General features: G+C 38.9%; 109 protein-coding genes, 3 tRNA genes, 8 pseudogenes and 1 riboswitch (1 of these 121 running past the window's edge). Of the genes and pseudogenes, 102 read left to right on the top strand and 18 right to left on the bottom strand.

Annotated features, from left to right (window positions below; translation table 11 throughout):
• On the top strand, window positions 1-534 hold the 3' portion of the coding sequence (locus tag DIZ30_RS10920) for a PhzF family phenazine biosynthesis protein (protein WP_002292837.1). It extends 249 nt beyond the left edge of the window; the window shows 534 of its 783 coding nt (coding positions 250-783); its start codon lies off the left edge, out of view; it ends in the stop codon at window positions 532-534.
• A gap of 167 nt (window positions 535-701) precedes the next feature.
• Here DIZ30_RS10920 and DIZ30_RS10915 read toward each other — a convergent pair whose 3' ends face one another.
• Window positions 702-1073, bottom strand: coding sequence for a VOC family protein (locus DIZ30_RS10915; protein ID WP_002308538.1), 372 nt, complete (start codon window positions 1071-1073; stop codon window positions 702-704).
• Window positions 1074-1206: 133 nt separating this feature from the next.
• Here DIZ30_RS10915 and DIZ30_RS10910 point away from each other — a divergent pair, with 133 nt between their 5' ends.
• Window positions 1207-1650 carry an NUDIX hydrolase gene (locus DIZ30_RS10910; protein ID WP_061344061.1) on the top strand — a complete coding sequence of 148 codons (444 nt, stop codon included), beginning with the start codon at window positions 1207-1209 and terminating at the stop codon, window positions 1648-1650.
• 48 nt (window positions 1651-1698) lie between these two features.
• On the opposite strand, the gene yidA is transcribed toward DIZ30_RS10910, so the two are convergent.
• The 3 genes from yidA to DIZ30_RS10895 are packed head-to-tail and all read right to left on the bottom strand — an operon-like array spanning window position 1699 to window position 4708.
• Entirely contained in the window at window positions 1699-2508 is an 810-nt protein-coding gene (gene yidA, locus DIZ30_RS10905; protein WP_109023216.1) for a sugar-phosphatase, read from the bottom strand.
• An 18-nt stretch (window positions 2509-2526) separates the two neighbouring features.
• Window positions 2527-3894 (bottom strand): HD domain-containing protein, encoded by a 1368-nt coding sequence (locus DIZ30_RS10900; protein ID WP_104807492.1) that lies wholly within the window; start codon window positions 3892-3894, stop codon window positions 2527-2529.
• Window positions 3878-4708, bottom strand: coding sequence for a lipoate--protein ligase family protein (locus tag DIZ30_RS10895; RefSeq protein ID WP_010724354.1), 831 nt, complete (start codon window positions 4706-4708; stop codon window positions 3878-3880). Before DIZ30_RS10895 ends, DIZ30_RS10900 begins: the two co-directional genes overlap by 17 nt.
• A 162-nt stretch (window positions 4709-4870) precedes the next feature.
• Between DIZ30_RS10895 and DIZ30_RS10890 the strand changes: the two genes are divergently transcribed.
• From DIZ30_RS10890 to DIZ30_RS13745, 7 genes are all read left to right on the top strand, one after another.
• The gene (locus DIZ30_RS10890; RefSeq protein ID WP_002292826.1) at window positions 4871-5308 is read left to right on the top strand and encodes a DUF1934 domain-containing protein; all 438 of its coding nucleotides are present in this window, start codon (window positions 4871-4873) and stop codon (window positions 5306-5308) included.
• 75 nt (window positions 5309-5383) lie between these two features.
• Window positions 5384-6004 (top strand): DNA-directed RNA polymerase subunit delta, encoded by a 621-nt coding sequence (gene rpoE, locus DIZ30_RS10885; protein ID WP_002292825.1) that lies wholly within the window; start codon window positions 5384-5386, stop codon window positions 6002-6004.
• 265 nt (window positions 6005-6269) lie between these two features.
• Window positions 6270-6776 carry an RNA polymerase sigma factor gene (locus DIZ30_RS10880; RefSeq protein WP_002320270.1) on the top strand — a complete coding sequence of 169 codons (507 nt, stop codon included), beginning with the start codon at window positions 6270-6272 and terminating at the stop codon, window positions 6774-6776.
• 16 nt (window positions 6777-6792) lie between these two features.
• Window positions 6793-7692, top strand: a complete 900-nt coding sequence (locus tag DIZ30_RS10875) for an RsiV family protein (RefSeq protein ID WP_016631346.1) — start codon at window positions 6793-6795, stop codon at window positions 7690-7692.
• An 89-nt stretch (window positions 7693-7781) separates the two neighbouring features.
• Window positions 7782-8672, top strand: coding sequence for a polysaccharide deacetylase family protein (locus tag DIZ30_RS10870; RefSeq protein WP_010724350.1), 891 nt, complete (start codon window positions 7782-7784; stop codon window positions 8670-8672).
• Between the two features lie 264 nt (window positions 8673-8936).
• Window positions 8937-9647, top strand: coding sequence for a LytTR family DNA-binding domain-containing protein (locus DIZ30_RS10865; protein WP_010724349.1), 711 nt, complete (start codon window positions 8937-8939; stop codon window positions 9645-9647).
• 587 nt (window positions 9648-10234) lie between these two features.
• Complete coding sequence (locus tag DIZ30_RS13745; RefSeq protein ID WP_234414805.1) at window positions 10235-10933, top strand: sensor histidine kinase; 699 nt, start codon at window positions 10235-10237, stop codon at window positions 10931-10933.
• A gap of 49 nt (window positions 10934-10982) precedes the next feature.
• On the opposite strand, the gene DIZ30_RS10855 is transcribed toward DIZ30_RS13745, so the two are convergent.
• The 4 genes and pseudogenes from DIZ30_RS10855 to DIZ30_RS10835 form a co-directional block, all read right to left on the bottom strand.
• Window positions 10983-11186, bottom strand: coding sequence for a hypothetical protein (locus tag DIZ30_RS10855; RefSeq protein ID WP_010724347.1), 204 nt, complete (start codon window positions 11184-11186; stop codon window positions 10983-10985).
• 5 nt (window positions 11187-11191) lie between these two features.
• Complete coding sequence (locus DIZ30_RS10850) at window positions 11192-11965, bottom strand: ABC transporter permease (RefSeq protein ID WP_010724346.1); 774 nt, start codon at window positions 11963-11965, stop codon at window positions 11192-11194.
• Window positions 11955-12881: pseudogene (locus DIZ30_RS13935) on the bottom strand (ABC transporter ATP-binding protein). Before DIZ30_RS13935 ends, DIZ30_RS10850 begins: the two are co-directional and overlap by 11 nt.
• 708 nt (window positions 12882-13589) lie before the next feature.
• Window positions 13590-13661: transfer RNA gene (locus DIZ30_RS10835), tRNA-Arg, on the bottom strand.
• Window positions 13662-13720: 59 nt separating this feature from the next.
• Between DIZ30_RS10835 and rpoN the strand changes: the two genes are divergently transcribed.
• The 9 genes and pseudogenes from rpoN to DIZ30_RS10790 all read left to right on the top strand — a co-directional run bounded on the left by rpoN (window position 13721) and on the right by DIZ30_RS10790 (window position 23373).
• Window positions 13721-15052, top strand: a complete 1332-nt coding sequence (rpoN, locus tag DIZ30_RS10830) for an RNA polymerase factor sigma-54 (RefSeq protein ID WP_002300457.1) — start codon at window positions 13721-13723, stop codon at window positions 15050-15052.
• 148 nt (window positions 15053-15200) lie between these two features.
• Window positions 15201-16292, top strand: a complete 1092-nt coding sequence (locus tag DIZ30_RS10825) for a sugar-binding transcriptional regulator (protein ID WP_016628649.1) — start codon at window positions 15201-15203, stop codon at window positions 16290-16292.
• A gap of 40 nt (window positions 16293-16332) precedes the next feature.
• Entirely contained in the window at window positions 16333-17334 is a 1002-nt protein-coding gene (gap, locus tag DIZ30_RS10820; protein ID WP_002292818.1) for a type I glyceraldehyde-3-phosphate dehydrogenase, read from the top strand.
• A gap of 109 nt (window positions 17335-17443) precedes the next feature.
• Entirely contained in the window at window positions 17444-18634 is a 1191-nt protein-coding gene (locus tag DIZ30_RS10815; protein ID WP_002292817.1) for a phosphoglycerate kinase, read from the top strand.
• A gap of 103 nt (window positions 18635-18737) precedes the next feature.
• Window positions 18738-19493: a triose-phosphate isomerase gene (tpiA, locus tag DIZ30_RS10810; RefSeq protein WP_002292815.1), complete on the top strand. Its 756-nt coding sequence runs from the start codon at window positions 18738-18740 to the stop codon at window positions 19491-19493.
• Window positions 19494-19608: 115 nt separating this feature from the next.
• Entirely contained in the window at window positions 19609-20907 is a 1299-nt protein-coding gene (gene eno, locus DIZ30_RS10805) for a phosphopyruvate hydratase (protein ID WP_002292812.1), read from the top strand.
• Window positions 20908-21486: 579 nt separating this feature from the next.
• Entirely contained in the window at window positions 21487-21648 is a 162-nt protein-coding gene (locus DIZ30_RS13550) for a hypothetical protein (protein WP_002292811.1), read from the top strand.
• Window positions 21649-21650: 2 nt separating this feature from the next.
• Entirely contained in the window at window positions 21651-22013 is a 363-nt protein-coding gene (locus tag DIZ30_RS10800) for a hypothetical protein (protein ID WP_002334867.1), read from the top strand.
• A gap of 220 nt (window positions 22014-22233) precedes the next feature.
• Window positions 22234-23373, top strand: a pseudogene (locus tag DIZ30_RS10790) (ArgE/DapE family deacylase).
• Between the two features lie 63 nt (window positions 23374-23436).
• Here the strand turns inward: DIZ30_RS10790 and DIZ30_RS10785 are convergent.
• Window positions 23437-24012, bottom strand: a complete 576-nt coding sequence (locus DIZ30_RS10785; RefSeq protein WP_002300462.1) for an ECF transporter S component — start codon at window positions 24010-24012, stop codon at window positions 23437-23439.
• 4 nt (window positions 24013-24016) lie between these two features.
• Window positions 24017-24991, bottom strand: coding sequence for a nucleoside hydrolase (locus DIZ30_RS10780; protein ID WP_002300464.1), 975 nt, complete (start codon window positions 24989-24991; stop codon window positions 24017-24019).
• 23 nt (window positions 24992-25014) lie between these two features.
• Window positions 25015-25059, bottom strand: a riboswitch (PreQ1 riboswitch).
• A gap of 214 nt (window positions 25060-25273) precedes the next feature.
• Here DIZ30_RS10780 and DIZ30_RS10775 point away from each other — a divergent pair.
• From DIZ30_RS10775 to DIZ30_RS10660, 25 genes and pseudogenes are all read left to right on the top strand, one after another.
• Complete coding sequence (locus DIZ30_RS10775) at window positions 25274-26242, top strand: alpha/beta hydrolase (protein WP_002300466.1); 969 nt, start codon at window positions 25274-25276, stop codon at window positions 26240-26242.
• 112 nt (window positions 26243-26354) lie between these two features.
• Window positions 26355-26634 (top strand): annotated as a pseudogene (locus tag DIZ30_RS10770) (GNAT family N-acetyltransferase).
• 117 nt (window positions 26635-26751) lie between these two features.
• On the top strand, window positions 26752-26988 hold the full coding sequence (gene secG / locus DIZ30_RS10765) for a preprotein translocase subunit SecG (protein WP_002292802.1): 237 nt from the start codon (window positions 26752-26754) through the stop codon (window positions 26986-26988).
• 102 nt (window positions 26989-27090) lie between these two features.
• A complete protein-coding gene (locus DIZ30_RS10760; protein ID WP_002300470.1) occupies window positions 27091-27846 on the top strand; it encodes a carboxylesterase in 756 nt (251 codons plus the stop codon).
• A 2-nt stretch (window positions 27847-27848) separates the two neighbouring features.
• Window positions 27849-30206, top strand: a complete 2358-nt coding sequence (gene rnr / locus DIZ30_RS10755; protein ID WP_109023215.1) for a ribonuclease R — start codon at window positions 27849-27851, stop codon at window positions 30204-30206.
• A gap of 21 nt (window positions 30207-30227) precedes the next feature.
• Window positions 30228-30692: an SsrA-binding protein SmpB gene (gene smpB / locus DIZ30_RS13730; RefSeq protein ID WP_002292799.1), complete on the top strand. Its 465-nt coding sequence runs from the start codon at window positions 30228-30230 to the stop codon at window positions 30690-30692.
• A 301-nt stretch (window positions 30693-30993) separates the two neighbouring features.
• Window positions 30994-31713 carry a F0F1 ATP synthase subunit A gene (gene atpB, locus DIZ30_RS10745; RefSeq protein WP_002300474.1) on the top strand — a complete coding sequence of 240 codons (720 nt, stop codon included), beginning with the start codon at window positions 30994-30996 and terminating at the stop codon, window positions 31711-31713.
• Window positions 31714-31765: 52 nt separating this feature from the next.
• Window positions 31766-31981, top strand: a complete 216-nt coding sequence (gene atpE, locus DIZ30_RS10740; protein WP_002292797.1) for an ATP synthase F0 subunit C — start codon at window positions 31766-31768, stop codon at window positions 31979-31981.
• A gap of 90 nt (window positions 31982-32071) precedes the next feature.
• Window positions 32072-32596 (top strand): F0F1 ATP synthase subunit B, encoded by a 525-nt coding sequence (atpF, locus tag DIZ30_RS10735; RefSeq protein WP_002292796.1) that lies wholly within the window; start codon window positions 32072-32074, stop codon window positions 32594-32596.
• Entirely contained in the window at window positions 32583-33125 is a 543-nt protein-coding gene (locus DIZ30_RS10730) for a F0F1 ATP synthase subunit delta (protein ID WP_010724328.1), read from the top strand. Before atpF ends, DIZ30_RS10730 begins: the two co-directional genes overlap by 14 nt.
• 22 nt (window positions 33126-33147) lie before the next feature.
• A complete protein-coding gene (atpA, locus tag DIZ30_RS10725; RefSeq protein WP_002292793.1) occupies window positions 33148-34704 on the top strand; it encodes a F0F1 ATP synthase subunit alpha in 1557 nt (518 codons plus the stop codon).
• A gap of 13 nt (window positions 34705-34717) precedes the next feature.
• Window positions 34718-35620 (top strand): F0F1 ATP synthase subunit gamma, encoded by a 903-nt coding sequence (locus DIZ30_RS10720; RefSeq protein WP_002292792.1) that lies wholly within the window; start codon window positions 34718-34720, stop codon window positions 35618-35620.
• 22 nt (window positions 35621-35642) lie between these two features.
• The gene (gene atpD, locus DIZ30_RS10715) at window positions 35643-37049 is read left to right on the top strand and encodes a F0F1 ATP synthase subunit beta (RefSeq protein ID WP_109023214.1); all 1407 of its coding nucleotides are present in this window, start codon (window positions 35643-35645) and stop codon (window positions 37047-37049) included.
• 13 nt (window positions 37050-37062) lie between these two features.
• Window positions 37063-37485, top strand: a complete 423-nt coding sequence (locus DIZ30_RS10710) for a F0F1 ATP synthase subunit epsilon (RefSeq protein ID WP_002289005.1) — start codon at window positions 37063-37065, stop codon at window positions 37483-37485.
• Between the two features lie 397 nt (window positions 37486-37882).
• Window positions 37883-38113: a DUF1146 family protein gene (locus DIZ30_RS10705; protein ID WP_002300479.1), complete on the top strand. Its 231-nt coding sequence runs from the start codon at window positions 37883-37885 to the stop codon at window positions 38111-38113.
• A gap of 99 nt (window positions 38114-38212) precedes the next feature.
• Window positions 38213-39514: a UDP-N-acetylglucosamine 1-carboxyvinyltransferase gene (murA, locus tag DIZ30_RS10700; RefSeq protein WP_109023213.1), complete on the top strand. Its 1302-nt coding sequence runs from the start codon at window positions 38213-38215 to the stop codon at window positions 39512-39514.
• 12 nt (window positions 39515-39526) lie between these two features.
• Window positions 39527-39703: a DNA-directed RNA polymerase subunit beta gene (locus DIZ30_RS10695; protein ID WP_109023212.1), complete on the top strand. Its 177-nt coding sequence runs from the start codon at window positions 39527-39529 to the stop codon at window positions 39701-39703.
• 135 nt (window positions 39704-39838) lie between these two features.
• Complete coding sequence (yidD, locus tag DIZ30_RS10690) at window positions 39839-40135, top strand: membrane protein insertion efficiency factor YidD (RefSeq protein WP_002329491.1); 297 nt, start codon at window positions 39839-39841, stop codon at window positions 40133-40135.
• Window positions 40136-40195: 60 nt separating this feature from the next.
• Entirely contained in the window at window positions 40196-40666 is a 471-nt protein-coding gene (locus tag DIZ30_RS10685) for an N-acetyltransferase (RefSeq protein ID WP_002292786.1), read from the top strand.
• Between the two features lie 81 nt (window positions 40667-40747).
• Complete coding sequence (locus DIZ30_RS10680; protein ID WP_002329490.1) at window positions 40748-41632, top strand: ROK family protein; 885 nt, start codon at window positions 40748-40750, stop codon at window positions 41630-41632.
• A 110-nt stretch (window positions 41633-41742) separates the two neighbouring features.
• Window positions 41743-41979, top strand: coding sequence for a DUF2969 domain-containing protein (locus tag DIZ30_RS10675; RefSeq protein WP_002316425.1), 237 nt, complete (start codon window positions 41743-41745; stop codon window positions 41977-41979).
• Between the two features lie 87 nt (window positions 41980-42066).
• A tRNA-Tyr gene (locus tag DIZ30_RS10670) sits at window positions 42067-42147 on the top strand.
• A 6-nt stretch (window positions 42148-42153) separates the two neighbouring features.
• Window positions 42154-42225: transfer RNA gene (locus tag DIZ30_RS10665), tRNA-Gln, on the top strand.
• Between the two features lie 124 nt (window positions 42226-42349).
• On the top strand, window positions 42350-42520 hold the full coding sequence (locus tag DIZ30_RS13545) for a hypothetical protein (RefSeq protein WP_199914200.1): 171 nt from the start codon (window positions 42350-42352) through the stop codon (window positions 42518-42520).
• Between the two features lie 219 nt (window positions 42521-42739).
• Window positions 42740-43447 carry a GntR family transcriptional regulator gene (locus tag DIZ30_RS10660; RefSeq protein WP_002292782.1) on the top strand — a complete coding sequence of 236 codons (708 nt, stop codon included), beginning with the start codon at window positions 42740-42742 and terminating at the stop codon, window positions 43445-43447.
• A gap of 57 nt (window positions 43448-43504) precedes the next feature.
• Here the strand turns inward: DIZ30_RS10660 and DIZ30_RS10655 are convergent, their stop codons facing one another.
• Window positions 43505-44149, bottom strand: a complete 645-nt coding sequence (locus DIZ30_RS10655; RefSeq protein WP_002292780.1) for a YigZ family protein — start codon at window positions 44147-44149, stop codon at window positions 43505-43507.
• Window positions 44150-44275: 126 nt separating this feature from the next.
• On the opposite strand from DIZ30_RS10655, the gene DIZ30_RS10650 reads away from it, so the two are divergent.
• The 28 genes and pseudogenes from DIZ30_RS10650 (at window position 44276) to DIZ30_RS10515 (ending at window position 70231) form a co-directional block, all read left to right on the top strand.
• A complete protein-coding gene (locus DIZ30_RS10650; protein ID WP_002292779.1) occupies window positions 44276-44563 on the top strand; it encodes a hypothetical protein in 288 nt (95 codons plus the stop codon).
• A gap of 107 nt (window positions 44564-44670) precedes the next feature.
• Entirely contained in the window at window positions 44671-44991 is a 321-nt protein-coding gene (locus DIZ30_RS10645; RefSeq protein ID WP_002292778.1) for a PTS sugar transporter subunit IIB, read from the top strand.
• 81 nt (window positions 44992-45072) lie between these two features.
• Entirely contained in the window at window positions 45073-46386 is a 1314-nt protein-coding gene (locus DIZ30_RS10640) for a DEAD/DEAH box helicase family protein (RefSeq protein WP_109023211.1), read from the top strand.
• On the top strand, window positions 46383-47102 hold the full coding sequence (locus tag DIZ30_RS10635) for a ComF family protein (protein WP_010726064.1): 720 nt from the start codon (window positions 46383-46385) through the stop codon (window positions 47100-47102). Before DIZ30_RS10640 ends, DIZ30_RS10635 begins: the two co-directional genes overlap by 4 nt.
• 127 nt (window positions 47103-47229) lie before the next feature.
• A complete protein-coding gene (gene hpf / locus DIZ30_RS10630) occupies window positions 47230-47781 on the top strand; it encodes a ribosome hibernation-promoting factor, HPF/YfiA family (RefSeq protein ID WP_002294985.1) in 552 nt (183 codons plus the stop codon).
• A 222-nt stretch (window positions 47782-48003) separates the two neighbouring features.
• Entirely contained in the window at window positions 48004-50538 is a 2535-nt protein-coding gene (gene secA / locus DIZ30_RS10625; protein ID WP_002294984.1) for a preprotein translocase subunit SecA, read from the top strand.
• Window positions 50539-50663: 125 nt separating this feature from the next.
• Window positions 50664-51765, top strand: a protein-coding gene (gene prfB, locus DIZ30_RS10620; RefSeq protein WP_096948712.1) for a peptide chain release factor 2 whose coding sequence is annotated in 2 segments (ribosomal slippage) — window positions 50664-50735 and window positions 50737-51765 — 1101 coding nt in all. Because the reading frame shifts where the segments join, the coding sequence is not laid out codon by codon here.
• 104 nt (window positions 51766-51869) lie between these two features.
• Window positions 51870-52556 (top strand): cell division ATP-binding protein FtsE, encoded by a 687-nt coding sequence (ftsE, locus tag DIZ30_RS10615; RefSeq protein ID WP_002292768.1) that lies wholly within the window; start codon window positions 51870-51872, stop codon window positions 52554-52556.
• On the top strand, window positions 52549-53433 hold the full coding sequence (ftsX, locus tag DIZ30_RS10610; RefSeq protein WP_002294981.1) for a permease-like cell division protein FtsX: 885 nt from the start codon (window positions 52549-52551) through the stop codon (window positions 53431-53433). Before ftsE ends, ftsX begins: the two co-directional genes overlap by 8 nt.
• 151 nt (window positions 53434-53584) lie before the next feature.
• On the top strand, window positions 53585-55033 hold the full coding sequence (gene cls, locus DIZ30_RS10605; RefSeq protein ID WP_109023210.1) for a cardiolipin synthase: 1449 nt from the start codon (window positions 53585-53587) through the stop codon (window positions 55031-55033).
• Window positions 55034-55369: 336 nt separating this feature from the next.
• Complete coding sequence (locus tag DIZ30_RS10600) at window positions 55370-56227, top strand: phosphate ABC transporter substrate-binding protein PstS (protein ID WP_002292763.1); 858 nt, start codon at window positions 55370-55372, stop codon at window positions 56225-56227.
• A 114-nt stretch (window positions 56228-56341) separates the two neighbouring features.
• The gene (gene pstC / locus DIZ30_RS10595) at window positions 56342-57262 is read left to right on the top strand and encodes a phosphate ABC transporter permease subunit PstC (RefSeq protein ID WP_002292761.1); all 921 of its coding nucleotides are present in this window, start codon (window positions 56342-56344) and stop codon (window positions 57260-57262) included.
• On the top strand, window positions 57262-58146 hold the full coding sequence (gene pstA, locus DIZ30_RS10590) for a phosphate ABC transporter permease PstA (protein WP_002292759.1): 885 nt from the start codon (window positions 57262-57264) through the stop codon (window positions 58144-58146). The genes pstC and pstA overlap by 1 nt, the downstream gene beginning before the upstream one ends.
• Before the next feature lie 14 nt (window positions 58147-58160).
• A complete protein-coding gene (gene pstB / locus DIZ30_RS10585; RefSeq protein ID WP_002289486.1) occupies window positions 58161-58967 on the top strand; it encodes a phosphate ABC transporter ATP-binding protein PstB in 807 nt (268 codons plus the stop codon).
• A 15-nt stretch (window positions 58968-58982) separates the two neighbouring features.
• Window positions 58983-59741 carry a phosphate ABC transporter ATP-binding protein PstB gene (pstB, locus tag DIZ30_RS10580; RefSeq protein ID WP_002289489.1) on the top strand — a complete coding sequence of 253 codons (759 nt, stop codon included), beginning with the start codon at window positions 58983-58985 and terminating at the stop codon, window positions 59739-59741.
• A 12-nt stretch (window positions 59742-59753) separates the two neighbouring features.
• The gene (phoU, locus tag DIZ30_RS10575; RefSeq protein WP_002289490.1) at window positions 59754-60431 is read left to right on the top strand and encodes a phosphate signaling complex protein PhoU; all 678 of its coding nucleotides are present in this window, start codon (window positions 59754-59756) and stop codon (window positions 60429-60431) included.
• Window positions 60432-60711: 280 nt separating this feature from the next.
• Window positions 60712-61047 carry a hypothetical protein gene (locus DIZ30_RS13725; RefSeq protein WP_025478753.1) on the top strand — a complete coding sequence of 112 codons (336 nt, stop codon included), beginning with the start codon at window positions 60712-60714 and terminating at the stop codon, window positions 61045-61047.
• Window positions 61008-61700 (top strand): YibE/F family protein, encoded by a 693-nt coding sequence (locus tag DIZ30_RS10570; RefSeq protein ID WP_234414803.1) that lies wholly within the window; start codon window positions 61008-61010, stop codon window positions 61698-61700. Before DIZ30_RS13725 ends, DIZ30_RS10570 begins: the two co-directional genes overlap by 40 nt.
• Window positions 61697-62453, top strand: a pseudogene (locus DIZ30_RS10565) (YibE/F family protein). Before DIZ30_RS10570 ends, DIZ30_RS10565 begins: the two are co-directional and overlap by 4 nt.
• A 99-nt stretch (window positions 62454-62552) precedes the next feature.
• Window positions 62553-64121 (top strand): daptomycin-sensing surface protein LiaX, encoded by a 1569-nt coding sequence (liaX, locus tag DIZ30_RS10560; RefSeq protein WP_002289495.1) that lies wholly within the window; start codon window positions 62553-62555, stop codon window positions 64119-64121.
• A 296-nt stretch (window positions 64122-64417) separates the two neighbouring features.
• Window positions 64418-64738, top strand: coding sequence for a PspC domain-containing protein (locus DIZ30_RS10550; protein WP_002294972.1), 321 nt, complete (start codon window positions 64418-64420; stop codon window positions 64736-64738).
• Entirely contained in the window at window positions 64738-65088 is a 351-nt protein-coding gene (locus tag DIZ30_RS10545) for a phage holin family protein (RefSeq protein ID WP_002289566.1), read from the top strand. Before DIZ30_RS10550 ends, DIZ30_RS10545 begins: the two co-directional genes overlap by 1 nt.
• Window positions 65089-65255: 167 nt before the next feature.
• The gene (gene hprK, locus DIZ30_RS10540) at window positions 65256-66194 is read left to right on the top strand and encodes an HPr(Ser) kinase/phosphatase (protein WP_002289568.1); all 939 of its coding nucleotides are present in this window, start codon (window positions 65256-65258) and stop codon (window positions 66192-66194) included.
• 14 nt (window positions 66195-66208) lie between these two features.
• Complete coding sequence (gene lgt, locus DIZ30_RS10535) at window positions 66209-67039, top strand: prolipoprotein diacylglyceryl transferase (RefSeq protein WP_109023209.1); 831 nt, start codon at window positions 66209-66211, stop codon at window positions 67037-67039.
• A 43-nt stretch (window positions 67040-67082) separates the two neighbouring features.
• Window positions 67083-68108 (top strand): NAD(P)H-dependent glycerol-3-phosphate dehydrogenase, encoded by a 1026-nt coding sequence (locus DIZ30_RS10530; protein WP_002294970.1) that lies wholly within the window; start codon window positions 67083-67085, stop codon window positions 68106-68108.
• 14 nt (window positions 68109-68122) lie between these two features.
• Window positions 68123-69061, top strand: coding sequence for a UTP--glucose-1-phosphate uridylyltransferase GalU (galU, locus tag DIZ30_RS10525; RefSeq protein WP_002289574.1), 939 nt, complete (start codon window positions 68123-68125; stop codon window positions 69059-69061).
• 124 nt (window positions 69062-69185) lie between these two features.
• The gene (locus DIZ30_RS10520; RefSeq protein WP_002289575.1) at window positions 69186-69626 is read left to right on the top strand and encodes a DUF948 domain-containing protein; all 441 of its coding nucleotides are present in this window, start codon (window positions 69186-69188) and stop codon (window positions 69624-69626) included.
• Window positions 69627-69628: 2 nt separating this feature from the next.
• A complete protein-coding gene (locus DIZ30_RS10515) occupies window positions 69629-70231 on the top strand; it encodes a YtxH domain-containing protein (RefSeq protein WP_002294968.1) in 603 nt (200 codons plus the stop codon).
• Window positions 70232-70289: 58 nt separating this feature from the next.
• Here DIZ30_RS10515 and DIZ30_RS10510 read toward each other — a convergent pair whose 3' ends face one another.
• Window positions 70290-71396, bottom strand: a complete 1107-nt coding sequence (locus DIZ30_RS10510) for an aminopeptidase P family protein (RefSeq protein ID WP_002296134.1) — start codon at window positions 71394-71396, stop codon at window positions 70290-70292.
• Window positions 71397-71605: 209 nt separating this feature from the next.
• Here DIZ30_RS10510 and ccpA point away from each other — a divergent pair, with 209 nt between their 5' ends.
• Window positions 71606-72607 carry a catabolite control protein A gene (ccpA, locus tag DIZ30_RS10505; RefSeq protein ID WP_002291653.1) on the top strand — a complete coding sequence of 334 codons (1002 nt, stop codon included), beginning with the start codon at window positions 71606-71608 and terminating at the stop codon, window positions 72605-72607.
• A gap of 336 nt (window positions 72608-72943) precedes the next feature.
• Here ccpA and DIZ30_RS10500 read toward each other — a convergent pair whose 3' ends face one another.
• Window positions 72944-75289, bottom strand: coding sequence for a transglycosylase domain-containing protein (locus tag DIZ30_RS10500; protein ID WP_002289443.1), 2346 nt, complete (start codon window positions 75287-75289; stop codon window positions 72944-72946).
• A 278-nt stretch (window positions 75290-75567) separates the two neighbouring features.
• Between DIZ30_RS10500 and DIZ30_RS10490 the strand changes: the two genes are divergently transcribed.
• Window positions 75568-76470 carry a deoxyribonuclease IV gene (locus DIZ30_RS10490; RefSeq protein WP_109023208.1) on the top strand — a complete coding sequence of 301 codons (903 nt, stop codon included), beginning with the start codon at window positions 75568-75570 and terminating at the stop codon, window positions 76468-76470.
• A 212-nt stretch (window positions 76471-76682) separates the two neighbouring features.
• Complete coding sequence (locus DIZ30_RS10480) at window positions 76683-78458, top strand: glucosyltransferase (RefSeq protein WP_109023207.1); 1776 nt, start codon at window positions 76683-76685, stop codon at window positions 78456-78458.
• Between the two features lie 65 nt (window positions 78459-78523).
• Here the strand turns inward: DIZ30_RS10480 and DIZ30_RS10475 are convergent, their stop codons facing one another.
• Window positions 78524-80110, bottom strand: a complete 1587-nt coding sequence (locus tag DIZ30_RS10475; protein ID WP_002333730.1) for an Nramp family divalent metal transporter — start codon at window positions 80108-80110, stop codon at window positions 78524-78526.
• A gap of 250 nt (window positions 80111-80360) precedes the next feature.
• Between DIZ30_RS10475 and DIZ30_RS10470 the strand changes: the two genes are divergently transcribed.
• From DIZ30_RS10470 to DIZ30_RS10450, 5 genes and pseudogenes are all read left to right on the top strand, one after another.
• Window positions 80361-80585 carry a YneF family protein gene (locus DIZ30_RS10470; RefSeq protein WP_002294955.1) on the top strand — a complete coding sequence of 75 codons (225 nt, stop codon included), beginning with the start codon at window positions 80361-80363 and terminating at the stop codon, window positions 80583-80585.
• A 141-nt stretch (window positions 80586-80726) separates the two neighbouring features.
• Window positions 80727-82478: an ABC transporter ATP-binding protein gene (locus tag DIZ30_RS10465; protein ID WP_104807486.1), complete on the top strand. Its 1752-nt coding sequence runs from the start codon at window positions 80727-80729 to the stop codon at window positions 82476-82478.
• Window positions 82478-84262 (top strand): ABC transporter ATP-binding protein, encoded by a 1785-nt coding sequence (locus tag DIZ30_RS10460; protein WP_002289169.1) that lies wholly within the window; start codon window positions 82478-82480, stop codon window positions 84260-84262. Before DIZ30_RS10465 ends, DIZ30_RS10460 begins: the two co-directional genes overlap by 1 nt.
• Before the next feature lie 325 nt (window positions 84263-84587).
• A pseudogene (gene licT, locus DIZ30_RS10455) lies at window positions 84588-85438 on the top strand (BglG family transcription antiterminator LicT).
• A 96-nt stretch (window positions 85439-85534) separates the two neighbouring features.
• Window positions 85535-87415 (top strand): beta-glucoside-specific PTS transporter subunit IIABC, encoded by a 1881-nt coding sequence (locus DIZ30_RS10450; RefSeq protein ID WP_104807484.1) that lies wholly within the window; start codon window positions 85535-85537, stop codon window positions 87413-87415.
• Between the two features lie 39 nt (window positions 87416-87454).
• On the opposite strand, the gene DIZ30_RS10445 is transcribed toward DIZ30_RS10450, so the two are convergent.
• Complete coding sequence (locus DIZ30_RS10445; RefSeq protein WP_002289172.1) at window positions 87455-88357, bottom strand: MurR/RpiR family transcriptional regulator; 903 nt, start codon at window positions 88355-88357, stop codon at window positions 87455-87457.
• A gap of 230 nt (window positions 88358-88587) precedes the next feature.
• Between DIZ30_RS10445 and DIZ30_RS10435 the strand changes: the two genes are divergently transcribed.
• The 5 genes from DIZ30_RS10435 (at window position 88588) to DIZ30_RS10415 (ending at window position 94800) form a co-directional block, all read left to right on the top strand.
• Window positions 88588-89991, top strand: coding sequence for a 6-phospho-beta-glucosidase (locus DIZ30_RS10435; RefSeq protein WP_109023206.1), 1404 nt, complete (start codon window positions 88588-88590; stop codon window positions 89989-89991).
• Window positions 89991-91424, top strand: coding sequence for a 6-phospho-beta-glucosidase (locus DIZ30_RS10430; RefSeq protein WP_002330061.1), 1434 nt, complete (start codon window positions 89991-89993; stop codon window positions 91422-91424). The genes DIZ30_RS10435 and DIZ30_RS10430 overlap by 1 nt, the downstream gene beginning before the upstream one ends.
• Window positions 91425-91568: 144 nt before the next feature.
• The gene (gene trxB / locus DIZ30_RS10425; RefSeq protein WP_109023205.1) at window positions 91569-92495 is read left to right on the top strand and encodes a thioredoxin-disulfide reductase; all 927 of its coding nucleotides are present in this window, start codon (window positions 91569-91571) and stop codon (window positions 92493-92495) included.
• A 213-nt stretch (window positions 92496-92708) separates the two neighbouring features.
• On the top strand, window positions 92709-94436 hold the full coding sequence (locus DIZ30_RS10420) for a phospho-sugar mutase (RefSeq protein WP_002296152.1): 1728 nt from the start codon (window positions 92709-92711) through the stop codon (window positions 94434-94436).
• 13 nt (window positions 94437-94449) lie between these two features.
• Window positions 94450-94800 carry a helix-turn-helix transcriptional regulator gene (locus tag DIZ30_RS10415; protein WP_002321425.1) on the top strand — a complete coding sequence of 117 codons (351 nt, stop codon included), beginning with the start codon at window positions 94450-94452 and terminating at the stop codon, window positions 94798-94800.
• A 91-nt stretch (window positions 94801-94891) separates the two neighbouring features.
• Here DIZ30_RS10415 and DIZ30_RS10410 read toward each other — a convergent pair whose 3' ends face one another.
• Complete coding sequence (locus DIZ30_RS10410) at window positions 94892-95752, bottom strand: pyruvate, water dikinase regulatory protein (RefSeq protein WP_002296156.1); 861 nt, start codon at window positions 95750-95752, stop codon at window positions 94892-94894.
• Between the two features lie 91 nt (window positions 95753-95843).
• Here DIZ30_RS10410 and DIZ30_RS10405 point away from each other — a divergent pair, with 91 nt between their 5' ends.
• The 3 genes from DIZ30_RS10405 (at window position 95844) to DIZ30_RS10395 (ending at window position 97083) form a co-directional block, all read left to right on the top strand.
• Window positions 95844-96272, top strand: a complete 429-nt coding sequence (locus tag DIZ30_RS10405; RefSeq protein WP_002287322.1) for a Fur family transcriptional regulator — start codon at window positions 95844-95846, stop codon at window positions 96270-96272.
• A gap of 161 nt (window positions 96273-96433) precedes the next feature.
• Window positions 96434-96610 (top strand): 30S ribosomal protein S21, encoded by a 177-nt coding sequence (gene rpsU / locus DIZ30_RS10400; RefSeq protein WP_002287321.1) that lies wholly within the window; start codon window positions 96434-96436, stop codon window positions 96608-96610.
• A 26-nt stretch (window positions 96611-96636) separates the two neighbouring features.
• A complete protein-coding gene (locus tag DIZ30_RS10395; RefSeq protein ID WP_002287318.1) occupies window positions 96637-97083 on the top strand; it encodes a GatB/YqeY domain-containing protein in 447 nt (148 codons plus the stop codon).
• 152 nt (window positions 97084-97235) lie between these two features.
• Here the strand turns inward: DIZ30_RS10395 and brnQ are convergent, their stop codons facing one another.
• Window positions 97236-98615, bottom strand: a complete 1380-nt coding sequence (brnQ, locus tag DIZ30_RS10390; protein WP_109023204.1) for a branched-chain amino acid transport system II carrier protein — start codon at window positions 98613-98615, stop codon at window positions 97236-97238.
• Window positions 98616-99321: 706 nt separating this feature from the next.
• Between brnQ and DIZ30_RS10385 the strand changes: the two genes are divergently transcribed.
• From DIZ30_RS10385 to DIZ30_RS10315, 15 genes and pseudogenes are all read left to right on the top strand, one after another.
• Window positions 99322-100293, top strand: coding sequence for a PhoH family protein (locus DIZ30_RS10385; RefSeq protein WP_002291698.1), 972 nt, complete (start codon window positions 99322-99324; stop codon window positions 100291-100293).
• Between the two features lie 23 nt (window positions 100294-100316).
• Complete coding sequence (locus tag DIZ30_RS10380) at window positions 100317-102509, top strand: HD family phosphohydrolase (protein WP_002291699.1); 2193 nt, start codon at window positions 100317-100319, stop codon at window positions 102507-102509.
• A gap of 28 nt (window positions 102510-102537) precedes the next feature.
• Window positions 102538-103014 carry an rRNA maturation RNase YbeY gene (gene ybeY / locus DIZ30_RS10375; protein ID WP_002291700.1) on the top strand — a complete coding sequence of 159 codons (477 nt, stop codon included), beginning with the start codon at window positions 102538-102540 and terminating at the stop codon, window positions 103012-103014.
• The gene (locus tag DIZ30_RS10370) at window positions 102998-103393 is read left to right on the top strand and encodes a diacylglycerol kinase family protein (protein ID WP_002316408.1); all 396 of its coding nucleotides are present in this window, start codon (window positions 102998-103000) and stop codon (window positions 103391-103393) included. The genes ybeY and DIZ30_RS10370 overlap by 17 nt, the downstream gene beginning before the upstream one ends.
• A 14-nt stretch (window positions 103394-103407) precedes the next feature.
• A complete protein-coding gene (era, locus tag DIZ30_RS10365; RefSeq protein WP_002288753.1) occupies window positions 103408-104307 on the top strand; it encodes a GTPase Era in 900 nt (299 codons plus the stop codon).
• A 142-nt stretch (window positions 104308-104449) separates the two neighbouring features.
• Window positions 104450-105262 (top strand): DNA repair protein RecO, encoded by an 813-nt coding sequence (recO, locus tag DIZ30_RS10360; RefSeq protein WP_002314698.1) that lies wholly within the window; start codon window positions 104450-104452, stop codon window positions 105260-105262.
• 385 nt (window positions 105263-105647) lie between these two features.
• The gene (glyQ, locus tag DIZ30_RS10355; protein WP_002305598.1) at window positions 105648-106565 is read left to right on the top strand and encodes a glycine--tRNA ligase subunit alpha; all 918 of its coding nucleotides are present in this window, start codon (window positions 105648-105650) and stop codon (window positions 106563-106565) included.
• A 1-nt stretch (window position 106566) separates the two neighbouring features.
• Window positions 106567-108642, top strand: a complete 2076-nt coding sequence (glyS, locus tag DIZ30_RS10350) for a glycine--tRNA ligase subunit beta (protein ID WP_049141943.1) — start codon at window positions 106567-106569, stop codon at window positions 108640-108642.
• A 384-nt stretch (window positions 108643-109026) separates the two neighbouring features.
• Entirely contained in the window at window positions 109027-109806 is a 780-nt protein-coding gene (locus DIZ30_RS10345) for a hypothetical protein (RefSeq protein ID WP_049141945.1), read from the top strand.
• A 40-nt stretch (window positions 109807-109846) separates the two neighbouring features.
• Window positions 109847-110791 (top strand): LCP family protein, encoded by a 945-nt coding sequence (locus DIZ30_RS10340; protein WP_049141947.1) that lies wholly within the window; start codon window positions 109847-109849, stop codon window positions 110789-110791.
• A 15-nt stretch (window positions 110792-110806) separates the two neighbouring features.
• The gene (locus DIZ30_RS10335) at window positions 110807-111586 is read left to right on the top strand and encodes a YveK family protein (RefSeq protein WP_049141948.1); all 780 of its coding nucleotides are present in this window, start codon (window positions 110807-110809) and stop codon (window positions 111584-111586) included.
• A gap of 12 nt (window positions 111587-111598) precedes the next feature.
• Window positions 111599-112297 (top strand): CpsD/CapB family tyrosine-protein kinase, encoded by a 699-nt coding sequence (locus DIZ30_RS10330; protein ID WP_002308656.1) that lies wholly within the window; start codon window positions 111599-111601, stop codon window positions 112295-112297.
• A gap of 27 nt (window positions 112298-112324) precedes the next feature.
• Complete coding sequence (locus DIZ30_RS10325) at window positions 112325-113089, top strand: tyrosine-protein phosphatase (RefSeq protein WP_049141953.1); 765 nt, start codon at window positions 112325-112327, stop codon at window positions 113087-113089.
• Between the two features lie 12 nt (window positions 113090-113101).
• Window positions 113102-114920, top strand: a pseudogene (locus DIZ30_RS10320) (polysaccharide biosynthesis protein).
• 10 nt (window positions 114921-114930) lie between these two features.
• A pseudogene (locus DIZ30_RS10315) lies at window positions 114931-115245 on the top strand (sugar transferase); the annotation flags it as partial.
• 5 nt (window positions 115246-115250) lie between these two features.
• Here the strand turns inward: DIZ30_RS10315 and DIZ30_RS10310 are convergent.
• Window positions 115251-115343, bottom strand: a pseudogene (locus DIZ30_RS10310) (IS30 family transposase); the annotation flags it as partial.

Genomic DNA, 115343 nt, shown 5'->3' with positions numbered 1-115343 from the left:
AACTATTACAAAATACTTGATGAAACGATTAAATTTTCTACTCAAAGCGGTAATCTATTTGTGACAAGAATTGAAGATTATTATTGCATGGATTTTCCTAGTATTATGCCAAAAAAAGTACCAATATTGTCTGAATATGAAGAAGCGATAGGGGCTAAGATTAAAGAAGCCTACTTAGCACGTGATTTATTTTTCGTATTAGAAGATGAAAAAGCGGTGGCTAAATTGCAGCCAGATTTCACAAGTATCAAAAATTTTGATTTAGGAATAGGGGTCATCGTGACAGCAGAAAGTGTACAAGAAGACTTTGTTTCTAGAACCTTCTTTCCAAAATTAACAATCAATGAAGATCCAGTATGTGGATCAGCACATTCTAATCTTATTCCTTATTGGGCAAAAAGAATGAGTAAAACAAAATTGTCAGCTTACCAAATGTCATCAAGGGGCGGGTATCTAGAGTGTGAATTAAAAGAAGATCGTGTGATAATAGGAGGAAAAGCAGTTTTGTTTTCTAAGGGTACCTCGTTTATTTGATTTCTTTCAAATGAACTAAAAATAAATAAGTGTAGAGTGGCAGCCTTATAGCTACAATAGTTGTTAAAAAAAGACGCAAACTTTTTCAATTTAAAGAAAGTTTGCGTCTCATTTTAATTATTGGCGTTTGTTTTTTGTTCAATCAAGAGCAAAATGCCCCCTACTAACTATCCTCGGATGACTTCGATTTTATAACCATCAGGGTCAATGACAAAGTAGTAAGAAGGCGCAGTGCCAGGTAATCCTTTTAAGTCAGTAATTTCAAGACCTGCAGCTTTATGCTGTTCATGTAATTTTTCTAAATCATCAGCTGCAATAGCGATATGACCATAACCATTTCCTAAATCATAGGCACCATGATCGTAGTTATAAGTCAACTCTAATTCATAGTCATCCCCAGGAAGTGTCAAATAAACAAGTGTAAATTTGTTTTCTGGAAAATCACGGCGGCGGCTTTCTTCAAAACCAAATGCCTTTTGATAAAATTCGATTGATGCTTCAAGATCTTTCACTCGAACACATGTGTGAGCCATTTTCATAGATTCATCTCTCCCTTTCCTTTTATTTAATCATAACAAAAAGAAGTAAGGAAATAGTTGATTTGTGCTTGTTCATGAGAAATTTCTCATGTAAAATGGATAGAAAATAAAACTGTTAAGGTGGAAACTATTCATGGATAAACCAGTTTTTGGTGAAAAAAAGCAATTTGCTGATTATCAAACCCGTTATGCAGCGTATATCGTCATAGAAAGAGATCAGCAGATTGCAGTAATCGAGGCTCCAAATGGTGCTTTTTTTCTTCCTGGCGGGGAAATTGAAGGAGATGAGACGAAAGAAGAAGCAATCGTTCGTGAGCTAGTAGAAGAAATGGGGATTGCGGCAGAAATCGCTTTCTATCTGGGAGAAGCAGATGAGTACTTTTACTCGAATTATCGTGCAACTTATTACTATAATCCAGGATATTTCTTTGCTGCTGATTCTTGGAAGCGTATAGGAGAACCCACAGAAAAGACCAATAAAATCTGGTGGGTCAGTCCTCGAGAAGCACTTGAAAAATTGAAACGTGGCAGCCATCGATGGGCAGTCGAGAGATGGGTCGAAAAAAATAAAAAATAAAAACTGAAAGAAAGCGAGTAGACCAGCTTTCTCTCAGTTTTTTATTTATTACAGAACGTATTTTTTGATTGCTTCAGCTACGCCGTGTTCGTCGTTCGATGAAGTGATGACATTTGCTGCTTCTTTGACAAGAGAAACGGCATTTCCCATAGCTACTCCTAGACCAGCATATTCAATCATGGATAAGTCGTTCTCGTTATCCCCGATAGCCATGATTTCATCTTTATCAATACCAAGATGTTGTCCGAGATTCGCAACTGCCGCACCTTTACTTGCCTCTTTATTTAGTACTTCAAAGTAATAGGGTGCACTTTTGACCGTTGTGTATTTATCACGAAAAGTTTGCGGTAAACGTGCAATTGCTGCGTCTAAAATTTCTGGTTCGTCGATCATCATCATTTTGACGATGTTCATGTCTGGTGTCATTTCTTCAGGTGTTCGATATTTTAGCGGCATCTTGACTAAACTTGCTTCGTGGATCGTATAAGCGCTGATATCTCGATTAGGTGTGTAGATCGCTTTGTCATCAATCGAATGGAGATGACTGCCAACACGGCGTGCCATCACTTCGATCTCTAGAAAATCTTCATGAGTCAGACCGTGACGGGCAATGATTTTACCTGTTTTTGTTTGTTGTACGAGTGCCCCATTATAAGTAATAACGTAATCATTATCTTGAAAAAGGTCCAGCTCATTTAACTGTTCTTGGACACCTGGTAAGGGGCGACCAGTACATAAAACGATTGAGACCCCTTTTGCAACAGCAGCGGCAATCGCTTCTTTTACTTCTTTTGTTACTTCTCTTTTCTCATTTAATAAAGTACCATCGATGTCGATAGCGACTAGTTTGATAGCCATAATTTCCTCCAATATATTTCAGTTTATTTCAATCAATGCGCCATTACGGATATGGCTGGCAAATTCTTGATAAGTTTCATCAAATAAATCATAATGATCACGCAAGGATGGGTCAACCATTTCTTTTGGAAAGAAAAATCGCTCATCCCCTTGTTCTTGTCCCGCTAAAGCGGCAACAAGCTGACTAACCTGTGATAATTCTATCAAAGTTCCGTCATTTCGCAAAATCTCGATTTGCGTACGATGTCTGCCTTGTTCTGGGCGATAAAAATCATAAGGCAGATCGTAGCTAGAGTTGACAGCAGTGTAATAAACAGGGTTATAGCCAACCTTTTCTACTAACAAAGTGAGTTTTTGAATCAAATTTGAATCTCGGTTGCCAGAAAAAGTGGCGGATTTCAGTGGTTTACGATTCAAAAAACGTTTAGCTAAATCATTTAAAATAGGATCAGCAGATTCAGACCATTGAGTAAAGTAAGTACCCAAGACCCCATCATCAAGTTTGAGGTATTCTTCTAAAGTAAAGCTTCCGTCAAGAAATGGCAAGAGTAGTTGAGAGTGTAGTTCAAAACTGCTGGCATCTTCTTGATACAACTCGTGCGCGCGATGAAGCAGATGCTCCAAGATCACTTCCATACCACGGGAAACAGGATGGAAGTACACTTGCACATACATTTGATATCGGCTAACGATATAATCTTCCACTGCATGCATGCCGCTCATGGAAAAGGCGATCCCGCCTTCATATGGACGAATCACACGTAATATTCGGGTAAGGTCAAATGTTCCATACTCCGTTCCAGTGAAATAAGCATCCCGAAGCAAATAGTCCATTCGATCTGCATCGATCTGGCTGGAAATCATTTGGACAACTTGCGGATTAGGGTAGGTTTTTTGGATCACGCTCGCTACTTTTTCAGGAAAACCTTCTTCTACTCGGTTAAGGATCTGATACACCTCTGTTTCTGGAGAAGTGATAATCTCTACAGTGATAGCCTCGTGATTCGTATGGAAGATATGCTCGAATGTATGAGAGTAAGGACCGTGACCGACATCATGCAATAGTGCCGCACATAAAGTTACTAGCCGTTCCTGATCATCCCAGCCTTCGTTGCCTATCTTTTCTTTTGGAAAATTTCGAGAAAAGATATCGCAAATTCGTCTTGAAATCTCATAAACACCTAATGAATGGGTAAAACGGCTATGTTCTGCTCCGTGAAAAGTGAAAGAAGCAGTGCCTAATTGTTTGATTCGTCGCAGACGTTGGACTTCTTTCGAATTGATCAAATCTAAGATTACTTGATGCTGGACATGGATATAGTTATGGACTGGGTCACGAAAAACTTTCTCCATAGGCAGCATTTGATATTTATAAGGGGTTGTCATATTGTAGCTCCTTTATGTTATTGCGTTGTTCCATTCTCTGGATTTGGTTGTTCCATTGCTCCAACTGGATTTCTTTTTTTAGCCAGTCGGTAGAATCCAGTAAATCACTTGCAGAATACAGCTTTTCAAAAGCTTTTGCAAATGATTCTTTGACTTCTTCTACGAGAAGGGGATGGTCAAGCAGTTCTTCAAGTGTTGCCATTGTGGCAGGATCAACTGCAGGATAGCCATTTGTACCAAAGCCTTCTTTTAAAGCAGATTGATAAAACCGTTTCATGACTTGCCCGCGCTTTTCCTGATTACCGTTGACACTTAAGTACATCATAACAGAAATCCCATTTTTGATGCGACGCTGAGCGATGCCGGCAAATTTTTTGCCATGTATGCTTAAATCATAAGTTCCAGGACAATAAGAATGGGTGATTTCGAATGCTTGAATCGGTGCCTTCGGAAAGGCGTATTTAGTCAATCGAAGCATTTGCTCGTAAGCTTCATCGATGGTTATTTTTTTTTTGTCATTCTGGGGGAAAATCAAAGAAATATTCAAAATCCCTTCGTCTGATACGATTCCTAATCCACCTGAGTTTCTGATTACCGGAGCATAACCTGCATCTTTCAGTATTTGGATCCCGTCTCTAAGAAAAGGTGTCCGAACATCTTTCATACCTAAGATGACGGTGCAGTCATATTGCCAGAAATGCAAAAAGATCTGCTGGTGTTCTTTGGAATATTCCGTTAATATATCTGTTAATGCGAAAGGGGAAAAGTCGTTTTTTCGATAAATGTGCTGATCTAGTCGAATCGCAGGGTTCATTCAACCGGCTCCTTTTTATAAATTCATATTTTCTACAATATTATACTCTAAATTCAAGGAGTTGTTTTGGAAAAAAGGTTTTCTGTAAAAATGGACAAGTTGGTTGACAAAACAAAAGAAACTAGGAACAATGTAGCTATGAGAAGTAAAGGAGAATGAAGAATGGAATTATCACAAGGAACACCGATTTCGATCAAATTGCGTACAAAAGTGAAACAACAAGGGGAAGTGCAAGATTTTTATTTTGATTTGAAAGGGCAAATGGTGACGATTGGCGATACGCTGTACATACGGTATAAAGAGATGCAGGAGGAAACAGGCGATGAAATCCCTGTAACGATCAAATTAGTTCCAGATGGTCATGTACAGCTGATCCGTGCAGGAGAAATGCGAATGCGTTTGAAATTTGGTTATAAAGAACGGTTAGAAACAGCCTACCGAACACCATACGGTATGATCCAGATTGCTACCTTTACGAAAGAACTGCATGTAAGTTTGAAAGACCGTCCCACAGCAGGAAAGGTTCGGATCGATTATGATTTGTTCATGGGACTAGAAAAAATCGGCGAATATTATTTGACATTGGATTTTACAGCGTAAATATAAAAGAAAAGTTTGATTTTTTGTGTCTGATTTTGTATGATAAGGAGTAGACTGTGAAAGGACGTGTCCTGATTGGAAATTAGTGTATTTGAAGGTGCAAACAAAAGCGAATTATCAATGATCGAAGTAGCACACGCGATCTTAGAACAACGTGGCGATGTCATGGATTTTTCTGATTTAGCCAACCAAATCCAAAACTATCTTGGCAAATCAGACAGTGAAATTCGTGATTCACTCGCACAATTTTATACTGACTTGAATATTGACGGCAGCTTTATCTCATTAGGGGATAATCGTTGGGGTTTGCGTTCATGGTATGCTATCGATTCGATCGATGAAGAAGTAAACCATGGAATGGACGAAGAGGATGAAGATACTCCGCGTCGCCGTAAACGCAAGAAAGTCAACGCCTTTATCAATGATGATGAAGACGCGATCGATTACAATGACGATGACCCAGAAGATACAGATCTGACAGAAGAAGACGACGATGATCTGTTTGATGACGATGATGATGAAGATGAAGAAATCGCTGCTTATAATTCTGACTTGCAAGAAATTGGAGCAGATGACCCAACAGATGATGAAGAAGACTTGCCTGGGAATATCGAAGAAGATTTAAGTATCATAGACGAAGACGATGATGATGAAGACTATGAAGAGGAAGAATTTTCTGACTCTGAAAAAGAATAAACATCATTTACTGTAGAGGCTGTGACGGAAGTGGTCAACTTCAAGAAATTTCCACTTATTTCCGAAGAAGCTACTTCTAGAACACCGTGTATCAGAGGTTACAACAGAGACGTTGAAGCTATCAGAATAAGAAGGTGTGACATGATTTTTGTCACACCTTCTTTTTTGTATATAAAAATTCAAAGTAAATACATAAAAAATAAAATAATTGAAACTTTTAGCGTACCTTGTACGTCATATTAAGTGAGGCGGAAAGGAGTGGAGAATGATTTTTACTGGATATAAGAAAAAACGGCAGATTGAAAAATACCGTCACCTGCTGAATGGACTCATCGAAACTGATTATCAAAAAATGTTCCGTATCACGATGAATTACGTACATGATAAAGAAGAGGCCTTGGATGTGATGCAAGATAGTTTCCATAAAGCACTGAAGTATTTTGAAAAAGAAAAAGAAATCGAGCATTTTAATGCATGGTTTTACCGGATATTGATCCGCACGGCATTAGATAGTTGGCGCAAACAAAAAAGGACACCTGTTGACTTATTTGAAATTCAAGATATCCCGCAGCAATTACCTTTAGAAACTTCCGTTGCAGAACTCTATATGATTTTAGATAAAATAGACAGTCCGGAAAAAGAGATTCTGATCCTTTACTTTTTTGAAGGATTTCGTTTGAAAGAAATTGCGACTATCTTAGATATGAACGAAAACACAGTTAAAACAAAAATGTATCGTTCACTGAATGTTTTACGTCAAATCCTAGAATGAAGGAGAGAAGACCGCTATGTATTCCCAAAAAGAAAAGTTAAAAAAACTAAAGAAAACTTATAAAGAACAAGAAATTCCAAAAGGGCTTCAAGAGGAGATCCGTCACCGTTTTCTTATCGAAGAGCAATCATTCATAAAAGCAAGACGGAGAAAAAGACGCCTCCAAGGGTTCGTAGTATCTTTGGCTATCGTGATGATTACAACAAGTAGTCTCCTTTTTAATAGTCAAGTTCGAAGCTTTGCAGAAGACTTGCCCATTTTAGGATCAGTCATTGAATTGATCTTAGGCGAACGTTTTACTGATCAATCTGAAAAAATCGATATTCAAGTACCGAAGATCCATACTCAAAATGAGAAAGAAAACAAAACGATTCATGGATTAAACCAAAAATACTTTCACGAAGGACAAGCAGATTTCAAAAAAGCTGAAAAAGAATATGGAAATCTTGAAACGGATCATTACCAAGTTCTGGGTGATTATCAGAAAATCGTAGACGATGACCGGTTTCTTGTGATCGAAAGACAGATTACCCAAACAGCAGCGGATAGCCACGTTGAAAAAAGATACGACACGATCGACAAGAAAAACAGTGTCCAGCTCTCACTTCCGCTGTTATTCAAAGATGACACCTATCTATCTGTTTTGACAAAAGAAGTCAAGCGGCAAATGGCCGAACAAGTCAAGGAAGATCCGTCTAAGTACTATTGGACTGAACAAGATATTCAAGAAGGAACGATAGAAAAACCAACACTTGTTACACCAACACGAAGTTTTTATTTGAATAAGGAGCATCAATTAGTTCTGACTTTTTCTCAATATGAAATTGCTCCTGGTTACATGGGAACACCAGAATTCGTCATTCCCAAGTTCGTGACAAAAACGATTTTGGCATCGGAAGATTATTTGGATTATTAGGCGAGAAGTAGTTGCGACTAGCAGTTTCAATTTTTACAGTTATTTTCAAGTAAGTAATTAAGAAGAGAAAAAGAGAAAGAAGAGATATAGTGAAAAGAAATTACTTAGTTATCAGTATCATTGCTTTATCCGTGCTTTTATTTTTCGAAGTCACTTCGGTCGCCTCCTTGATCAGCGAAGAGAAAGGAAAAGTAACTTCATCGGAACGCTCATCACAATCTTTCAAACAATCAGAACAATCAACGAATAAAAACAAGTCGACTGAAACAGCTAGCGTCAACGAATCCACTCAAGAATCAGTGAAATCAACACAAAGTCAATCAACTGAACCAGAACCAACACAAGAAAGTACAGAAGCTGTCCAAGATCCGACTGTCAAAAGTATTGCCATCAGTTTTGATGATGGACCAGGAGCAGCGACAACACCACAGCTTTTGCAAATACTTAAAGAAAAAAACGTGCATGCTACTTTTTTCGTTTTAGGAGAAAATACGGCGCAACATCCTGAATTTGTGAAGCAGACAGCTGAAGCAGGACACGAGATCGGCAATCACACGTATGATCATCAGGATCTGGCGACGCTTTCTGCCCAGTCGATTACGGAGGAAGTGACAAAAACAGACACTGAGATCAAAAAAGCCACTGGTAAAACCCCCACTTTCGTTCGTCCGCCCTATGGTTCGATCACAAGTGTAGGAGCAAGTGTTATCCAGCGGCCAATCATCGAATGGTCGGTCGATTCAGAAGATTGGAAGACAAGAAATCCTGATTTGATTTTGCAGAAGATCCAAGCAACAGTATACGATGGTGCAATTATTTTATTCCATGATATTTATCCTGAAACGATTCGTGCCGTTCCTCAAGTGATCGATTATCTGCAAGAGCAAGGGTATCGCATCACGACAGTGGGCGATTTATTAGGGCATCCAACGACTGTCGAGAACTATTATGGCAGAAACGATCATCGGCCAGTCCAGTAAGTGAGACAAGTATCTTTAATAAATAACACATTTGAATAAGTAGTTGAACACATAACTACCTTACTTGCAAAGGCTTAACAATATCTATACAGATACAACAAAAAACTGTCCACCAATTTTCTTTGGCGGACAGTTTTCACTTAAAAATAAAGAAGCAACTATTCGTAAATTATGCTAAAATAGCAGTAGAACGCGTCCTGAGGGAATCGAACCCTAATACTTGTACACATTCAAGGTATGTCAGCATACAATAGGAGTGATATTATGTTGAAGGTTGCTATCTGCGATGATGAACCTGGCATTGCTAACTATGTAGGTAATTTGTTGCAAAATTATGATCCAGATTTATTTGAACCTTATGTATATTATGATCCGTCAAAGTTGATCAAACAAATGGATCAATTAAATTTTGATATGTATATTTTAGATATTGAATTTCCAGGAAAGAATGGAATAGAGGTAGCAGATTTTATTCGGCAAAATGATTTCAATGTTCCGATTATTTTTTTAACGAGTTATCGAGAATATATGGAAAAAGTCTTTAAATTACATACGTTTGATTATATTTTGAAGCCGTTGGAACAGAACTACTTTTTCCAAGTAATTGAAAGGGCTATCAAATATTTAGGAGTTTTAAATAATAAATTTGAGTTTTCCTATAGAAAAACGGATTATCGAATCGCGTTAAATGACATTTTGTTTTTTGAAAAAAATAGACGTCAAGTATTCATCAATATGACATCTCAAAACAAATATGTAGCAAATATGTCAACTTCGGAGATCATTGCTAAGTTGCCATCAACATTTGTTCAAACACATACTTCATTTATTATAAATATGGAGCATATAAGAGAAATAGGAAAAAACTATGTTCGATTAAGCAATTGCGAAAATACCATTGAATTGCCTATAAGCAGAAAGTTTAAAGCAGACGCTCTAACAAAGATACTTATGCGAAAGAGAGATTCATTCTAATGGAAGATGCTTTACTTCGAAATATTAGTCTAATAATGTACGTTTTTTTGCTCAATTATTTTTTCTCTGGAGTGGCAGTAAAAAAAAGTAAGACTTTCTTGATAAATTTAATTATTTGTACGATTATTTTATTCAATTTCCTTTCGAATCTTTTTTTACAGTTTGAATATTTACCTTATATTAATATTTTCTTGAGTCTTTTTATAATTGCGAGTATTGCGAAGAAATATTTTTTATCAGATAGTGAGATTTTCTTTTGGATGTTGTTTCTACTAGCAGTTAATTTTATCTGCGAATCGGTTTCAGTCAAATTGATTCAGTTAGTAATTTTGAATCAGTTAGAAAATACAATTACTCATTATTCGATCCTATTTAGCACTAGTCTCACGTTGCTTATCGAAATTTTATTTTTCTTTGGCATGCGACTATTCCTTTCACGAAAAGAAACGCTACATAATCAAATTAATACTATATCTCTCTTAACAATGAATTCAATTCCGATTATTTCAAGTATCATACTTTTCGGGTTTCTTATGTCAGAAGTAAACATGGCCATCAATAGAAGGATAATAGATGTTTTTATAACGATGGGAATTGTAATCATGAATATTTGTGTTTTATACCTTTACCACAGTATTTCTTTTCATCAAGCATATATCAATCAAATCTCTCTAGAGAAGAAGGCGCTTGAATCAGAAATAAAATATGTGGAGGAAATTAAAAAGAGCCAAGATAATCTGAAACAAATTAGACACGATTTGCGAAATCATTTTTTAGTTCTATCTGGGCTGTTAGAAAATGAAGATATTTCTTCAGCCAAGAAATATCTGAGGAAGACGATGAAACAACAAGAAACGATTACTGACTTTTATACTTCAGATCCCATCTTGAATTATATTTTAAATGAGAAACTGACTATAGCAGAACAATCGGAAATTCAGGTCAATACATCGATTTTTATATCAGAAAATGTAAAAATTGATCATGATATTATAGCAATCATTGTGGGAAACCTAATGGATAATGCGATCGAAGCATGCACTCGAAATAACGGAAAAGGCAAAGATATCACCGTGATTATTAAGCAGTTTAAAAGTGATCTTTTCATAGAGATAAATAATGCTTATTTAGTCAATGAGAGATATACAAGAAAGGAAAGACAGAGTGCTGGTATAGGTATAAAAAGTATAAGATCTTTAGTCGAGAAAAATGGTGGAATCTATCATTCTTGGACTGAAGCTGATAGATACTTTGCAAGCATCGTATTGTTTGACGTTTATGAATAGAGACTACAGAATTTAAAAGTTAGTCTGTCTGGTTTTCCATTATTGGAATTTAAAGTATTTCTGTTTTTTCTATGCGTTGTGTAAAGGTGATCAGTGTCATTCCAATAATCAGAGCGATAAAAACTGACAGTATAAATGTTAATATTGTGTAATTCAATGCACCTAAAACGACAATATTTGAAACACCTATAATGTTTATAACAGCAGTGATAGAGGTGGTTTTATATAATTCAGCTATTTCAATTCTTCTCAAAATCTTCAATTCCTCCGTGATAGTGCTCTTAATGACAATGCGCCGGTGATGATTAACCAAATACTAACTGTTAGGATATTTTTTAGTTGAATAAATCCAGAGCCAAAAAAAGAAGTACGAATCAAATTGGCTGTTGGGACAAAAGGTAAGAAATCATATATTATTTTTGTCCATTCAGGCAGTCTATCGGCCGGATAAGTAATCGGTGAAAATAGTAACCCGCCAATCATGATGATTTGTGTCATTAAAGACACTCCGTTAGCGGGCAGCCAGTAAGCAATACAAAATCCGATAGAAATCATCGACATTTGAGTTAAAATCAATAAAGCGACAGACAAGACAGAAAAATGAATCGCTAGACCAAATTTTAGGGATGAAGCAAGAAAAGACATCAGGATTCCTGGTAAAGAAGCGAATCCCCAGATAATAAAATCAGCCAATAGGAGATTGAATCGGGAAATGGGCAGTGTTCTTTGATAAGAAACGATCCCATTTTGCTTAGCAGTGCTTACTATCTGTGCCGATAAGACGCACCCAACAGCAATAATCCCAAGTACTATTGCACCAGAGGATAAATAAACAGCGGTTGTATCATCCATTGTAGGAATTAAAAAAGTAAGTCCGTAAACAATTGCTAATGATAGTAGCAGTTGGGCCACTGTAAAGACTGGCAAAAGTACCTTGTATCTTACTAGACTCCATCTAAGTAAAGCGTATAATTGAAATAATCGACTATCGGAAGGGCGTGAATAGGAATCGTAGCTTTGCTTATTTTTCATTCGTTAATCCTCCGTATGTGTTTTCTAATGTTTGAGGTGATAAGCTATAGTTCGTTACTTCTCTTGATGAAATCTTTTCATTAATCCATATCATTGCATCAACTACTTGTTCTTGTGACAAAGTGATATCGTAACGTAACTCACCCTTTTGTAAGATACAGCCGATATTTCTAGGTAATTCTTGCATTTCAAATTCCTTCTCAGAGAATAGTACAAGGTGCATTTGGATCAACGTTTTTTCTAACGATTTGCGAACATACGCATCTTTAATTAAAGTTCCCTTATCAAAGAGTAGATATCTATCTGCATATTGATCTACTTCGAGTAAATTGTGAGTTACCACAATTACAATGTGTCCTTTTTGAGCCAATTTTCTTAACGAATTTCAAATGATTTTTCTTCTTATCGGATCAACATCATTTGTAGGTTCATCAAGCAGTAAGATTGGTGGAGGGGCAACAATAGACATGGCAAATGAAGTAAGCCTTTGCAATCCACCTGATAGTTTCTGCCCTTGTACATGTGACCATTTCGAAATTTTAAGTTCTTGCATAATCTCTATAACATGAGTCTGGGTATCAGATTTATTAAATCCTCGTATCCTTAAAATAGCTTCAATAGACTGTTGCATGGTAACCCCATCTAATGGTGCATGAAATTGGGGCATCATTGCTGCAAATTGCCTAGCCATTTTCCAGTTTTTATCTAAAGAGTGGCCTTGAAAAGTAATACTACCGGAAGTAGGTTTTGTTACGCCTATGATTTGATTTAAGAAAGTTGTTTTTCCTGCACCGTTGTGTCCAGTTACAGCAACAATTTCTCCAGGGGAAAAAACGATAGTTATATTTTTATTGGCAAAATTACTACTATTTTTATATTTTTTTGAAAGAGAATGGATACTTAAATGATTGTTCATAGTAAAATCACGTCCTAAAGTAGTTGATTGTTGGTATTAACCACACTAAAAGAATGAATATATCTGCACCCATTCCTAGAGCAAGGATTAATTTCGAATGGCAAGTCTTGTTATCAAACAAAAAAGGATCATCCCTAACCATATTTAAAGTTAAACGTATGTCAGTTATACTGTAGACTCGAAATTGCCAAGCATTAAGATTGTCGAATCAATGTTTTATCACCAAATTCGATAAATTAATAATAAAACAAAAATACGTTCAAAAATCTAAATGATACAATTAACCAAGTAGCTGTAATATTTAACCTTATTCAAATTTTAGTGTATAAACAAGATGATTTGACATGAAAATAAAGTTATTCATACAAAAGAGATGAATCAACAAAAAATTAGAAGTATTAGAATATGTCCATAAACAAAAGGGATAAAAATCAATTATATGTACATTTTATGTTGGAGTGAATAGATTCTGGTGATTTAGTCGAAATGTGATTGATAAGTGGTTAGATGAACAGGTATAATAGGTGCGTATCTACTTTAGCATGTTGTCATGGAAGACATTCAAACATCAGCATTTCAAAAATAAAAGTGACTTGCGCAGCGTTGAGGATAGGAATTAACGGGTAGGCAAATTTTAGGAAAAGCAAAAAAAAGACACTTTCCGTCTCTGGTAGAAAGTGTCGTGAATCCTGCTATAAAAAAATAGAACGCGTCCTGAGGGAATCGAACCCCCGTCTCAAGAACCGGAATCTTACGTGATATCCACTACACTAAGGACGCAAGCACTGGGATAATTGTAACTAAACAGATAAAAAATTACAAGGGGATTGGACAAAAAAATGAAATTTGAGCAAAATTTTTCACAAAAACAGCAGCAGACACAGAAACTAGCCATGACGCAACAGTTGCAGCAGTCCATCCAAGTTTTACAATATAACAGTGAAGAGCTGTTGGCATTCGTTGAGAACCAAGCAATGGAAAATCCATTGGTGGAAGTTGTTGAGCCGGAATGGCAGCCAGATTACATAAAAGCTTCTTCATCTTCTTATGAAGGAGAAGAGACAAATTACCTAAATCAGATTCCTGATACAAAAGGGTCTTTATTTGATTCATTGATCGAACAAGTCCATTTGAATTATCGAGATACTTTTTTAAGGAAAATCGTTCTTTATCTTGTAGAATACATCGATTTGAACGGATTTTTGACGATTAGTTTAGAGGAAGCTGGAAAAGAGATCGGAGCGACGCCTATCCAAATGCTCGATGCGTTGACACTGATCCAGCAATTAGAACCAGCTGGAGTAGGTGCACGTAGTTTGCAAGAATGTCTCATGCTTCAAACGGAACGGGATGATTATGCGCCGGAACTAGCTTATATCGTGCTAGAAGAATGTTTTGAGCAATTGGTGGAGCGAAAATGGAAAGAGATTGCGCAGCGTTTTTCTGTTGATTTACATGCTGTTCAGCAAATATTCGACTATTTGCAAACATTGAGCCCAAGTCCTGGACGAATTTTCGACCGTAGTAGCGAATTGTACATTATTCCTGATGTCCGGGTATTAGTGGACGATGAAAATGTACAAGTCATCTCAAACCGAAAAAACCAGCCGAATATCCGATTCCAAGAGACCTACTTCAAGCAAATGTCACAACAAGCAGATAAAGAAACTGAAAATTATTTAAAAGAACGGAAACAGGAATTCGAATGGTTGAAGAAAACGATCCTCCAACGCGGGGATACAATTTTGCGGGTTGCTCAAGTCATTGTTTCTCGACAAAAAGCTTTCTTTATCGACAAGGGGCGGCCAATCAAACCTCTTACGTTAAAGGAAGTTGCAGCTGAGATAGATGTGCATGAATCTACGGTCAGTCGAGCAGTCAACGGGAAATATTTGGAAACAGATTTCGGTGTATTTGAGTTAAAGAAATTTTTCACTGCAAGAATCCCTACTAACGGTGCAGAACAGACAGAAGACCTTTCGGCAGATACTGCGAAGAAAAAGTTGCAGGAATTAGTTGATCAAGAAGACAAAAGCAAGCCGTTGTCGGACCAGAAATTGGTTGAATTGCTGAAAAAAGATGAGATAGCGATCTCAAGGCGAACGGTAGCAAAATACCGTGATTTATTAGGAATCCCAAGTTCATCAAAAAGAAAACGTTATGATAACTGATCATCCAAAAGATCAGAAAAAGTATTTTGCTTTTTCTGATCTTTTTAGTTGAAAAACGAAAGAAAAACTGTTAGACTAACAGTCGTGAGGTTGAGATTTCCCTTTATTGATGTGAAATTTGAAAAGTTAATTTCTTTTTTTATCGTATATGGGTCGTTTTAAGTCTACATTGGACGTGAAGTGTCCAACTAAGGAGATCGCTATGCTAGATGAAATAAAAATGATTGAATCTGTTGCACCAGATATTATCGAAGTGTTGCAAGAACGCTATAAAATTTTACGAAATATCTATTGGATGCAGCCGATTGGACGTCGAAGTTTATCGGAAAGTATGGGGATAACAGAACGAGTATTGCGAACAGAAACAGACCTTTTGAAAAATCTGAATTTGATCGATACCTCAAAAAGCGGTATGACGCTGACAACTAAGGGCGAAGAAGTTTATCAAAGTCTTGAAAACTTCATGGATCAGCTTTTAGGTACGCATCAAACCGAACAACAGTTGGCAGAATATTTTGGTAATCAGCGCTGTATCGTTGTTTCAGGAAACAGCGAAGAGCAAACCAAAGTGGCTGATGCATTCGGCGAAGCGCTGAGTGAAGCCTTAGACCGACTGCTTCCGGAAGGCGAGAATATCATCGCTGTGATGGGAGGAACCACCATGGCAGTTGTAGCAGAACAATTGTCTAATCTGGAAAATAAAAAACGGCATAACTTGTTTGTCCCTGCAAGAGGCGGGATTGGTGAAGCGATAACTGTACAGGCAAATTCTGTCAGTGCAAGAATGGCTGCTAAAGCAAATGGAAACCACCGTGCACTTTATGTTCCGGAACAATTAAGTCTGGCAACTTACAATTCTTTACTCAATGAGCCATCTATCCAAGAAGTCTTAAACTTGATTAGTGAGGCGAATTGTGTTATTCATAGTATTGGGCGTGCATTACACATGGCAGCACGTCGAAAGATGACTGAAAAAGAATTAGTCATGCTGAAACAAGCAAATGCTGTAGCGGAATCCTTTGGCTACTTTTTCAATGAAAAAGGCGAAGTTGTTTATAAGGTCCCTAGAATCGGCATAGAATTGCAAGATTTGGCGAAAGTCCCGATCATCATGGCGATAGCGGGCGGAAAATCAAAAGCCAAAGCAATTCGAGCTTATATGAAAAATGCACCAAAACAAACGTGGCTCATCACTGATGAAGCTGCTGCAAACGAGATTTTAAAAGGGGTAACCCTTTAAAATAAATATTTTTTTGATTTTCATAAGGAGGAAATCTTAAATGACAGTTAAAGTAGGTATTAATGGTTTTGGACGTATTGGACGTCTAGCATTCCGTCGTATCCAAGATGTAGATGGAATCGAAGTAGTAGCAATCAACGACTTGACAGATGCTAAAATGTTGGCACACTTGTTAAAATACGACACAACTCAAGGACGTTTCAACGGAACAGTTGAAGTTCATGAAGGTTCATTCAACGTAAACGGAAAAGAAGTTAAAGTATTAGCTAACCGCAACCCAGAAGAATTACCATGGGGCGAACTAGGCGTAGATATCGTTCTAGAATGTACTGGTTTCTTCACTTCTAAATCAGCAGCTGAAAAACATTTAACAGCTGGTGCTAAACGCGTTGTTATCTCTGCTCCTGGCGGAAACGATGTTCCAACAATCGTTTATAACACAAACCACGAAACATTAACTGGTAAAGAAACAGTTATCTCAGGTGCTTCATGTACAACTAACTGTTTAGCTCCTATGGCTAAAACACTGAACGACAAATTTGGTGTTGTTGAAGGATTAATGACAACTATCCACGCTTACACAGGTGACCAAATGACTCTAGACGGACCTCATCCTAAAGGTGACTTCCGCCGTGCACGCGCTGCTGCTGCAAACATCGTTCCTAACTCAACAGGTGCTGCTAAAGCTATCGGTTTAGTAATCCCTGAATTGAACGGTAAATTAGACGGAGCTGCTCAACGTGTTCCTGTACCAACAGGCTCATTAACAGAATTAGTAACAGTTCTTGAAAAAGAAGTAACTGTTGACGAAATCAACGCAGCAATGAAAGAAGCTTCAAACGAATCTTACGGATACAACACAGACGAAATCGTTTCTTCAGATATCGTTGGTATGACTTACGGTTCATTATTTGATGCTACACAAACTAAAGTAATGACAGTTGGCGACAAACAATTAGTTAAAACTGTTGCTTGGTACGACAACGAAATGTCATACACTGCACAATTAGTACGTACTTTAGAATACTTCGCTAACTTATAAGATAGACAAACGTACAAGTGTAAATGATAGACATGTACATTTAAAAGCGGGGAAGCAATCGCGCTTCTTCCGCTTTTTTTGATAATAAGTTTATTCAGGAGGAAATAAAATGGCTAAGAAAACAGTGAAAGATATCGATTTAAAAGACAAAAAAGTTCTTGTCCGTGTTGACTTCAATGTTCCTTTGAAAGACGGCGTGATCACTGACGACACTCGTATCAAAGCAGCATTGCCAACAATCAACTACGTTTTAGAACAAGGCGGAAAAGCAATCCTTTTCTCTCACCTTGGACGTGTAAAAACAGAAGAAGATAAAGAAGGAAAATCTTTAGCTCCAGTTGCAAAACGTCTAGGCGAATTATTAGGTAAAGAAGTAACATTCGTACCTGAAACTCGCGGAGAACAATTAGAAGAAGCAATCCGCAACATGAAAGATGGCGACGTTGTCGTATTTGAAAACACACGTTTTGAAGATGTTGATGGTAAAAAAGAAAGCAAAAACGATACAGAGCTAGGTAAATACTGGGCTTCATTAGGTGATGTATTTGTTAACGATGCTTTCGGTACAGCTCACCGTGCGCATGCTTCTAACGTAGGTATCGCTTCAACTGGTATCCCAACAGTTGCTGGATTCTTGATGGAAAAAGAAATCAAGTTCATCGGTGAAGCAGTAGAAGAACCAAAACGCCCAATGATCGCAATCCTTGGTGGCGCAAAAGTTTCTGATAAAATCGGCGTAATCGAAAACTTGATTCCTAAAGCAGACAAAATCTTGATTGGTGGCGGAATGACTTACACATTCTACGAAGCAAAAGGAATCAAGATCGGTAACTCTCTAGTAGAAGCTGACAAAGTAGAACTAGCAAAAGAATTGATCGAAAAAGCAGGCGACAAACTTGTCTTGCCAATCGACAATGTCTGTGCACCAGAATTTTCAAATGATGTAGAAACACAAGTAATCGAAGGAGACATTCCTGACGGTTTGATGGCTTTAGACATCGGCCCAGCATCAGTAAAATTATTTGCTGATACATTACAAGGTGCAAAAACAGTTGTTTGGAACGGACCTATGGGTGTATTTGAAATGAGTAACTTTGCTAAAGGTACAATCGGTGTTTGTGAAGCAATCGCTAACTTAGAAGGCGCAACAACAATCATCGGTGGCGGAGACTCAGCTGCAGCAGCAGAACAATTAGGTTTTGCTGACAAATTCACACACATCTCAACAGGTGGCGGCGCAAGCTTGGAATTGCTTGAAGGTAAAGAATTACCAGGACTAGCAGCAATCAACGATAAATAAACAGCCAAGTTTGCTCTATTCTGACGAGTGATCGATCAAAAGGTGAAGGGAGTTTTCATGACTCCCTAGCCATTTTTCAATAAATTAAGGAGTGTGTTCCTCAATGCGTAAACCTATTATCGCAGGTAACTGGAAAATGAACAAAACTGCATCAGAAGCAAAAGAATTTGCTGAAGCAGTAAAAAACAAAATCCCTTCAAATGACAAGGTTGATTCAGTCATCGGATCTCCTGCATTATTCTTACAAGAATTAATGACATCAGCTGAAGGTACAGAACTAAAAATCTCAGCACAAAACTGCTACTGGGAAAACTCAGGCGCGTTCACTGGTGAAACTTCACCAGCAGCTCTTGCTGATCTAGGTGTTCACTATGTGATCATCGGACATTCAGAACGTCGTGAATATTTCCATGAAACAGACGAAGACATCAATAAAAAAGCAAAAGCTATCTTTGCAAACGGTATGACACCAATCTTATGCTGTGGCGAATCTTTAGAAACATATGAAGCAGGCAAAACTGCTGAATGGATCGAAGGACAAATTACAGCTGGTTTAGCTGACCTTTCAGCTGAACAAGTGTCAAACATGGTGATTGCTTATGAACCAATCTGGGCAATCGGTACTGGTAAATCAGCTGACGCACAAATCGCTGACGAAATTTGTGGTGTTGTACGTCAAACAGTTGAAAAACTTTATGGAAAAGAAGTATCAGAAGCTGTTCGTATCCAATACGGCGGTTCTGTAAAACCAGAAAATATTGCTGAATACATGGCAAAAGAAAATGTTGACGGTGCTTTAGTCGGCGGCGCAAGCTTGCAAGCAGATTCATTCTTGTCATTGTTAGACGCTGTAAAATAATTGGTGAAAATTTGCGAAAAATGCAAGAAATGTTTGCACTAATGAGCAAAATTAACTAAAATCGTATATGAGGGAAATCCCTTAGGAAAAAACAAACTCAAAGGAGAGACAAAACATGTCAATTATTACTGATGTTTACGCTCGCGAGATTTTAGACTCACGTGGTAACCCAACAATCGAAGTAGAAGTATACACAGAAAGCGGAGCTTTTGGCCGCGGAATGGTTCCTTCAGGTGCTTCAACTGGTGAATACGAAGCAGTTGAATTACGTGACGGAGACAAAGCTCGTTATGGCGGTAAAGGTGTAACTAAAGCTGTCGACAACGTAAACAACATCATTGCTGAAGCAATCATTGGCTACGATGTTCGTGACCAAATGGCTATCGACAAAGCTATGATCGCTTTAGACGGAACTCCTAACAAAGGTAAATTAGGTGCGAACGCTATTTTAGGTGTTTCTATCGCTGTTGCACGTGCAGCTGCTGACTACCTAGAAGTACCTTTATACCACTACCTAGGCGGATTCAACACGAAAGTATTGCCAACACCAATGATGAACATCATCAACGGCGGATCACATGCTGATAACTCAATCGACTTCCAAGAATTCATGATCATGCCTGTTGGCGCTCCAACATTCAAAGAAGCTCTACGTATGGGTGCTGAAGTATTCCACGCATTAGCTTCAATCTTGAAAGCTCGCGGATTAGCAACTTCTGTTGGTGACGAAGGTGGATTTGCTCCAAACCTTGGTTCAAATGAAGAAGGTTTCGAAGTAATCATCGAAGCAATCGAAAAAGCTGGCTATGTACCTGGTAAAGACGTTGTTCTTGCTATGGATGCTGCTTCTTCAGAATTCTACGACAAAGAAAAAGGCGTTTACGTACTAGCTGACTCAGGCGAAGGCGAAAAAACAACTGACGAAATGATCAAATTCTACGAAGAATTAGTTTCTAAATATCCAATCATCTCAATCGAAGACGGATTAGACGAAAACGACTGGGACGGATTCAAGAAATTAACTGACGTATTAGGCGACAAAGTTCAATTAGTTGGTGACGACTTGTTCGTAACAAACACTCAAAAATTATCTGAAGGTATCGAAAAAGGAATTGCTAACTCAATCCTTATCAAAGTGAACCAAATCGGTACATTAACAGAAACTTTCGAAGCTATCGAAATGGCTAAAGAAGCTGGCTACACAGCAGTTGTATCTCACCGTTCTGGTGAAACAGAAGATTCAACAATCTCTGATATCGCTGTTGCAACAAATGCTGGTCAAATCAAAACAGGTTCTCTATCACGTACTGACCGTATTGCTAAATACAATCAATTACTACGTATCGAAGACCAACTTGGTGAAGTTGCAGAATACAAAGGTTTGAAATCTTTCTACAACTTGAAAAACAAATAATTCTTTTCTAATGAAGATACATGATCGACCGATTGAAAGATAGACGAGCATGATCACTTAGTTAAGTAATCAGACTCTCTACCTGCTGATTTCAGCAAGTAGAGAGTTTTTTTGTTGTGAAAATCATTTGATGAATAAATCTCTTTTTTAAGAACAGAAAAATCGGGAGAGTACACAAATTATTATAATAACAACTGTTTATTTATATATATCATATAAACCCTATTATATAAATATTCTTATTTATTAAAAATAACTCATAATTTTATTTTTGTAACTGGCTTCTGTATATAATATTTACAAATATCGATACGAGACAATCGTATCGAAAAAAGTCAGTTATCAAGAGATAACATCGTATAGGACCTTTTAAGGATAGAATAATAAGAGAGGAGGAAGCAGTCTTCGTTTCGTTCATATCCTTTTATGCTCGGATAGGATGATTCTCTTCAAAAAGGGGATGGCAATCTTCCTCTTTCGATAAAAATCATTTGAACAGGGAGACAGAAAAATGAAAAAATTTTAGATAATTACGATGGTAAAAATTATAAATATGGGATAACTACAAATATTTTTGGGATGGATCCGACTTACTGTTCTAAAATCGTCTGGCAAGCTTATTGGTATGCTTCAGCTGCTGTGCAGGTAGGAGGAATGTATCAGCCGCTTATTGCTTTGCCATACGATCTTCCTGATTATTTTGATGAAAGAGCGATCCATATCTTAACATGGGAGAATTGATGATGAGAAGGAGGATTTCTAAAAAAAGAAATTACTGTTCTAAGATTTTTATTTCGATAGGTTTACTGTTAGGGGGTACATGGCTCTATCAATTTCCAATCAAGAAACATATAGCTACACGAGCACTGTATCAATTATTAGAGGAGGAATACCAATTAACCGATTATGATATTTTTATTTCAAGAGTGGTGAAAGATACGAAAAGTGGTAGAGGCGGTGTCAGTATTTTTTTCATGGTAAGGAATAGTTTGTATGAATATGAGTATGACTACTCTCTTGAAGAAAATAATTGGCTACGTGGTTATTACGTAAGGAGGGGTAATTATAGATCATGCGATACTCTTATTTTCAATGATGAGGAATAAAATGATTTGACTACAGAAGAACAGTTCAACAAAGTAGCTTCTCTTATTTTTTTACTTGGTTGGATTTACTAGCATAGAGGCAAGATTTTGAACGCCATTTACTTGGAAAAGGGGAATGTGACGCTGCTTTTGTCACGCCCTTTTTTTCTGTGGTCTCTCTTATTTGAAAATCTAGGCGTACTCCAATACAATAAAAAGAAACGGCAAAGGAGAAGATTAGATGAAAAAAGAAGAAAAAATTGCGGTTTTACAAGAGATTATTCGAATAAAATCAGTGAATGGAAACGAAGGCGAAGTAGCAGCTTATTTGAATAAGCTTTTGGAAAAACATGGCATAATAGGAGAACTCGTTTCTTACAGTAATGGTAGAGATAATCTGATTGCTCAATTCCAAAAAGGGCAATCAGGAAAAGTGTTAGGCCTATCTGGTCATATGGATGTCGTGGCGGCGGGGAATGAATCGTCTTGGACCTATGCGCCCTTTGCAGCAGAAATCCATGGGAATCGTTTGTACGGACGTGGTGCTACAGATATGAAGAGTGGCTTGGCGGCAATGGTGATTGCCATGATCGAGCTCAAAGAGTCAGGAAAACCATTTAACGGAACAGTCAAATTATTAGCCACTGTCGGAGAAGAAGTGGGTGAATTAGGTGGGGAACAGCTCACGAAAGCAGGCTATGTGGATGACTTAGATGCCTTGATCATCGGAGAGCCAACTAATTACAGTTTGATGTATACACACATGGGATCAATCAACTATACGGTCATCTCGCACGGAAAAGAAGCGCATAGCTCTATGCCAGACCAAGGCTATAATGCGATCAATCATCTAAATGAATTCATTACGAAAGCAAATGCTGAAATGAATCACCTCGCTGAAACAATCGAGAATCCCGTCTTAGGAAAAACAATCCATAATGTTACGTTGATCAGCGGCGGAAATCAAGTAAACAGCATTCCGAGCCACGCGCAGCTTCAAGGGAACATCCGATCGATTCCTGAATATCCAAATGATAAAATCATTGCATTACTGCAATCAATCGTCAAGGAATTGAATTAAGAGACAGACTACCATTTGGAATTGACGATCGATTACAACAAAATACCTGTCAAAGCAGATCCAGATTCTCCTTTGATTCATTGCATTCAGCAACAATTCAGTCAGCCATTACCTTTAGTTGGAGCGGCAGCAACCACAGATGCAGCCGAATTTACAAAAGCTGACCACTCCTTCGATTTTGTCGTCTTTGGGCCTGGTGTCGTTACTTTGCCTCATCAAGTAGATGAGTATGTCGAGCTCGATAATTATTTAGATATGATCGAAAAATATCAAGCTATTATTTTATCCTACTTAGCGTAAGTTTTTTAATAGATGAAAAACAGAGCCAGATGAGCAACTTTTTGCTCATCTGGCTCTGTTTGTTCATCCTATTTTTCTCTTGGAATATATCAAGCGCTGCGGCAACATAGTGATGACTAATGAAACAACGACGACAGATAGCAGACGGTCAAGGTAGTCTGTGCCTGCCTGTACCAAGATCACACTGATGGTTTGATCGAAACCTAACCCATGTAATAATTGGACGATCATGCTAGACCCTGAGGAAGTGATTCCGCCAAATAACTGAACGGTAATGATCGAAGAGACGATCGTTCCAGGTACAGACAAAATCAAAGCGAGTAATAAGAGTTTCAAACGTTTTTTATCTTTGTCGAGATACCTTGGTAAAATCAATCCAGCCAACAAACCTGTGAGGATTTGGATCGGTGAATAATACAGTGAAAAAATATCTGTAGTCACCCCGCTTAATACACCGCTGGATAGTCCTGTCAACATTCCTGGTATGGGACCAAGTAACGCGCCAGCAAAAATCGTTCCAATAGAGTCTAGATAGACTGGCAAACGAAGCCATAAAGCAATCGTTCCTCCAACATAATTGATCCCAATACACAAAGCCATCATTGTAAGTACGCGAGTTGCCATCTTGTTTTTATTCATTTTGTTAGCCCATCTTTAACCTTTCCAAATCTTTCATAATCGTTTCTTCTTGTGCATTTAAAAGAACGGTTAAAAACTTTTGGAAAAAAAGACGAGTATCTACTTTTGTCATAATTTTACTGTTAGCAGATTTCTGCCAAAATTCATAACGATCAACCAATGTTTGTCCGCGACTTATTCCTTGAGTTTCTACAGCAGTGAAGCTTTTAAAGCCTTCACAGATGGACTCATCGATAAAATAAGCAACAGCTAATGGATCATTGATGACACATCCTAAGATTCTTTCTTGTTTCCAGTGAAAGTCAAAATAAAAACGAGTGATCGCTTTTAGATACTCTCCCTCTTCAGGATTCATTTGGCAGCAATATTCAAGGATAGTCGGTGTCAAGACGATTTCTCTTGTCACATCTAACCCAACCATTTCTATCGGTTGTTTGAGCTTTTCGAATACATAAGAAGCTGCTTCAGGATCACACCAGTAATTGTATTCAGCAACTGGTGAACAGTTACCATGGCTTTTGTAAGTTCCGCCCATTGAGACAAAACGATCCATATGTTTCCCAACAGATGGGCTGTTTTTCAAAGCAGAAGCGATATTGGTCAAAGGCCCCAAAGCAATGACTGATGTATCTGTTTTTTCTTTGAAATAATCAGTCAGAAAATCAACTGCATGGAGCGATTCTGCCTGTTTGGCTAAGACCATCGGGAAATTTGTGTCCCCTAATCCATCCAACCCATGAGTGTCTTGCGCACTAATGAAAGGTTGCTTCAAAGGTTTTTCCATTCCTTGATAAACAGGGATATCTAAACGATCACAGCGCTCCAAACATTTCAGCACATTCTGCGTACCGATATCTACAGGGACATTCCCGCAAACGACGGTAATAGCAACTACTTCGATATCAGGGGATTTGACAGCTAGTGATAAAGCTAAAGTGTCGTCGATCCCTGGATCGCAATCAATAATTACTTTACGCATTATTTCCAATCTCCTTTCTTTAGAGATACTTAGTTTTTTATTCTGGGAAGTTTCCGAACCAGTCCAAGACGAGTGTCTTGTTTATAATGCACGAAATTAGTATACTGGCTTTTATTGTGAATGTAAATGCTCTCTTACAAGTAAATCTATTGAGAAGAACTTTAAGTAAATGATACAATGAAAAAGAAATGGAATTTACGTGTGCCGAAGAAAAAGAATCCTATTGATCGGTATATTGTATAATAAATAGATTATAGTTTGGCAGAAAGCGGCGGGTGTACGATGGTTATTTTTTATTTCATTCTTATTCTGATATTTATAGGAATCAGTTACCATTTTCTTTCTTATTTTTATGCAAAGAAATTAGTAAGAGCGGGGGTACAGAGAGGCTATGACTGGTATGAAGACACTGGGCACCGCTTGATGGATCCTGCTGCAGTCACGTCAGTAGAAAAAAAGCGACAAAAATTAGAAGAAGAGTGTGAAAGCTTCTGGGAACAAGGAATACCGAAAACGATCAAAAGTTATGACGGGTTGAAACTAGCTGGACAGATGTTCCTCCAACCAACTCAGCAGAATAAATGGGTCATTTGTGTACATGATTATCGAAGTACAGGGAAAAGAGATATGTCTCATATAGGTAAAAGATATGCAGAGAAAGGATTCAACGTTCTTATACCCGATTTACGTGCGCATGGAGAAAGTGAAGGAGAAATCATCGGAATGGGATGGCTAGACCGGCTAGATTTAATTGCATGGATCCAACTCATCTTAGATGAACAACCAGATGCATCCATTATTTTGCACGGCGGTTCGATGGGCGCTTCTACGATTATGATGGCAAGTGGTGAAAAGCTTCCATCTGCAGTCAAAGGATTTATCTTAGACAGCGGGTATGTTTCTGTTTATGCGGAATTTCGGTATATGTTAAGTAAAATCACGGTCTTTCCTAAAAAAATGATCATGAGATATGCGAATCACTATGCTCAGAAATACGCAGGTTATTCTTTAAAGCAAGCATCAGCTACAAGACAGCTTGGTAGTAACCATTTGCCTTTGTTAGTCATCCATGGTGAAAGAGATCATTTTGTTCCTACAGAAGCAGCATACACGATTCAAAACGCTACGGCAGGGGATAAAGCATTACTGCTTGTTCCAGAAGCAGAACATTTGGAAGCATCGATGAAAGATCCGAAAACCTATTGGACAGTGATTTTTTCATTTATTGAACAAAGAATAACGATGGATTGATTTTCTCTTCCTTTTTGTAAGCAACACGAGGATAAATAATTGTTTATAGACCATGAGACTGTTAAAATAAGGTAGGAATAAAAAAATATCAGTTATTTGAGGAGTGCGGCATATGGAAATCAAAGAGGAAAAAAATCGTCTTGCCTTTATTCAATGATGAGCAACAAGAAATCGGAGAAATGACATGGTCGGATGCGGGGCCAGACATCATGATCATTGACCATACATTTGTCGATCCAGCATATCGTGGTCAAAAATTAGCTGAAAAGCTAGTGTATACTGGAGTAGAACTAGCAAGACGAGAGGGGAAAAAGATTATCCCTTTATGCCCTTACGCAAAAAAAGAGTTTGAGAAGAAACCAAAGTATCATGACGTCTTACGCCAATCATAATAATAACAGCTGAAAGATTTGCACTTTCAGCTGTTTTTCCATTTATATAGAGTTGTCACGGAGTTTTATCTATGATAAAGTTAAAGAGACGATATCTTTTGGGAAGGAGGCTGCTATATGTATAATTTAATTTTGGGAATCGTGATCGTTTTATCGATTGTTATGGTCATTGCGATTATGATGCAGCCAAGCAAGCAAAATAGTGCAGCGAGTGCATTTACCGGCGGTGCGGATCAACTATTCGGCAAACAAAAAGCTCGCGGCTTTGAAGCTGTCATGCAGCGATCAACTGCAGTCATGGGAGCTGTCTGGATGATCTTATTATTTGTCCTAGCATTTTTATCTTCGAAGTAGTCGAATAAGCCTCTCGCACAACGGCGGGCGGCTTTTTTTATTGCAAAGAGAACGCTTAAGAAGAAGTTATGAAAGAAACTATGGTAAAATGAGGCGAAAGAGGTGAAACGAGTGAAACAATTACCAAAACCCCTTTATGCAAAACATGGAAAACGAGCAGTTTTGCTGCTTCATGCGTACTCAGGAAGTCCAAATGATGTCCGGATGCTCGCACGGTTTTTAGAAAAAGCAGATTATACAGTCTATGCGCCGCTATTTAAAGGACATGGAACGATGGAGCCATATGATATCTTGCAAGAAAAAGCAGAAAGCTGGTGGGCAGATACTAAAAAAGCTATCCATTTTTTACAGTCTGAACAGTTTTCTGATATTGCCGTATTGGGATTATCGATGGGTGGCATCTTTGCTGTACGGGCACTAGAAGAAGAATCAGTAATTGGCGGCGGTTTTTTCTGTTCGCCCCTGTCTCCTGTAGAAACAAACGTGCCTGAAAATTTTGAAAAATATGTACGTCAAGTGCTGAAGATAGCAGGCAAATCAGAAAAAGAAATCAATGAAAAAGCTGTGTCTTACCGCTCGTTAGCTGAACATCAATTAATGGATATACAAGACCAAGCAGCAATCGCAGAAAGTAGACTATCAGATATCCAACAGCCAATATTTTTAGCTCAAGCTGGGAAAGATGAAATGATCGACCCAAATGGTGTATTTGAAACGGCACGCAAATTGAGCCGCCAACGAGTGACACTTCAATGGTATCCTGAAAGCGGTCATGTGATTACAGTTGGCACAGCAAGACGCGAATTAGAAAAAGACGTGTTGGAATTTTTAGAAAAATTACCTTGGAATGAGGAATAAATATGACAAAAGAAACAATAAAAGAGAAAATTCTCTTTTTCATGGAAAGCAGTCGCAAACGTAGTTTTTCTATGGAAGAAATCGCTGAAGGTCTAGGCTTTCAAAAAAGCGATGATTTTAAATTACTAGTACAAACGATTGCTCAAATGGAAAGAGAACAGAGTATCGTTTTCAATAAAAAAGGAAAAGTCAAACTTCCTTTAAAACCGATCTTGGTCGAAGGGACATTTCGGGCAAATGAACGAGGATTTGGATTTGTAACGATTGATCCCGAAGAAGATGATATCTATATCCCGAAAGAAGCGACTGGCTTTGCAATGGATGGGGATACCGTAGCAATTGATATCATGAAGCGAGCAAATACAGATATGGATCGCGGAGCAGAGGGAAAAGTAGTGGAGATTCGAGACCGAGCGACTACTCAGTTAGCCGGAGAATTTGTTGCTTATTCAGACGAAGAGATACAGGAAACGGATCTTTATGGTGTGGTCATCCCGAAAGATAGAAAGCTTAACCAATTCAAAGTGTATGCAGCGGCAGAGGGAGTTCGTCCAGTTGACGGAAGTATTGTATTGATCGAACTGACCCATTACCCTGAAAAAGGGTATGCGACTAGTTTAGAAGGGATAATCAAGCAAGTGATTGGTCATAAGAATGACCCTGGCATGGATATCCTCTCGATTGTCGTGGCTAACGGTATTCCTACAAAATTTCCTGATGATGTGTTATCTGAGGCAGATGAAGTTCCAGACCAGATCAGCGAAAAGGATATTGTTGGACGCAGAGATTTAAGAGATCAGCTCATCGTTACGATTGATGGAGAAGATGCAAAAGATCTAGATGATGCAGTGACGGTCAAAAAATTAGAAAATGGTAATTATTTTCTTGGAGTACACATTGCAGATGTATCTTACTATGTGACGCAAGGCAGTCAACTGGACAGAGAAGCATACGAAAGAGGAACAAGTGTCTATTTGACCGATCGAGTGATTCCGATGATCCCACAACGTTTATCCAATGGTATCTGTTCATTGAATCCCCATGTTCCACGACTCACCATGAGTTGTGAAATGGAGATCGATCCAAATGGACAAGTTGTCTCTCATGAGATTTTTCCAAGTGTGATCCAAACAACAGAACGGATGACCTACACAGCTGTCAATCAAATCTTAGAAGATCAAGATGAAGAAACAATGCAACGTTATGCTCAGCTCGTGCCTATGTTCCAAGAAATGGGTGAATTGCATCGAATCCTTGAAATGATGCGAATCAAACGTGGAGCGATTTCTTTTGAGGATCGTGAAGCGAAGATCCTTGTTGATGCTGAAGGACACCCAAATGATATCCAGCTAAGAAGCAGAGGGATAGGTGAACGCTTGATCGAATCCTTTATGCTTGCTGCCAACGAAACGGTAGCTGAACATTATAATAAATTAAATCTTCCGTTTATTTATCGAATCCATGAACAGCCAAAAGAAGAAAAAATGCAGCGCTTCTTTGATTTTGCTTCAGCTTTGGGCATTCTGGTACGAGGAACGAAAGGAACGATCACACCGAAAGATTTACAGCATGTGATCGAAGGAGTAGAAGATAAACCAGAAGCTGCAGTTATCAATACTATGTTGCTAAGAAGTATGCAACAAGCACGCTATTCAGAAGACAATTTTGGGCATTATGGCTTAGCAGCAGATTACTACACACATTTTACATCTCCTATTCGACGCTATCCCGATCTGATCGTCCATCGGCTGATCCGTTCTTATAGCCAAGATAAAAGTGAAAGCAATCAAAGTTTATGGGCTGAGGAACTTCCTGAAATCGCGGATCATAGTTCTAAGATGGAGCGTCGCGCAGTAGAAACAGAACGTGAAGTAGATGCGATGAAGAAAGCAGAATTCATGATGGACAAAGTGGGAGAAGAATTCGACGGGATCATCAGCTCTGTTGTGAAATTCGGACTGTTTATCGAACTACCGAATACAGTAGAAGGATTGATCCATATCAATGAATTGAAACAAGACTACTTCCATTTTATTGAAAATCATTTAGCGCTTGTAGGTGAAAGAACTGGACTGACTTTTAAAATCGGACAAAAAGTGCGCGTAAAAGTAGTCAAAGCTGATCCAGATGAACGAGCAGTGGATTTTGAACTCGTTTCCGCAGAAGAGGTCACTGCGTTGGAACGTCCAAAAGCACGCAATGGAAAATCTGGAAAACGAGAAGGAAAACAAGCAGGCAAACGCTCAGAAAAAAATGGCAAGAGGAACAAACGATATAGTGATAGTAAGCAAACGTTCGGTAAGAAAAAAGGGAAAAAGCCATTTTACAAAGGTGTCAAAAAGAAGAAAAAGAAAAAATAAAATGAGTTGGAGGAAACAGCTATGCCAAAAGGCGAGGGAAAACTAATTGCACAAAACAAGAAAGCTCGCCATGATTATTCGATCATCGACACGATGGAAGCAGGGATGGTCTTGCAAGGAACGGAGATCAAGTCGATACGAAACAGCCGGATCAATCTGAAAGATGGATTTATTCGCGTCCGCAACGGGGAAGCTTTCTTGCATAATGTTCATATCAGTCCTTATGAACAAGGAAATATTTTTAATCATGATCCGTTGCGCACGAGAAAACTATTATTGCACAAGAAACAAATCGTTCGTCTTGAAAACGAATTGAAAAACACGGGAATCACTGTTGTTCCTTTAAAAGTCTATATTCGTAACGGCTATGCCAAGGTATTGATTGGTCTGGCAAAAGGGAAAAAATCGTATGATAAACGGGAAGATTTGAAACGAAAAGATATCGATCGACAAATTGATCGAACTTTAAAAAATTTCTCTAGATAATTTCATTATCCTTTTTCGCATATTCGGTGCTTTTGCTTTTACTTAATGATAAAATTTGTTAGCATTTAATCTGATAAAACATGATTATCACAGGTTTTTTCTTAGATCAGGAGCACCGTGCATGGGGAAAAATTCGCTTCGTTTTTGACTGAAATAAAAAAGTGTCTAATTTTCATGAAAATGTTTTGAATTTTCTGTTTCATGGTGGTATGATACCGTGTGGTTAGAAACCGATTGGAAAAAACCAGATACGCACATGAATTGATTTTATGTGAATTTCGGGGAAAAGAGGTGAAATGGATTGGATGAACGCTCGCTAACGTTCCACATTGGACCAATTTGGTTTGATGGTACAGTTTGTATAATGGTGTTACTGACCTGTTTGATTGTTTTCTTCTTAGCTTACTTTTTTACAAGAAATCTTAAGTTGAAACCAACAGGCAAACAAAATGCGATAGAATGGGTCATTGATTTTAGTCGAGGAATCGTAACAGATAATCTGCCTAGAAAAGAATTGAGCAATTTCCATTTGTTGGCATTTACATTGTTTTTATTTGTTTTTGTTGCAAACAACATCGGTTTAGTAACAAAAATCGTCTTACCTAACGAAACAACACTTTGGAAAAGCCCGACAGCAGACCCGTTTGTTACTTTAACTTTGGCATTTATAATGATCTTACTTACTCACTTATTCGGGGTGAAAAAGTTAGGCTTCAAAGGATATTTCGTAAATTCGTTCTTGAAACCCTATAGTTTTATGTTTCCGATGAAACTGATTGAAGAATTTACAAACTTATTAACACTTGCTTTACGTCTTTATGGGAATATTTATGCGGGGGAAGTTTTGCTAACCTTGATTGCAAAAATGATGACAAGCTTAGGCTGGTTCTCATTACCATTAGCAATTCCATTAGAGATGGTCTGGATCGCGTTCTCCTTGTTTATTGGGAGCATCCAAGCATTTGTCTTTGTCACTTTGTCAATGGTTTATATGAGCCATAAGATTGAAGTAGAAGAATAATACTCGGTTAAAAAACAAACTACTATTTATCTATTTTAGGAGGAAAACAATTATGAATTATATCGCAGCAGCAATCGCAATCATGGGAGCAGCAATCGGAGCCGGTTATGGTAACGGTCAAGTTATCTCTAAAACAATCGAATCAATGGCTCGCCAACCTGAAATGTCTGGTCAATTCCGTACAACAATGTTTATCGGGGTAGCTCTAGTTGAAGCTGTTCCTATCTTAGGGGTAGTTATCGCCTTGATTCTAGTTTTTGCCGTTTAATTGAATCAGTATTAAGGCAGAAACAACATCGTTTGTTACTGCTTTTTTACATGGAAACTAGAAATACTCCAAAGAAAGGAAGGCTCGCCTATGCTGAATCAATTGGCAATTGCAGAAGTTGGCAATGCGATGTTAGGTAATATCATCGTTGTCAGCGGCTCATTTTTGATACTACTGGCTCTCTTGAAGCACTTTGCTTGGGGACCAATCAGCGATATTTTGAAAAAACGTGAAGACAAGATCGCCAATGATTTAGATTCTGCAGAACAATCTCGCATCAACTCAGCGAAAATGGAACAAGAACGCGAACAACAATTGTTAGCCTCTCGTTCTGATGCAGCTGATATCATCAAAAATGCGAAAGAAAGTGGAGAATTAAGCCGCCAAAATATTTTGAAGGATGCTCAAGAAGAAGCAGCTCGTCTAAAAAGCAAAGCCCAAGCTGATATCACTGTAGAACGTGATTCAGCGCTGAACTCTGTAAAAGACGACGTTGCAGAACTCTCTCTTCAAATCGCGGAAAAAATCTTGAACAAAGAATTATCTCCAGAAATGCATGAATCATTAATCAATCAATACATTGAAGGTCTAGGTTCTTCAAATGAAACTAGATAAATATACAGTAGGAAGACGTTACGGGAAAGCTTTATTTGAACTGGCGATCGATTCAAATAAAGCAGAAGAAATCTATCAAGATCTCGTAAGTTTACGTCAAATCTATGAACAAGTACCTGGATTAGGGAATATGTTAAGTGATGTTCGTCTAGAACCTCATGAAAAACGAGAAATCATGGACAAGCTTGTCAGCGGTTATGATGGAATCGTTAAAAACTTTTTAGAAGTTGTTTATGAGTATAACCGAATGGATGACCTTTTGTTCATGATTGAAGAATATGAACGTCGATATGATGAACATCAAGGGTTACTATTGGGAAGTGTCACAACAGCAGTCCCACTTTCAGACGAACAACGAATACAATTAGAGAAGAATGTTGCAAAAACAATGGACTATCAATCAGTTGAATTAAAACAAATCGTTGATTCTTCTATTATTGGTGGCGCGATTGTTGAAGCCAACCATCGAGTAATCGACGGAAGCATTCGCACGCAATTAGAAAAAATGCGTAATCAATTAAACAGATAGTACAAAGAGGTAGGTGAATCGAATGGCCATCAAAGCAGAAGAAATTAGTGCCTTGATTAAAGAACAAATTGAAAATTATCAAAACGTGCTTTCAGTCGAAGAAATCGGTACCGTAACTTATGTAGGTGACGGGATCGCTCGTGCACATGGTTTAGAAAACGCGATGAGTGGTGAGTTGCTTGAATTTTCAAACGGCTCATACGGAATGGCGCAAAACTTAGAGTCAAATGATGTAGGTATCATTATCCTTGGCGATTTCGAGTCCATTCGTGAAGGAGATAAAGTAAAACGAACAGGTAAGATCATGGAAGTTCCAGTTGGAGAGGCCTTGATCGGTCGGGTAGTCAATCCGCTAGGTCAACCAATCGACGGACTAGGTGAAATCGTTACTGACAAAGCTCGTCCAGTAGAAGCGATGGCACCAGGTGTTATGCAACGTAAATCTGTTAACGAACCAATGCAAACAGGGCTAAAAGCGATCGACGCCCTTGTGCCAATCGGACGCGGACAACGTGAATTAGTCATCGGTGACCGTAAAACAGGGAAAACTTCTATTGCGATCGATACGATCATCAACCAAAAAGGTCAAGATATGATCTGTATCTATGTAGCAATCGGACAAAAAGATTCTACAGTTCGTACACAAGTTGAAACATTGAAAAAATATGGCGCAATGGATTACACAATCGTTGTGAATGCCGGTGCGTCTCAACCAGCACCATTACTTTATATCGCACCATATGCTGGTACTGCAATGGGTGAAGAATTCATGTACAACGGTAAACATGTATTGATCATTTTTGATGATCTTTCAAAACAAGCTGTTGCTTATCGTGAACTTTCCTTGCTACTTCGCCGTCCACCAGGTCGTGAAGCTTATCCTGGGGATGTTTTCTACTTGCACTCACGTTTATTAGAACGTGCAGCAAAATTAAGTGATGATCTAGGCGGCGGTTCAATGACTGCTTTGCCATTTGTTGAAACACAAGCTGGAGATATCTCTGCTTATATCCCAACAAACGTTATCTCAATCACTGACGGACAAATCTTCTTAGAAAGCGACTTGTTCTACGCGGGTACTCGTCCAGCGGTTGATGCCGGACTATCTGTCTCTCGTGTAGGGGGTTCTGCGCAAATCAAAGCAATGAAAAAAGTTGCTGGGACTTTACGTCTAGACTTAGCAAGTTATCGTGAATTAGAAGCATTTACACAATTCGGTTCTGATTTGGATGCGGCAACACAAGCAAAACTAAATCGTGGACGCCGTACAGTAGAAATCTTGAAACAAAAACTGCATGCACCGCTAGCTGTTGAGAAACAAGTAGTGATTTTGTATGCCTTGACACATGGATTCTTGGACAGTATCCCTGTAGACAGTATTTTAGACTTCGAACATGAATTATTCGAATATCTGGATACCAATCATTCAGATATTTTTGAAACAATCCGTACAACAAAAGATCTTCCAGAAGAAGAAACGTTGAACAGTGCGATTCAGGAATATAAAGACATGTTCTTAGCTACAAAAGGAAATAATTCCTCTACAGAAGATAAATTGAAATCCATTCAAAATGCATAGTGAGGTGAGATGAATGGGTGCTTCATTAAATGAAATCAAGACACGTATCGCTTCAACGAAAAAAACGAGCCAAATCACGCGGGCAATGCAGATGGTGTCTGCTTCTAAGTTGACAAAATCTGAAGCTTCTTCACAGAAGTTTCAGGTTTATGCAACAAAAGTAAGAGAAATCGTTACGCATTTGACTGCTACTCAGTTAAATGATATTGCCTCAGAAAATCCTAGAGGGGATATCAATTACAACAGCATGCTGCTCAGCCGTCCTGTGAAGAAAACCGGTTATATCGTCATCACTGCAGATGGCGGTCTGGTCGGTGGATATAACAGTTCGATATTGAAACAAACGATGTCTATTTTAGAAGAAGACCACCAATCACCCGATGATTACGTGATGATCGCAATTGGCGGAACTGGTGCAGACTTCTTTAAAGCACGCGGTATCAACCTAGCATATGAGCTGCGCAATTTATCTGATCAGCCAAGCTTTGATGAAGTCCGCAAAATCGTAAATATGGCAACAACTATGTACCAAAACGAAGTATTCGATGAATTATACGTATGTTATAACCATCATATCAATTCGCTAACTAGTCAGTTTCGTGTAGAAAAAATGCTGCCAATCTCAGACTTAGATCCAGAAGAAGCAACGACTTTCGAACAAGAATATATTTTTGAACCTTCAAAAGAAGAAATCTTGTCTCAGTTATTGCCTCAGTATGCTGAAAGTTTGATCTACGGTGCGATCGTTGACGCCAAAACAGCAGAACATGCTGCTGGTATGACAGCAATGAAAACAGCAACTGATAATGCTGCTAATATCATTGATGAGCTGACGGTTTCTTATAACCGTGCAAGACAAGGGGCTATTACCCAAGAAATTACCGAAATTGTTGCCGGAGCTTCGGCACTAGAATAGTATTGAGATTGGAGGAAAAAAGATGAGTTCAGGCAAGATTGTTCAAGTAATCGGTCCCGTTGTCGACGTGGAATTTTCTTTAGACCAATCCTTACCAGATATCAACAACGCATTAGTTGTTTATAAAAATGACGAAAATAAATCAAAAATTGTTCTTGAAGCAGCATTAGAATTAGGGGACGGAGTGATCCGGACCATTGCGATGGAATCAACAGATGGTTTACAAAGAGGAATGGAAGTCATTGATACAGGCAAAGCAATCTCTGTTCCTGTAGGTAAAGAAACATTAGGTCGCGTATTCAACGTACTAGGAGATACGATCGATTTAGAAACACCTTTCCCAGAGGATGCGGAAAGAAGCAAAATTCATAAAAAAGCACCAGCCTTTGACGAATTAAGTACAAGTACAGAAATTTTGGAAACAGGGATCAAAGTTATCGACTTGCTTGCCCCATATTTAAAAGGTGGGAAAGTTGGACTATTTGGTGGTGCCGGTGTTGGTAAAACCGTACTGATCCAAGAACTGATCCATAATATCGCCCAAGAACACGGTGGTATTTCTGTATTTACCGGTGTCGGTGAACGGACTCGTGAAGGTAATGACTTGTATTATGAAATGAAAGATTCAGGAGTTATCGAAAAGACAGCCATGGTGTTCGGTCAAATGAACGAACCACCAGGTGCACGTATGCGTGTTGCGTTAACTGGTTTGACGATCGCGGAATATTTCCGTGATGTAGAAGGTCAAGATGTACTGTTGTTTATCGACAATATTTTCCGTTTCACTCAAGCTGGATCTGAAGTATCAGCCTTGTTAGGACGGATGCCTTCTGCGGTTGGTTATCAACCAACATTGGCAACAGAAATGGGTCAATTGCAAGAACGTATCACATCTACGAAAAAAGGTTCGATTACATCGATCCAAGCCATCTATGTGCCAGCCGATGACTACACTGACCCGGCGCCGGCAACAGCATTCGCCCATTTGGATGCGACAACCAACTTGGAACGTAAATTAACAGAACAAGGGATTTATCCAGCGGTAGATCCATTGGCTTCTTCTTCAAGTGCTTTAGCACCTGAAATCGTGGGAGAAGAACACTATAAAGTAGCAACAGAAGTCCAACACGTATTGCAACGATATCGTGAATTACAAGATATTATTGCTATCTTAGGTATGGATGAATTATCCGATCAGGAAAAAGTGTTAGTTTCTCGTGCCCGCAGAGTCCAATTCTTCTTGTCACAAAACTTTAACGTGGCTGAACAATTTACTGGTCTTCCAGGTTCTTATGTTCCTGTAGAAGAAACAGTGAAAGGATTCCGCGAAATCTTGGAAGGCAAATACGATGATCTTCCTGAAGAAGCTTTCCGAAGTGTTGGCCGAATCGAAGACGTCGTAGAAAAAGCGAAAACACTAGGCTACTAGAAAGGGGTGCCCCATGGATCAATATTTAACAGTAAATGTGGTAACTCCTGCCGGTTTGGTCTATGATCACCATGCAGCTATCGTCGTCGCACGTACGACAGCTGGTGAGCTTGGGATTTTGCCTAAACATGCACCGATCATCGTTCCTTTGACGATTGATGAAGTTCGTGTAAAACGGACAGATTCAGATACCCATGTCGATTGGATTGCTGTGAATGGCGGAATCATGGAAGTGCGTGATAATGTTGTTTCAATCGTTGCTGATAGTGCGGAACGTGAACGGGATATCGATGTATCTCGTGCGGAACGTGCAAAACAACGTGCAGAACGCCAAATCGAAGAAGCAAAAGCAAAACAAGATACGAACGAATTGAAGCGGGCAACTGTTGCGTTGCATCGAGCAATCAATCGTATTAAAGTATCTAAGCACTCATAAAATGAGAAGCGGATGTTTATTCGTGTATCAGAGGTTGTGACAGAAGTGGTCAGCTTATTTTTCGAAGAAGCTACTTCTGGAACACCGTGAATCAGAGGTCGTGAGCCTGCCATTCAGCTCCGAGTCACAAGGAACAAATTAAAAAACAGGTTCTCATGTTTGATGAATATTGTGGCTTGTGACCGAGGAGTTGGCAGGAGAACACCCTTTATTTGGAATAAAGGACTGAGACAAGACTTTTGTCTCAGTCTCTTTTTTTGCATATTTTTCCCCTTATTTCCTAAAAATGTAAGGGTATACCTCTATTTTTAAGTATACTTGTTTTTCCTTTTATACATTTTATGGTATTATCATTTTATTAGTTATTATAAAAACAACTGTTAGAAAGGACGTCATTATGCAAGTATACGGAATTGATGCGATACTTCGAATCGTGAGTCATTTGGCGTTTATCTACTTAGCCTTCTGGTCTTTACGTTCGTTACGCATTGAGACTTTTTTTAGACCAATGCATAATACGCAAATTAGAATGGCAATCGTACTTTTTTCAATCTTTTTAGGGTACACTGCAAGTAATTTTTTCTTAGAAGTTATCGCTTTATGCCGGAATCTTTTCGTTAGCCTGTAAATTTTAAAAAAAGGTACTATTTTAAAAGGAAGGGTGTTATAATAGAAAAGATTTTGAGTAAGTGTATGCTCATTGGAATTTTTTGGAGGGAACAACAACATGGAAGAGATCATCGTAAGAGGTGGCAATCAATTAAATGGAACAGTAAGAATTGAAGGAGCTAAAAATGCTGTATTGCCTATTTTAGCTGCCAGTTTGTTAGCAGAAGAAGGTATTACGACATTAGACAACGTCCCGATTCTTTCTGATGTCTTCACTATGAATCAAGTGATTCGTCACTTAAATGTAGATGTAGATTTTGATGAACAAAAGAATCAAGTAACAATCGACGCTTCAAGACAATTAGAGATCGAAGCGCCTTATGAGTATGTTAGTCAAATGCGTGCTTCAATCGTTGTGATGGGACCGCTACTTGCTAGAAACGGACATGCAAAAGTGGCTATGCCTGGTGGATGTGCGATTGGTAAACGCCCAATCGATTTACATTTAAAAGGATTTCAAGCTTTAGGAGCAAAAATTATTCAAAAAAACGGCTATATTGAAGCAATTGCAGATGAATTGATCGGTAACACGATTTATTTAGATTTTCCTAGTGTAGGTGCTACTCAAAATATCATTATGGCTGCCGTAAAAGCAAAAGGAACAACCATCATTGAAAACGTAGCTCGCGAACCAGAAATCGTTGATTTAGCAAATATTTTGAATAAAATGGGTGCTCATGTCTATGGAGCGGGTACTGAAACAATGCGTATCGAAGGCGTTGATCATTTACATGCAGTCAACCATTCAATCGTACAAGATCGTATCGAAGCTGGTACCTTTATGGTCGCTGCTGCAATGACAGAAGGCAATGTACTGATTGCTGATGCTATCTCTGAACATAACCGCCCATTGATTTCTAAATTGATCGAAATGGGTGCAGAAATCATTGAAGAAGAAGGCGGAATCCGTGTCATCGGACCAAAACATATCTTACCTACAGATGTAAAAACGATGCCTCATCCTGGCTTCCCTACAGATATGCAAGCGCAAATGACAGCCATCCAATTAGTGGCAGAAGGTATAAGCGTAGTAACTGAAACAGTTTTTGAAAATCGTTTCCAACATTTAGAAGAAATGCGCCGTATGAACGCCCACGTCAAAATCGATGGAAATGTAGCAATCATGGATGGAAACCATGAATTGCAAGGTGCGGAAGTGTATGCAACAGACTTGCGTGCAGCAGCAGCATTAGTTTTAGCTGGCTTGAAAGCAAATGGAATCACACGTGTCCGTAACTTGAACTATCTAGATCGTGGCTATTATAACTTCCATATCAAACTACAAAAATTAGGTGCAGATGTTGAACGTGTAGACATGGATCAAACTCCTGCTGAAAAAACAGCACAAACGATTGCATAAGGAAGTGGCTGAATGAGTAACCAACGATATATCTTATTAACTCTGATAAAGATTTTAGTGGTGATCTTATTGCTTATCCTTCTTTTCGTAGTCGGAACGATGATTGGATATGGTGTCATCGGTGGTGGCAATCCATTTAAAGTATTTCAACCCAGCTTGTGGATTCATATTCGAGACTTTTTTCATTGATAATTAATTAATTACGGTGGTTCTAGTCGATAGGAAATGAGCCATAAAGCAGCATAGGATAAAAGAAAACAGAAGGGAACGTTGACTTTAGTCGCGATCCCTTTTTTTAGTAAAAGAAAAGAAGGAATCTAGTTGATGAAGAAGATATTGATTTATTTAGTTAGAGGATATCAGCGCTTTATTTCGCCTGCATTTCCGCCTAGTTGCCGCTATTACCCAACCTGTTCTAATTATATGATAAAAGCAATTCAAACTCATGGTGCGCTAAAAGGGACGGTAATGGGGACGGCTCGGATCTTACGCTGTCATCCCTTTGTCAAAGGCGGCATCGATTATGTACCTTTGACCTTTCAATTAACGAGAAATAAGAAAGATAAAAAAGAACCAGATTATAAAAAGGTTGTGAAAAATACGGGTAGCACTGAGCAATAAAGAAAAGAGAGAGTGACTATCAAAGTAACGACTTCATGACTACATATATGGAGGTCAAAAATGATCGAAGAACTCAATAAGATAGATTTACCATGGTCCTTGTTATTAGATGCAGATCCTGATAAAGAAAAAGTTCAGGTATATGTTTCAAAGGGGAACGGCTGGATATGGAAAGAAAAAGAAAAAACAATAGGTATACTGATCTATATAGTAAGGGAAAAAGAATTCGAAATCGTTAACGTAGCTGTAGAACCTTCGCATCAAGGAAAAGGGATTGGTGGGAAACTCCTTGAGACAGCTTTTCAGAAGCTTTCACAACTCGCTTCCAGTCAAACTCAGATCATCATACGAACCGGCAGTACTAGCAGTGCTGCATTACATCTCTATCAAAAAATGGGCTATGTGGAGATTGGTCGAGTCAAAGACTATTTTATCCATCATTATTCTAAACCGATTTTTGAGAACGGAGAACAATTGCGAGATCAAGTGATTTTAGCGATTCACTTACACAAAACCAGCTTTAACGAATAGACTAGTGATCCTAGAAAATGCTTTCAAATACTAAACATATACATTACAATAGCTTTAGCAAGCAAAAAGGAGAATGTTTTTATGGGGATATTAGTTTTTGATTTTGGCGGGTCGGCTGTCAAATATGGTTGTTGGGATAGTAAAGATGTCAAAGGCAAGGGCCAATTTGCAACGCCTGAATCTTGGAAAGAAATGAAAGCGCAATTATTACAAGTCTATAAAGACATGTGTCTTTCTTTTGAGATTGAAGGAATTGGGATCAGCTCACCTGGAGTAGTGAATAATGAGAAACAGGTAATTGAGGGAATCAGTGCGATTCCTTATATTCATGGCTTTAATATTTTTAGAGATTTGGAAACTTTGTTTCAACTTCCGGTAACGATTGAAAATGACGCCAACTGTGCCGGAATGGCTGAGTTTTATGAAGGAGCTGCTCGTGATTATCAAGATGTTGCTTTTGTCGTGGTAGGAACTGGGATTGGCGGAGCGATGTTCACGAAAGGCCAAATCAATAAAGGTGCACATCTTTATGGTGGAGAATTCGGTTTGATGTTCTTAGAGGGCGATCAGACATTTAGTAAACTTGGTACAGCCGTACAGATGGCTTGGCGGTATTGTGAACGCAAAGGAGTCGATAAGAATACTTATACCGGAAAAGACGTCTTTGAATTAGCAGAAACCGGGGATGAAATAGCAAAAGAAGAAGTTGAGAGTTTTTATACGTACTTGGCAAAAGGTTTATTCAGTATCCAATTTTCATTCGATCCGGAAGTTATCGTATTAGGCGGTGGCGTTTCTGCAAAGGATGGGCTCATTGATGAGATCCAAAGTAGAATGAAGAAGTTGACAGATCAATTCGACTTGCATGATTTCGAGCCGCAGATCCTATTGTGTGAATACAGAAACGATGCTAATCTTGTAGGCGCAGCGGCCAACTATATCGCTATAGGTCAAGGGGAGAATTAAGAGCTTTAGAGAAATCGCCTCTTGTATAAAAGAAGATGAAATGGACAAGAGATTTTTACCTAAGGAATGTTTTATTGTCTGCAATATGATAAAATGTCTGAGAGGTGAAAATGATGTCAAAAAAAAATAAAGATATTGAAGTGCGTATCGAAGAAGTAAAAAAAGATATCAAAGGTAAGAATTATGAAGTCACTCAGTTATTTATAGGGAAAAAAATGATTGGTGAAATTTTAGCCTATGGACCAAAAGAATATGAAATTTTCTTTGGTGAAGAAGATTTTGGGAAAGAAAAAAGTCTTGAAAATGCGATAGAAACAGTGATTCGTCACTGGAATCTGCACGAATAAAAAAATATCAAAAAAACTTTCAATAAAGGGTTGCAAAAATCTGGAAAATTAGGTATTATAACTAAGTCAGGTTGATACAAACCTTTCGGAGGAGTAGCGAAGTGGCTAAACGCGACGGACTGTAAATCCGTTCCTTAGGGTTCAGTGGTTCGAATCCACTCTCCTCCATTTCATTGGGGTATAGCCAAGCGGTAAGGCAAGGGACTTTGACTCCCTCATGCGTTGGTTCGAATCCAGCTACCCCAGTATAGCACAACCGTAGGCTCTCGTAAGTTCGAGAGCTCTTTTTTTTGCTTTGTTACCTTGTTCCTTGAAGATTCTGTCAATTTAAGATAGAGTTAAGTTAACAAAAAGAATTGGAGGGGTCAAAATGAAGTGGAAAGAAAAAGTAGACGAAGCAGCTGAAAAGTTATATGACTTGGTCAAATCAGAAAAATACGATATCGAAGTGAACATTCCTAAAAAAGACGAAAAAGCAGTCCATGTAAAATCAAAACGCCCAACGAATCATACAAAAAAATGGATGGCTAAAAACCGCTAATAATAACAAAAGATCCATAAATCGGCATTTTCAGCGATTATAGGGTCTTTTGTTATTTTCTCAATTGAATATATCTAGAAAATGGATTCTGTTAATAGGAATGGGAAGAAGGATTTGTACCTACATCATCTGCTTATGGATAGAATCCTTTATCTTTTTCAGTTGTGAATCAGGTATATACCAGTTATAATAGAAGAAACGAAAGGACGGGTGTACGTTATGTCGAATCAATTACCTGTATATATACAGATTCATGACCAATTAAAAAATGAAATCGAACAAGGTATATGGAAAGTCGGAGACCGTCTTCCTTCAGAAAGAGAATTAGCAGTGAAATTCAATGTCAGCCGTATGACGTTGAGACAAGCAATTCAAAACTTGGCAGATGAAGGAATCTTAGAAAGAAAGATCGGTTCGGGTACATATGTTGCGCGAGAAAAAGTACAAGAAAAGATGTCTGGCGCGACAAGTTTTACAGAAATCATGGAATCGCAAAATAGAGTACCGTCTAGTCGAACAATCTCTTACTTTTTGACTTCGCCAAGCTCAAGTGAAATGGAAAAACTAAACTTGAGTAAAGATGACACGATCTTGCGAATGGAACGTATTCGTTTTGCAGACGATGTCCCTATTTGTTTTGAAGTAGCCAGTGTTCCGCAAAAGCTGATCGATGGCTACAGCAAAGCAGAGATTACTGAATCGTTGTATCGCACATTAGAAGAAAAAGGCGGGAAAAAAATCGGTCCAGCGAATCAAACGATCACGGCTGTATTGGCGTCTGAGAAAATCGCAGACTATTTAGAGGTGAAACGAGGAGATGCAGTTCTTCGTTTGCGTCAGATTTCCTATTTTGAAGATGGCACGCCATTTGAGTATGTGCGTACGCAATATGTAGGAAATCGTTTTGAGTTTTATTTGGAAAAATAAAAAACAGGTGATCCCTGATTCCTTATTCGAAAAAAAGAGAATCAGAATCACCTGTTTTTATCTATGATCAGCTACCAATTGCTCGTGATAAGAAACAGGACCTTCTTCAAATTGGACTTGTCCGTTCAGCAGCTCAATGATGGATTCTTTAAAGCTGTCAGCATTTTTTTCATCCACTGCACAGATGACGATGACTTGATCAGTGTATTGGATTTCTTTTATGAAAAAATGCTGTAGTTCAAGATAATTTTGTAATTTTCCTAGTTGCGGATACGTGATCACAACGGAGATCTCCTGTTGCAAGGTACCTTCTACGATTCCAATGTCGGACAATGCTTGAGAGACCGCATGAGTGTATGCTCGTATCAATCCGCCCGTGCCGAGTTTCGTTCCTCCAAAATATCGAGTGACTACTGCAGCTACATTGATCAGTTGATTTTTTTTGAGGACTTCCAACATTGGTACGCCCGCCGTTCCACTTGGTTCGCCATCATCGCTGCTTCGTTGGATCTCATTTTTTTCGCCAATGACGAAGGCACTGCAGTTATGGTTTGCTTTCCAATGTTCTTTTTTGATTTCTTGGATGAAGTTTTTCGCTTCTTCTTCTGATTCTATTCGTTTAAGAGAACAGATAAAGCGTGATTTCTTGATTTCGATCTCACTTTGTCCATTTTCTTTGATTGTACGATAACGTTCGATCATCTTGTCACCTCTTTTTTTGGGTTGCTTTATTCAGTATAAAGAAAGTTCTAGGTTGTTTCAACACTATAACGGTTGCGCAATTGCTGTAGTATGCGATAATAAAGACAAAGGCAGGTGGATCCGGGGATGAAGGAACGAATGAAAAAGTACGATGCAATTACGCATTATTTGAAGAACAACGGCGGCTCCCAAGTAACATTGACCTTTACCCAATTTGATGAACTGTTGTTTCCCAGTAACGGACTTCCCAAAACAGCCAGGGAAAGCACAGATTGGTGGGCAAATGACTATAGACATCCAGAAAAGGGTGCCTACGGCTGGTTAAATGCAGGCTATGAAGTAGTGGTCATCAATTTGGATAAAGAATATGTCGTATTCAATAAATTAGTGAAATCTAGCTGGCTATTTGATTAAATAAACCGTGTTTAGAAAACGTTGACAAATTTCTTTCTTTTTATATAATAGAGTAACAGACGCTAAGAAAACGTTTGCGTAGTCTGTTTTAAAAAGGAGAGAAAAGTATGGCTAAAAAAACAATCATGCTTGTATGTTCGGCTGGTATGAGCACAAGTTTGCTAGTAACAAAAATGCAAAAAGCTGCGGAAGCAAAAGGAATCGATTCTGATATTTTCGCTGTGTCAGCTTCTGATGCAGATAATAATCTTGCAAATAAAGATGTAGATGTACTGTTATTAGGACCTCAAGTTCGCTTTATGAAAGCTGATTTTGAAAAACGTCTGGAACCAAAAGGCATTCCTTTAGACGTCATCAATATGGCTGATTATGGAATGATGAATGGCGAAAAAGTATTAGACCAAGCAATTACATTGATTGGTGAATAAATAGATTATATAGAACTATCGAACAAGCAATCCAAAAAAAAGATTGCTTGTTTTTTCGTATATTTTTTTAGGGCGAATGATATGAATCATTTTTGGGGCAGAAGGCTTCTTACGAGAGAGATTGAAGCAATGGACTGTGAGGAGGGAAACTTACCAAATTATAAGAAGATTGCAGCAGTAGAACGTTTAGGTAACAGGATTCTTTGTCATCGTTGTGGAGTGAAAACGCCTGTCTTTGAGGGACAGCTTGCAGACTATGGCTATTTTTGTATACATTGCTTGTCTTTAGGGCGATGCGACAGTCAACAAGAGTTATATTTATTTGATCAGCCAAAAGCAGGATCTCGAGAAGTCGTCTTTTCTTGGGCAGGACAGCTTACTGAAAAACAAACGGAAATCGCAGAGAGGATACTTTATCATTCAGAAAAAAGACACCATCTTATTTGGGCAGTAACAGGTGCAGGAAAAACAGAAATGCTTTATCCGATTTTAGTGAAAACGTTAAAAGCTGGAGGAAGAGTAGCCATTTGTACACCACGAATCGACGTTTGTAATGAATTATTTTTACGCTATCGACCTGTTTTTCCAGAAGAAACAATCATGTTGCTCCATGGGAATACAGCAACAGCTTATACCTTTAGTTCTTTTGTTATCTGTACGATTCATCAACTATACCGTTTTTATCGATCCTTTGACTTATTAGTCATTGATGAGATCGATGCTTTTCCTTATAGCGGGGACGCTGGGCTAGCTCACGCTGTGCAAACAGCAATCAAACCAGACGGTCGATTCATCTACTTAAGTGCCACGCCTGATGAGAAGTTACTAAAGGAAATCAAGCAGACATTTGAGCTCCACAAACTTGCCTTGCGCTTTCATCGGCGCTTGCTTCCTGAACCCGTACTTATTTTCATGAATAATTGGCGACAAAAATGTGGGAACAAAAAGAAAATCAACTCTTTGGTGCGGATCATTCAGCAACTAATCAAAGAAAACCATATCCTTTTATTTTGTCCAAGTATTACGATGATGCATCGTTTAAAAATCACACTGCAAGAAGCTTTTCCAGAATATGAGATAACAGATGTTTCTTCACAAGACGATCAACGGGCAAAGAAAGTTCAGGAAATGCGAGAAGCAACATACGAGATACTGTTAACCACGATGATCCTAGAAAGAGGAGTCACATTTGAAAGAATCTCTGTCATCGTTTTAGGAGCAGATCATCCAGTTTTTACTAAATCCTCTTTGGTGCAAATCGCAGGAAGAGCTGATCGTAAAGGTCCTTATACGAACAGTCGGGTCTATTTTTTCTATGAAGAAAAAACTTCAGCTATTCGAAAAGCCTGTCAGGAAATCAAAGAAATGAACGAAGAAGGGAAGAAGATGCTGTGAGATGTTGTTGCTGCAGTAAAGATATCGTCCAAAATTTAACATTCAGCGAGATTATTGGTGTTTCGAAATACAGATTACCTCAGACTTGTTCAGTTTGTCGCGCACAATTTCATTTATTGGAAACAAGAGGCTGTTCTGGCTGTCAAAAACCAATCCATTTCAATCTAGAGAGTACGAAAAAGAAAGTAAAGTCTATTCCCGTTTACTGCAGTGACTGTCAAGAATGGAAGAAGAAATATCCGACCTATGATTTTCAGCACCGTGCCTTTTTTGTGTACGATGAAAATATGAAGGCCTGGCTCAATCATTACAAGTTTATGGGAGATATCCGACTAGCAGGCACCTTTGCATATAAATGGACGCAGATAAAAAAAGAATACCCGACATACATCTATTGTCCAATACCTTTATCTGAAAAAAGGCGAACAGAAAGAGGATTCAATCAAGTAAGCGAGATGTTGAAAGCAGCAAGAATTCCTTTTCAGATGCTACTCAAAAGAGAGAAGCATCTGCTGGCTCAAGCAAAAAACACGCGAAAGGAAAGATTGGAGATGCCTCAACCTTTTGAACTTGCAGTCACCTTTTCTAAGATACAAAATAAAAAAATATTGATTATTGATGATGTCTATACAACAGGACAGACTCTTTTCCACGCAGCAGATTGTTTGCAGGTCGCACAGCCGAAAATCATCCGAACCATTTCTTTGGCGAGATGAATTAGATGTGGAAATTTGATAGCGATTTAATTTGCAAATAACCTAGAGTTCGATATAATAGAATTAAGAAGAGGGAAAGAGTGGTCCTTCTCCTTCTTGATTGTGGTAGACGAAAGGGGTAATTTTTATGTTTAGATATAATGTACGCGGCGAAAATATCGAAGTAACTGAAGCGATTCGCGACTACGTTGAGAAAAAAGTAGGCAAACTAGAACGCTATTTCAGTGACGCACCCGATGCAACGGCGCATGTGAACTTAAAAGTTTATACAGAAAAAACAGCAAAAGTGGAAGTAACGATCCCATTACCTTATCTTGTATTACGTGCCGAAGAAACTTCTCCAGATTTATACGCAAGTATCGATTTGGTTGTTGACAAATTGGAACGCCAAATCCGCAAATTCAAAACAAAAATTAATCGTAAATCCCGTGAAACGGGCATGAATACTGCAGATGCTGCTGCTTTATTCAATGAAGAGGACGAAAACGAAAATGATTCTGAATTAGATATCGTACGTACGAAACGCCTTTCATTGAAACCAATGGATAGTGAAGAAGCAGTCTTACAAATGAACATGCTGGGACATAACTTCTTTATTTTTGAAGATGCAGAAACAAATGGTACAAGTATCGTTTACCGCCGTAAAGATGGAAAATACGGACTGATTGAAACAGACTGATCAGCCTTACTTAAATAACAACGAAAACTTGCAGCAGCTACTGACAGCTGCCGCAAGTTTTTTTTGAGTTTCCTCCTCTTTTAGATGAAATATGAATAAATTATGAAGTTCTTACTTTAATACGCTTAAGATATTTCAATTATCTATAACTAATGATAAAATGAAAAGTAAAGTCTACATAGTCTGGATAATACACAGAAGGAAAAGGAGATTACACAACGCATGGCCAATTTGATTCGTTCACTTATCGAAAACGATAAGAAAGAACTAAAACGTTTAGATAGCATTGCAAAAAAAGTTGAAGCATACGCTGACCAAATGGCAGCATTAACTGATGAACAATTACAGGCAAAAACTGCTGAATTCAAGGGCAGATACCAAAAAGGAGAAACATTAGATCAATTACTTCCGGAAGCTTTTGCAGTCGTCCGAGAAGCAGCAAAACGTGTATTGGGGTTATATCCATACCACGTACAATTGATGGGTGGAATCGTGCTTCACGATGGAAATATCCCTGAAATGCGTACTGGTGAAGGTAAAACCTTGACCGCAACGATGCCAGTATATCTAAATGCTCTGACTGGCGAAGGGGTACACGTAGTTACCGTCAATGAATATTTAGCAACCCGTGACTCGACGGAAATGGGCGAACTTTATAATTTCTTAGGATTAACAGTGGGGTTGAATATCAACTCAAAATCTTCGGATGAAAAACGCGAGGCTTATAATTGTGATATCACTTATAGTACGAATAATGAATTAGGATTTGACTACTTGAGAGACAATATGGTCGTTTACCGCCATCAAATGGTACAACGTCCGCTGAATTATGCCATTGTCGATGAAGTTGACTCAATCTTGATTGATGAAGCGAGAACGCCGCTGATCATTTCAGGGCAAGCAGAAAAATCCACAGCTTTATATACAAGAGCAGACAACTTCGTGAAACGTTTGAAAGAAGAAGAAGATTATAAAATCGATGTACAATCAAAAACAATCAGTTTAACCGAAGCAGGGATCGAAAAAGCAGAAGAAACATTCGGTTTGGATAACTTATACGACATTGAAAATACTGCATTGACCCATCACTTGGATCAAGCATTGAGAGCCAACTATATCATGCTTTTAGATATCGATTATGTTGTCCAAGACGGAAAAGTACTGATTGTTGACCAGTTCACTGGTCGGATCATGGATGGACGCCGTTATTCAGATGGACTTCACCAAGCAATCGAAGCTAAAGAAGGCGTAGAGATCGAAGACGAAACGAAAACCATGGCGACGATCACTTTCCAGAACTATTTCCGTATGTACAAGAAACTTGCGGGAATGACTGGTACAGCTAAAACAGAAGAAGAAGAATTCAGAGAAATTTATAACATCCAAGTATATCAGATTCCGACAAATCGTCCGGTTATCCGTGATGATCGTCCAGATTTACTTTACCCAACATTACAAAGCAAGTTCCACGCTGTCGTGCAAGATATCAAAGATCGCTACCGCAAAGGTCAACCTGTGTTAGTCGGAACTGTTGCGGTTGAAACATCTGAGTTATTATCAGATATGCTGAATCAAGAACGTATTCCTCATGAAGTGCTGAATGCGAAAAATCACTTTAAAGAAGCAGAGATCATCATGAATGCTGGTCAAAAAGGTGCTGTGACGATTGCTACCAACATGGCTGGTCGGGGAACAGATATCAAGTTAGGACTTGGGGTAAGAGAACTTGGTGGTCTAGCAGTTATCGGGACAGAACGACATGAATCTCGTCGTATCGATAACCAGCTTCGAGGACGTGCAGGACGTCAAGGAGACCCTGGTATGTCACAATTCTACTTGTCATTGGAAGATGATTTGATGAAACGATTCGGTTCAGAACGAATCAAAGCTTTCCTAGATCGGATGAAGATCGGTGAGGAAGATGCTGTTATCCAAAGCAAGATGCTGACGAAACAAGTAGAATCTGCACAAAAACGTGTAGAAGGAAATAACTATGACACACGTAAAAACGTCTTACAATACGATGATGTGATGCGTGAACAACGTGAAGTAATCTATAAACAGCGACAAGAAGTAATCATGGAAGAAAAAAGCTTATCCAAGCCACTAATGAACATGGTCAAACGGACAATCAGTCGTGTAGTAGATGCGCATACACAATTAGAGAAAGAAAATTGGAATTTGGAAAGTATCATCGATTTTGCCGGCAGTACTCTTGTCCATGAAGATAGTATTACTCTTGCAGATATCGAAGGAAAAACATCTCAGGAGATCAAAGAGTATCTAAACGAACGAGCACAAGAAGTATTTAATACCAAAGCGGCTCAACTAAATGGTCCAGAGCAACTGTTGGAATTTGAAAAAGTCGTGATCTTGCGTGTTGTGGACTCTAAATGGACAGACCATATTGATGCAATGGATCAATTACGTCAGTCAATCGGCTTACGTGCTTATGGACAGAACAATCCATTAGTCGAATATCAAACAGAAGGCTATAAGATGTTTGAAGATATGGTAGGCGCCATCGAGTATGAAGTCACTCGAATCTTTATGAAAGCTGAGATCCGTCAAAACGTACAGCGTGAACAGGTTTCTCAAGGAACAGCTTCTCACTCAGAAGACGGAGATGCCAAAGAAAATAGTAATACTAGCGCGAAAAAACAGCCAATCCATGTGAACAAGGTCGGAAGAAATGATCCTTGTCCTTGTGGAAGCGGGAAAAAATATAAGAACTGTCATGGAAAAAATGCAAACTAATTTCTGACAGCAGGATTGGTGAGACAAATTCTTTTTTTAAGAATTCGTCTCACCTTCTTTCTGTTATTTGCTGATTCTGTTAGACTAGATATAATGAAAAAAGTATAGTGAAAGAAGGAAAAAACATGGAAATATCCGAAATTCGAAATCTCCTGACAGAAATGCAGGAAAAGGTCACAAGTTTCAGGAGGTCTCTTTGACTTAGATCAGCTGGAAGAAGACATCGCGGAAGCAGAAGCAAAAATGGCTGAACCTGGTTTTTGGGATGACAGCGAAGCCGCACAAAAAGTGATCAGTGAAAATAACGCTAATAAAGAAACTTATGACCAATTCCATTCTCTTGCCGAAGAACTAGAAGAAATCGAATTGATGGTGGAGATGCTGCAAGAAGAACCTGATGCAGCAATGCAAGAAGAAGCAGAAACACGTATCAATGCATTAGATGAAAAAATGAAGACGTATGAATTATCTATGCTGTTAGACGGACCTTATGATCGAAACAATGCGATCGTCGAATTGCATCCAGGGGCTGGTGGAACGGAGTCCCAAGACTGGGGCAGCATGCTTTTACGTATGTATACACGTTGGGCAGAGCAGCATGGCTATCAAGTAGAAACACTAGATTATCAAGCAGGTGATGAAGCAGGGATCAAGAGTGTGACCCTGCTGATTAAAGGACATAACGCTTTTGGTTATCTAAAATCAGAAAAAGGTGTTCATCGCCTTGTACGGATTTCGCCTTTTGACTCAGCGAAACGACGTCATACTTCTTTTTGTTCGGTAGATGTGATGCCAGAGCTTGATGAAACGATCGATATAGAAATCAATCCAGATGATTTGAAAATCGATACGTACCGAGCAAGTGGTGCAGGTGGTCAGCACATCAATAAAACAGAATCTGCTGTACGGATCACTCACTTGCCTACAGGAACAGTAGTAGCTAGTCAGGCACAACGCTCACAATTGAAAAACCGTGAGCAAGCGATGGGGATGTTAAAAGCTAAGCTTTATCAATTAGAAGTGGAAAAGAAAGAACAAGAAGCAGCTGCACTTCGAGGAGAACAAAAAGAAATCGGCTGGGGTTCACAGATCCGTTCTTATGTTTTCCATCCCTATTCTATGGTAAAAGACCATCGGACAAACGTAGAGACAGGAAATGTCCAAGCAGTTATGGACGGTGACCTTGATTTATTTATTGACGGCTATTTAAAAATGCATCTACAATAAGAACCCATTGTTAAATTGAAATAAAATTGTAAGATTTTGCAAGCATGTTGAAACATTGCCATGCTATAATAGCTAAAGACTGAAAAAGATATGGAGAGAACGCCATGATTGAAATGAAGGATGTAATGAAGAAGTACTCAAATGGTACGACCGCTATCCGCAATCTCTCGATTGTCATCGAACAAGGAGAGTTTGTCTATGTGGTTGGTCCGTCTGGAGCCGGTAAATCTACATTCATCAAATTGATGTATCGAGAAGAAAAAGCTTCAAAAGGAACTTTGAACGTCGCAGGTCATGATCTAATAGCAATCAAAAACCGCGAAGTTCCTTATCTACGCAGAGAAATCGGCGTGGTGTTCCAAGACTATAAATTATTACCAAGAAAAACAGTATATGAAAATGTTGCGTACGCTATGCAAGTTATCGGCAGAAAACCTCGAGATATCAAAAAACGAGTAATGGAAGTGCTGGACCTTGTTGGTTTGAAACACAAAGTTCGAGTCTTTCCTAGCGAATTATCCGGTGGGGAACAGCAACGTGTCTCTATTGCTCGGGCAATCGTGAATACGCCTAAAGTACTTATCGCGGATGAACCGACAGGAAATCTGGATCCAGAAAACTCATGGGAAATCATGAAATTATTAGATCGGATCAATGCCCAAGGAACTACTGTCGTGATGGCTACACATAACAGTACGATCGTAAATACGATTCGGCACCGAGTAATTGCTATCGAAAACGGCCGCATTATTCGAGATCAAGCGGAAGGGGAATATGGATACGATGATTAGAACCTTTTTCCGCCATTTATTAGAAAGTATCAAGAGTTTGAAACGTAACGGCTGGATGACAGTTGCTTCAGTCAGTGCGGTAACGATCACGTTGACTTTAGTCGGTGTATTCATGGCAGTTATCATGAATGCAACTAAATTAGCTCAAGATATAGAAGGAAACGTTGATGTATCTGTATTCGTAGATATCGGTACAAAAGACGAAGAGATGAAAAAGCTAGAAAAAGAATTGAATGACTTAGATCATGTTAAAAAAGTTGAATTTTCAAGCAAAGAACAGGAATTGAAAAAAATCCAAAACGAAATGGGTGATTCCTGGAAATTGTTTGAAGGTGACAATAACCCGTTATATGATGTGTATGTAGTAAGTGCTACTGATCCTTCTTATACAAAACAAGTAGCAGAAGAAGCAGCAGATTTGAAGAATGTTTCTCGTTCTGATTACGGTGGAGCTTCCTCAGATCGGATTTTCCAAATCGCTGGTGCAGTTCGGACATGGGGATTAGTTGCAGCGGCATTGCTGCTGTTCGTAGCGATGTTTCTCATTTCGAACACGATTCGGATCACGATTTTGTCTAGACAGCGTGAAATTCAAATCATGCGTTTAGTCGGTGCAAAAAATGGATATATTCGCTGGCCGTTTTTCCTTGAAGGTGGCTGGATCGGTCTGATCGGTGCGATTCTTCCGATTTTGATCATCACATTTGGTTATGCATGGTTTTTCCAATTGATCAATCCATCATTATTACGTTCCCATTATTCATTGATTCATCCACAAAATATCGTTTGGAAAATCAATCTTTTAATGGTCGGCATTGGTGTGATCATTGGTTCACTTGGCTCGATCATTTCTATGAGACGTTTCTTGAAATTCTAATACCACAATATAAATAAAATGAGAAAGTTGGACAGTTTCGTTCCAGCTTTCTTTTTTTATTGGCTAGGAGAATAGAAGGAAGCGGCTTTTTTTCCTTTACTTTAAAAAACAACTTGGGTATTCTTAAGTTGGTAGAAGAAGAGGTGAAGCCGTGAAAATTATCGTTGACAATTTTTTTACGATCCTTTTGATTATGAATATTTTGCTTTCCTTTATCATCGTTTTTCGAGAAAGAAAGGAAACTGCTCAAACATGGGCATGGCTGCTCGTTTTGATGTTCATTCCAGTTGTAGGATTTATTTTATATATTTTTTTAGGAAGAGGGATTTCCAAAGAGAAAATCTTTGATTTGAAGATCCAAGGGAAAATCGGTAAGAACCTGGAAATTGAAGAAGACAAACAGGCATTGATGCGAGGGCTTTATCCTCATCCGCCTACTGGACAAGTAGATGTGAAACAATTGATCTATATGCTCACGGTATTTGAAAGTACGCTCTATACGACTAAAAATGAAATCACTTTATTTACAGATGGTCGTGAAAAATTCGATGCGCTGATTGAAGATATCAAGCAAGCAGAAGACCATATCCACTTCCAGTATTATATTTATCGCAGTGATGCATTAGGTGAAGAAGTTCGAGATGCATTGACAGAGGCGGCAAGACGAGGAGTAAAAGTCAGAGTCCTTCTTGATGCATGGGGTTCCACACAAGTTTCTTCCAGCTTTTTTCAGAATTTGAAAAAAGCAGGCGGAGAAGTCGCATCTTTCTTTCCTCTATTTGTTCCGTATATTAATCCTCGGATCAATTATCGCAATCATCGTAAAATCGTAGTTATTGATGGGAAAATCGGATATACAGGTGGGTTCAATGTTGGAAATGAATATCTAGGATTGGTAAAGAAATTTGGTTATTGGCGAGACAATCATTTGCGTATTTACGGAGAAGCGGTGTATACCTTGCAAAACCGTTTTTTGATGGACTGGAATTCTCAGCATACAAAAGAAGTAGGCTATTCTCCCAAATTTTTTCCGTCCATTCACACTACTGGTGATATAGCTGTTCAAATCGTGACAAGCGGACCAGATACCGAACATGAACAAATCAAAATGACTTATTTGAAAATGATTTCGTTAGCCAAACGGGAGATATTGATCCAAACGCCTTATTACATACCGGATGGATCGATTCATGAAGCACTGAAGTTGGCTCTTCTTTCAGGCGTAAAAGTTCATATCCAAATACCTAACAAACCAGATCATCTTCTCGTTTACTGGGCAACGTATTCTTTCGCTGCAGAGCTGATCGAGTATGGAGCAAGGATCGAAACATATGAGAATGGATTTATTCATGCAAAGACGATGATTATCGATGGTGGCATTGTTTCAGTTGGCTCAGCAAATATCGATGTTCGTTCATTTCGCTTGGACTTTGAGGTCAATACACTGATTTATGATGAACGAATGGCTTCACGTGTAAGAAAAGCTTTTTTTGAAGACTCGAAAATTTCTACGCATCTCACAAAAGAAATGTATGAAAACCGAGGAATAATCATCAAGATGAAAGAAGGATTAGCAAGATTGATTTCGCCGCTCCTTTAAAACACAAAAAGGACATGAGAACCATCAACAGATGGAGATCTCGTGTCCTTTTCTAACGGGGCCATTTCTGAGAGTACGTCAGAAATGGAGAAAGCGTCTCGCATGAGCGAAATTAACTTTGGGGTATCTCTTGTTTTTTGGGGAAAGCAAGAAATAAGCTAATATATGCTATTAAAAGAGACACATTTCAAAGCCAGTATAGCATAGAAATTTTTAATGAGATAGTTTATTTTACAATTATGAGAATTTATTTTGTTATTTAATGATTTTGATCCGTTTTCATCAAGTAATGAAAATGATAAAATAAACATACTTTAGGATTAAAGGAGATTTCTAATGAAAAAACTTAAATTATTCTTACCAATAATAGGATTAGCCATTCTTTTATCAGGCTGTTCAAAGTGGATTGATCGAGGAGAATCCATTACGGCTGTTGGCTCTTCTGCTTTACAGCCTTTAGTAGAAACAGTTGCTGAAACTTACCAGACAGAAAATCCTGGAAAATTCATCAATGTACAAGGGGGCGGAAGCGGAACTGGTTTGTCTCAAGTACAGTCAGGAGCAGTCGACATCGGAAACTCTGATTTGTTTGCGGAAGAAAAATCGGGGATCGATGCCTCAGCATTAGTCGATCATCGAGTAGCAGTTGTTGGGATCACTCCTATTGTGAACAAGGATATTGGCGTAAAAGACATCAGTATGGAAAACCTGAAAAAACTATTTACAGGCGAGATCAAAAACTGGAGTGAAGTCGGTGGAAAAGATCAGCCAGTAGTTATATTGAACCGCGCTTCAGGAAGCGGAACCCGTAGCACGTTTGAAAAATGGGTATTGGACGGAGAAACAGCTGTTCAGGCACAAGAACAAGATTCAAGCGGAATGGTGCGCCAGATCGTTGCCGACACACCCGGTGCAATCAGCTATGTTGCTTTTTCTTATGTTTCCGATGATGTAGATACATTGAATGTTAACGGTGTAGAACCGACAGATGAAAATGTGACAACGAACAAATGGACGATTTGGGCATATGAACATATGTACACAAGAGATCATCCAAAAAAACTGACAAAAGAATTTTTAGACTATATCTTATCTGATGAAGTACAAGATAACATCGTTGGAGAACTAGGTTATATCCCTGTTTCTCATATGAAAGTCGAACGTGATTGGCAAGGAAATATCGTTAAAGAGTAATCTTTACACAAAATTTACAAACTTAGCTAAACTTTTACATGTTATTAAAACCAAATTGATGTTCAATTTGTACACTGAGTGAGTATGTTAAACCTGATTAAGGGGGAGTCATCTGTGGAAGATGTGAAAAAAGTATTATTAACAAAATCAAAACGTTCAAAAATGGAACAGCGTGGAAAATTCATCAGTTTTTTATGTATCGCGCTGATCGTGTTGGTTGTATTATCTATTTTTTATTTTGTAGCTAGTAAAGGATTGGCCACCTTTTTTACTGATAAGATCAATGTATTTGATTTTCTGTTTGGTACAGATTGGAATCCAAGCCAAATCGGAGCAAATGGGAAACCAATGGTAGGGGCATTGCCTATGATCACAGGTTCGTTTATTGTGACCTTTTTATCTGCTATCGTTGCCACGCCATTTGCCATTGGTGCAGCAGTATTCATGACGGAGATCTCTCCTAAAAACGGAACGAAGATCTTACAGCCGGTCATCGAGCTGCTTGTAGGTATTCCTTCTGTCGTTTACGGTTTTATCGGTTTATCAGTTATCGTGCCTTTTGTCAGAAGTATTTTTGGCGGGACAGGGTTTGGTATCTTAGCTGGTACATTTGTGTTGTTCGTTATGATCTTGCCGACTGTCACAACGATGACTGTTGATGCATTAAAGGCAGTACCACGGCACTATCGGGAAGCTTCATTAGCGCTTGGTGCCACAAGATGGCAAACAATCTACAAAGTCGTGCTACGAGCAGCCGTGCCCGGGATTTTAACAGCAGTCGTTTTTGGTATGGCTCGTGCGTTTGGTGAAGCCTTAGCTATCCAAATGGTCATCGGTAATGCAGCATTGATGCCAACAGGACTTACTACTCCTGCTTCTACATTGACGTCCATCTTAACAATGGGAATCGGAAATACAATCATGGGAACAGTTGAAAATAATGTGTTATGGTCATTAGCGCTGATCTTGCTATTGATGTCATTATTCTTTAATATCGTGATCCGTATGATTGGGAAGAAAGGAGAGCTGAAATAATGAACGCAAAACGCTCAGATAAAATTGCTACAGGTGTTTTATATGTAGTTTCGGGGATCATCGTATTGATTTTAGCAGCTTTACTACTTTATATCTTAGTTCGGGGAATACCGCACATTTCATGGTCCTTCTTGACCGAACCTTCCAAAGCCTACCAAGAAGGCGGTGGAATCGGGATCCAGCTATTTAACTCGATTTATTTGCTTTTGATCACGATGATCATCAGTTTTCCTATTTCTTTAGGTGCGGGTATCTATCTTTCAGAATATGCTGGAAAAAACTGGCTAACAGATGTGATTCGCACGTCGATTGAAATTTTGAGCTCATTGCCTTCTGTCGTTGTCGGTTTATTCGGTTTCTTGGTTTTCGTTATTCAATTCCAGTATGGTTTCTCGATTATTTCTGGTGCATTGGCTTTGACTGTATTCAACTTGCCTCTTTTGACTAGAACAGTTGAGGAGTCTTTACAAGCGGTCCATTACACACAACGAGAAGCAGGATTGGCCTTAGGTTTGTCACGCTGGGAAACAGTGATAAAAGTGGTGGTTCCAGAAGCGACACCAGGGATTTTGACTGGTGTGATCCTAAGTTCTGGAAGAATTTTTGGTGAAGCAGCTGCATTGATCTATACGGCTGGACAAAGTGCACCTGCGTTAGATTTTACGAACTGGAATCCATTAAGTGTTTCAAGCCCGATCAGCATTTTCCGTCAAGCTGAAACATTAGCTGTCCATATTTGGAAGATCAATACAGAAGGCACGATGCCTGATGGTGTTTCTGTTTCGGCTGGCGCTTCTGCCGTGTTGATCATTGCTGTTTTACTGTTCAACTTCGGCGCTCGTGCGATTGGCAAACGATTATACCGAAAAATGACTTCAGCCTAAGGAGAAGAAGCAAAATGAAAAAATATAACTGGAATGAAACAAATGTCATCACCATGCCAAAAGAGAAAGAAGTAGCACTATATACGGATGATCTACATGTCTGGTATGGCGACAATGAAGCAATCAAAGGAGTGGATCTGGAATTTGAAAAAAATAAGATCACTGCACTGATTGGTCCTTCCGGCTGCGGAAAATCTACGTATCTTCGTTCGTTGAATCGAATGAATGATGGGATCGCTAATACGAAAATCACTGGGAAAATCATGTATCAAGGCGTAGATATTAATGCGCCTCAAGTGGATGTTTATGAGATGCGCAAACGGATTGGCATGGTTTTTCAACGTCCTAATCCGTTCAGCAAGTCGATTTATGACAATATTACATTTGCTTTGAAACAGCACGGCGAAAAAAACAAAAAGAAATTAGATGAAATCGTTGAAACAAGCTTGAAACAAGCTGCCTTGTGGGACCAAGTAAAAGACAGCTTGGACAAAAGTGCCTTGGCTTTATCTGGTGGGCAACAGCAACGTTTATGTATTGCTCGTGCGATCGCGATGAAACCTGATATCTTGCTGCTAGACGAGCCGGCAAGTGCTTTGGACCCTATTTCGACAGGAACGGTTGAAGAAACACTTGTAAACTTGAAAGAAGACTATACGATCATCATCGTGACGCATAACATGCAACAAGCAGCTCGTATCAGCGACTATACTGCCTTTTTCTATCTAGGAAAAGTAATGGAATATGACAAAACTAACAAGATATTTACCAGACCAAAAATTCAGGCAACCGAAGATTATGTGTCCGGTCATTTTGGTTAAGACGGAGGCCTCAACATGACAAAAGAAATTATTTCATCTAAAGATCTTCATCTGTATTATGGAAAGAAAGAAGCACTAAAAGGGATCGATCTAAGTTTCAATCAAGGGGAAATCACTGCGATGATCGGTCCTTCTGGTTGCGGGAAATCCACTTATCTGCGTTCTTTGAACCGGATGAATGACCTGATTCCGAATGTAACGATCACCGGAAGTGTTTTATATAAAGACAAAGACATCTATGGTCCAAAAACAGATGTTGTTGAACTAAGAAAAGAAATCGGCATGGTATTCCAGCAGCCAAACCCATTTCCTTTTTCTATCTATGAAAATGTCATCTATGGATTGAAATTAAAAGGGGAAAAAGATAAAAAAGTCCTTGATCAAGTAGTTGAAGAAAGCCTGAAGGCAGCGTCTGTTTGGGATGATGTGAAAGACAAATTGCACAAAAGTGCTTTATCTTTATCCGGCGGGCAGCAGCAGCGTGTATGTATCGCACGTGTTTTGGCAGTTAATCCGGAAATCATCTTATTGGATGAACCAACAAGTGCGCTTGATCCTGTTTCTACTGGGAAAATCGAAAGTATGCTGTTAGAATTAAGAGAGCGGTATACGATGATCATCGTGACCCATAATATGTCTCAAGCTTCACGTATTTCAGATAAGACGGCATTCTTTTTAGATGGTCACTTGATCGAATACAATGATACGAAGAAGATATTCATGAATCCAGAAAAACAAGAGACAGAAGATTATATTTCAGGTCGATTTGGATAAGGAGGAAACGGAATGCTACGTACACAATTTGAAGAAGAATTGCTGAATCTCCATAATCAGTTCTACGAAATGGGGATGATGGTGAGCAGCGCCGTGCACAAGTCAGTTCGTGCATACATCAAACACGATAAAATCTTAGCCCAAGAAGTTATCGAAAACGATATAAATATCAATAACATGGAAACACGCTTGGAGAAGAAAAGTTTTGAAATGATCGCATTGCAACAGCCAGTTACAACTGATTTGCGTATGATCATTACGGTCATGAAAGCTAGCTCGGATTTAGAACGTATGGCCGATCATGCGGTGTCTGTTGCTAAATCCACGATTCGCGTAAAAGGGCAGACGAGAATACCGGAAATCGAAAAAGAGATCTCCGATATGTCCGATTATGTGAAAAAAATGGTGGACAACGTCCTAGTTGCTTATGTCAAAACAGACGAAAAAGACGCACGTACGATCGCCAATATGGATCAAAGAGTCAATGACTATTTCAATCGAATCTATAATGCAACAATCAAAAATATGCAGGAAAATCCTGAGACAGTCATCAGTGGAACAGACTACTTGAATGTTGCCAGTTATCTAGAACGGATCGGAGACTATGTGACAAACATCTGTGAATGGATCGTCTACTTGGCTACAGGGAAAATCACTGAGTTAAATACGAACCACAATGAGATTTTCTAAACTGAAGCTGTGATTCTGCCGTTTGTTTAGGAAAAGAGGTTGTGAAATCAGCGGTTGTGAAAAAGCTGTTCTGCATCTGCGGTAATAAGAACAGTCAAACAAAAAATAGCTCCTCCTATTTTTCGTTTGGCTGGACTTATTACCGCAGATGCAAGCTTTTAAACACTGTTTATTCGGGAAAGGGTTTGTGACAAAACATGTCACAAACCCTTTTCATCATTTCATAGAAAGGATAAAGAATGCAAAAAAAATTAGCATCATCACTATATTTTTTATTTGTGTGCTTACTTCATGGGCTATTCAGCATCAAGCTGCTTTATATGAAGTACCTGTCATCGAGATCGAAAAAGTACGAATAAAAGAGGATCATCAATTGATTACAGGAAAACTGATGAACACGGATCAAAAAGGAGAATCGATTTATTTATCGGTTCCTTATCAAAAAAATCAAATAGAAACAGCAAATATAAAAGCGAGACAAATGTATCTAGTCCAAATGCATGGAGATGAATGGCAGCTAGTAGCAAAAAAAATGATGGCTGGCTTTTCTTCTTCACAAGTATCTTCATTGGCGCCATGTTGCTTATTGGCGGAAAACAGGGTCTATTTGCTTTAGGAAGTCTCATCATCAATATCGTTTTACTTTTACTTTTGTTGCTCATCTTTACTAAAACAGAAGGGATTTCTCTATTAAATATATCTATCCTGTTCGTCGTTATAGGGATGATTATTAGCATATTGGCTTTAGATGGATGGAATAGAAGCAGTATAATCAAAATTTCAGCTGCAGTTACGAGTGTTTTTTTAGCATTTTTTATTTGTCTTTTGACAATGAATCATTGGAAAGACCAAGGACTGCGCTATGAGGAACTGAATTATCTGACACGACCGTATCGTTCTGTTTTTCTTTCTAGCGTACTGATTGGAACAGCTGGAGGAACACTCGATACCGTTATCATAGTCATTGCGACATTAGAAGAATTGACTAAGCGACAACCAGAAATAACAGCGAAACAGTTATGGCTTTCAGGAAGGCAAGTGGGTCGAGATGTGATTGGCTCGGTGACCAATATCCTTTTGTTCGTCTATATCAGTGGGTCAGTTCCATCGCTTCTTTTATATTTAGGAAATCAATGGTCGTTCAAAGAAACGATAGAACAGCATTTATCATTGGAATTTTTACGCATCATTGCTGGCAGCTTAGAAATAGTATTATCGATCCCTGTCTCGGTCCTCTTTTTTCTGACTGTAAGGAGGCTGAAACGATGAATGTACTTATTATACTTGTTGGGATTTTAGCAATCAGCGTGCTACTTATTGGCGGTACGCAAGGTTTTAGGCTTATTCATCAATTTAGGGATCTTTTTCCTGTTGTTATTCGGTTATCATCAGAAGTGGCCGATACTGGCATTGTCGGTCATAGGATTTTTATTGATTGCTGTGGTTATCTTATTTTTTATCAACGGTTATAATCTAAAAATGCGTGCAGCTTTTGTGAGTATACTGATCTTTTTATTTTGTTTCCTACTATTGCTTCCTATCACTGATTTTTTAGCGATCCAAGGTTTTACATCGGTAGAACTAGAAGAATTATCTGGCTTAGATAAGACTTTAGCGATTGATTTTAGATTACTTACGAGATCGTTGCTTCTGATTAGTCTTAGTGGTGCTGTTTTAGATGCTAGTGTAGCAATTTCTAGTGGGACATTCGAAGTATATCAGGCAAATCCGCAATTATCTTTTTACCAATTGCACCATTCTAGTTTCGCTATTGCTAAAAAAATATTGGCGTCAACAGTAATGACACTTCTTTTTGCATTCATGGGAAGTTCTTTAGCGTTGATCCTCTGGTTTATTGATTTAGACATTCCTTTTCAGCAAGTGATCAATGAAAAATCATTTGTTCTAGAATATACGATGGCTATTCTTACCACATTGTCCGCACTACTTGTTCTTCCTTTAACCTGCGTGACTACAGCATATCTCTTTACAAAAAAGAAAGAACAACTCAAGATGGAGTAAAAGTTACAACTTAAGTCCTATGACATTTTTACTGAATCAGTGCATAATATGGATGTAAGGAAAAGCTTGCAAACAATTTTGCTTAAGGAGGCAATTTCCATGAAAGAAAGAGAACGTATTTTAGATTTAGTGAAAAAAGGAATCCTTTCGACTGAAGAAGGCTTAGATTTATTAGAAAGCATGGCAACTGAAAAAGACGAAAAGCAAATAAAAAAAGAAGCAGACAAGGTAACTGCTAGTCATAAAGAAAAAGATCAGGCAAGTCAATTGATCGATAAACTTGAAAACGGCGAAGAAGAAATTTCTGAGCCAGTTGATCCAAAGGAAAGAGAAAGACAAGATCAAGAAAACTTAGAAAAGATCTTAGATGAACTAGCAACTGAAGCGAATAAAACTTCGGCGCGTCTAGATGAAGTAAATGCTCAATTCGCTGACAATAAGGCAGCACGCAATGAGAAACAGGAAGCATTGATGCAGCTGAATACAAAAGAAGAATTAGGCGAGTTGACAGAAGAAGAATTAGCACAGCGTCAGACGTTAGAAGCAGAAATCAAAGAGTTAGAAGCTAGTGGCGATACACTGTTAGAAGAACAATTGAAATTAGAAGCAGAATTAAAAGATATCCGTAAGAATCAATGGTCTGAGAAAAAAGAAACGTTTACTGATAAGTTTGAATTGCCAGATGATTGGAAAGATCAAGCAACAGATACACTGAATCAAGTAGGCGAAAAAATGTCAGAAGCTGGATCACAGTTAGGAAAATTCTTGAAGAAAACATTCCAAACTGTTTCAGAAACAGTGAATGATAACATGGAATGGAAAGATGTCAGCTTACGTGTCCCTGGGATTGCGACAACGAAATTTGAGCATGAATTTTACTATGAAGCTCCTGCAGCAAGTATCCTTGATATCAAGGCAGCAAACGGAAACGTGACGTTAAAAACGTGGGACAGCAACGATGTGAAAGTTGAAGCTAAGATCAAACTTTACGGAAAAATGGGTGCTGAACCATTTGAAGCATTCTCTGAACGGAGCCAGATTGAGGTTAATGAAGATCATATCTCCTTCCAAATTCCAAATAAACGTGTGCGTGCAGACCTTGTTTTCTACTTACCTAAACGAGTATACGACCACGCAGCTATTAAACTTCTAAATGGCAACATCATGATTGAAACATTGGAAGCTAAAGATATTTATACAAAATCTACGAATGGTAACATCATCGTGGACCAATTAACTGCAACGATGCTGGAAGTAGAAGGTGTAAACGGCAATATCGATATTCGAAACGGGAACATCTTAGATTCTATTATTGAAACAGTAAATGGTACAGTGACATTTGGTGCGACAGCAGAAAACCTTTCTGTGTCTTTGGTAAATGGTGATGTACGTCTTACGATTAAAGAAGATAATTTGAAAAAAGTAGAAGCAAGTTCAGTGAACGGAAATGTCAAAGTCGCTTTACCAGATGGCATCGGTTTGGAAGGACATGCTAAAACAAGTCTTGGAAGTATCAACAGCCGTCTGTCCAATTACGAAGTAGTTCGTGAGAAAAAAGAACGGACAAACCAAATGTTGCAATTCCGTCGTGTTTCAGATGGTGAAATCGCGCAAGTGCAACTTTCAACGACAACAGGAAGTATCTATTTAAAAGATACAGATAAATAAAGAGGTTGTGAAAGAGATGTTCAGCCTTGAGCAATAAGAAGCGATTTTGTAAAATAGCTTCCCCTATTTTACAAAATTGTGCCTTATTGCCGATAGGCTATCTCTTGAACACCGTTTACCAAGAGATTATGAACCTGCCAATTATCGCCGAGTCACAAGGAATAATTTCAGAAAAAGCTCGTCACGTTTTATGAATATGGTAATTTGTGACCGAGAATTTTGCAGAAAGACACCGATTAAGAAGAAGGTTGTCACAACGATTTTCTTCATTTAAAATAGTAGAACAGAGGTGAGACATGATGAAAAAAAAGTTGACAAAATCCAATAAAAATGTTGTTTTGACAGGGACTTTAGCAGGAATAGGAGAATACATCGGGATTGATCCGACTGTTATCCGTGTGCTTTATGTATTCCTGAGCTTAGTTGCTTTTGGAAGTCCAATCATTTTATACATTTTATTAGCTTTGATTATCCCATCTGCGCGTTCTGCACGAACAAACTATGGACATAACAATGCATATTATGAAAAAAACAATTATCGTGAACAAACTCGTGAACAAACAAAAAAACGCAAAGAAGCGGAAAAAATCGATGATGACGAATGGAGTGACTTTTAATGTCGTACTTTCAACGTATTTTAGTTAATACGTTAACATTCATATCATTGGCTGTTCTTTTTCCTGCGATGGTCCATGTGAGCAGTATTTGGACGGCCGTTCTTGCCAGCTTCGTATTGTCTGTGTTGAATATGTTTGTCAAACCGATTTTGACGATACTGTCCCTGCCCTTTACATTAGTCACATTGGGATTGTTTACGTTTGTTATCAATGCAGCGATTCTTAAAATGACCTCCTTTTTTGTGGGAGCAGAACATTTTAGTTTTTCTTCATTCGGTGCAGCGTTGTTAGTAGCTATCTTGATGTCGCTTGTCAATGTAATTGTCAGCGAACATAACAGTAGAAAATAAAAGAAAGCTGTGCCGAACTATCGGCGCAGTTTTTTTTATTTAGAATCAGGAATGCGTTTTCTATTACATTGGTAATTAAATAAAAACGTTTTTTTTAATTGGTAGTACTTTTGGCTAGACAATGATAAAATGATAGAGAACACTCTAATAGAAATGAGGTAGCATGAATGTCAGAAGTTGTAAAAGTTAGCCAATTAGTGAAAAAATTATCTTTGGAAATCGTGACAGGCGACGAGAAAAGCTTAGACCGTGTCATCGTAACTGGGGACATCTCACGCCCAGGACTAGAGTTGACTGGTTATTTTAATTATTATTCCCATAATCGTTTACAGCTATTTGGCAGTAAAGAAATCAGTTTTGCGGAACGGATGATCCCAGAAGAGCGTTTGATCATCATGAGAAGATTATGTAGTGAAGATATGCCCGCATTTATTATTTCAAGAGGATTACCGGCTCCAGAAGAAATGATCCAGGCAGCAAATGAAAATGGGATAGCTGTACTGCGTTCTCCCATCTCAACTTCTCGTTTATTAGGAGAATTATCCAGTTATTTAGATGGTCGCCTTGCCCCTCGAACAAGTGTCCACGGTGTTTTAGTGGATGTTTACGGATTAGGTGTACTGATTCAAGGTGACAGTGGGATAGGAAAAAGTGAAACAGCGTTGGAGTTGATCAAACGCGGTCATCGATTGATCGCAGACGATCGAGTAGATGTTTATCAGCAAGATGAATTAACGGTGATCGGAGAACCGCCTAAAATCCTGGAACATCTAATTGAAATCCGAGGAATCGGGATCATTGATGTAATGAATCTTTTTGGTGCGAGTGCGGTACGTGGCTCTATGCAAGTCCAGTTGGCTGTTTATCTGGAAGCATGGGCAAAAGATAAGAAATACGACCGTCTGGGCTCTGAAGACACGACCGTTGAAATCGCGGAAGTGGGCATTCCACAAATAAAAATCCCTGTCAAAACAGGACGAAACGTTGCAATCATCATTGAAGTAGCCGCGATGAATTTCCGTGCACGTACAATGGGCTTTGACGCAACGAAAACATTTGAAGAAAGATTAAGTCGCTTGATTGAAGAAAACTCAGGCAACGACTAGCAAGGAGTGACAATATGTTAGCACAAATCAATCGAGTTGCTTTTGAGCTTGTAGGGATTCCTATCTACTGGTATGCATTGATCATCGTATCAGGTATCATTATCGCCATGTGGCTTAGCAGCAGAGAGGCTGTTCGGGTAGGATTAAAAGCAGATGATGTGACAGATTTTATGTTGTGGGGATTGCCTATCTCCATTATTGGCGCTCGCTTATATTATGTTTTATTTGATCTTCCCCAGTATATAGCTGATCCAATCCAAATATTCAATATCCGTTCAGGAGGCTTAGCTATTTATGGCGGACTGATTGCAGGCGCGATCACGCTGTATTTTTTTACTAAATATCATTTTATTTCTTTGTGGACTTTTTTAGATATCGCTGCACCAAGTGTATTATTAGCACAGGCAATCGGTCGTTGGGGAAATTTCATGAACCACGAAGCATATGGACCAGACACGACGCGAAGCTTCTTAGAAAGTCTGCATTTACCGCAATTCATCATTGATAATATGTATATCGAAGGGATCTATCGTCAACCAACATTTCTTTATGAATCACTTTGGAGTTTGATTGGATTTATTTTGCTTTTGTTTTTACGAAAGAAACCACACCTTTTGAAAAAAGGCGAAGTCCTTTTATGTTATCTAATGTGGTATAGTTTCGGGCGTTTCTTTATTGAAGGATTACGTACAGACAGTCTTTACTTTTTAGGTGTGATCCGTATTTCTCAATTATTATCTGCTGTGTTATTTGTCGGTACATTGATTCTATTTATTTGGCGCAGAAAAAAAGGAAATTTATCGGATTATGACCGCTCATTAGGAAAAAATCAACAAATTATCTGATTTTTAGAGCGTTAAAAATGAAAAAAATTTCAGGAGTGGTAAAATGAATTATAGAGTAGCGGTTTTAGGACCAGGCTCTTGGGGTACTGCTTTGGCACAAGTCCTCGCCGAAAACGGACATGACGTTCGGATTTGGGGACATCGTGCTTCACAAGTAGAAGAAATCAACACCCAACACACGAATCAACGTTATTTACCAGATCATTATCTACCCGATTCCATCCAAGCATTCACCAATATGGAAGATGCAGTAAAAGACGCAGATGCGGTGCTATTCGTCATTCCAACGAAAGCAATACGTTCTGTTGCAAAAGAACTAGTGCCTAAATTGAATACAAAGCCAGTGATCATCCATGCAAGTAAAGGATTAGAACAGGGAACACATAAAAGGATCTCTGACATCTTGTTAGAGGAAATCCCAGCAGAAAAAAGAAAAGCTGTTGTTGTTCTTTCTGGACCAAGCCATGCAGAAGAAGTAGCGAAACATGACATCACTACGATCACAGCTGCAAGTACAGATGCAAAAGCAGCAAAATATGTACAAGAGCTGTTCATGAATAATTATTTTCGGATCTATACCAATCCTGATGTGATCGGTGTAGAGATGGGGGCAGCTTTGAAAAATATTATTGCTATTGGTGCTGGCGCTATTCACGGCTTAGGGTTTGGCGATAATGCAAAGGCAGCAATCATGACGCGCGGATTAGCTGAGATCAGCCGTTTAGGTGTAGCAATGGGTGCCAACCCGCTGACCTTTATCGGATTAAGCGGAGTAGGCGATCTAGTCGTTACTTGCACAAGTGTCCATTCTAGGAACTGGCGCGCAGGCAACTTGTTAGGACAAGGGCAGCCCCTAGAAGAGGTGCTAGCCAATATGGGAATGGTCGTTGAAGGTGTGAATACTACTCAAGCAGCGATGGAACTAGCCCAAATAATGGAAATCGAAATGCCCATCACTCAAACAATCTATGAAGTGCTGTATGAACAAAAAGAAATCAAAACAGCCGCAAAAGAAATCATGTTACGTGATGGGAAAAAAGAAAATGAATTCTCATTAACAATTTTTTGAAGGAGCGAATGTATATGAAAGTCAAAAAAGCAGTTATTCCAGCAGCAGGATTAGGAACAAGATTTTTACCAGCAACAAAAGCTATGGCAAAGGAAATGTTGCCAATTGTTGATAAACCAACAATCCAGTTCATCGTTGAAGAAGCGTTGAAATCAGGAATCGAAGACATCTTGATCGTTACAGGAAAAGCTAAACGACCAATCGAAGATCACTTTGATTCAAATATTGAATTAGAAACAAACCTAAGTGAAAAAGGAAAGACCGAATTATTGAAATTAGTAGAAGAAACGACAGATGTCAACTTGCATTTCATCCGTCAATCTCATCCAAAGGGTTTAGGACATGCCGTTCTTCAAGCAAGAGCCTTTATTGGAAATGAACCGTTTGTCGTTATGCTAGGCGATGATATCATGGAAGATGAAGTACCATTGACACAGCAATTAATCGATGATTACGAACGTACTCATGCTTCTACGATCGCCGTTATGCAAGTTCCTCATGATGAAACTTCAAAATACGGAATTATCAATCCAGGAGAAGTATTGGAAGATGGGTTATACAATGTCAAAAACTTTGTTGAAAAACCAGATCCAAGCAAAGCACCAAGTGATTTAGCTATTATTGGACGTTACTTATTGACTCCAGAAATTTTTGATGTATTGTCCGAGCAACAACCAGGAGCCGGAAATGAAATCCAACTAACTGACGCAATCGATACATTGAATAAAACACAACGCGTATTTGCCCGTAAATTCACAGGTAAACGTTACGATGTCGGTGACAAATTTGGTTTTATGAAAACAAGTATTGAATATGGTCTAACACATCCAGAAGTAGGTGCACCTTTACGTGAGTATATCCTGTCTTTAGGTAAAACATTAGAAGCAGAAGGAAGCAAGATCGATCATAATCCAAAAGGAATAACAGAAATCAAAGAAGAAAAGAAAAAATAACCCTTTTTTCTAACGAGCTTCAGCTGCTAATTGAATAAAAAGTAGTTGAAGCTCGTTTTTATTTGTTTAAAAAACACGAAAATGCTATCCTTATAGAAAAGAGAGACAAGAAGGGAGTTTGATCATGTCAGGAGGAGAAATTGCAGGATTGATCGCAGCAATCGCCTTTGCGATACTTGTCGTTTTTATCGTTCGTGTGTTGTTGCAAGTTTCTAAAACTTTAGAAAAAGTAGATCAGACTGTAGCAGAAGCAAATACGACGATCGAAATCGTCACAAAAGACGTAGATCTTTTGTCTAGACAAGTAGAAGGCTTGCTGGTCAAAAGTAATGAACTGCTCTTGGATATCAATGGAAAAGTCGCAACGATCGATCCATTGTTCACAGCAGTTGCTGATTTAAGTGAAAGTGTATCAGAACTTAATCATTCTAGTAAAAACATCGCGACGAAAGTCGGCGGAATCGGTAAAACGACAGCTAAAGCGACGGTTGCCGGAAAAGTCGGTGGGACAGCGATGAAATTTTTTAAAAACAAAAAACATACTGAAACGACAGGAGGAAAATAAAAATGGCTAAAAAAGGTGGATTTTTATTAGGTGCAGTAGTCGGAGGAACAGCCGCAGCAATCGCCGCGTTATTGTTAGCACCAAAATCTGGTAAAGAACTTCGGGATGAATTAGCTGCCCAAGCGGATGATTTGATGGATATGGCTTCAGATTACACAGATATGGCGAAAGAAAAATCGACTGAGTTAACAGGTATTGCAAAAGAAAAAGCGCAAGATCTTTCTCAACAAGCAGGTGATCTAGCAGGTAGTGTCAAACAAAAAGTAAGTGAATCAGCAGATGAAGCAGGAAGTGAATCTGACGATATCTTGTTAAATCTTAAAGAACAATCAGCTGACTTATCTAATCGTTTCAAAAAAACGGCAGAAGATATGAAAAAACCTGCAGATGAATTAGGAAGTATTGCTAAAGATACTTCAGAAGATATCATGATTGATGTAAAAGACGCTGCTGGTAAAGCAGGAGATACTGTCAATGAAGGAATGTCAGAAGCAAAACCAGTTGCAGATGACACAAAAGAAATGATGAAAATGGCAAAAGAAGATGCGAAAGAAGCTAAAAAAGAAATAAAAGATACAATGACAGATTCATCTACAAATCACTAAAATCACAAATTTATAGAATAAAAAGGTGGGAGCGGACTAGCTCTCACCTTTTTTACTCTTATTTTTCTAAAACAAGTAATTCTTTTGGTGTAGTCGTGAATGGCACACAGCCATCGCTTGTCACATATACACAGTCTTCGATACGTACCCCTACTTTTTCAGGAATATAGATTCCTGGTTCAAGAGAGAAGCACATCCCTTCTTCGATTACTAAGTCATTTCCTTCTACAAGGGAAGGGAATTCGTGGACGGTTGTTCCGATCCCGTGACCTAAACGGTGATTGAAATATTCGCCGTAGCCATAGCTGTTGATCACGTTTCGTGCGATTTGATCAAGTTCACCTGCTGTCACACCTGGACGGACGGCTTCTTGTGCGGCAAGCTGTGCTTCAAGAGTGATGTTGTATATTTTTTCTTGGAAGTCGGTTGGTTTTTGATAAGCAATTGTACGAGTAGCATCACTGCAATAGCCATTCCAAACAACGCCAAGATCGAATAACACAAGTTCATTCGGTGAAATCTTCGTGTTTCCTGGTGTACCATGAGGGCTTGCAGCATTTGCTCCTGCAAGGACTAATGTGTCGAAAGACATTTGTGAAACACCTTGTTTTTTCAATTGGTATTCGATTTCTGCAATGATCGCTTGTTCAGTCACGCCTTCTTTCACTGCTTTAAAGCCAATCTCAAATGCAACATCGGCCCATTTACCAGCTTCGATCAGTTTGTCTTTTTCCTCTAGAGTTTTGATCAGTTGTAGACGTTGGATGATGGAAGTTAGATCAGTGTAAGAATCCGTTCCCGTCAAGATATCAGAGATAGCATCGAAGCGCTCGACAGTCAAGGCGTTCTTTTCAATCCCTACATTGCCAGGCTGACCATAGCGAGCACGAAGTTCTTTTCCGATGATCTCCCAAGGATTTTCGCTGTCTAAATAGCCACGGACATCATACGCCCAACTACTGTTTTGAGCATCTTCAACTTCCAAAGCAGGAGTGAAAAGGAAAGGATCTTGTTCAAGAGGGATAAAAAGAGCTAGTACACGCTCATGAGGATCACTTTCGTATCCGGAAAAGTAAGCGATGTGGCCAGGGTCGCTGATATAAGCCAATTCGACTTGGTGTTGTGCCATCCATTGACGTAGTTCATTGATTTTTACGTTATTCATTTGGCAACCTACTTTCTAAATTAATTTTGTATTCAATAATTGTACCACTGATTTATTAAAAGACCAACGTTCTAAAAACTGAAAAAAGTAAAAATTTTCATGAAAACAGAGATAAAACGGTTGCAATTCTTGAGATTATTTGATATTCTATTTTAGAAATGTAAGACGTATTTTCAGAAAACATATAAAATATGAATAGGAGAACACAAATGGAAAAGCAAACAATCACTATCTATGATGTAGCGAGAGAGGCAAATGTTTCGATGGCTACTGTTTCACGTGTCGTAAATGGCAATCCAAACGTCAAACCAGCAACAAGAAAAAAAGTCTTGGAAGTTATCGATCGCTTGGATTATCGTCCAAACGCAGTTGCGCGTGGCTTGGCAAGTAAGAAAACAACAACAGTTGGGGTAATCATCCCTGATGTCAGCAATATGTTCTTTGCTTCTTTAGCACGTGGTATCGATGATGTGGCAACAATGTACAAATACAATATTATCTTAGCAAATTCAGATGGTAACGACCAAAAAGAAGTCAATGTATTGAATAACTTACTGGCTAAGCAAGTGGACGGCGTGATCTTCATGGGTCACCATATCACAGACGAAATCCGTGGAGAATTTTCACGTTCAAAAACTCCTGTTGTATTAGCTGGCTCTATTGATCCAGATGAACAAGTAGGTAGCGTAAACATTGATTATGTATCAGCAACAAAAGATGCAGTAAACAAATTGGCAAAAAGCGGCAATAAAAAAATCGCTTTTGTCAGTGGTGCGTTGATCGATCCTATCAATGGACAAAATCGTCTGAAAGGCTATAAAGAAGCATTAAGCGAAAATAACCTACCATATAGCGAAGGATTGATCTTTGAAGCACAATACAACTTCAAAGATGGTCTATCTCTAGTCGATCGGATCCATAATAGCGGTGCAACAGCTGTCTATGTTTCAGATGATGAATTAGCCATCGGTATTTTGGATGGTTTATTAGACCGTGGCGTGAAAGTACCGGAAGAATTCGAAATCATCACAAGTAACAATTCACTACTGACAGAAGTAGCTCGTCCTCGTTTAACAAGTATCACACAACCATTATACGATTTAGGGGCGGTATCTATGCGCCTATTGACGAAAATGATGAATAAAGAAGAAGTCGAAGAAAAAACGATTATCTTGCCTTATGGAATCGAAGAAAAAGGATCTACAAAATAATAAAAGGACAACCATTCAGAGGTTGTGAGCCTGCCGTTTAACTCTGCGTTACAAGGAGCAATTTCAAAAAACAGCATTTCATGTTTGATGAATATTGTGACTCGTGATTCGGAGTTGGCAGGAGAACACCGTTTATTCGGGAAAAGGGGTTATGACAAAATTTTGTTATAATCCTTTTTTTTTGTCTTAAAAAAGAGAGAAAGTGGTTGAAATTACATTTATCGTATATAAAACAATCCGTGTATAGATGCTGCATTATGTTCACCACCATCAAAAAAATAAGGGACTGTGACAATACTATTGTCACAATCCCTTATTACTGTGTATTCTATTAAATCAATCATCTTTCTCATCTGATTCTTTGGTTGCTTGATTCGCTCTTGCATAAGCTGAAGCGGTGTTCCAGTAATCTGTATAGTTTTCATCGGTACCGCCAACGCCAAATTTAAAGGCGCTTTTCTTCGGTCCATTTTTCGCCCATAGCGATTCAACTGTTTTTCCTGGTGTTTGGATGGATTTTTTATTGACAGTAACTTTTCCAGGTGTTTGACCAGTAAATCCAGATACTTTTTTCTTCATCACATCAGATGATAATTCGAATTTCTCATCAGTGCCAAAAATGTCAGGTTTTGCTTGGTAAGCTTGATTGATCAGATTGGCAAGATAATTAGCCGAACGTATCCTTGCTTTGCTGTCCATTCCAGTATTGTCATCGTGCCCTGCCCAGCTACTGATGGTAATAGACGGAGTAGAGACAATTAGCCATGAATCTCGGTATTCATTGGTAGAACCAGTTTTTCCGACCCAATCTGCTTTTCCTAGATTTCCATTTAAGCTTGAGATGGCATCTTTGAATGGTGTAGTGATTTTTGCATTGATCACACTGCGCATCATGTCATTCATGATCGATGCCGTTGCTTCCGAATAGATCCGGACAGAGTTGCTTTCGTGTTTATAAATTACATTTCCTGCGTTATCTGTGATGGAATCGATGATATAGCCTTCTTCATAGACGCCGCCGTTTGCTAAAGCCTGAAATCCATTGGTCTGTTGAAGCGTCGTGACATCTACTGTACCTAAAGGAGCAGATTCAACGCCCCAATTGTCATTTGCCGGGTAGTTCATCTTTGCCAAGTAGTGCTCGTAAGCATATTGTTTCGATCCACCGGAATTCAACACATCTTGATATAAGTGATAAGCCGGTATATTGTTGGACCATTCTAGTGACTCACGGACGGTTTGGAAGGTGTTCGATCCTTCGTTAGTAGCATTGACGATTTTCTCGCCAGCATTTTCTCCTTCTTGCCAAGTTGTTGCATAATCTGATACACGGGATTCTGATCCGATAAGCCCCATGTCGATTGCAGGTCCATAAACAAGAACTGGTTTGATTGATGAGCCAGCTTGACGTTCTGTATCGAAGGCATGGTTATTTTGATTCTGACTGTAATTCCGTCCGCCAACGAATCCGTAGATGCGGCCAGTTCTGTTATCCATCAATACATTTCCGGTTTCTACTTGACTGCCAGCACCATCATCTAACATGTATCCATAATTTTCTACGCCATTTTGCAATGCAGCATAGACATCTTTATCGATTGTCGAATGGATTGTATATCCTTTATTTTGGATCGTTTGCTGTGCCTTTTGATAATAAGCGTCACTGACCGATGAATCAGACATATCAGCGTTGTCTTTTTCAGCCAATTGTTGTGCAATGATTCTTGTTGCTTCATTCATCACAGTATAATACAAGAATTCTCTGTCAGTCTGTTCTGCGATTTGTTGTGGTAGAAAGTCTTTTGTAAGGTCATAGGCTTTTGCTTCTTCGTATTGTTCTTTCGTAATTTGGCCTTCACGATACATACTGAATAAAACAAAATCTTTTCTGGCAAGGCCGGCAGAAAGATCTTCTTTTAGCGCACCTGTGTTCGTGTATGGACTATACGTGATCGGGCTTTGGGGTAATCCAGCGATATAAGCAGCTTGCGGCAGCGTCACATCTTTTGCATCTACACCAAAGATTCCTCTTGCAGCTTCCTGGACTCCAGCAATGTTTTGTCCCTTATTATTACGACCAAATGGTGAGACATTCAAATACGTAGCAATGATCTCATCTTTTGAAAAGTATTTTTCTACTTGTGCAGAAAGAATGATCTCATTTGCTTTACGTTTGAATGTTGTTTCATCTGTAAGGATCTGCTGTTTGACTAATTGCTGTGTCAAAGTTGATCCACCAGAAGAGCCAATACCAGTAGCTTCAGATACTAATGCTCGTAAAACAGCTTTAGGAACGTAACCTTGGTGTTTATCGAAGTATTCATCCTCTGTGCTGATAATTGCAGTTTTCAATAAAGGTGAAATTTTATCAGATGAAATAGTCGTGCGCATCAGATCTGTCTGGATTTTTGATATCTCTGTATTATCTGCATAAACAATCTTTGACGTTTCTGTAATGTTTCCTAGTTCTGTCTGCAGTGCTTTTTTAGTCGGCAATTGTGTGTCTTCGACGAGATAGGCAAAATAGCCAGCGCCTATTCCAATACCTAGAGCTGCGAACATCAAAAGAAGAACAGTAATAAAAACAGTCAATGATTGAAAAACTCTAAAAATAATCTTAGGAACAAACCATTTTTCTTTTTTTCTTCTATTCTGTTTTTTTCGAGTATTTTTGCGTGGCAAAAGGGTCACCTCAACTAATGGTTTTATTTCGCTAATTATAGCAAATAATAGAACAAAAAAACAGACAAGGCTGTTTTTGGCAGGAATTTCTTTTTTAAAGGAGTTAAAACGTGAGAAAATGATCTTTTTTATAAAAGAGTTCTTAAGCTTTTCTTTAGAGAAAATTTCAGTTACTATGGAGAACAGGGCAAAGAAAAATCAATCATTTTCTTTGTATATCATCTTACCAATATATAGGAATTGTTAGTAACAATTGCCTTTCAAGGAGGAATCCATCCATGTTATTAGGCTCACACGTCAGCATGAGCGGAAAGAAAATGCTGTTAGGAGCAGCAGAAGAAGCAGCCAGTTATGGATCTTCGACTTTTATGATCTATACAGGCGCCCCTCAAAACACTAGAAGAAAAGCCATCGAAGAGATGAATATTGATGCCGGAAAAGCGTACATGGCAGAAAACGGTCTAACAAATATCGTCGTTCATGCCCCTTATATCATTAATTTGGGGAATACGATCAAACCAGAAATGTTTCCTTTTGCCGTCCAATTTCTGAGAGAAGAGATTGTTCGTGCGGAAGCTTTAGGCGCTATTCAAATTACACTTCACCCAGGTGCTCATGTAGGGGCAGGAACAGAAGCCGGAATTGCTAGAATTATTGAAGGCTTGAATGAAGTTTTGACAAAAGAACAGACGGCACAAATCGCTTTGGAGACAATGGCAGGTAAAGGTACGGAAATCGGTCGAACATTTGAGGAATTAGCGCAAATCATCGATGGAGTAAAATTGAATGAAAAATTATCCGTTACTTTTGACACCTGTCATACGAATGATGCCGGTTATAATATTAAAGAAGACTTTTCAGGTGTAATGGAAGAGTTTGATAAGATCATCGGGTTAGATCGGCTTAAAGTACTCCATATCAATGATTCTAAAAATCCGCAAGGTTCGCATAAAGACCGGCACGCCAATATTGGTTTTGGAACAATCGGATTCGACACGCTGAATAAGATCGTCCATGATCCAATGTTTGACAATATTTCGAAAATCTTGGAAACTCCCTATGTCGGCAAAGATAAAAAGAAAGCTTACGCACCATATGGAAAAGAAATCGCCATGTTCAAAGCACAAATATTCGATCCAGAAGTGTTTCCTGAGTTATTAGCAGAAGAAGTGATACTCTAAGATTTTCTATCTGACAGCAGCAAAAAAGGACCAGGCACATTGCCTTGTCCTTTTTTGTTTAAGAAACAAAGGAGTACTTTTTGCAGTCTTTTTCATCATGCATCTTCTCCCCCCTCTTTTTAAATTTAGATAAACAGGGTATACTGGTAGAAAAGTAAAAAAACGAAAAGTTTCACAAGCAAGTGGCAAAACGTGATTGGAAGGACGAAAAGATGCTGAACACTTTAAAACCCTTGATCAACCAACTAAAAAAGAAACATACATACTTTATTCTTGGCATAGCCCTATTATTTACAATTATTCGTTTGTATTTATATAGTAAAGCAATCTATGGAACAGACATGTCGGCAACCTATGATGACCAGCTGCTGATTCGCTATGCTCAAAATATTTTGGACGGTAAATGGCTAGGGGAGTATACGACTACAACACTTTCCAAAGGAATCTCTTACAGCTTATTTTTAGTACTTGCACATAAACTGCATCTTTCTTATGCAGTTTTGTTCGGCATGTTCAGTATTTTTGCCAGTATATTGGTTGCACTCGCGTTTAAACCGATCGTGAAGAACAAGTATCTTCTTTTAAGTATCTATTTTTATTTTTTGTTTTCTCCGATTAGTTTTACACATGAATATTCCACTCGAACTTATCGTAATGCCCTCGTGATTCCGGCTGTTGAGATCATTATCGCTTGTTTACTAGCTATTTATTACCGCAAATACGGTTCTAGCAGAAAATTGCTGCCGTGGTTTTTAGGTCTAGCTGTTTCTTTTCCTTTCTTTTGGTTCATTCGCGAAGATTCCATCTGGCTTCTTCCTTTTACTGTAGTCGCGTTAGGTATCAGTTTCGTTCAGATCTTGCTAGGACAAGACTTTTCTTTCAAAGAAGCAAAGAAGTTAAAAGAACGACCATTTCTCCTTTCGAAACAAGAATGGCTGAAACTTTCATTGTTTTTACTCCCTCTAGTCGGTTTCTCCATCGTTTATCAGTGGATCGAATATAAAAACGAGACAACATATGGTATTGCCACCATCAATGACCGTTCGAGTGGCGAATTTGGACGTTTGATGAAACAGCTGATCCGAATAGATGACGAAACGAACTTAAATAAAGAAAACAGTGAGATATGGGTCTCGCATGCTGCATTAAATAAAGCATTAGAAGCATCTCCTACATTTCATGCTGTTTCTACTCGTATTGACGAATTGTATACGACTCATGCGTGGACCCAAGGTGGAAAAGTAAAAGAATTACCAGGAGATATCATTTTTTGGGCATTGCGAGATGTGGTAAGCGAATCTGGTTATTACCAAAACAATGCAAAAGAAACCAATGATTTTTGGAAAAAAGTCAACCAAGAATTAGAAGAAGCCTATCACAAGGGAACCATCAAAAAGAAAAAAGAGTTCTATCTGATGGGATCAGGAGATGGAAAGACGATGAGTGATCTGCCAATCGTATTCGATTTCCTTCAATCAGGATACGCTTATGCATGGCGATATAAAGATTTCCATCAAGGAGGAAATTATAGTTTCGGAACGCAAGAACAAGTCAAACAGGCTCAAGAATTATTAAACCTTCCGCTAATGGAGAATTGGATCGATAGTAATGAACCGAGAACACCTAATTTCCAATTAACAAAATCAGCAAAAGTCGCGAATGTCATCATAAAAATTTACCAAGTTCTGGCTATTCCCGTGCTGATTGCTTCAATAGCAGGGATATTACTTATGATACTAGGAACCGTATTTGCAAAAGCTGATCGTGCCTATTATAGTTCCTCTTTGATTGTGGTCACCGGATTAATACTGACACAATTGGTTTTTCTTTTCGGTGTCTCATGGTTTTGTTCTTATGCGCCAGAAAAAAAGGATTATTTTTTAAGTGTCTACACTGGCGCAAGCGTGCCGTTAACGCAATTCATCGTAGTAACAAGCATGCTAGTTTTCAGTAAATTAAATCTTAAAAAAGCTTTATCTTCTAAATAAAAAGACCCTTGGTAGCTAGATTTTTAACCTAACTATCAAGGGTCTTTGTGTGCAAAAATCAGTTTCTATTCGATTTCTTCTATCGTTTCCTGCAAACGTTGTTCATATTTTTTGTTTCCTTTATATAAATCACCAATCGTCCATGCCAACAGGAGAAGGACAAGAACAATGATTACATAAGCGATGTGATCAGCCAATGCTAGTTGAGCGGAAGTGGCTTGTTCACCAAAGAAACTTTCGATCTGTCCTGGTAATCCTCGTAAGTTCAAGTAAGTTAGACTAATCACAGAGAACCAGCCAAGAAGTTTTACGATGAATGAATTTTTAAATCGGCTACCCATCTCCGCTTGGCTGTTGGTCATCATCAGTAAAGGAATCATCGAAAACGGCAACGCAAAAGCCAAGAACACCTGGGATTCATTCATCAAGTTATTCAAAGCGGTATGTTCTTCGATCGTTCCTTTTGTACTTGTAAACAAAACACAAATCAATACAGGAATCACAGAAAGCAATCGTGTGACCAGTCTTCTTAGCCAAATCGGGATACGCATATGGATGAATCCTTCCATGATGACTTGACCGGTCAACGTACCAGTAATAGTAGAGTTCTGGCCAGAAGCAAGAAGTGCTACAGCAAATAAAGTGGACAAGATACCAGATTTTGCTACAGCAATCAAGATACCATTGCTCATAGCTGATGGATCAGATAAAGCTTCATACAGACCAAAAAAGGAAGGATCTTGGACAGAACCGGTTTTGAAGACAGCGACACCCATGATCAATAGCAGTGCATTGACTAGAAAAGCCATCGACAATTGGATATTAGAGTCCCAAGTAGAAAAACGTACAGCTTGTGCTACATCTTCTTCGTCTTGGTGATCGATCTTCCGAGTTTGTGAAACTGCTGAATGTAGATATAAGTTATGTGGCATGACTGTTGCGCCAATAATCCCTAATGCTCCAGTTAGCGGAGTTTCGCCACCAATGACAGGTGAGTCGGAGAATGTATGGCTGTTAGGGATAAAGCCAGCAAATAAACTGTGCCAATCTGGGTTAGACAAGCCAACTTGATAGACAAAAACGAATAAAATGACGAAAATCAAGCAGACAACCAGTGCTTCGATCTTACGAAACCCGACTTTTGTCAGTAGTAAGAGAACGAAAACATCTAATACAGTAATAAAGACGGCAATCACCAATGGAATATCAAAAAGTAAGTAGAGGGCGATTGCTGCACCAATTACTTCTGCAATATCTGTTGCCATAATGGCTAATTCAGTCAAGATCCATAAAATGACACCTAATGTCTTACTTGTGCGTGCTCGGATTGCCTGTGCCAAATCCATTTGGCTCACGATTCCTAATTTTGCTGCCATATACTGTAAAAGCATAGCAATAAGACTAGACATCAAAATAACTGACATCAATAAATATTGGAAATTTTGTCCTCCGGTGATCGAAGTAGACCAGTTACCCGGGTCCATATACCCAACTGCTACTAACGCACCAGGTCCAGAGTAAGCAAGAAGTGTTTTAAAAAAACTTTTCCCCTTTGGTACATCAACTGTTCCATTTACTTCAGCTAAAGATAAACCATTTGTATGTTCAATAAGTCGATGCTTATGAAATTGTTTATTGGATTGATTATTCAAGAAAAAACCACCTTTCCTATTTATCTACGATTACATTCTACACCTCAAAAAGAAAAAATTAAAGAAAAAGATTCGGTATCCCTAATTTATTTTCGTGGCGTGTCTTGCTAGATGACGAAAGAAATTTTGTTCTCCTCTAAAAAAACCGCTATTTTTTGCATGAAACTAAAGAATACGCCTTTCTTTTTTCAATAAACTTTAGTAAAATAAGTCATTGAGAGCAATTCGGAAATAGAAAGGAGAGATTTATATGTTATCAACAGGTATTGTCGTACTTATTGCTATTATTGCTTTGCTAATCGGCGCAGTAGGTGGCTTTTTCCTAGCGCGTAAATATATGAAAGACTATTTAGAAAAAAATCCTCCCGTTAATGAGGACATGTTGCGATCAATGATGATGTCAATGGGGCAAAAACCATCTGAGAAGAAAATTCGCCAGATGATGCAGCAAATGAAGAACCAAGGGAAAAAATAGGTTCTGACCCAACGACTTTTTACGGGCTGATTTTTTCAGTCCGTTTTTTATTTCGTAATTTGTTAGACTATTCAGATTATTCAGCAAAAAAGACAAGCACAGACAATCCTAGGCTCTTGATAAAGACAAAGGAGGAGTAAAATGTCGATTTTTAGAAAATTAGGTTGGTTTTTTCGTCAGGAAAAGAAACATTATTTAATTGGGGTTTTCTCGCTATTCGCAGTGGCCTTGGTACAGTTAGTTCCTCCAAAAGTGATTGGGATCATCATTGATGAGATCGCCGATAAAAATTTATCAATAAAGATCATTTTCGGGTGGATCTTCCTATTGATTATCGCTGCTTTTTTACAATATCTTTTTCGTTATATCTGGCGGACGAATATTTGGGGAAGTGCAGCTCGGTTGGAGAAAGAACTTCGGCAGCAGTTATTCAAACATTTTACAGAAATGGACAATCTCTTTTACCAAAAATATCGGACTGGGGATTTGATGGCTCACGCAACGAATGATTTGAATGCGATCCAGAATGTAGCAGGAGCTGGTATCTTGACCTTTGCAGATTCAGTGATTACGGGCGGAACAACGATCATTGCGATGATTTTGTTTATTGATTGGCACTTAACACTGATTGCGCTGATTCCTCTGCCTTTGCTGGCCGTCACTTCACGAGTGCTGGGGTCAAAACTCCATGATGCTTTTCGTGATTCGCAAGAAGCTTTTTCTAGTATCAATGATAAGACACAAGAAAGTATCACTGGGATCAAAGTCATTAAAACATTTGGACAAGAAAAAGAAGATCTAGCGGATTTTGAAGAAAAGATTGAAGATGCAATTATTAAAAACAAACGAGTCAATTTTTTAGACTCCTTATTTGATCCATTCATTACCTTGATTATCGGTCTGTCTTATGTTGCAACAATTATTTTAGGTGGAAAGTATGTCTTGGAAGGCACGATCTCGATCGGGCAGATGGTCTCATTTATTAGTTATATCGGTATGCTTGTTTGGCCGATGTTTGCGATTGGTCGATTGTTCAACGTATTGGAAAGAGGAAATGCTTCTTATGATCGCGTCAATGAACTTTTGCATGAAAAGACGCATATCGTGGAACAACTGGGTGCAGTGCAGACCCCGGCAAAAGGCGAGCTGAATGTAGCTATTTCCTCTTTTAATTATCCGAAAGAAGAATCACCAGCATTAGAACAAATCAAGTTTGCGATCCAAGAAGGAGAAACATTAGGTATTGTTGGGAAAACTGGTGCGGGAAAAACGACGATCGTCAAATTACTGATGCGTGAATACGATGATTATCAAGGGAAAATCCAATTTGGCGGACGTTCGATCAAAGAATATTCATTGAATGCTTTATTAGGATCAATCGGCTATGTGCCTCAGGATCACTTCTTGTTTTCTATGACCATTCGAGATAATATCCGTTTTTCTAATCCAAAACTTTCAGAAGAAGAAGTAGAGCATGCGGCTTCTTTAGCATTTATCAACAATGAAATCAAGGAATTACCAAAAGGTTATGATACCTTAGTTGGAGAGCATGGAGTCTCTTTATCTGGCGGACAGAAACAAAGGATTTCGATTGCTCGAGCATTGATCAAAAATCCTGAATTATTAATATTAGATGATGCACTCTCTGCAGTAGATGCCAAAACAGAAGAAGCTATCTTGCATAATTTAAAAGAAATAAGAAAAGAGAAAACAACTATCATTGCAGCTCACCGTTTAAGTAGCGTGATGCATGCAAAAGAAATCATTGTTGTCGATCAAGGGAAAATCATTGAACGAGGAACCCATCATGAGCTGCTTGCACTAGGCGGCTGGTATGAACAAATGTGGGAGAAACAGCAATTAGAAGCGAAGATAGAAGGAGGCGAGGCCTGATGGATGAAAATTATCAATCGGAATGGACAAAATCGATTCCACTTAAAGAACAGAAAAAGATCATCAAACGACTGATGAAGTTCGCCAAACCTTTTAGAAGAACGTTCATCGTTGCTATCTTATTTGCGTTTGCTCTGTCTGTGATCAATGTTCTATTGCCAAGGATCATCCAAACTTTTATGGATGATCATCTGGCTAAACAGTCGGCTACGACACAAGTTATTTTGTTTTTTGCTGGTATGTACTTATTTGGAGTCATAGTAAAAAGTATTATTTGGTTTTTCCAATGGTATTTGTATTCCATGGCTTCATTGAAGACCTATCAGTATATTAGGGTAAAATTATTTGAAAAGCTGCATACACTAGGTATGCGTTATTTTGATCAGACACCGGCAGGATCAACCGTTTCTCGAGTAACGAATGACACAGAAACGCTATTTGAATTTTGGTACGTCTTTTTGATGGTATTGACTGGGATCTTTGCAGTCGTTTCTTCATTCATTGCCATGTTTCAAATCAATGGAGAAATTGCCTTGTGGACTTTGGTGTTCTTGCCAATTTTAGGAATCGTCATCTGGTATTACCAGAAATTTAGTTCTCGTATTTACCGGAATATGCGAGAAAAATTAAGTCAGCTGAATACGAAATTGAATGAATCGATTTCCGGCATGCGTATTATCCAGCAGTTTCGCCAAGAAGCTCGTTTAGCTAAAGAATTTGAACAAGTGAACAATGAGTATTTAGACACGCGCTATGCGATGATCAAAACGAATTCGATTCTGTTAAGTCCGATCATCAATTTTCTATATGCATTGGCGATTGCGTTGGTGTTGACTTTGTTTGGGATCGATGCGTTGCATTCTCCCGTAGAAGTTGGACTGATCTATGCATTTACGACCTATGTCCAGGGATTTTTTAATCCAATGTCTCAAATGATGGACTTTTTGAGCATCTTCACAGATGGGATGGTTGCTGGTAGTCGTATCTTGAAGATTATGGATACGGAAGAATATGCACCACAACAAAACCCTGGAGCAGATCAAATGATTACTTCAGGTAAGATTGAGTTTCGCAATGTAAGCTTTTCTTATGATGGAGAGCACAATGTATTAAACAATATCTCTTTTGTTGCTAATCCGGGAGAGACCGTTGCATTAGTGGGACACACCGGAAGTGGGAAAAGCTCGATCATCAATGTGTTGATGCGGTTTTACGAATTTTATGAAGGTCAGATATTGATTGATGATCATGACATTCGAGAATATCCAATGGAAGAGTTACGTAAGAAAATGGGGCTGGTCTTGCAAGATGCTTTCTTGTTTTATGGGGATATCGCAGGAAATATTCGGATGATGAATCCAGCTATCACAGACGAACAGATACGCCATGCGGCTGAGTTTGTTCAAGCAAACAAATTCATCGATGAATTACCAAAAGGATATCACTCAAAAGTGATCGAACATGGTGCCAGCTATTCTAGTGGACAACGACAGCTGATCACTTTTGCGCGAACAATCGTGACTGATCCTAAAATTCTAGTATTGGATGAAGCAACAGCAAATATCGATACTGAAACAGAAGGATTGATCCAAGAAGGATTGGCAAAAATGCGTCAAGGACGGACAACGATTGCGATTGCCCATCGGCTGTCAACGATTCGAGATGCAGAATTGATTTTAGTTTTAGACAAAGGTCATATAGTAGAACGCGGGAATCATGAAACACTTCTAGCGCAAAATGGTTTGTATGCAGATATGTACAAACTGCAAAGCAGTGGTATATAAAAGATGTTGTGACAGTAGCATTTTGACCTAAGCACTAGAGTGAAAATAAAACATAGCTTCTCATATTTTTCATCTGTGAGAGTTAGTGTCGTAGTCACCAGATTTAAAAAAAGATTCGACAGCTAGTCAGAAGTGCCTAATAGCCACTAAGAAAGCGTTGACAAAAGCATTTGCTTTCGATAATATAAAGAAAACGATACAACTTGGATAGTGATTGCCTGATGCAAGCTAAACCTGATGAGTCTCCCATGGTTTCATGGACGGCTTTTTGGGTTTTTCTTTTTGTTTTGGATACAGCCCTATACATCATGGAAAGGAGCAAAACATGCTGATTGAGAAAGTACTGAATAACAACGTCGTAATAACAAGGGATGAAAGAGATCGGGAAATGATTGTGATGGGAAAAGGATTGGCATTCAAAAAGAAGGTGGGTGACCCGATTCTTGACTCATGCATCGACAAAAAATTTCAGTTGACAAATGACGGACTTTCACAACAGTTCCAAGAATTGGCACAAGCGATTCCTCTTGAGTACTTAGAAATTTCTTGTGAAATCATTGAATATACAAAAGAGGCTCTGCAAGTCCATTTAAATGATTCTGTGTATATTTCATTGACGGATCACTTGTATACAGCTATCGAACGTCAAAAAATGGGGATCTTTGTGCCAAATGTATTGCTGTATGATATCAAACAACTGTTTCCTAAAGAGTATGCCATTGGGAAAAAAACAGTGAAGAAAATCTCGGAGAAATACCACATCAAGTTATCAGAAGACGAAACCGGATTTATCGCATTGCATTTAGTCAATGCACAAGGCATTCAAAGCCAGCAAGACAATACCTACCTGTTTACCACAACAATACAGGATATTTTAAATATCGTCCGCTATTACTATAAGATTACATTTGATGAAGATTCAGTCCACTTTTTTCGATTCGTCACGCACCTGCGTTTTTTTCTGACACGTGTCCTAGATGGAGCAAAATCAGAAGATGGAGAAGTTTCTGAGGAATTGTTCCAAGTTATTCAAAAAAATATAAGGATACGTTTGGTTGCGTTGAGAAAATAGCAGACTTTTTAACCGGGGCTTTCGACTACCAGATGTCCACGGATGAAAAAATGTATTTAACGATCCATACTGCGCGTTTAGTGCATGAGAATCGTTGTAAATAAATAAAAAAGGAGGACAAATTAACAAGAACGTATGAAAATAAGGGTAGTGACATTCAGTTGGCTAAACCTTCCACTAATTAATTGGAGGGAATAGAAATGGGAAAATACCAGGAATTAGCAGAAAACATCGTAAAGAATATCGGAGGAAAAGAAAATATCCGTAGCTTGACACACTGTGTGACGCGACTTCGTTTCAAACTAAAGGAGGAAAATAAAGCAAAGGATGATGTTTTGAAAAAGATGGAAGGGATAGTCACCATCATGAAAAGCGGCGGGCAATATCAAGTTGTAATCGGGAATCATGTGCCAGATGTCTATGCAGAAGTACTGACAGTAGCCGGGATTTCCGATGAAGCAGAAGAAGAGGTTTCTTCAAGTAGTAATCTGTTCAATCGATTAATCGACATATTAAGTGGCTGTTTCCAGCCTTTTTTAGGTGCTTTGGCTGCAGCGGGAATGGTCAAAGGATTAAATGCTTTGTTCTTGTTTCTCAAATTTTATACTGAAGGATCGGGTACGTACATCATGCTGAATGGGATAGGGGATGCAATTTTTTATTTCATGCCAGTGATCTTAGGGTACACAGCAGCGAAAAAATTTCATCTGAATCCGATGGTGGGGCTCGTGATTGGTGCAGCACTTTGTTATCCGACTGTACAAGGAGCAGCACTACAAAGTGGTTTCCCTGATGGCAGTCCTGCGCCTTATAGCTTGCTGGGGCTTCCGGCTTATGAAACATTTTTGGGTATCCCATGGGTGGGCAGCAGTTATACCAGTAGCGTCGTACCTGTTATCTTCATTATCGCATTTGCCGGACAAGTCCAAAAAATTGCCAAGAAATGGATTCCTGCAGTCGTCCAGACCTTTTTGGTTCCTTTTTCTGTGTTATTAATCGCACTTCCTGCTGGCTTTTTGATTATCGGTCCGATTGTCAGTATACTGACAGATCTATTAAGCACGGGATTCCAAGCATTGATGGACTTTTCTCCAGCTGTGTATGGTGCAGTTCTAGGGTTTCTTTGGCAAGTACTGGTGATTTTCGGACTTCATTGGAGTATTATCCCTCTTGCAATTATGCAGTTAGCGCAAAATGGGTGGAGTCAGATGTTAGTAGGCGTTTATGGCGCGAGTTTTGCACAGACAGCAGTGGTATTGGCGATGTATTTCAAGTTCAAGGATCAAAAAATGAAGGCGCTTTGCATGCCAGCTGTGATTTCAGGAATCTTCGGCGTAACAGAACCGGCTATTTATGGAATCACCTTACCGAAGAAGAAGCCATTTATTTACTCGATGATTGGTGGTGCTATTTCAGGAATCTATTTGATGGCATCTGGAACAATCAGCTACACAATGGGCGGATTAGGGATTTTTGGGGTGGTAAACTACATCACGGAAACAGACGCCAGTGGTATGTTTCAAGCGTTTATCGGCATTGCTATTGCTTCGGTAATCGGGTTTTCGCTGACTTTTTTCTTTTGGAAGGATGAAGCAGGTGAAACAGATGCTATACAGAAAAAATCAGGTAAAGAAATTGTAAAAACACCGATACAAGGACAAATCGCGCCACTAAATGCAGCGAAGGATGCAGCTTTTGCACAAGGAACACTAGGTCGAGGAATCTTGATCTACCCTGAAAAAGGAGAAGTACGTGCCCCTTTTGATGGAACAGTTATGACCCTGTTCCCGACGAAACATGCAATCGGAATGGTTTCTGAAACAGGGCTGGAATTGCTGATTCATGTCGGATTGGATACTGTGCAGTTGGAAGGGAAATATTTTGAAAGCTTAGTGCAGCAAGGAGAAAGAGTGAAACAAGGCGACCTGTTGCTACGCTTCGACAAAAAGAAAATCGAAAAGGAAGGATACAGTTTAGAAACACCTGTGATCGTCACCAATTACACGGATTATTTGGATATTTTGGAAAACCAAGGGGAGACGGTCGGGCCAGACGATGCACTTATCACCGCACTGACCTGAACGGTTAGGTGAAGAATGGACTAGGCTTGGCTATTCTTTTTATTCCACTTCTTTATTTTCAAAATTGAATGGCTCTTTCATGATGGCTGAGCTGATAGGGCGTTTATCGAATTTTTGACCGACAGAAATTAGATGGACTAAATTCTGTTGATAATTTTCTGCAAAAACACAACTATATAACACGTCTAGAAGATAACAAATTGATGTATTGATCGTAAAATTACCAATTTTTGAATACAGTCGCTCGCGTGTCGTAAGTCGCAAAGCGGCTGTACTCATTGCAGATAGCGTTGAATCACCGATACTGGTCAAAGCTAAAATTGGAACATGATTTTGTTTCAATATTTCTGCGGTACGAAGAATCACTTTATTTTCACCCGTATAAGAAATCAGGATCCCGCACATATCGCTCGTGCAATTGTACGCTTCATAGAATGATTCACCAAAAGTGGTGACAATTGTGACATCCATTTTGATGCGCTTCATTTTCAGCATGAAATCTTGAGAAATCAAAGTATTCGAGTTACTGGCGAAGATCACGATTTTTTTTGCCTGGAGCAGTAAATACTTAGCTTTTTGCAGTTGGTCATGATGAATGAGAGAAAGTGTATCTTGAATCGTCATCTGTTCTAAAGAAGCCATTTTATTTGCGATCGTCATAATACCGTCTGTGGTGGAAAAAGGAAGATTCGCATCTACGTCTTGAAAATTCCCTTCAAGATAGGCTGTTTCAGCTAAAAAAGCATTACGAAAACTGACCCAGCCATCAAACCCCATTTTTTTTGCTACACGGATGAGTGTGGACGGGTGGACATAACATCGCTCAGCGATCTCTTGGATGGTCATTTCGCCAAGTGCTGGAGAATCGCTTAAGAGAAACTGGATCACTTCATTTTCTGAAGGAGAAAAGGAGATTTCTTTGATTTTTTCACGTAATAACATGTAGATACCTTCTTCTTATTTTTTTACGTAAATTATAACTTTTTTGAAAATGATTTGTAAACGGATTTATACTATATAACTTAAAATAGACATTTTTTGACAAGATATTTACAAAAATCCACTAGAAAACAGTAACTTTTGTAAATGTTACTGGAAAGAAACGGATTTCTATTGTTTGTTTTGTTTACAAAAAAGATAATTAAAGTGTAAAAAAGTAAAGGAGTGAGAACATGGCAAAAGGAATCAAAATCGCTACGATTGGTGGAGGCAGCAGTTACACCCCCGAGTTGATGGAAGGATTTATCAAAAGATATGAGGAATTACCGATACGAGAAATCTGGCTCGTAGATGTAGAAGAAGGAAAAGAAAAGCTTGAGATCGTTAGTCAGATGTCTCAGCGTATGTGGGATGCTTCTCCGTATGAAGTCAAGATCTATGCAACTCTGGATCGGGAAGAAGCATTGAAAGATGCGGATTTTGTTACGACTCAGTTTCGTGTCGGTCAATTAGATGCACGAATCAAAGACGAGCGGATCCCTAGTTATTACGGGATGATCGGACAAGAAACAAATGGTGCTGGCGGGATATTCAAAGCTTTTCGTACCGTGCCAGTGGTCTTGGCAATCGTTGAAGACATGAAGCGTTTATGTCCAAATGCTTGGCTGATCAATTTCACGAACCCAAGTGGGATGGTGACAGAAGCAGTTATCAGATATGGCAAATGGGATAAAGTGATTGGATTATGCAATGTGCCAGTAATGGCGATGATGACAGAACCAGCAATGCTTGGCAAGAAAAAAGAAGAGCTGATCTACAAGTTTGCCGGTCTAAATCATTTCCATTGGCACAAAGTAGCAGATAATAAAGGAAATGACCGCACGGCAGAATTGATTGATCGTTTATACGATGAAGACAATGGATTGCCGAAAAATATCTTTGATATCCCGTTTTTCAAAGAACAATTAAAACAAATGAACATGATCCCTTGTGGCTACCACCGCTATTACTATCGTGAAGAAGAAATGCTGGAACATGCTTTAGAAGAATATCAAACGATTGGTACAAGAGCGCAGCAAGTGAAAGAAACAGAAGCAGAGCTGTTTGAATTATACAAAGATTCAGAATTAGACCATAAACCTGAACAATTGCAAAAACGAGGTGGCGCTTATTATTCAGACGCTGCCTGTGAAACGATTACTTCAATCTATGGAAATAAAGAAACACAGATCGTTGTATCTACAAAGAATGATGGAGCTGTTCCTGACCTGTCGGCAGATTGTGTTGTAGAAGTCACTGCCTATGTTGGCGCACAAGGAGCGAGAAATGTAGCGTTTGGTTCTCTTCCTGCTGCTGAAAGAGGCTGGTTGCAGGTAATGAAGAATATGGAATTGCTGACGATCGAAGCAGCTGTGACTGGTGATTATGGGACAGCCTTACAGGCGTTTACGATCAATCCACTTATACGATCAGAAAAGACAGCAAAACGGATCATGGATGAGTTGTTTATTGCACACCAGCAGTATTTACCGCAATTCAAGGAAACAATCGGCCGATTAAAAGAAGAAGAAATCGAAGTTCAAGATGAACTGGCAAGAGAATTATCAAGTAATACACATATAATGGAGGAAGTATAATGGGATTCAGAAAAGATTTTTTATGGGGCGGTGCTACAGCAGCCAATCAATGTGAGGGCGGTTATGATGAAGGTGGACGCGGACTAGCAAACGTAGATGTTGTGCCAATCGGAAAAGACCGTTTTCCTGTTATCACCGGAAAGAAAAAAATGTTTGAATTTGATGAGGACCATTTTTATCCAGCAAAAATTGCAATCGATATGTATCATCGTTATAAAGAAGATATTGCTTTGTTTGCAGAAATGGGGTTCAAGACTTATCGAATGTCCATCGCCTGGAGTCGTATTTTTCCAATGGGGGATGAGAAAGAGCCGAATGAAGCTGGCTTGAAATTTTATGAGGATGTCTTTAAAGAATGCCAAAAGCACGGAATTGAGCCACTTGTGACGATTACGCATTTTGATTGTCCAATGCATTTGATCAAAGAATATGGTGCGTGGCGTTCCAGAGAACTCGTTGGTTTTTATGAAAATCTGTGTCGAGTCATCTTCAATCGCTATAAAGGACTTGTCAAATATTGGCTGACATTCAATGAGATCAATATGATCCTTCATGCACCATTCATGGGCGCAGGGCTGTATTTTGAAAAAGGAGAAAATGAAGAACAAATCAAATATCAAGCGGCACATCATGAGTTGGTTGCAAGTGCCATCGCAACGAAGATTGCTCATGAAGTAGATCCGGAGAACAAAGTAGGCTGTATGCTGGCAGCAGGAGCATATTATCCATACACTTGCAATCCTGAAGATGTTTGGGCTTCTAGAAAATCAGATCGAGAAAATTATTTCTTCATTGATGTTCAGTCACGAGGAGAATACCCAGCTTATGCATTGAAAGAAATGGAACGAAATGGCATTCAGATCGAAATGGAACCAGGGGATGCCGCATTGCTGAAAGAACATACTGTTGATTTTATCTCCTTTTCTTATTATTCTTCCCGAGTTTCGACTACCGACAACGAACTCTTGGAACAGACTGCAGGAAATATCTTTGCTTCTGTCAAAAATCCATATCTGCAAGCAAGTGAATGGGGGTGGCAAATTGATCCATTAGGCTTGAGAATAACGATGAATGATATTTATGATCGTTATCAAAAACCATTATTTATTGTAGAAAACGGCTTAGGTGCAGTCGATACGCCAGATGAAAATGGTTATGTGGAAGATGATTACCGAATCGATTACCTGGCAGCGCATATCCAGGCGATGAAGGATGCAGTAGAACTAGACGGAGTCGATCTATTAGGCTATACGACTTGGGGATGTATTGATTTAGTATCAGCTGGTACCGGTGAGATGAAGAAAAGGTACGGATTCATTTATGTCGATCGTGATAACCAAGGAAATGGCACATTAGCCCGTTCAAAGAAAAAATCATTCAACTGGTATAAAAAAGTAATTGATTCAAATGGAGAAAATCTTTCGAACGATTGATCAATGATTTATAAAAGTCTATTGTTTTTCAGCGGATTTTTCGAGTATAATAAAGCTATTCGAGAAACGCAAGCAGAACAATAGACTTTTTTTCGCATTGGCTGTAAAGTATGCTTACTTGATTAAGTAAAGGAGAATCTACATATGTATGATGTAATCGTTATTGGCGCAGGTCCTGCTGGGATGACTGCTGCTTTATATGCTTCACGTTCAAACTTATCCGTATTGATGATCGAACAAGGTGCCCCTGGCGGCCAAATGAACAATACGGCAGAAATCGAAAATTATCCTGGATTCGATTCGATCATGGGCCCTGATCTAGCTTATAAGATGTATGAAAGTGTCTCAAGATTTGGGACAGAAAATGCTTATGGAATCGTTCAAGATATCAAGGATCACGGCAGCCATAAAGAAGTCATCTGTGAAGATAAAAGTTACGAAGGAAAAACAGTCATTATCGCAACAGGCTGTATCCACCGTAAATTAGGCGTACCTGGCGAGGAAGAATTTGCTGGACGAGGCGTTTCTTACTGTGCAGTCTGCGATGGTGCGTTTTTCCGTAACAAACGTCTAGTAGTCATCGGGGGTGGGGACTCAGCAGTAGAAGAAGCCATCTATTTGACACAATTTGCTTCTGAAGTAGTGATCGTCCACCGTAGAGATGAATTACGTGCACAAAAGATCATCCAAGACCGTGCATTTGCAAATGAAAAAATTTCCTTTATGTGGGATACAGTCGTTGACGAAATCGTTGGAAACGAAATGGTAGTGACAGGTGTGAAAGCACGTAATGTCAAAACCGGCAATGAATTTGATTTAGCAGCAGACGGAGTATTCATCTATGTTGGACTGGATCCATTAACTGCACCTTTTAGAGAAGCAGGTTTGACGAACGAGGCTGGCTGGATTCCAACAGACAACGAAATGAAAACGAATATGCCAGGCGTTTTTGCCATCGGAGATGTTCGTGAAAAAGATTTGCGACAAATCACTACAGCTGTTGGTGACGGCGGTATTGCTGGACAACAAGTGTATAAATACTTGGAGTATTTGGAAGAAACAACAGCATAAGTTTAAAAAGAGTAGAAGAACGGGTTCAATTGTTCTTTTACTCTTTTTTTTCGCGTGAAATTTACTGAATCTGATTTATGCGAACACGTCCAACACCTTTTGATAAAAGAATCCTTTCTTGATTTAAGCGTTTTTTGGTCCTCATACTTTCATATCTAATAAGTGAATGCTATACTTATTAAGAACCATATTTCAGAAAGAGGTGTTATTTTCATGTCTTGGGAACAAGTGTATGAACAATGGGTACATGAAGAAAATTTAGAAGAAAACTTAAAAAAACAATTAAATGATCTGGGTGAAGATCCTGAAAAACTTGAAGATGCTTTTTATGCACCGTTGGAATTCGGTACTGCAGGCATGCGGGGAATCTTAGGACCTGGGATCAATCGAATGAACATCTATACGGTAAGACAAGCAACAGAAGGACTAGCACGTTTCATGGATACACAAGGTGAAGAAACAAAACGCCGAGGTGTCGCTATCGCTTATGACTCACGCCATCAGTCACCAGAATTTGCAATGGAAGCAGCCAAAACACTGGCACATCACAATATCCCGTCTTATGTATTCGAAAGTCTGCGTCCAACACCAGAGCTTTCTTTTGCAGTTCGTCATTTGAAGACGTTTGCGGGAATCATGGTAACCGCATCTCACAACCCAGCGGCTTACAATGGATATAAAGTCTACGGAGAAGATGGCGGACAAATGCCTCCTGCAGACGCAGATGCATTGACGAAATATGTCCGTGAAGTCAGCAATCCGCTAAAAGTCGAAGTATTATCTGATGAAGAAGCTAAACATAGCGGGTTGATCACGATCATCGGAGAAGAAGTGGACGCTGCTTATCTAGAAGAAATCAAAGCAGTGACGATTGATCGTGAATTGGTTGAAACAATGGGGAAAGATTTGAAACTTGTGTACACGCCACTTCATGGAACAGGGAAAATGTTGGGCGAACGTGCGTTGAAACAAGCTGGATTCGAACAATTCGTACTAGTTCCCGAACAAGCTGTGGCAGATCCAGATTTCACTACGGTCAAATCGCCAAATCCAGAAGAACATTCAGCTTTTGAATATGCTATACGACTTGGAGAAAAAGAAGGAGCTGACTTGCTGATTGCAACAGATCCTGATGCAGACCGTTTAGGCGCAGCGGTTCGTTTGCCAGATGGTTCTTATGAAGTATTGACTGGGAACCAAATCGGAGCATTGTTTGCTCAATATATTTTGGAAGCACATCAATCAAGAGGCACTTTACCAGAAAACGCAGCGGTATTGAAATCAATCGTTTCCAGCGAATTGCCCACAGCAATTGCGGAACACTACGGTGCTACCATGTTCAATGTGTTGACAGGGTTTAAATTCATTGCTGAAAAAATACAACAATTTGAAGAAGACCATTCACATACTTTTATGTTTGGATTCGAAGAAAGTTATGGTTATTTAGTTAAACCTTTTGTTCGCGATAAAGACGCGATCCAAGCATTGCTTTTATTAGCAGAAGTAGCAGCTTACTATAAAAAACAAGGCAAAACGTTGTATGACGGCTTGCAAACGATTTTTGAAACCTATGGCTATTTCGCAGAAAAAACGATTTCTGTGACAATGAGCGGACAAGAAGGTTCTGCGAAAATCTCTGCTTTGATGGAAAAATTCCGTAAAGAAGCACCGACAGAATTTGCCGGAGCAAAAGTTATTCAAACAGAAGACTTTAAAGAATTGACGAGAACAGACCGTGAAGGAAACGTAGAAAAACTAACAACACCGCCATCCGACGTATTGAAGTATACATTGGAAGAAAATGGCTGGATCGCTATCCGCCCTTCAGGAACTGAGCCGAAAATCAAGTTTTATATTGGTGTAAAAGGAAGCTCTACAGAAGACGCAGCCGAAAAAGTAGCCTCTTATGAAGCGATTATCAAAAAGATGACAGAAGAATAAAAACTTGAGACTGATGGAAAAAGTGGTAAACTTTAGAAGTCAGTCTTTTTTCAAGTTGGAGGTGAATGGATTGCCAGACACGCAAAAATCAAAAGTAGAGAAAGTCAGTCAATTATTCAAAATGTTGAGTGATCCCACTCGTCTTAAAATTCTGCTATATCTGAAAGACGGGGAACAAAATGTGACAGCAATCACCCAAGCAGTGGAAATGGAGCAGTCTGCTGTATCGCATCAACTACGTTTATTAAGAGAAAATCATGTCGTCAAGTCTCATCGCGAGGGAAAAGCGATTTTGTATAGTCTTGATGATTCTCATGTACTGGATATTTTGAACCAGACACTCAAACATGTGGAACATCAATAACGATAGGTGCAAATAGATAAACACTGGAGTGTGACAACGAAGAAATTTCGTTGTCACACTCCAGTGTTTTTTAAGAAAAAGACAAAAATGATTAATCGCTTTTTTCTGTTGTTTCAGTTCCATAATAACTATGATCTTCTAGGTCTAAAGCATTCAAAATAAGCGAAGCCGTTTCTTCAATAGATAAAGATGCCACATTGATCACTACACATCCTAGTTTTTCATAAAGATCATTCGCAAAATCGAGTTCAGCTCTAATTTTTTCGATATCGGAATAAGCAGTATCAGGGTTTAATCCGTAAGAGCGCATCCGTTCTTTACGGATATTATTTAAAATATCTGGGTTATTCGTCAGTCCCACGATTTTTTTAGGATCGATTTCCCACAGCTGTTTGGGAATATGTGCTTGGGGAATCAAAGGTAAATTGGCAACTTTTAAATTTTTATTTGCTAAAAACAAGCTCAAAGGCGTTTTGGAAGTTCGGGATACGCCTAGCAAAACGACATCTGCTTCTAAAAAACCACGAGGATCTTTCCCATCATCGTATTTTACAGCAAATTCCATTGCTTTGATCCGTTTGAAATAGTTCTCATTCAATAAATGGAGGGCACCAGGTTGCCGAATTGGCTTGATACCAGTTAAACGTTCAATTTCTGATATCGGTGGCGTCATCACATCGAAACTAAATAATTGATGTTCTTCACAAAAAGAACGTGTTATCTCGATCAGTTCTTGATTGATTAATGTATGCAGGACAAGTGCTTTTTCTTCTAATGCATCTTGCAATGCCTGCCTTAATGTTTTTTCATCTGTCACGAACGTTCTGCGGAATAGGTTGAACTCAACGGTAGGATACTGAGCCATAGTAGCTTGCGCTAGTTTTGTCGCAGTTTCTCCAGCAGAGTCGGAGATGACAAAAAAAGTAACGATTTCTGTAGAATCGGAAGACATGGATAAAACCTCACTTGCATTTTTTTTATGTTTATTATACCATACTCTAGAATGCGTACTTCGTAATCATTTTGATTTGGAGGAATAAGTCATGAAAAAACAGACATTGATCGAACAATCATTAGAAACATTGAAAAATAACGGTTTTAAATATACTAAAAAAAGAGAAGCATTGTTAACTTATTTAGTGAAGCGTAACCGCTACGTATCTGCTAAAGAAGTTTTTGACTATATGAATCAGGAATTCAAAGGGGTAAGTTATGATACGATTTACCGGAATCTCCATGATTTTGCAGAGATCGATTTACTGGAAGAAACCGATTTAAATGGAGAAATGAAGTTTCGTTTTCATTGCTGTCAGGGGGAAATCGGCCATCACCATCATTTTATCTGTACAGTGTGCGGAACAACGAAAGAAATCCATATGTGTCCGATGAATTATTTCGAAGAACAGCTAGGTGGATGCACGATCGAAGGGCATAGATTCGAGATTTTCGGAAGATGTGAAAATTGTCAATAAGGATTTAAATAAAATAACATTTGATAATTTTAAAAAAAAGCAAGATTTCCTTGACGGTCAAAACAGCATTAGATATAATATTCACAGGACAGTCTTGTTTTTTGAGATATATTTCAATAACAATTACGGTTACTTTTTAAGCTCGGAGGGAGGGAATTAACATGTCAAAAACAGTCGTTCGCAAAAACGAATCACTTGACGATGCTCTTCGTCGCTTCAAACGTTCCGTGTCAAAAGCGGGTACTTTACAAGAATCTCGTAAACGTGAATTCTACGAAAAACCAAGTGTAAGACGCAAGAAAAAATCTGAAGCAGCTAGAAAACGCAAAAAATTCTAGTTCTGTGATGAATTGGAGTTGGTAGTGTGTCACTACTAAGTAGATTAAACGATGACATGAAAGCAGCGATGAAAGCGAAAGATAAGGAATCTTTACAAGTCATCCGAATGATCAAGTCATCTATACAAAACGAGCAGATTAAAGAAGGTCACGACTTGACAGAAGAAGAAGAACTAACGGTGTTGTCTCGCGAAATGAAACAGCGACGTGATTCTTTGCATGAGTTTGAAGAAGCAGGACGTGACGATTTAGCTGAAAAAGTAAAAAGTGAAATTGTAATAGTCGAAAAATATATGCCGGAACAACTTTCCGACGAAGAAATTCGACAACTTGTTCAAGAAGCAATCACTCAAACTGGTGCTTCATCAATGAAAGAATTTGGCAAAGTTATGGGTGCAATTATGCCTAAAGTCAAAGGAAAAGCAGATGGAAACCAAGTAAATGCGATTGTGAAAGAACTATTACAATCTTAATTTTATCATTTAAGCTGCGGACAGTGATTGTCCGCAGTTTTTTGTGTTCGTAAAAAAAGAACTAAAAAACAGCTAGAAGAAAGAATAAGATTCTTTCTTCTAGCTGTTTTTTCCTGTTTAATATCTCTTATGTTAAATTGTGTTTGATTTGGTTATTCTTCTGGTAACTCACTTGCTTCTTGTTTATATCCTGATACGCGATATACATAATAAAAGAGCAAGCTGCCAGCGTAACCAAGCAACGTTGGGACGACCCAGCCAAGTCCTAATGCAGCAAAAGGAACATAATGATGATAAAATCCTAGTAAGCTTGCTACGACAGTTTGCTGACTCACTAATGCAGGCGAATTTGCCAACATATCCAATACGGCTGGAACGGCAGAAAAGAACATCGTTACTTGATAGACAAATGGACTCTTTTGGAAGAATTTTGCTGTTAAGGAAAGCAAGATTAACGCAAGTGACAATGGATACAAAAGCATCAATACTGGTAAAGACCATTGGATGATATTATCCAATCCGGCATTCGCAACGACAAAAGAGACAAAAGTCGTTAACCGCAGCCATGTCATATAACTGACTTTAGGGAACAGTTTATGGAAATCTTGTGCAAAAGAAACAACGAGTCCCATAGCGGTAGTGAAGACACCTAATGTGACCATTACCCCTAAGAAGCTAGCACCGAAGTTACCTAAATAAAAATTAGTGATCTGAGAAAGTGCAGTTCCGCCATTTTCTGATAAAGACATCTTATTCAAACTCATCGCACCGAGAAGGACCAGACCAAAATAAATCATGACTTCTAACGCAACGCTCAGGCTACCAGCTTTTGCTGTTAATTCTGTGACTTTTTTATCTTTAAAACCAAGATCACGAACTGCATGGACAAAAGTGACACTTAAAGCAAGTAAAGCTACTGCATCAACCGTGTTGTATCCTTCTAAAACGCCATTTGTCAAAGCGTTCGTCTGATAAGAATCTGCAGCAGATTGGTTTAGATTCCCCATGGGTTGGAATAAAGAAACGACAAAAATGATAGCTAATAATGCAAGAAACAAGGAGTTTAAATACTTTCCGACATATTTGACCAAACGTGTTGGATGTACAGTAAGGAAATAAGCAAGTAAAAAGAAAAGAGCAGAGAATAAAAACATACCTAATGAATCATATTTTTCAGGCAAAAAGGGTTTAGCAGCCATTTCAAAAGCAGTTGCTGCTGTCCGCGGTGTACCAAAGAATGGTCCGATTGTTAAATGAACAAGGATCAAGAACAAGGCAGCATACCATTTTCCGACAGGTTTAGCTAAGTCATACAGACCATCACTTTTTGTCACTACTACAGCTAAGATAGCTAATAATGGGAAAAGAGCGCCTGAGATGGCAAAACCTACGCCAGCACTGACCCAGTTTGCGCCAGCCATTTGACCTAAGTGGACAGGAAAGATTAGATTGCCTGACCCGAAGAACATCCCGAAGATAAGTGAACTGACCATCAATAGTTGTTTCCATGAATAAGTTTTTGTTTCTTCCATAAATTTTTCCTCCAATAATTATCATTTTGATTGACGATATAAACGTTGCAGCAATTAGTAATGCCACTAATATCAGATTCCATGAAAACCACCACCTTAAAATATAAAAAAAAGCCCTTTTCCACTTGGGAAAAGGGCTCTAGATTCTAGAACGGTACCACCTTTTTTCGCTTAAAAAAGCTTCTTCATTCACGGACGCTTTTTGCTAAAGTTATCCGCTAGCCTGATAATGGAGGCAGCCACAATGATCTACGTTTTCGACATTGACTCGGAAATGATGTTCGTCTATTCGATTTATTGTCATTTCTCACTTACATGACTCACTGGGAATAAATCGTTGAATAGCCTACTGTTTTCCTCGACGCTTTGCTGTATGTTTATTTGTTGACGTAATAATACACCTGTTTTTTTTGAAATGCAAGAATATTTTAACTATTTTGTTTTCTTTTTTTGAAATAAGAAAAATACCTAGAGAATACCTGCTGAATGAAACGGAATATTTTGTTCTCCACTTTCATATAACTTACATTCTCAGCTTCTTTTTATCAAAACGAGACCTTTAGCGAATGGAAACGGCTATTTTTTAACGTTTCTTGGTACGTATGGTTAAGCGGCTCTTTTACAACCTTTTCTTATTTGCTATATAGTTTCTTCTGAGTATGGTAAAATAGGAAAGAATGAATCGAAAAAAAGGGGATGTCTATTTTTGACGGAAGAGTCTAGTTCTTTAGAGATTAGATTGACAGCTGCTGATGATGTCAGCATGCTTTTAGGTGCACACGACAAGCATATAAAACTGATCGAGGAAACAACGGAAACAACCATCCATACACGTGGAGAAATCATTCAGATCATTGGTGAACAATCCCAGATTTCCTTGGCTGCCTCAGTCATTCGGACATTACAGGAATTGATCAAACGAGGAATCCACGTAAGTACACCAGATGTCGTGACGGCATTGAAAATGGGGCAAAAAGGTACATTAGATTATTTTGTTGAGATGTATGAGGAAGAGATCGTCAAAGACCGTAATGGAAAACCTATACGGGTAAAAAACAGCGGTCAAAAGAAATACGTTGAATCGGTAGCCAAACATGACATCGTATTTGGTGTAGGGCCAGCCGGAACAGGGAAAACGTTTCTTGCCGTAGTATTAGCAATTGCTGCCTTAAAAAAAGGCGAAGTGCAAAAAATCATTTTGACGCGGCCCGCTGTAGAGGCAGGGGAAAACCTAGGCTTTCTACCAGGGGATCTGAAAGAAAAAGTGGATCCTTATCTGCGGCCTGTTTATGATGCTTTATACCAAATTTTTGGATTGGATCATACGAACCGATTGATGGAACGAGGCGTAATCGAAATCGCACCATTAGCTTACATGCGGGGGCGGACATTGGATGATGCATTCGTTATCTTGGACGAAGCACAAAACACGACAGTCGCTCAGATGAAAATGTTCTTGACCCGTCTCGGTTATCAATCAAAAATGATTGTCAATGGGGATACAAGTCAGATAGACTTGCCTCGAGGGACGACAAGTGGTCTTGTTCATGCAGAACGAACACTAAAGCAAATCAAAAAAATCGATTTTGTTAATTTTGAAGCAAGTGACGTTGTTCGGCACCCTGTAGTTGCCGAAATCATCAAAGCTTATGAAAAGGCGGATCTTCATCAAGAATAAGCTTTGCTTAGGAGGATAAGCACATGTTGAATAAAACACTGCAGAAACTACAAGAAAAACTCGGAAAGGCAGCATTGCCTTTCCTTCTGTTCTTGTTTTTTATCATTGTCTGCGGCGTTACATTTAGTAGTGTCAAACAAAAGGCCAATGATTTTAGAGAAGGCCAAGTAGCAGAAGAGAGTATCCGTGCGAATAAAACGATCGAGAACACGGAAGAAACCGAACAAAGAAGAAAACTGGCAGCAGAAGCAGTGACTCCAGAATATACTTATCAAAAAGATCTGGCAGATGACCAGAACAATCGGATCAAGCAATTATTCGAATTGATCGATAAGACGAATGATACCATCAACAAATCTTATAATGACAAGGTAGATAAGGCGAAGGAAGATGAAAATATCCCGAAACCTACTACAGAAGAGCGGATTGCTACACTGAAGAAAAATTTTGAAAACGTGAATGCAGAAAACGTTGCGTTTTACCAAAAACTGCCGAACAATTTTTATTCGACGATATTTGAAATGACTGAAACGGAAATTCACACAGTTAGGGATGAAAGTTTGAAGCTCATTGACGAACAGATGAGTAAACAAGTTCGTGAAAGCGAATTGGAAGCTTTTAAACAAGAAGCAGAAGATCAGATTCAATATTTGAATGTCACAACAGAGCAGCAACAAATGATTCGCTACTTAGTAGATCAAGGAATTGTAGTCAATGATGTATTGAATGAGAAAAAGACAGAAGAATTAAAACAATCTGCACGAGAAGCTGTACAACCAGTGATGATCTTCCAAGGAGAAATCATTGTTCGCGAAGGAAATCAAATTGATGCTTCAGCAATGAAAAAATTGGAATTACTAGGATTGACGAATCAAACGACTTCGATTTTCCCACTCATTGCCATGGTTTTAGCTGTTTTGCTTCAAATCGGTGTACTGATTTATAATTCACTTCAATTCCAAAATGCAGGAGAAAGAACAAAATACGTACTTTTCTACGTGACGGCAATGTCAGTCAGCGTAGTACTAATGAAATTTTTCCAACTCTTCCAAACAGAACAAGCTGCTTATATTCCGCTGTTTTACCCCGCGGCTTTTGCTCCACTTGTTTTAAGCTTTTTCTTGAATCGAAGAGCAGGGATCATGGCTGGTATTTTCCAGGCAGTATCCGCACTTTTCATTTTTTATGATTCGATTGGCACGAACTTTCTGACAGTTATTTTGATGTCCTATGTATTTTCTGGTCTTATGGCAACGATCGTCAGACGCAAACGGATCTCAGAACAAGGGTTATCCGCTGCTATGTGGGTCATTATTTTCCCTGTGATGATGGATGTCATTTTGATTATCTACCAAGGAATGAGCTTTGGAGATGCAACGACTTGGTTAACGCTAGTCTGCGGATTCACAGGTGCACTGTTCTCATTCTTGCTGACGATAGGTCTGCACCCCTATATTGAATTGATGGTCAATGATGATAGTGTGATCGTATTAAATGAACTCAGCAATCCTAATCATCCTTTATTGAAACAGTTGCTGGAAGAAGCACCAGGCACGTATCACCATAGCATGATGGTAGCCAATCTAAGTGCTAATGCTGTAGCAGAAATCGGTGGACGTTCTTTACTAACTCGAGTAGCTTGCTATTATCATGATATCGGCAAGATCAAACACGCCAGCTTTTTCGTTGAGAACTTGCCTTCAGGAGCGGAAAATCCGCACAATTTCTTATTGCCAGAAGACAGTAAACATATTATCTTTGGACATGTGACAGATGGTGCCAAAATATTGGAAGATTATAATATGCCGCAAATGGTGATCGATATTTGCAGACAGCATCATGGAACCACGCTGATGCGTTATTTCTACGTTAAGGCAAAGGAACGCAACCCGGAAGTCACGGAAGAGCAATTCCGTTATCCTGGACCAAAACCTCAAAGCCGTGAAGCAGGAATCGTCAATATAGCTGACAGTTGTGAAGCGGCAGTACGGGCAATGGACCATCCAACGAGCGAAAAAATCGAAAGTTTTGTCCATAATCTTATAGAAGAGCGTATTTCCGATGGACAATTGGACGACAGTGGATTGACGTTAAAAGAAATCCGTAAAGTAGAAAAATCATTGATCAGCGGTTTAAGCAGTACCTTCCATTCTCGGATCAAATATCCTAAAATGAAATCGGAAGTTGAGAAGATAAAAGAAGAACAAGAAGAATAGCAAGAAGAATAGAAAGAAGTGATGTATAATGGATATTACTTTCATGGATGAAACAAACCAAGTATCAGAAGAGAAAATGAAAGAAATCGACGACTTGTTGCAATTTGCAGCATCATATTTAGAGTTGCCGGAAGAAACAGAAATGTCTGTTACTTTCATGGACAATGCAGCAATCCAAGTAATCAATCGTGATTACCGTGGAAAAGATGCACCGACAGACGTCATCAGTTTTGCCTTGGAAGAAGAGGGCGAAGACGAAATCCCAGTGATTTTTGAAGATGGAGAGAATCCATTACCTCGTGTACTGGGAGACATCATGATCTCTACTGAACGTGCTGCAGAGCAAGCAGAAGCTTACGGCCATTCGTATGATCGGGAACTTGGCTTTTTAGCGGTTCATGGATTCTTGCATATCAACGGGTATGACCATATGACACCAGAGGATGAGAAAGAAATGTTTGGTTTACAGAAAGAGATCTTAGATGCCTATGGACTTAAAAGATAAAAACGTAGAGAAAAACAAACATTTCCTGATGTCCGTGGAATTTGCCGTCCAAGGAGTCAAAACCGTTTTTGAGGAAGAACGCAACATGAGGAAACATGTTGCGTTCGGAATCCTCGCTTTGTTTATGGGCGTGATTTTCCAACTTGATCGGATAGAATGGTTATGGCTGCTTTTAGCTGTTTTTCTCGTATGGATAGTAGAGATCATCAATACTGTTTTTGAAAATGTCGTGGACATGTTTACGGATTTTCATTTTCATCCGATTGGGAAAAAAATCAAAGATATGGCAGCTGGAGCAGTTTTAGTGACCGCTTGTTTTGCCGTCATCGTTGGGTTGATTTTATTTGTCCCTAAAATATATCATTTGTTGTTTAATTAAAAAGGAGAACATATATGCCAGAACATAAATCAGGGTTTGTCGCAATCGTCGGCCGCCCGAATGTAGGAAAATCCACGTTATTGAATCGAATCGTGGGTCAAAAAATTGCCATCATGAGTGATAAGGCGCAGACAACTAGAAATAAAATCCAAGGAGTATATACTACACCAGAAGCTCAGTTGATTTTTATTGACACACCAGGAATCCATAAACCAAAGCATCGTTTAGGAGATTTTATGGTAGAAGCAGCTTACAGTGCGTTGAAAGAAGTGGACGCGGTCTTATTTATGATCAGTGCTGATCAAAAACGCGGTCGGGGAGACGATTTTATTATTGAACGTCTAAAAAACGTGCATTCTCCTGTTTATCTGATTATCAATAAAATCGATAAAATCCATCCAGACGAGTTGTTGGGAATCATCGAAGATTATTCAACGCAGATGCCGTTTGCACAAGTTATTCCAATTTCTGCTACAGAAGGAAACAACGTCGAACGTTTGATGGATGTATTAGTCAGTGAAATGCCAGAGGGCCCACAATATTTTCCAGATGATCAAGTGACTGATCATCCTGAATACTTCATCGTTTCTGAATTGATCCGTGAGAAAGTCTTGTTTTTAACACGAGACGAAGTGCCTCATTCTGTCGCAGTCGTTGTTGATTCGATGAAGCGAAACGAGAATGATAAAATCCATATCCAGGCTACGATCATCGTCGAAAGAGATAGCCAAAAAGGGATCATTATCGGCAAAGGCGGAAAAATGCTGAAGCAAGTAGGAACGAAAGCGAGAAAAGATATCGAAAATCTTTTAGGAGACAAAGTCTTTCTAGAACTTTGGGTCAAAGTTCAAAAAGACTGGCGAGACAAAAAAGTCTATCTGCAAGACTTCGGCTACCGAAAAGACGAATATTGATATTCTGAGCTTCTTGTAAGTTAGGTATAGAAATAAACTGGATAAAAATCCGCTTGTTGAGAAAAGCTGCGGAAGATCGCAACATAAATGATCTGGATCGGCAGAATCTGCTTTTCCAGATTTATTTTTTAGGAGGGAGAATATGAGCCAGCTTGCAGAATCAAAAGGCTTGATTTTATCTAGCCGTAATTACAAAGAAAAAGATAAATTAGTCAAAATCTTTACGGAATCTTCTGGCAAAATGATGTTTTATATCAAAGGGATCCATCGGCAAAATCAGCCCTTAGCTCCGGCTTTGCTCCCTTTTACTGAAGCAGTTTATATCGGGAATTTTCGAAGTGAAGGTTTGTCATTTTTAAGCAGTGTCAAAGATGTCCACGCGTTTCGACACATCCAAGAAGACATCTTTTTGAGCGGCTATGGCACATATTTATTGAATCTAGTAGATGCGGCAATCGAAGATCATCAGTACGACCCGCATTTGTTCCAGTTTACGCAACAAGCACTGCAACGGATGGACCAAGGAGATGATGCAGAAATCATCACGAATATTTTTGAAGTCCAAATACTGCAACGCTTCGGAATTGCACCAATCTGGACACACTGCGTCGTATGTGGGGAAACAAAAGGAAAATTTGACTATTCTTCCAAATATGGTGGTGTGATATGCGAAAGACACTGGTCGATGGATGATCACCGTTATCATGCAGATCCTCGAGCTGTTTATTTCGTTCGGATGTTTTCAGCTATTTCTTATGATAAAATCAGTGGAATCCATCTGAAAGAAGAAACCAAACAAGCAATCCGTGAACTCATCGACCAGCTGTATGATGAATATGTCGGTATCCATTTGAAAAGCAAAAAGTTCATTGATCAAATGAAGTCTTGGGCACACGTATTAAAGACGCCAGAGAAAGACATGTCTGAAAAAGATCTACCTAAAAAAGAAGAATAGTAAATGAAACATACAACAAAAAATCAAAACCATTTGACAAACACAGGGAGTTCCGTCTATTATTAACCGTAGATCAAATAGATCGTTCACTGAGAGGATCTATTATAGAAACAAGAAAACTGCAAAATGAATACGTACATTGACCAAGATCAGTAAAAAACACGTGGTTTAGCGAGTTCGGGAGAGTGGGAGCCGGACCCAAACGATTTTTGAAGAGGCACTTGCGAGTACGATAAATGAAGCTGCCGAATCTTTATTCGGAAGTAGGGTGGAACCGCGAATTATTCGTCCCTATGTCTGTAATCAGACATAGGGATTTTTTGTCGTTTTCTTTCCTGTATTCTTATTTGACAGCAACGCTTTAAAATTGAAAGGGGCAAAACAGATGAGTAAAAAATTGACCGTCCAAGATATGATTTTAACATTACAAAAATTTTGGTCATCAAACGGCTGCATGCTGATGCAAGCGTATGACACAGAAAAAGGAGCAGGTACGATGAGCCCATATACCTTTTTACGGGCAATCGGACCAGAACCATGGAATGCTGCTTACGTAGAGCCATCTCGCCGACCAGCTGATGGACGTTATGGCGAAAACCCAAACCGTTTGTATCAGCATCATCAATTCCAAGTCGTGATGAAACCTTCACCTGAGAATATCCAAGAGCTTTATTTAGAAAGCTTGCGCCTTTTAGGAATCGATCCATTAGAACACGACATCCGTTTTGTTGAAGACAACTGGGAGAACCCATCCATGGGCTGTGCCGGTGTGGGTTGGGAAGTATGGCTTGACGGAATGGAAATCACACAATTCACGTACTTCCAGCAAGTTGGTGGACTGCCTTGTAAACCAGTAACTTCTGAGATCACTTATGGACTAGAACGTCTTGCTTCTTATATCCAAGAAGTTGAAAGTGTCTATGATTTAGAATGGGCTGATGGCGTGAAATATGGCGAGATCTTCAAACAACCAGAATATGAACATTCCAAATATTCTTTTGAAGTAAGCGACCAAGATTTGCTACTAAGCAACTTTGATCGTTTTGAAAAAGAAGCTAAACGCTGTATCGATGAAAATCTTGTTCATCCAGCGTATGATTATATTTTGAAATGCAGCCATACATTCAATTTATTAGATGCTCGCGGTGCAGTATCCGTAACAGAGCGTGCCGGTTATCTTTCTCGCATCCGCAACATGGCTCGTGCTGTAGCTAAAATCTTTGTGGCAGAACGCGAAAAACTAGGATTCCCTTTGTTGAATAAAAACACAGCAAATCCAGAAACCGTGAAGGAGGCTGAATAAGATGGCAAAAGACTTATTACTTGAAATCGGGCTGGAAGAAATGCCTGCCCATGTTGTCACACCAAGCATGAAACAATTAGAAGAAAAAACAGCAAAATTTTTAGATGAAAACCAATTGACTTATGATACGATCGAAACATTTTCCACACCGCGCCGTTTAGCAATCAAAGTAACAAATATTCCAGAACGGCAAGCGGACAGTGAAGAAGAAGTCAAAGGACCAGCCAAAAAAATTGCTTTGGACGCAGATGGAAACTGGACGAAAGCAGCGGAAGGATTTGTCCGCGGACAAGGTCTGACGACAGATGCTATCACATTTAGAGAATTAAAAGGTGTAGAATATGTCTATGTAACGAAATACACTCATGGTAAGGAATCAAAAGAAGTATTGACAGGTTTAGCAGATGTCATTAAAAGCCTGACTTTCCCTGTAACGATGCATTGGGCAGAATACGATTTTGAATATATCCGCCCTATTCACTGGATCGTGGCATTGTTAGATGACGAAGTAATCCCATTCGAAATCTTGGATGTCAAAACAGGCAGAGCCTCTCGAGGTCATCGTTTCTTAGGCGAAGATGTGACATTTGCGCATGCAAAAGAATATGAAGAAAAATTGAATGAACAATTCGTTATTGCTTCACCGCAAAAAAGACAAGAAATAATCGTTACACAAGCAAATGAATTAGCAGAAAAAAATCACTGGGTTATTGATCTAGACGAAGATTTACTAGAAGAAGTCAACAATTTAGTCGAATATCCAACTGTCTTTTCTGGCGACTTCGAAGAAAAATATCTTTCTGTTCCTGAAGAAGTACTAGTCACTTCTATGAAAGAACATCAACGTTATTTCGAGGTACGGAATGATCAAGGTATGCTGCTTCCTCATTTTATTTCTGCTCGTAATGGTGATCGGGTAAAATTGGAAAATGTGGTTCGAGGCAATCAAAAAGTATTGACGGCTCGTTTAGAAGATGCGGAATTCTTTTATAATGAAGACAAGAAAGCTTCAATCGACCAATACGTTGAAAAACTAAAAACTGTTACTTTCCATGAAAAAATCGGTAGTATCTATGAGAAAATGCAGCGGGCACAAGTCATTGCCCGTATCATTGGCGAACAAGTAGGACTATCTGAGGAAGAATTGATGGATCTGCAACGAGCTGCTGAAATCTATAAATTTGATCTAGTAACCAACATGGTAGGGGAATTTCCTGAACTACAAGGGATCATGGGCGAAAAATATGCTCTGCTGAAAGGCGAGAAACCTGCTGTAGCGACAGCGATTCGTGAGCATTACATGCCTATATCCAGTGAAGGAGAGCTACCTCAGTCTACAGTAGGTTCTGTTTTAGCGATTGCAGATAAATTAGATAGCATCTTTTCTTTCTTTGCTGTTGGGATGATTCCAAGCGGTTCAAACGATCCTTATGCCTTACGTCGCCAAGCATACGGTGTCGTTCGGATCATCGAATCGAAAAAATGGGCCTTTCCTTTGTCTGTTCTGCAAGAAACGATTAGTGATGTTATCAGTAAAGATACGGATCGTTTCGGTATTGGTTTATCAGAAGGGCAACAACAAGTGATCGACTTTATCAAAGGTCGTCTGCGCCAATTATTGACAACGAAGAATATTCGTCATGATGTCATCGATGCTGTTTTGAATGCGGAACAAAAAGATCTGACAAAAGTATTTGCAGCAGCACAATTGTTCAAACAACATCTTGCAGATGAAGACTTCAAACCTTCAATGGAAGCTTTGACACGTGTCGTGAACTTAGCGAAAAAAGCGCAGCTTGAAAAACAATCAGAAGTAGACCCTGAGCTGTTCGAAAACGACGCAGAGAAAGAATTACACAAAGCAGTAGAAGCAATGAAAGCAAGTTTTGCTGACCAAACGATCCACGAAAACTACGACCAGCTTGTCGCTCTTCGTCCACTGATCGAAAATTATTTTGATCAAACGATGGTCATGGCTGATGAACCAGCAGTACGTAAGAACCGACTAACACAACTTAGTCAAATAGCTGCCATGGCTTTGTCATTAGCAAGCTTGGATCAAATCATCACAAAATAGTCTTTTGTTTGAAAAACAGAGAGCATGCACGAAACGTACTGTGTCTCTGTTTTTTTGTTATAAATATAAATAGCTGTTATTAATTCTATTTTAATAATTTTTGTTATTTTATTATTTGTTCGAATTTTCAAAACGCTCATGAAAAGTGAGGAAATAAAAATGAAAACGATTAATAACAATCTTGTTATTGTTTTATTTACTTTTAAATTAAAAATTTCCCTAGTCAAGAAAACTGTTTGTGGTATGATTATATAGGGAAAACCCGTTTATAAATATTTCTATGAATATATTAGTTTAATTATGCTTTTAAAATAAAAAGCGCTCATTCTGATGTGAATGAATCACATCTTTATTTATCTATCATCAATATTTAGGAGTGAATCTATGGAAAAGCCGTTCGTCAAGTTATTGGCTACTGTGGCGGTAGGCACAGGCGCTATTGTGATTTGCTTGTTTGGATACCATCTCAATAATCAGCGGCAACATCATCAACGGATCAATTACGCAGAATCTGCCATCACCAATCAAAAAGACACCGTGACCTCTTTATCAAAAGAAGTAGATAAGCTGTACAGTACAAAAGAAAAAATTTTCCTAAATCCTGAAATAACAGAAGAAACAGTTTCAAATTTGTCACATAAACTATCTTCTATCAAACTTTCGGCAGATGATTATGACATCAAGGAATCAGAATTACCTAAAGAAGCTGCTGCGATCCAAGAAGAAAAGAAAGCAGTCTTAACACAGTTAGAGGATGCAGAATCAAAACTGAAGATCCAGACGGCTGTCAATAAATTATTTACTAAAAACGTATCAAACTGGCAGCAAGCTGTGGATGATGTCATCATCAAAGAAAAGTTGGCAAGTGCAGATGTCGCCCATGTACGTGAAAATATGAGCTTTTTTAAGGATAGTGCTTGGAAAACGGTCGTTATGCAATATCTAGGATTCGCTGATACCCAAATTGCACAAGTCACGCAACTAGATCAGCTATTCGATATGATGCTGAAAGATGGTCAAGTAACAGCTACTGCTACTTACGATCAATATTTGACCGCACTCAGTCTCATCGAACAGATCCGGAATGAAAAAATAAGAGCCGCATACGCGTCAAAAGCAGAAACAGTCGCTCAGCAAATGGGCTATAGCAATACGAGCTATTAATAAGCGAGAATTCAAGCAAGGCTAGCAAACGGAGGAAACTATGGCAAAACGAAGAAGAAAATCAAGAGGGAAAAAGATATTTATAATTATTTTAGCAATTCTTGTCGTATTAGTATTAGCAATCGTAGGAGTAGGAGCAAAATTATATCTAGATCTCTCACATTCTATTGAAAAAACTTACGAATCAGTGGAACGAACCCAAGGAGAACGAACAAAACCAGTTGATCTGGATAAACAAGAATCTTTCTCTGTTCTATTGATGGGAATCGATACGGGGGATTTAGGTCGGGTCGATCAAGGACGATCAGATACGATGATGGTTGCCACAGTCAGTCCTGAAGACAAACAGACAACGATCGTCAGTATTCCTCGTGACACGTATGTCGACATCGTTGGACATGACACAAAAGACAAGATCAACCACGCTTACGCATTCGGCGGAGCTGCCATGGCGATGGATACCGTACAAAAATATGTAGACATCCCAATCGATCACTATGTTTCAATCAATATGAAAGGTCTAAAAGAACTCGTTGATGCAGTTGGTGGTATCGAAGTCAATAATGACCTCACCTTCTCACAAGATGGCTATGATTTTACGATCGGTAAAATCACATTGAACGGGGATCAGGCATTGTCTTATTCTCGTATGCGTTATGAAGATCCAAATGGTGACTACGGCAGACAAGAACGTCAAAGAAAGATCGTAGAAGGTGTAGCGAAAAAAGTGTTGAGTCTGAACGGTGTAAGCAACTATCAATCCGTTTTGAATGCTCTAGAGTCGAATATGAAAACAGACATGAGCTTTGATGAAATGAAAAAGATTGCTTTAGATTATCGGGATGCATTTGGTACGATCAAGCAAGATCAGCTGCAAGGAGAAGGCTTCATGCAAGACAATATCTCATACCAAAAAGTCAGCGATCAAGAACTTGACCGTGTGAAAAAAGAATTAAAAGATCAAATGAATCTAGAGAATAAATAGGAAAGTGGAGAAAAAATGGAAGAGACAATCAGCTTGAAAGAAATTTTTGAAACATTACGCAAACACGTGATAACAATCCTCATCTCAATGATTGCTGGCTTGGCCATCTCAGGCATCGTGACGTTTTTCATCTTGACGCCAAAATACAGCTCACAAGCCCAATTGATCGTGACACTGCCGCAATCAGATACTGCAAATGTCAATGATGTCAATACGAACCTGCAAATGATCAATACGTATAAAGATATGATCGTCAGTGATCTAGTACTAAATGAAGTCAAAGATCGTTTAGAAACAGAAGACAATGTAAAAATGACTGCTGGACAAATCAAAGATGCCATCTCCGTCAATCAGTCACAAAATTCACAAATGTTCTCGATCCAAGCAACAAGCACGAATGCAGTGACGGCTCAACAGATTGCTAATACAACGTCACAAGTATTCCAAGAGAACGCCAAAGACGTGATGAATGTCGATAAAATCTCGATCATCTCAGGTGCAGTTGCCAATACGACACCTGTTTCGCCAAATAATAAATTGAATCTAGTGATTGGCTTAGTGTTAGGAATGATGGTAGGTGTAGGTCTAGCTTTCTTATTTGAATTACTCGACCGGACAGTAAAAGATGAAAAATATGTGACGGATACATTAGGCTTCCCAATCTTAGGGACTGTACCAGAAATGTCAGCGAAAGAATTGAACGCTGGTGTTCGTAAAAAAGGACCAGCTCCGACACAACCAAAAGCTACAAACGATAAAACAGCGCCATCACGCAGAAGCCGCTCAAGAGTCTAGGAGGAAAGAAAAATGGCACGAACACAGAAACAAAAAGCAACCCAAACTCATGCAGTCAGTTTGGTCACACTCACAAATCCCTCTTCACCAATCGCTGAACAATATCGTACGATTCGGACGAATATCCAGTTTGCCTCCGCAGCTGGTCAGCAAATCAAAACGATTGTTGTGACTTCATCAGGACCTGGAGAAGGGAAATCGACCACTGCAGCAAACATTGCCGTTGTTTTTGCCAAATCTGGTCAACGGGTGCTGCTAGTCGATGCAGACTTACGTAAGCCCGTCATCTATAAAACGTTCAAGTTGAACAACGCAAGCGGATTAAGTACTGTTCTTAGTTCATCAGGAAGTGTAGCAGATGAGATCCAACGAACGCCAGTCGAGAATTTATCCATTCTACCAAGTGGACCTAAACCACCAAATCCATCAGAGTTACTAAGCTCGCCAAGAATGGATCAAATTTTAGCAGAAGCAAGACAACTATTTGATGTAGTAATCTTCGACATGCCGCCAGTCGTTGCCGTAACAGATGCGCAGATCATGTCTTCCAAAACGGATGGTACCTTATTGGTCGTACGGGAAAATACGTCACGTAAAGAATCATTGACTAAAGCAAAAGAATTGCTGGATATGGTACAAGCGCGAGTCCTTGGTGTTGTATACAATGGGGCAGAACACAGCAAAGATGCTGGTTATTACTACGGGAATTAAGAAATAAAAAGAGAGGAGACAAGAGAAATGATCGATCTACATTGCCATATCCTGCCAGGAATCGATGACGGAGCAGAAAACTTAGATGCCAGTATCGCCATGGCTGAAAAAGCGATTCAACAAGGGATCACACATATTTTATGCACACCCCATCACAATAATGGAAAATACAGCAATGAAAAATCACAAGTCATTTCTCTAGTCGCTTCGTTACAAGCAGAATTAGAGAAAAGACAATTGCCTTTGACGTTATTGGAAGGACAAGAAGTACGTATTACCGGAACACTGATTGAAGACATCCACCGAGATGAAATTTTATTTACAGATTTAGATGATACATATCTTCTAATCGAATTTCCGACACTGGAAGTGCCGTTATATGCAGAACGGCTTTTTTTTGAGTTGTTAGAACTAGGAAAGACACCAGTGATCGTCCATCCAGAACGCAACGCGCATTTTCGAGAAGACCCAAATCATTTGCTTCCGTTCCTAGATATGGGATGTTTGGCCCAACTCACTGCGCCAAGTTATGTTGGGGTATTTGGCAAAGACATCCAGAAAACAGCCAAAACGATGGTCAAACATAATCTCGTGCAGATGGCTGCTTCTGATGCCCATGGGGTCTCTAAGCGCACCTTTTACTTAAAAGAGTGCTATAAGCAGATTGGCAAGGACTTTGGTAAGGAAAAAGTAGTACAGATGAAACAAGTCGCAAAGGATCTGATCAACGGGGATGAGATCAGTTATCCAGTCTATGAAGAGGTAAAAAAGAAGAAGTTTGGTTTATTTTAGGGGGAATGTAGGGTGTTTGTTTTAACAAGAAGAAGAAAAATCATTACTTTAATTTTAGTAGACAGCTTGTTATTAATTGCTACAAATAGTGCAGCGGTTAATTTTATGGAGCCGTTTGTAGCTATACCAATAGATCTTATTTTAATCTCCAGCGGGTTATCGATTGTTTTTTATCTATTATATGGTAGTTTTTTCAAAGTATTCACTCGAATCAATCGTTACACGAATTTAAGAGAGATGATTGCGATTTTTGGTTCGTTATCTGCAAGTGCGGCCTCAAGTATCATCGTATTGCTTTTCATAAATAAACAATACAGTTTACGTTTAGTCATCTTTGCATACCTACTTTCGCTATTATTGATCATTGGCAGCCGATTGATCTGGCGTATCTATATCGAAACAAAAAATATGAGGTATCTATCAACAGATTCCGCTAAAAATACCTTGATCGTTGGGGCCGGCGAAGGAGGACGTATTTTATACAACAGTTTTCTTGGATCCAAAACGGCTCAAGATATCCATGTCGTTGGATTCGTGGATGATGATCCGAATAAAAGAAATACGTATCTTTCAGGAAAAAAAGTACTGGGGTCGTTAAAAAGATATACCGGAATTGATCGAAAAATATGACATCCAAATGGTAACGATCGCTATCCCTTCTTTATCAAGAAAAAAATTACGAAGAATCTTTGAGTTAGTCGAATCCGCTCATGTGAAAGTCAACACGATGCCTTCTATGGAAGAACTTGCCTCAGGGAAAATCAGCGTATCAAAATTAAAAACCATCGACGTAGTGGATTTACTGGGAAGAGATGAGGTAGAGTTGGATATCGAATCCATCAAAGACCAGATCACAAACAAAGTCATTCTTGTCACCGGTGCAGGAGGATCAATCGGTTCAGAAATCTGCCGGCAAATCATCCAATTTGACCCTGCAAAACTATTACTTTTAGGTCATGGGGAGAACTCAATTTACTTGATTGACCGTGAATTACGCACGCATCATCAAAAGTGTCCTACAGAAATCGTGCCGATCATTGCGGATATCCAAGATCGCAAGAAAATCAATGAGATCATGGAACAATTCCACCCAGATATCGTCTACCATGCAGCCGCTCATAAGCATGTACCATTGATGGAATATAACCCAAAAGAAGCAGTCAAAAACAATATTTTCGGTACAAAAAATGTAGCAGAAGCAGCCAAAGCAGCGAAAGTAAAAAACTTCGTCATGGTCTCGACAGATAAAGCCAACAATCCGCCAAATGTCATGGGTTCAACGAAACGAATCGCTGAAATGATCGTGACTGGGTTGAATGAAGAAGGCTGTACGAAATTCTCAGCTGTCAGATTTGGGAATGTCCTTGGTTCTCGTGGAAGCGTGATTCCAGTATTCCGGGAACAAATTGCTCAAGGAGGGCCAGTCACTGTAACAGACTTTCGTATGACCCGATATTTCATGACGATTCCTGAAGCTAGTCGTTTAGTTATTCAATCTGGCGCATTAGCAAAAGGCGGCGAAATCTTTATTTTAGATATGAGCGAACCAGTGAAAATCGTAGATCTAGCCAAAAACATGATCCGATTGAGCGGATATAGCGAAGACGAGATCGAAATCATTGAAACAGGTATCCGTCCAGGGGAAAAACTATATGAAGAACTATTGTTGGATAAGGAAAGAAACGATGAAGCAGTTTACGAGAAGATCTTTGTGGGAAACATCAAAGGTTATTCCATGCAAACAGTGATGGACTTCGTCAAGAGCCTGCCGCAAGACGACGAACAATTGGCTAAAGAGATCGTCACTTTTGCAAATGCTTCGAATAAGTAGGGGGAGTAAAGTGTATAAAGACGGTTTAAAAAGAGGGATAGATTTTTTATTATCTTTAGTTGGTATCATCGTATTGTCACCGATCCTTTTGATTCTATGTATAGCTATCAAAATCGATTCAAAAGGTCCAGTCATCTTTAAACAAAAACGGGTAGGAAAAAACAAATCCCATTTTTATATCTATAAATTCCGAACAATGAAAGTAGATACGCCTCAAGAGACACCAACTCATTTGTTATCAAATCCTGACTTTTTTATTACACGAGTAGGAAAATTCCTTAGAAAAACAAGTCTGGATGAACTACCGCAATTATTTAATATTATGATTAGTCAAATTAAGCTAGAATAAAATGCTTCTTGTACATAGCTCAAAAATATTTCGATTGGTGTTCTGTAATTCAATGATTTTCTTGGAATATGATT

Source organism: Enterococcus sp. H57 (assembly GCF_003112495.1).
Classification (GTDB): domain Bacteria; phylum Bacillota; class Bacilli; order Lactobacillales; family Enterococcaceae; genus Enterococcus_B; species Enterococcus_B faecium.
The sequence above is the reverse complement of the archived record's forward strand: the minus strand, read 5'-3'. Positions and strand labels throughout refer to the sequence as shown.

What these genes read in the sequence shown, in the direction of transcription:
- yidA (WP_109023216.1), bottom strand. Translation starts at nt 2,508, where the DNA reads ATGGCTATCAAACTAGTCGCTATCGACATCGATGGTACTTTATTAAAT.
- DIZ30_RS10380 (WP_002291699.1), top strand. Translation starts at nt 100,317, where the DNA reads ATGTTGAATAAAACACTGCAGAAACTACAAGAAAAACTCGGAAAGGCA.
- DIZ30_RS10705 (WP_002300479.1), top strand. Translation starts at nt 37,883, where the DNA reads ATGCAAGTATACGGAATTGATGCGATACTTCGAATCGTGAGTCATTTG.
- DIZ30_RS10650 (WP_002292779.1), top strand. Translation starts at nt 44,276, where the DNA reads ATGAAGGAACGAATGAAAAAGTACGATGCAATTACGCATTATTTGAAG.
- DIZ30_RS10545 (WP_002289566.1), top strand. Translation starts at nt 64,738, where the DNA reads ATGTCGTACTTTCAACGTATTTTAGTTAATACGTTAACATTCATATCA.
- DIZ30_RS10800 (WP_002334867.1), top strand. Translation starts at nt 21,651, where the DNA reads ATGAGAAGGAGGATTTCTAAAAAAAGAAATTACTGTTCTAAGATTTTT.
- rnr (WP_109023215.1), top strand. Translation starts at nt 27,849, where the DNA reads ATGACAAAAGAAACAATAAAAGAGAAAATTCTCTTTTTCATGGAAAGC.
- liaX (WP_002289495.1), top strand. Translation starts at nt 62,553, where the DNA reads ATGAAAGAAAGAGAACGTATTTTAGATTTAGTGAAAAAAGGAATCCTT.
- DIZ30_RS10680 (WP_002329490.1), top strand. Translation starts at nt 40,748, where the DNA reads ATGGGGATATTAGTTTTTGATTTTGGCGGGTCGGCTGTCAAATATGGT.
- ccpA (WP_002291653.1), top strand. Translation starts at nt 71,606, where the DNA reads ATGGAAAAGCAAACAATCACTATCTATGATGTAGCGAGAGAGGCAAAT.
- DIZ30_RS10370 (WP_002316408.1), top strand. Translation starts at nt 102,998, where the DNA reads ATGGACTTAAAAGATAAAAACGTAGAGAAAAACAAACATTTCCTGATG.
- DIZ30_RS13545 (WP_199914200.1), top strand. Translation starts at nt 42,350, where the DNA reads ATGAAGTGGAAAGAAAAAGTAGACGAAGCAGCTGAAAAGTTATATGAC.
- DIZ30_RS10910 (WP_061344061.1), top strand. Translation starts at nt 1,207, where the DNA reads ATGGATAAACCAGTTTTTGGTGAAAAAAAGCAATTTGCTGATTATCAA.
- hpf (WP_002294985.1), top strand. Translation starts at nt 47,230, where the DNA reads ATGTTTAGATATAATGTACGCGGCGAAAATATCGAAGTAACTGAAGCG.
- DIZ30_RS10445 (WP_002289172.1), bottom strand. Translation starts at nt 88,357, where the DNA reads ATGTTATTACGTGAAAAAATCAAAGAAATCTCCTTTTCTCCTTCAGAA.
- brnQ (WP_109023204.1), bottom strand. Translation starts at nt 98,615, where the DNA reads ATGGAAGAAACAAAAACTTATTCATGGAAACAACTATTGATGGTCAGT.
- DIZ30_RS10825 (WP_016628649.1), top strand. Translation starts at nt 15,201, where the DNA reads ATGGGTCGTTTTAAGTCTACATTGGACGTGAAGTGTCCAACTAAGGAG.
- DIZ30_RS10895 (WP_010724354.1), bottom strand. Translation starts at nt 4,708, where the DNA reads ATGAACCCTGCGATTCGACTAGATCAGCACATTTATCGAAAAAACGAC.
- secG (WP_002292802.1), top strand. Translation starts at nt 26,752, where the DNA reads ATGTATAATTTAATTTTGGGAATCGTGATCGTTTTATCGATTGTTATG.
- recO (WP_002314698.1), top strand. Translation starts at nt 104,450, where the DNA reads ATGAGCCAGCTTGCAGAATCAAAAGGCTTGATTTTATCTAGCCGTAAT.
- tpiA (WP_002292815.1), top strand. Translation starts at nt 18,738, where the DNA reads ATGCGTAAACCTATTATCGCAGGTAACTGGAAAATGAACAAAACTGCA.
- DIZ30_RS10710 (WP_002289005.1), top strand. Translation starts at nt 37,063, where the DNA reads ATGGATCAATATTTAACAGTAAATGTGGTAACTCCTGCCGGTTTGGTC.
- DIZ30_RS10325 (WP_049141953.1), top strand. Translation starts at nt 112,325, where the DNA reads ATGATCGATCTACATTGCCATATCCTGCCAGGAATCGATGACGGAGCA.
- DIZ30_RS10775 (WP_002300466.1), top strand. Translation starts at nt 25,274, where the DNA reads ATGGTTATTTTTTATTTCATTCTTATTCTGATATTTATAGGAATCAGT.
- DIZ30_RS10675 (WP_002316425.1), top strand. Translation starts at nt 41,743, where the DNA reads ATGATGTCAAAAAAAAATAAAGATATTGAAGTGCGTATCGAAGAAGTA.
- DIZ30_RS10510 (WP_002296134.1), bottom strand. Translation starts at nt 71,396, where the DNA reads ATGAATAACGTAAAAATCAATGAACTACGTCAATGGATGGCACAACAC.
- phoU (WP_002289490.1), top strand. Translation starts at nt 59,754, where the DNA reads ATGCTACGTACACAATTTGAAGAAGAATTGCTGAATCTCCATAATCAG.
- DIZ30_RS10685 (WP_002292786.1), top strand. Translation starts at nt 40,196, where the DNA reads ATGATCGAAGAACTCAATAAGATAGATTTACCATGGTCCTTGTTATTA.
- DIZ30_RS10515 (WP_002294968.1), top strand. Translation starts at nt 69,629, where the DNA reads ATGGCTAAAAAAGGTGGATTTTTATTAGGTGCAGTAGTCGGAGGAACA.
- DIZ30_RS10430 (WP_002330061.1), top strand. Translation starts at nt 89,991, where the DNA reads ATGGGATTCAGAAAAGATTTTTTATGGGGCGGTGCTACAGCAGCCAAT.
- DIZ30_RS10340 (WP_049141947.1), top strand. Translation starts at nt 109,847, where the DNA reads ATGGCAAAACGAAGAAGAAAATCAAGAGGGAAAAAGATATTTATAATT.
- DIZ30_RS10435 (WP_109023206.1), top strand. Translation starts at nt 88,588, where the DNA reads ATGGCAAAAGGAATCAAAATCGCTACGATTGGTGGAGGCAGCAGTTAC.
- pstA (WP_002292759.1), top strand. Translation starts at nt 57,262, where the DNA reads ATGAACGCAAAACGCTCAGATAAAATTGCTACAGGTGTTTTATATGTA.
- DIZ30_RS10570 (WP_234414803.1), top strand. Translation starts at nt 61,008, where the DNA reads ATGTTGCTTATTGGCGGAAAACAGGGTCTATTTGCTTTAGGAAGTCTC.
- DIZ30_RS10330 (WP_002308656.1), top strand. Translation starts at nt 111,599, where the DNA reads ATGGCACGAACACAGAAACAAAAAGCAACCCAAACTCATGCAGTCAGT.
- DIZ30_RS10640 (WP_109023211.1), top strand. Translation starts at nt 45,073, where the DNA reads ATGAATCATTTTTGGGGCAGAAGGCTTCTTACGAGAGAGATTGAAGCA.
- DIZ30_RS13550 (WP_002292811.1), top strand. Translation starts at nt 21,487, where the DNA reads ATGGATCCGACTTACTGTTCTAAAATCGTCTGGCAAGCTTATTGGTAT.
- glyQ (WP_002305598.1), top strand. Translation starts at nt 105,648, where the DNA reads ATGAGTAAAAAATTGACCGTCCAAGATATGATTTTAACATTACAAAAA.
- DIZ30_RS10600 (WP_002292763.1), top strand. Translation starts at nt 55,370, where the DNA reads ATGAAAAAACTTAAATTATTCTTACCAATAATAGGATTAGCCATTCTT.
- ftsX (WP_002294981.1), top strand. Translation starts at nt 52,549, where the DNA reads ATGATTAGAACCTTTTTCCGCCATTTATTAGAAAGTATCAAGAGTTTG.
- atpD (WP_109023214.1), top strand. Translation starts at nt 35,643, where the DNA reads ATGAGTTCAGGCAAGATTGTTCAAGTAATCGGTCCCGTTGTCGACGTG.
- DIZ30_RS10915 (WP_002308538.1), bottom strand. Translation starts at nt 1,073, where the DNA reads ATGAAAATGGCTCACACATGTGTTCGAGTGAAAGATCTTGAAGCATCA.
- atpA (WP_002292793.1), top strand. Translation starts at nt 33,148, where the DNA reads ATGGCCATCAAAGCAGAAGAAATTAGTGCCTTGATTAAAGAACAAATT.
- DIZ30_RS10520 (WP_002289575.1), top strand. Translation starts at nt 69,186, where the DNA reads ATGTCAGGAGGAGAAATTGCAGGATTGATCGCAGCAATCGCCTTTGCG.
- rpsU (WP_002287321.1), top strand. Translation starts at nt 96,434, where the DNA reads ATGTCAAAAACAGTCGTTCGCAAAAACGAATCACTTGACGATGCTCTT.
- DIZ30_RS10785 (WP_002300462.1), bottom strand. Translation starts at nt 24,012, where the DNA reads ATGAATAAAAACAAGATGGCAACTCGCGTACTTACAATGATGGCTTTG.
- atpE (WP_002292797.1), top strand. Translation starts at nt 31,766, where the DNA reads ATGAATTATATCGCAGCAGCAATCGCAATCATGGGAGCAGCAATCGGA.
- hprK (WP_002289568.1), top strand. Translation starts at nt 65,256, where the DNA reads ATGTCAGAAGTTGTAAAAGTTAGCCAATTAGTGAAAAAATTATCTTTG.
- DIZ30_RS10450 (WP_104807484.1), top strand. Translation starts at nt 85,535, where the DNA reads ATGGGAAAATACCAGGAATTAGCAGAAAACATCGTAAAGAATATCGGA.
- smpB (WP_002292799.1), top strand. Translation starts at nt 30,228, where the DNA reads ATGCCAAAAGGCGAGGGAAAACTAATTGCACAAAACAAGAAAGCTCGC.
- DIZ30_RS10850 (WP_010724346.1), bottom strand. Translation starts at nt 11,965, where the DNA reads ATGAAAAATAAGCAAAGCTACGATTCCTATTCACGCCCTTCCGATAGT.
- pstB (WP_002289486.1), top strand. Translation starts at nt 58,161, where the DNA reads ATGAAAAAATATAACTGGAATGAAACAAATGTCATCACCATGCCAAAA.
- lgt (WP_109023209.1), top strand. Translation starts at nt 66,209, where the DNA reads ATGTTAGCACAAATCAATCGAGTTGCTTTTGAGCTTGTAGGGATTCCT.
- DIZ30_RS10890 (WP_002292826.1), top strand. Translation starts at nt 4,871, where the DNA reads ATGGAATTATCACAAGGAACACCGATTTCGATCAAATTGCGTACAAAA.
- DIZ30_RS10345 (WP_049141945.1), top strand. Translation starts at nt 109,027, where the DNA reads ATGGAAAAGCCGTTCGTCAAGTTATTGGCTACTGTGGCGGTAGGCACA.
- DIZ30_RS10465 (WP_104807486.1), top strand. Translation starts at nt 80,727, where the DNA reads ATGTCGATTTTTAGAAAATTAGGTTGGTTTTTTCGTCAGGAAAAGAAA.
- gap (WP_002292818.1), top strand. Translation starts at nt 16,333, where the DNA reads ATGACAGTTAAAGTAGGTATTAATGGTTTTGGACGTATTGGACGTCTA.
- DIZ30_RS10655 (WP_002292780.1), bottom strand. Translation starts at nt 44,149, where the DNA reads ATGATCGAACGTTATCGTACAATCAAAGAAAATGGACAAAGTGAGATC.
- pstB (WP_002289489.1), top strand. Translation starts at nt 58,983, where the DNA reads ATGACAAAAGAAATTATTTCATCTAAAGATCTTCATCTGTATTATGGA.
- DIZ30_RS10480 (WP_109023207.1), top strand. Translation starts at nt 76,683, where the DNA reads ATGCTGAACACTTTAAAACCCTTGATCAACCAACTAAAAAAGAAACAT.
- yidD (WP_002329491.1), top strand. Translation starts at nt 39,839, where the DNA reads ATGAAGAAGATATTGATTTATTTAGTTAGAGGATATCAGCGCTTTATT.
- trxB (WP_109023205.1), top strand. Translation starts at nt 91,569, where the DNA reads ATGTATGATGTAATCGTTATTGGCGCAGGTCCTGCTGGGATGACTGCT.
- DIZ30_RS10730 (WP_010724328.1), top strand. Translation starts at nt 32,583, where the DNA reads ATGAAACTAGATAAATATACAGTAGGAAGACGTTACGGGAAAGCTTTA.
- ftsE (WP_002292768.1), top strand. Translation starts at nt 51,870, where the DNA reads ATGATTGAAATGAAGGATGTAATGAAGAAGTACTCAAATGGTACGACC.
- eno (WP_002292812.1), top strand. Translation starts at nt 19,609, where the DNA reads ATGTCAATTATTACTGATGTTTACGCTCGCGAGATTTTAGACTCACGT.
- DIZ30_RS10880 (WP_002320270.1), top strand. Translation starts at nt 6,270, where the DNA reads ATGATTTTTACTGGATATAAGAAAAAACGGCAGATTGAAAAATACCGT.
- murA (WP_109023213.1), top strand. Translation starts at nt 38,213, where the DNA reads ATGGAAGAGATCATCGTAAGAGGTGGCAATCAATTAAATGGAACAGTA.
- DIZ30_RS10720 (WP_002292792.1), top strand. Translation starts at nt 34,718, where the DNA reads ATGGGTGCTTCATTAAATGAAATCAAGACACGTATCGCTTCAACGAAA.
- secA (WP_002294984.1), top strand. Translation starts at nt 48,004, where the DNA reads ATGGCCAATTTGATTCGTTCACTTATCGAAAACGATAAGAAAGAACTA.
- DIZ30_RS10695 (WP_109023212.1), top strand. Translation starts at nt 39,527, where the DNA reads ATGAGTAACCAACGATATATCTTATTAACTCTGATAAAGATTTTAGTG.
- galU (WP_002289574.1), top strand. Translation starts at nt 68,123, where the DNA reads ATGAAAGTCAAAAAAGCAGTTATTCCAGCAGCAGGATTAGGAACAAGA.
- era (WP_002288753.1), top strand. Translation starts at nt 103,408, where the DNA reads ATGCCAGAACATAAATCAGGGTTTGTCGCAATCGTCGGCCGCCCGAAT.
- DIZ30_RS10815 (WP_002292817.1), top strand. Translation starts at nt 17,444, where the DNA reads ATGGCTAAGAAAACAGTGAAAGATATCGATTTAAAAGACAAAAAAGTT.
- atpF (WP_002292796.1), top strand. Translation starts at nt 32,072, where the DNA reads ATGCTGAATCAATTGGCAATTGCAGAAGTTGGCAATGCGATGTTAGGT.
- glyS (WP_049141943.1), top strand. Translation starts at nt 106,567, where the DNA reads ATGGCAAAAGACTTATTACTTGAAATCGGGCTGGAAGAAATGCCTGCC.
- DIZ30_RS10780 (WP_002300464.1), bottom strand. Translation starts at nt 24,991, where the DNA reads ATGCGTAAAGTAATTATTGATTGCGATCCAGGGATCGACGACACTTTA.
- rpoN (WP_002300457.1), top strand. Translation starts at nt 13,721, where the DNA reads ATGAAATTTGAGCAAAATTTTTCACAAAAACAGCAGCAGACACAGAAA.
- DIZ30_RS10900 (WP_104807492.1), bottom strand. Translation starts at nt 3,894, where the DNA reads ATGACAACCCCTTATAAATATCAAATGCTGCCTATGGAGAAAGTTTTT.
- DIZ30_RS10470 (WP_002294955.1), top strand. Translation starts at nt 80,361, where the DNA reads ATGTTATCAACAGGTATTGTCGTACTTATTGCTATTATTGCTTTGCTA.
- DIZ30_RS10530 (WP_002294970.1), top strand. Translation starts at nt 67,083, where the DNA reads ATGAATTATAGAGTAGCGGTTTTAGGACCAGGCTCTTGGGGTACTGCT.
- DIZ30_RS10875 (WP_016631346.1), top strand. Translation starts at nt 6,793, where the DNA reads ATGTATTCCCAAAAAGAAAAGTTAAAAAAACTAAAGAAAACTTATAAA.
- DIZ30_RS10490 (WP_109023208.1), top strand. Translation starts at nt 75,568, where the DNA reads ATGTTATTAGGCTCACACGTCAGCATGAGCGGAAAGAAAATGCTGTTA.
- DIZ30_RS10550 (WP_002294972.1), top strand. Translation starts at nt 64,418, where the DNA reads ATGATGAAAAAAAAGTTGACAAAATCCAATAAAAATGTTGTTTTGACA.
- DIZ30_RS10335 (WP_049141948.1), top strand. Translation starts at nt 110,807, where the DNA reads ATGGAAGAGACAATCAGCTTGAAAGAAATTTTTGAAACATTACGCAAA.
- DIZ30_RS13745 (WP_234414805.1), top strand. Translation starts at nt 10,235, where the DNA reads ATGGGAATTGTAATCATGAATATTTGTGTTTTATACCTTTACCACAGT.
- DIZ30_RS10410 (WP_002296156.1), bottom strand. Translation starts at nt 95,752, where the DNA reads ATGTCTTCCGATTCTACAGAAATCGTTACTTTTTTTGTCATCTCCGAC.
- DIZ30_RS10460 (WP_002289169.1), top strand. Translation starts at nt 82,478, where the DNA reads ATGGATGAAAATTATCAATCGGAATGGACAAAATCGATTCCACTTAAA.
- ybeY (WP_002291700.1), top strand. Translation starts at nt 102,538, where the DNA reads ATGGATATTACTTTCATGGATGAAACAAACCAAGTATCAGAAGAGAAA.
- DIZ30_RS10660 (WP_002292782.1), top strand. Translation starts at nt 42,740, where the DNA reads ATGTCGAATCAATTACCTGTATATATACAGATTCATGACCAATTAAAA.
- DIZ30_RS10420 (WP_002296152.1), top strand. Translation starts at nt 92,709, where the DNA reads ATGTCTTGGGAACAAGTGTATGAACAATGGGTACATGAAGAAAATTTA.
- DIZ30_RS10405 (WP_002287322.1), top strand. Translation starts at nt 95,844, where the DNA reads ATGAAAAAACAGACATTGATCGAACAATCATTAGAAACATTGAAAAAT.
- DIZ30_RS10415 (WP_002321425.1), top strand. Translation starts at nt 94,450, where the DNA reads ATGGAAAAAGTGGTAAACTTTAGAAGTCAGTCTTTTTTCAAGTTGGAG.
- DIZ30_RS10865 (WP_010724349.1), top strand. Translation starts at nt 8,937, where the DNA reads ATGTTGAAGGTTGCTATCTGCGATGATGAACCTGGCATTGCTAACTAT.
- DIZ30_RS10645 (WP_002292778.1), top strand. Translation starts at nt 44,671, where the DNA reads ATGGCTAAAAAAACAATCATGCTTGTATGTTCGGCTGGTATGAGCACA.